This is a genomic window from Kitasatospora sp. A2-31 (assembly GCF_022288725.1).
In the GTDB taxonomy this organism is placed as follows: Bacteria; Actinomycetota; Actinomycetes; order Streptomycetales; family Streptomycetaceae; genus Kitasatospora.
On sequence record NZ_JAKNTA010000004.1, the window covers coordinates 644,250 to 736,082 of the forward strand.

At 75.7% G+C, this 91,833-nt stretch carries 70 protein-coding genes and 3 pseudogenes (1 of these 73 cut by a window edge); 42 read left to right on the forward strand and 31 right to left on the reverse strand.

The features are described 5' to 3' along the window. The 3 genes in view from MCM47_RS14875 to MCM47_RS14890 are tightly spaced (at most 12 nt apart) and all read left to right on the forward strand, a layout consistent with a single transcriptional unit that may run on beyond the window. On the forward strand, nt 1-472 hold the 3' portion of the coding sequence (locus tag MCM47_RS14875; protein WP_238862058.1) for a PadR family transcriptional regulator. Its footprint begins 188 nt before the window's first position; only the last 472 of its 660 coding nucleotides appear in the window; the start codon falls outside the window, past its left edge; its stop codon occupies nt 470-472. Continuing rightward, nucleotides 469-1,446, forward strand: a complete 978-nt coding sequence (locus tag MCM47_RS14880) for an ATP-binding cassette domain-containing protein (RefSeq protein WP_305067978.1) — start codon at nt 469-471, stop codon at nt 1,444-1,446. The genes MCM47_RS14875 and MCM47_RS14880 overlap by 4 nt, the downstream gene beginning before the upstream one ends. A 12-nt stretch (nt 1,447-1,458) precedes the next feature. Beyond that, on the forward strand, nt 1,459-2,214 hold the full coding sequence (locus tag MCM47_RS14890) for an ABC transporter permease (protein ID WP_238862059.1): 756 nt from the start codon (nt 1,459-1,461) through the stop codon (nt 2,212-2,214). A 91-nt stretch (nt 2,215-2,305) separates the two neighbouring features. On the opposite strand, the gene MCM47_RS14895 is transcribed toward MCM47_RS14890, so the two are convergent. The 7 genes from MCM47_RS14895 to MCM47_RS14925 are packed head-to-tail and all read right to left on the reverse strand — an operon-like array spanning nt 2,306 to nt 10,185. Continuing rightward, nucleotides 2,306-3,580 carry an AMP-binding protein gene (locus MCM47_RS14895; protein ID WP_238862060.1) on the reverse strand — a complete coding sequence of 425 codons (1,275 nt, stop codon included), beginning with the start codon at nt 3,578-3,580 and terminating at the stop codon, nt 2,306-2,308. After that, entirely contained in the window at nt 3,573-4,556 is a 984-nt protein-coding gene (locus MCM47_RS14900; protein ID WP_238862061.1) for an aldo/keto reductase family protein, read from the reverse strand. Before MCM47_RS14900 ends, MCM47_RS14895 begins: the two co-directional genes overlap by 8 nt. A gap of 6 nt (nt 4,557-4,562) precedes the next feature. Beyond that, complete coding sequence (locus tag MCM47_RS14905; RefSeq protein WP_238862062.1) at nt 4,563-6,131, reverse strand: FAD-dependent monooxygenase; 1,569 nt, start codon at nt 6,129-6,131, stop codon at nt 4,563-4,565. Nucleotides 6,132-6,142: 11 nt separating this feature from the next. Then, nucleotides 6,143-7,321: a nucleotide disphospho-sugar-binding domain-containing protein gene (locus MCM47_RS14910; RefSeq protein WP_238862063.1), complete on the reverse strand. Its 1,179-nt coding sequence runs from the start codon at nt 7,319-7,321 to the stop codon at nt 6,143-6,145. A 15-nt stretch (nt 7,322-7,336) separates the two neighbouring features. Beyond that, entirely contained in the window at nt 7,337-8,362 is a 1,026-nt protein-coding gene (locus MCM47_RS14915; RefSeq protein WP_238862064.1) for an acetylserotonin O-methyltransferase, read from the reverse strand. Between the two features lie 42 nt (nt 8,363-8,404). After that, entirely contained in the window at nt 8,405-9,142 is a 738-nt protein-coding gene (locus MCM47_RS14920) for an NAD(P)-dependent oxidoreductase (RefSeq protein ID WP_238862065.1), read from the reverse strand. Nucleotides 9,143-9,150: 8 nt separating this feature from the next. After that, on the reverse strand, nt 9,151-10,185 hold the full coding sequence (locus MCM47_RS14925) for a class I SAM-dependent methyltransferase (protein ID WP_238862066.1): 1,035 nt from the start codon (nt 10,183-10,185) through the stop codon (nt 9,151-9,153). Nucleotides 10,186-10,656: 471 nt separating this feature from the next. Here MCM47_RS14925 and MCM47_RS14930 point away from each other — a divergent pair, with 471 nt between their 5' ends. Further along, nucleotides 10,657-11,559: an AfsR/SARP family transcriptional regulator gene (locus tag MCM47_RS14930; RefSeq protein WP_238862067.1), complete on the forward strand. Its 903-nt coding sequence runs from the start codon at nt 10,657-10,659 to the stop codon at nt 11,557-11,559. Nucleotides 11,560-11,602: 43 nt separating this feature from the next. Here the strand turns inward: MCM47_RS14930 and MCM47_RS14935 are convergent, their stop codons facing one another. Further along, nucleotides 11,603-12,355: a TylF/MycF/NovP-related O-methyltransferase gene (locus MCM47_RS14935; RefSeq protein WP_238862068.1), complete on the reverse strand. Its 753-nt coding sequence runs from the start codon at nt 12,353-12,355 to the stop codon at nt 11,603-11,605. A gap of 205 nt (nt 12,356-12,560) precedes the next feature. Here MCM47_RS14935 and MCM47_RS14940 point away from each other — a divergent pair, with 205 nt between their 5' ends. The 4 genes from MCM47_RS14940 to MCM47_RS14955 are packed head-to-tail and all read left to right on the forward strand — an operon-like array spanning nt 12,561 to nt 17,102. Then, on the forward strand, nt 12,561-13,628 hold the full coding sequence (locus tag MCM47_RS14940; RefSeq protein WP_238862069.1) for a glucose-1-phosphate thymidylyltransferase: 1,068 nt from the start codon (nt 12,561-12,563) through the stop codon (nt 13,626-13,628). After that, the gene (gene rfbB, locus MCM47_RS14945) at nt 13,625-14,617 is read left to right on the forward strand and encodes a dTDP-glucose 4,6-dehydratase (protein ID WP_238862070.1); all 993 of its coding nucleotides are present in this window, start codon (nt 13,625-13,627) and stop codon (nt 14,615-14,617) included. Before MCM47_RS14940 ends, rfbB begins: the two co-directional genes overlap by 4 nt. Then, nucleotides 14,614-15,882 (forward strand): beta-ketoacyl synthase, encoded by a 1,269-nt coding sequence (locus MCM47_RS14950; protein ID WP_238862071.1) that lies wholly within the window; start codon nt 14,614-14,616, stop codon nt 15,880-15,882. Before rfbB ends, MCM47_RS14950 begins: the two co-directional genes overlap by 4 nt. Continuing rightward, nucleotides 15,879-17,102, forward strand: coding sequence for a ketosynthase chain-length factor (locus MCM47_RS14955; protein ID WP_238862072.1), 1,224 nt, complete (start codon nt 15,879-15,881; stop codon nt 17,100-17,102). Before MCM47_RS14950 ends, MCM47_RS14955 begins: the two co-directional genes overlap by 4 nt. A 92-nt stretch (nt 17,103-17,194) precedes the next feature. Here MCM47_RS14955 and MCM47_RS14960 read toward each other — a convergent pair whose 3' ends face one another. The 6 genes from MCM47_RS14960 to MCM47_RS14985 all read right to left on the reverse strand — a co-directional run bounded on the left by MCM47_RS14960 (nt 17,195) and on the right by MCM47_RS14985 (nt 22,798). Further along, complete coding sequence (locus MCM47_RS14960; protein WP_238862073.1) at nt 17,195-17,647, reverse strand: hypothetical protein; 453 nt, start codon at nt 17,645-17,647, stop codon at nt 17,195-17,197. Between the two features lie 279 nt (nt 17,648-17,926). Next, nucleotides 17,927-18,358: a nuclear transport factor 2 family protein gene (locus MCM47_RS14965; protein WP_238862074.1), complete on the reverse strand. Its 432-nt coding sequence runs from the start codon at nt 18,356-18,358 to the stop codon at nt 17,927-17,929. Between the two features lie 45 nt (nt 18,359-18,403). After that, nucleotides 18,404-19,657: an FAD-dependent oxidoreductase gene (locus tag MCM47_RS14970; protein WP_238862075.1), complete on the reverse strand. Its 1,254-nt coding sequence runs from the start codon at nt 19,655-19,657 to the stop codon at nt 18,404-18,406. Continuing rightward, nucleotides 19,641-20,414: an NAD(P)-dependent oxidoreductase gene (locus MCM47_RS14975; protein WP_238862076.1), complete on the reverse strand. Its 774-nt coding sequence runs from the start codon at nt 20,412-20,414 to the stop codon at nt 19,641-19,643. Before MCM47_RS14975 ends, MCM47_RS14970 begins: the two co-directional genes overlap by 17 nt. Before the next feature lie 9 nt (nt 20,415-20,423). After that, entirely contained in the window at nt 20,424-21,404 is a 981-nt protein-coding gene (locus MCM47_RS14980) for a Gfo/Idh/MocA family oxidoreductase (RefSeq protein ID WP_308222320.1), read from the reverse strand. After that, nucleotides 21,392-22,798 carry an NDP-hexose 2,3-dehydratase family protein gene (locus tag MCM47_RS14985; protein WP_238862077.1) on the reverse strand — a complete coding sequence of 469 codons (1,407 nt, stop codon included), beginning with the start codon at nt 22,796-22,798 and terminating at the stop codon, nt 21,392-21,394. Before MCM47_RS14985 ends, MCM47_RS14980 begins: the two co-directional genes overlap by 13 nt. A 192-nt stretch (nt 22,799-22,990) precedes the next feature. On the opposite strand from MCM47_RS14985, the gene MCM47_RS14990 reads away from it, so the two are divergent. The 6 genes from MCM47_RS14990 (at nt 22,991) to MCM47_RS15015 (ending at nt 29,942) form a co-directional block, all read left to right on the forward strand. After that, complete coding sequence (locus tag MCM47_RS14990) at nt 22,991-23,242, forward strand: acyl carrier protein (RefSeq protein WP_238862078.1); 252 nt, start codon at nt 22,991-22,993, stop codon at nt 23,240-23,242. Then, nucleotides 23,242-23,988 carry an SDR family oxidoreductase gene (locus MCM47_RS14995; RefSeq protein ID WP_238862079.1) on the forward strand — a complete coding sequence of 249 codons (747 nt, stop codon included), beginning with the start codon at nt 23,242-23,244 and terminating at the stop codon, nt 23,986-23,988. Before MCM47_RS14990 ends, MCM47_RS14995 begins: the two co-directional genes overlap by 1 nt. A 74-nt stretch (nt 23,989-24,062) precedes the next feature. Next, the gene (locus tag MCM47_RS15000) at nt 24,063-24,842 is read left to right on the forward strand and encodes a cyclase family protein (RefSeq protein WP_238862080.1); all 780 of its coding nucleotides are present in this window, start codon (nt 24,063-24,065) and stop codon (nt 24,840-24,842) included. Between the two features lie 86 nt (nt 24,843-24,928). Continuing rightward, a complete protein-coding gene (locus MCM47_RS15005) occupies nt 24,929-28,576 on the forward strand; it encodes a BTAD domain-containing putative transcriptional regulator (RefSeq protein WP_238862081.1) in 3,648 nt (1,215 codons plus the stop codon). Between the two features lie 65 nt (nt 28,577-28,641). Beyond that, entirely contained in the window at nt 28,642-29,001 is a 360-nt protein-coding gene (locus MCM47_RS15010) for a hypothetical protein (RefSeq protein WP_238862082.1), read from the forward strand. A 197-nt stretch (nt 29,002-29,198) separates the two neighbouring features. Next, nucleotides 29,199-29,942 carry a LuxR family transcriptional regulator gene (locus tag MCM47_RS15015; protein ID WP_238862083.1) on the forward strand — a complete coding sequence of 248 codons (744 nt, stop codon included), beginning with the start codon at nt 29,199-29,201 and terminating at the stop codon, nt 29,940-29,942. 78 nt (nt 29,943-30,020) lie between these two features. Here MCM47_RS15015 and MCM47_RS42575 read toward each other — a convergent pair whose 3' ends face one another. After that, entirely contained in the window at nt 30,021-31,409 is a 1,389-nt protein-coding gene (locus MCM47_RS42575) for a ricin-type beta-trefoil lectin domain protein (protein ID WP_305067979.1), read from the reverse strand. Nucleotides 31,410-31,773: 364 nt separating this feature from the next. Between MCM47_RS42575 and eccCa the strand changes: the two genes are divergently transcribed. The 13 genes from eccCa to MCM47_RS15085 all read left to right on the forward strand — a co-directional run bounded on the left by eccCa (nt 31,774) and on the right by MCM47_RS15085 (nt 58,339). Beyond that, the gene (gene eccCa, locus MCM47_RS15025; RefSeq protein WP_238862084.1) at nt 31,774-35,787 is read left to right on the forward strand and encodes a type VII secretion protein EccCa; all 4,014 of its coding nucleotides are present in this window, start codon (nt 31,774-31,776) and stop codon (nt 35,785-35,787) included. After that, nucleotides 35,784-37,178, forward strand: a complete 1,395-nt coding sequence (eccD, locus tag MCM47_RS15030; RefSeq protein ID WP_238862085.1) for a type VII secretion integral membrane protein EccD — start codon at nt 35,784-35,786, stop codon at nt 37,176-37,178. The genes eccCa and eccD overlap by 4 nt, the downstream gene beginning before the upstream one ends. 13 nt (nt 37,179-37,191) lie before the next feature. Beyond that, nucleotides 37,192-38,568, forward strand: a complete 1,377-nt coding sequence (gene eccB / locus MCM47_RS15035) for a type VII secretion protein EccB (RefSeq protein ID WP_238862086.1) — start codon at nt 37,192-37,194, stop codon at nt 38,566-38,568. Further along, nucleotides 38,565-41,180: a hypothetical protein gene (locus MCM47_RS15040; protein ID WP_238862087.1), complete on the forward strand. Its 2,616-nt coding sequence runs from the start codon at nt 38,565-38,567 to the stop codon at nt 41,178-41,180. The genes eccB and MCM47_RS15040 overlap by 4 nt, the downstream gene beginning before the upstream one ends. Continuing rightward, nucleotides 41,177-44,464 (forward strand): right-handed parallel beta-helix repeat-containing protein, encoded by a 3,288-nt coding sequence (locus MCM47_RS15045; RefSeq protein ID WP_238862088.1) that lies wholly within the window; start codon nt 41,177-41,179, stop codon nt 44,462-44,464. The genes MCM47_RS15040 and MCM47_RS15045 overlap by 4 nt, the downstream gene beginning before the upstream one ends. A gap of 156 nt (nt 44,465-44,620) precedes the next feature. Further along, nucleotides 44,621-44,953, forward strand: coding sequence for a WXG100 family type VII secretion target (locus MCM47_RS15050; RefSeq protein ID WP_238862089.1), 333 nt, complete (start codon nt 44,621-44,623; stop codon nt 44,951-44,953). A 56-nt stretch (nt 44,954-45,009) separates the two neighbouring features. Then, nucleotides 45,010-45,300: a WXG100 family type VII secretion target gene (locus MCM47_RS15055; RefSeq protein ID WP_238862090.1), complete on the forward strand. Its 291-nt coding sequence runs from the start codon at nt 45,010-45,012 to the stop codon at nt 45,298-45,300. 1 nt (nt 45,301) lies between these two features. Continuing rightward, nucleotides 45,302-45,985 carry a hypothetical protein gene (locus MCM47_RS15060; protein WP_238862091.1) on the forward strand — a complete coding sequence of 228 codons (684 nt, stop codon included), beginning with the start codon at nt 45,302-45,304 and terminating at the stop codon, nt 45,983-45,985. A gap of 56 nt (nt 45,986-46,041) precedes the next feature. Then, nucleotides 46,042-48,468: a WXG100 family type VII secretion target gene (locus MCM47_RS15065; RefSeq protein WP_238862092.1), complete on the forward strand. Its 2,427-nt coding sequence runs from the start codon at nt 46,042-46,044 to the stop codon at nt 48,466-48,468. A gap of 79 nt (nt 48,469-48,547) precedes the next feature. Beyond that, entirely contained in the window at nt 48,548-48,979 is a 432-nt protein-coding gene (locus tag MCM47_RS15070; RefSeq protein ID WP_238862093.1) for a YbaB/EbfC family nucleoid-associated protein, read from the forward strand. Continuing rightward, the gene (locus tag MCM47_RS15075) at nt 48,972-49,355 is read left to right on the forward strand and encodes a WXG100 family type VII secretion target (RefSeq protein WP_238862094.1); all 384 of its coding nucleotides are present in this window, start codon (nt 48,972-48,974) and stop codon (nt 49,353-49,355) included. The genes MCM47_RS15070 and MCM47_RS15075 overlap by 8 nt, the downstream gene beginning before the upstream one ends. A gap of 172 nt (nt 49,356-49,527) precedes the next feature. Further along, on the forward strand, nt 49,528-56,694 hold the full coding sequence (locus MCM47_RS15080; RefSeq protein WP_238862095.1) for a hypothetical protein: 7,167 nt from the start codon (nt 49,528-49,530) through the stop codon (nt 56,692-56,694). 250 nt (nt 56,695-56,944) lie between these two features. Further along, nucleotides 56,945-58,339, forward strand: a complete 1,395-nt coding sequence (locus MCM47_RS15085) for a diaminopimelate decarboxylase (protein WP_238862096.1) — start codon at nt 56,945-56,947, stop codon at nt 58,337-58,339. 80 nt (nt 58,340-58,419) lie between these two features. Here the strand turns inward: MCM47_RS15085 and MCM47_RS15090 are convergent, their stop codons facing one another. Next, on the reverse strand, nt 58,420-60,045 hold the full coding sequence (locus MCM47_RS15090; protein WP_238862097.1) for an ADP-ribosyltransferase domain-containing protein: 1,626 nt from the start codon (nt 60,043-60,045) through the stop codon (nt 58,420-58,422). Between the two features lie 238 nt (nt 60,046-60,283). Between MCM47_RS15090 and MCM47_RS15095 the strand changes: the two genes are divergently transcribed. Further along, on the forward strand, nt 60,284-60,961 hold the full coding sequence (locus MCM47_RS15095; RefSeq protein WP_238862098.1) for a macro domain-containing protein: 678 nt from the start codon (nt 60,284-60,286) through the stop codon (nt 60,959-60,961). A 93-nt stretch (nt 60,962-61,054) separates the two neighbouring features. Here MCM47_RS15095 and MCM47_RS15100 read toward each other — a convergent pair whose 3' ends face one another. The 5 genes from MCM47_RS15100 to MCM47_RS15120 form a co-directional block, all read right to left on the reverse strand. Next, entirely contained in the window at nt 61,055-62,134 is a 1,080-nt protein-coding gene (locus tag MCM47_RS15100; RefSeq protein WP_238862099.1) for a DUF3048 domain-containing protein, read from the reverse strand. A 139-nt stretch (nt 62,135-62,273) separates the two neighbouring features. Continuing rightward, nucleotides 62,274-62,570 (reverse strand): hypothetical protein, encoded by a 297-nt coding sequence (locus tag MCM47_RS15105; RefSeq protein ID WP_238862100.1) that lies wholly within the window; start codon nt 62,568-62,570, stop codon nt 62,274-62,276. Continuing rightward, nucleotides 62,567-63,103 (reverse strand): nucleoside-triphosphatase, encoded by a 537-nt coding sequence (locus MCM47_RS15110; protein ID WP_238862101.1) that lies wholly within the window; start codon nt 63,101-63,103, stop codon nt 62,567-62,569. The genes MCM47_RS15105 and MCM47_RS15110 overlap by 4 nt, the downstream gene beginning before the upstream one ends. Before the next feature lie 221 nt (nt 63,104-63,324). Beyond that, complete coding sequence (locus MCM47_RS15115) at nt 63,325-64,686, reverse strand: serine hydrolase (RefSeq protein ID WP_238862102.1); 1,362 nt, start codon at nt 64,684-64,686, stop codon at nt 63,325-63,327. Between the two features lie 263 nt (nt 64,687-64,949). After that, entirely contained in the window at nt 64,950-65,642 is a 693-nt protein-coding gene (locus tag MCM47_RS15120; RefSeq protein WP_238862103.1) for a hypothetical protein, read from the reverse strand. Nucleotides 65,643-65,980: 338 nt separating this feature from the next. On the opposite strand from MCM47_RS15120, the gene MCM47_RS15125 reads away from it, so the two are divergent. The 6 genes from MCM47_RS15125 (at nt 65,981) to MCM47_RS15150 (ending at nt 70,416) form a co-directional block, all read left to right on the forward strand. After that, complete coding sequence (locus tag MCM47_RS15125) at nt 65,981-66,157, forward strand: hypothetical protein (RefSeq protein ID WP_238862104.1); 177 nt, start codon at nt 65,981-65,983, stop codon at nt 66,155-66,157. 384 nt (nt 66,158-66,541) lie between these two features. Continuing rightward, complete coding sequence (locus MCM47_RS15130) at nt 66,542-66,781, forward strand: hypothetical protein (protein ID WP_238862105.1); 240 nt, start codon at nt 66,542-66,544, stop codon at nt 66,779-66,781. 74 nt (nt 66,782-66,855) lie between these two features. Beyond that, nucleotides 66,856-67,431, forward strand: coding sequence for a hypothetical protein (locus MCM47_RS15135; protein ID WP_238862106.1), 576 nt, complete (start codon nt 66,856-66,858; stop codon nt 67,429-67,431). Next, on the forward strand, nt 67,428-69,416 hold the full coding sequence (locus tag MCM47_RS15140; RefSeq protein ID WP_238862107.1) for an ABC transporter ATP-binding protein: 1,989 nt from the start codon (nt 67,428-67,430) through the stop codon (nt 69,414-69,416). The genes MCM47_RS15135 and MCM47_RS15140 overlap by 4 nt, the downstream gene beginning before the upstream one ends. Then, nucleotides 69,413-69,895 carry a S26 family signal peptidase gene (locus MCM47_RS15145; protein ID WP_238862108.1) on the forward strand — a complete coding sequence of 161 codons (483 nt, stop codon included), beginning with the start codon at nt 69,413-69,415 and terminating at the stop codon, nt 69,893-69,895. Before MCM47_RS15140 ends, MCM47_RS15145 begins: the two co-directional genes overlap by 4 nt. Next, nucleotides 69,892-70,416, forward strand: coding sequence for a MauE/DoxX family redox-associated membrane protein (locus tag MCM47_RS15150; protein WP_238862109.1), 525 nt, complete (start codon nt 69,892-69,894; stop codon nt 70,414-70,416). Before MCM47_RS15145 ends, MCM47_RS15150 begins: the two co-directional genes overlap by 4 nt. A gap of 82 nt (nt 70,417-70,498) precedes the next feature. Here MCM47_RS15150 and MCM47_RS15155 read toward each other — a convergent pair whose 3' ends face one another. The 7 genes and pseudogenes from MCM47_RS15155 to MCM47_RS15185 all read right to left on the reverse strand — a co-directional run bounded on the left by MCM47_RS15155 (nt 70,499) and on the right by MCM47_RS15185 (nt 79,936). Next, nucleotides 70,499-71,365: an AfsR/SARP family transcriptional regulator gene (locus MCM47_RS15155; protein ID WP_238862110.1), complete on the reverse strand. Its 867-nt coding sequence runs from the start codon at nt 71,363-71,365 to the stop codon at nt 70,499-70,501. Nucleotides 71,366-71,565: 200 nt separating this feature from the next. Then, nucleotides 71,566-72,270 (reverse strand): TNT domain-containing protein, encoded by a 705-nt coding sequence (locus tag MCM47_RS15160; protein ID WP_238862111.1) that lies wholly within the window; start codon nt 72,268-72,270, stop codon nt 71,566-71,568. A gap of 1,043 nt (nt 72,271-73,313) precedes the next feature. After that, on the reverse strand, nt 73,314-73,724 hold the full coding sequence (locus tag MCM47_RS15165) for a carbohydrate-binding protein (protein ID WP_238862152.1): 411 nt from the start codon (nt 73,722-73,724) through the stop codon (nt 73,314-73,316). Beyond that, nucleotides 73,704-74,504 (reverse strand): annotated as a pseudogene (locus MCM47_RS15170) (Tat pathway signal sequence domain protein); the annotation flags it as partial. The pseudogene MCM47_RS15170 and the gene MCM47_RS15165, both read right to left, overlap by 21 nt. A gap of 325 nt (nt 74,505-74,829) precedes the next feature. Continuing rightward, complete coding sequence (locus MCM47_RS15175; protein WP_238862112.1) at nt 74,830-75,696, reverse strand: hypothetical protein; 867 nt, start codon at nt 75,694-75,696, stop codon at nt 74,830-74,832. A 63-nt stretch (nt 75,697-75,759) separates the two neighbouring features. Further along, entirely contained in the window at nt 75,760-77,664 is a 1,905-nt protein-coding gene (locus tag MCM47_RS15180) for an aminotransferase class V-fold PLP-dependent enzyme (protein WP_238862113.1), read from the reverse strand. Between the two features lie 46 nt (nt 77,665-77,710). Further along, nucleotides 77,711-79,936, reverse strand: a complete 2,226-nt coding sequence (locus MCM47_RS15185; protein WP_238862114.1) for an MMPL family transporter — start codon at nt 79,934-79,936, stop codon at nt 77,711-77,713. A 129-nt stretch (nt 79,937-80,065) separates the two neighbouring features. On the opposite strand from MCM47_RS15185, the gene MCM47_RS15190 reads away from it, so the two are divergent. After that, nucleotides 80,066-80,716 (forward strand): TetR/AcrR family transcriptional regulator, encoded by a 651-nt coding sequence (locus MCM47_RS15190; protein ID WP_238862115.1) that lies wholly within the window; start codon nt 80,066-80,068, stop codon nt 80,714-80,716. Between the two features lie 34 nt (nt 80,717-80,750). Here the strand turns inward: MCM47_RS15190 and MCM47_RS15195 are convergent, their stop codons facing one another. Then, nucleotides 80,751-80,936: a hypothetical protein gene (locus MCM47_RS15195; RefSeq protein WP_238862116.1), complete on the reverse strand. Its 186-nt coding sequence runs from the start codon at nt 80,934-80,936 to the stop codon at nt 80,751-80,753. A gap of 42 nt (nt 80,937-80,978) precedes the next feature. After that, the gene (locus tag MCM47_RS15200; protein WP_238862117.1) at nt 80,979-81,512 is read right to left on the reverse strand and encodes a DUF1360 domain-containing protein; all 534 of its coding nucleotides are present in this window, start codon (nt 81,510-81,512) and stop codon (nt 80,979-80,981) included. A 411-nt stretch (nt 81,513-81,923) separates the two neighbouring features. Here MCM47_RS15200 and MCM47_RS15205 point away from each other — a divergent pair, with 411 nt between their 5' ends. Continuing rightward, complete coding sequence (locus MCM47_RS15205; RefSeq protein WP_238862118.1) at nt 81,924-82,817, forward strand: MBL fold metallo-hydrolase; 894 nt, start codon at nt 81,924-81,926, stop codon at nt 82,815-82,817. Between the two features lie 59 nt (nt 82,818-82,876). Here MCM47_RS15205 and MCM47_RS15210 read toward each other — a convergent pair whose 3' ends face one another. Further along, the gene (locus MCM47_RS15210) at nt 82,877-83,581 is read right to left on the reverse strand and encodes an alpha/beta hydrolase (protein WP_238862119.1); all 705 of its coding nucleotides are present in this window, start codon (nt 83,579-83,581) and stop codon (nt 82,877-82,879) included. Nucleotides 83,582-84,173: 592 nt separating this feature from the next. On the opposite strand from MCM47_RS15210, the gene MCM47_RS15215 reads away from it, so the two are divergent. The 6 genes and pseudogenes from MCM47_RS15215 to MCM47_RS15240 all read left to right on the forward strand — a co-directional run. Further along, nucleotides 84,174-85,067 carry a bifunctional 2-polyprenyl-6-hydroxyphenol methylase/3-demethylubiquinol 3-O-methyltransferase UbiG gene (locus MCM47_RS15215; RefSeq protein WP_238862120.1) on the forward strand — a complete coding sequence of 298 codons (894 nt, stop codon included), beginning with the start codon at nt 84,174-84,176 and terminating at the stop codon, nt 85,065-85,067. A gap of 197 nt (nt 85,068-85,264) precedes the next feature. Beyond that, a pseudogene (locus MCM47_RS15220) lies at nt 85,265-86,869 on the forward strand (AMP-binding protein); the annotation flags it as partial. 78 nt (nt 86,870-86,947) lie between these two features. Continuing rightward, nucleotides 86,948-87,292, forward strand: a pseudogene (locus tag MCM47_RS15225) (acyl-CoA thioesterase); the annotation flags it as partial. 59 nt (nt 87,293-87,351) lie between these two features. Beyond that, on the forward strand, nt 87,352-89,928 hold the full coding sequence (locus MCM47_RS15230) for an FAD-dependent monooxygenase (protein WP_238862121.1): 2,577 nt from the start codon (nt 87,352-87,354) through the stop codon (nt 89,926-89,928). An 11-nt stretch (nt 89,929-89,939) separates the two neighbouring features. Next, entirely contained in the window at nt 89,940-91,046 is a 1,107-nt protein-coding gene (locus MCM47_RS15235) for a carbon-nitrogen hydrolase family protein (protein ID WP_238862122.1), read from the forward strand. Continuing rightward, nucleotides 91,043-91,833 (forward strand): cupin domain-containing protein (locus tag MCM47_RS15240; protein WP_238862123.1); only part of this gene is annotated, 791 nt, incomplete at its 3' end. The genes MCM47_RS15235 and MCM47_RS15240, both read left to right, overlap by 4 nt.

Consider the following 91,833-nt stretch of genomic DNA (forward strand, 5'->3'; position numbering starts at 1 on the left):
GAGAACCGTCTACCGCATCACCGCCCTCGGCGAGGCCGAGCTGCGCGGGTTGCGGGAGGAGGCCGTCACCGAGATCCACCACGGCACCGACCCGTTCGGCGTCGCGCTGCTCTTCACCCGGACCGACGACCTGCCGACCCTGCTCGGCCTGCTCAAGCGTCGCCGCGACGCGATCCGGGCGATGCGCGACGGCATCGCGGCGGAGGGCGAGGCCCTGCACAGCGCCGGCACGATCGGCCCGCTCGACGCGGCGATGTTCCGCCGCCGGGTGATCCAGCTCGACGCCGAACTCGCCTGGCAGGACGACCTCGACCGGGTCATCGAGCAGGCCGTCGCGGACTCCTCCGGCGCCCGCCCGACGGCAGGCGCCGAGGAGTCCGGTGCAGCCGACCCGGCAGCGGCGGCCGACCGGGCCGACGAGAGCCACCAGGCCTACGAGACCGACGATCCGACCACGGAGGTCCACACATGAACATGATCGAAGTCCACGGGCTCGCCCGGACGTTCCAGGCGCCGCACGGGGAGGTGAACGCGGTGCGCGGCGTCGACTTCACGGTGGCCGCCGGCGAGATCGTCGGCTTCCTCGGCCCGAACGGCGCCGGGAAGACCACCACCCTGCGGATGCTCACCACCCTGCTGCGGCCGACCGCCGGCACCGCCACCGTGGCCGGCGCAGACCTGCTCGCCGACCCCGTCGGCGTCCGCCGCCGGATCGGCTACGTCGCCCAGGGCGGCGGCGCCAACCCGGCCGAACTGGTCGCCAACGAGCTGATGCTGCAGGCCCGGCTCTACGGCATGTCCAAGGCCGAGGCGCAGACCCAGATCGACTCGCTGGCCGCCCAGTTAGGCCTCGCGGAGCTCACCACGCGGCTCGTCGGCAGCCTCTCCGGCGGCCAGCGGCGCCGGCTGGACATCGCCCTCGGCCTGGTCCACCGGCCGCCGCTGATCTTCCTGGACGAGCCCAGCACAGGCCTCGACCCGACCAGCCGCAGCAACCTCTGGGAGCACATCCGCCGGCTGCGCGACGAGCTCGGCGCCACCGTCTTCCTCAGCACCCACTACCTGGACGAGGCCGACGCGCTCTGCGACCGGATCCTCATCATGGACCGCGGCACCATCCTGGTCGAGGACCGCCCCGACGAGCTCAAGCGGCGGGTCGCGGGCGACGCCGTCACCATCGAGGTCGCGCCCGGCGGCGTGCGCGAGGCCGCCGCCGTGGTCGAGGGGCTGGACGGCACCTACGGGCTGACCACCACCGGCGACACCCTCCGGTTCCGCACCGAGCACAGCAGCCGGACCATGATCGACCTGCTCCACGCCCTGGAGGCGCGCCAGGTCGAACCGGTGTCCGTGCAGGTCGACCGTCCGACCCTGGACGACGTCTTCCTCGCCCTCACCGGCCGCTCCGAGGAACCCGCCGCCGCCGCCACCGCCGGCGCCGTCTGAACAGAGGCCGACATGCAGACCCTCCGTGACACCCTGCTCGTCTTCGACAACCAGGTCCGCTTCACCTTCCGCAACAAGATCACGATCGTCCTCGGTCTGGTCCAACCCGTCCTCTACCTCCTGCTGTTCGGCCCGCTGCTGACCAAGGTCGGCGGCATGGGCGGCGACGGCGACACCTGGCAGACCTTCGTCCCCGGCGTACTGGTCTACCTCGCCCTGTTCGGCGCCGGCTTCTGCGGGTTCGGCATCATCTCGGACGTCCGTTCCGGCGTGATCGAGCGGCTGCGGGTCACCCCGGTCAGTCGCTTCGCCCTGCTGATGGGGCGGGTCGGCCGCGAGGTCGCGATCCTGCTCACCCAGTCGGCGATCATCGTCGTCGTCGGCGTGCTGCTCGGCCTGCGGGCGGGCGTGCTCGGCATCCTGGCCGCCGTCGTCCTCGTCGTCCTGCTGGGCATCGCGCTGGCCTCGCTCTCGCTCGCCCTCGGCGTCGCCCTCAAGTCCGAGGACCAGTTCGCCCCGCTGCTCACCTCGGCCGCCCTGCCGATCATGCTGCTCGCCGGCATCCTGCTGCCGATGAGCCTCGCCCCGACCTGGCTGGACGTCATCTCCCGGCTCAACCCGCTGCGGTACGTGGTGGAGGCCATCCGCGACCTGTTCGCCGGCCACTACACCACCGCGGCCGTACTGGAGGGCACGCTCGTCTCCGTCCTCCTGGCGGCGGTCTGCCTCTACGTCGGCACCCGCACCTTCGCGCGCGAGAACGCCTGACGGCAGGCGCCCGCGCCGTACGGCGGAGGAGCCCGAGGAGCCGTCCAGGCTCCTCGGGCTCCTCCGCCGCACCCGCCCCGGGCGGCGGCGCTCACCCCGGCAGGCGGCCCTCCAGGTAGAGGTACCCCTCGCGGTCGACCCGGCCGACGTCCCCGGTGCGCAACCAGCCGCCGTCCAGCGCCCGCCGGGTGGCGGCGGGATCGCGCCAGTACCCGCTCGTCATGTGCGGGGCGCGCAGCCGGATCTCGCCGGACCGGCCCGCCGGCCGCCGCTCGCCGTCCGGGCCGCAGACCCGCACGTCGACGGCGGGCAGCGGCTGCCCGACCGAGGCGAGCAGCTCCGGCCGCGGACCCGCCGCCGCCCGGTGGTCCTCCTGCCGCAGCAGGCTGATCGCGCGGATCTCGCTGCTCACGTAGTTCTGCGAGAGGATCGGCCCGAACGCCTCCACCGCCCGCCGGACCACGGACGCGGGCACCGGCCCGTTCCCGTAGGGCAGGTAGCGCAGGCTCGACAGGTCGGTCCGGTCGAGGTCCGGGTGGGCGACGAGCTCGGTGAAGTGGTGCGCCGGCAGGTAGGTGCTGGTGATCCGCTCCGACGCCACGGTGGCCAGCACCCGGCCGGCGTCGAAGCCGTTCATCAGCATGACCGTGCAGCCCGCGCGCATCAGCATCAGCGCGACCTCGCCGCCGTTGCCGGCCAGCGGGCTGACCGCCAGCGTGGTCACCCCGGCCGGGAAGTCGCCGAGGTCGCCCTCGTGCGGGCGCCGCCAGGTGACGTTCATCGCGGCGAACCGGTGGACCGCGCCGCGGCGCGGTCCGGTGGTGCCGCGGGAGTACGCCACCAGGGCGACGTCCTGCTCCCGGGCGCGCGGGCGCATCGGCCCGCCCGGCATCCGCGCCGCCAGCGCGGACAGGTCGGTGCCGAAGCCGGGCACGCCGAGGGAGAGCACGCCGGGCTCCGGCGCGCCCAGCGCGGCGGCGCCCCGGCGGTCGACCACGAAGACCGCCGGCCGCTGCGCGGCGGCCACCGCGCGGGCCGCCGCCACGTCCGCCGGGTCGCCCGCGTGCAGCGGAACGAACCGGCAGCCGAGCAGGTGGGCGGCCAGCCGCACCGCGACGTGCTCGGGGGAGTTGCCGGCCAGGCAGACCACGCCCTCGCGGTGGGTCATCCCCATGTCCTCCAGGGCCCGTGCGATCCGGCTGCTCTGCTCCACCAGCTCGCCGAAGCTCACCAGCCGGTCGCCGTCCCGCAGCGCGGTGCGGCCCGGCCACCGGCGCAGCCCCGCGAAGAGCTCGGCCGCGTAGCGGGACGGCTCGCCGCGCCCGGTCCGCTCCTCGGTCAGCAGCGAGCGCCGCGGCTCAGCCATCGGAGCCCCCGTCGGACACCACCGGGCCGAGGACGTCGTCGATCCGCGCCATCAGCTCCGGTTCGAGCTTGACCCCGGACGCGGCGGCGTTCTCCCGGACCTGCTCCGGCCGGGAGGCCCCGATCACCGCGCCGGCCACGTTCGGCCGGTGCAGCACCCAGGCCACCGCCAGCTGGGACGGCGTCAGGCCGGCCTCGGCGGCGACCGGTTCCAGCCGGGCGACCCGCTCCAGGACCTCGTCGGTCAGCAGCCGGCGCATGAACCGCGCCCGGCCGCCGACCAGTTCGGCCGCGCCGCGGGAGCCGTCCGGTGCGGGGGTGCCGGGCCGGTACTTCCCGGTGAGCACCCCCTGGGCGAGCGTGAAGTACGGGACCTGGCTGATCCCCAGCTGTTCGCAGACCGGGATCACCTCGGCCTCCGGCTCGCGCCACAGCGCCGAGTACTGCGGCATGTTGAAGACCAGCTGGACGTTCATCGCGCGGGCCAGCGCGGCCGCCTCGGTGATCTGCGGCGCCGTCCACTCGGAGACGCCGATGTAGAGCACCTTGCCCGCCCGGACCAGGTCCGCGAAGGCGGACACGGTCTCCTCCAGCGGTGTGTTCGGGTCGTAGCGGTGCGCGGTGTAGAGGTCGACGTAGTCGGTGCCGAGCCGGCGCAGCGAGGCGTGCAGGGCCTCGCGCACGTGCTTGCGGGACAGGCCCGAGCCGTTGGGTCCGGTGCCGGTGGGGAAGAAGACCTTGGTGCAGACCACCACGCCGTCCCGCGGCTCGCCGGCCAGGGCGCGCCCGAGCAGCCGCTCCGAGCGCCCCATGCCGTAGATGTCCGCGGTGTCGAAGGTGGTGATCCCGCTGTCCAGGGCGGCCCGCAGGCAGCCGAGCACGCTCTCGTCGGGCGTGCTGTCCTGCGGGTAGAGCAGGTTGCCGAAGACGACCTCGCTGATCCGCAGCCCGCTGCGGCCCAGGTGCCGGTGCTCCATTCCGGGTTACCTCCAGTCCTGTGGTCCGAACCAGCGGGCCAGGGCCGCGGTCAGCCCGTCGGTCGCCGCCGCCCCGGGCTCGGCGGCCCAGGCGACGTGGCCGTCCGGGCGGACCAGCAGGGCCGCCGGTGCCCCGCCCCGTGGGGCCCGGGCCGCGGTGACGTCGATCCGCCCGCGCCAGGGGGCGGCCGTCCGGGCCGGCCCGCCGTCGGCGGTCAGGTCGACCAGCACGCCGCGGCCGCGGCGCAGCAGTTCGGTGGGGCGGGTGGTCAGGCCGTCCGCCTCCAGTTCGAGATCCGGTGCGAAGCGGCCCACCAGCGGATGCCGCCGGGCGCCGCCGTCGCCACCCCCGCTGCCGCCGTCCGCCACCGCACCGCCGTCCGCGCCCGCCACCGCCCCGCCGTCCGTGCCGTCCTCGTCGCCGTAGCACAGGTCGAGGCCGTTGAGGGTGGCGGTGAGGTGCCGGTTGGTGTCCTCCAGGAACAGCAGCTCCTCGAAGACCTCGCGCAGCGCGGTGACGTGGTGCTCGTCCGGGTTCATCAGCGCCAGCTGGGCCCGGGTGTAGAGCAGCACCCGCTCGACGGCCCGGTGCCGCTCGCGGTGGTAGCTGTCGAGCAGACCGGGCGGGGCCCAGCCGTGGATCTCGGCGGCCAGCTTCCAGCCCAGGTTCACGGCGTCGTGGACGCCGGTGTTCAGGCCCTGACCGCCGATCGGGAAGTGGATGTGGGCGGCGTCCCCGGCCAGCAGCACCCGGCCGGACCGGTAGGTCTCGGCGAGCCGGGTCGCGTCGCTGAACCGGGACATCCACAGCACCGGCTCCACCAGGTCGAGCTCGCGGCCGTACACGCGGTGCGTGGCGGTCCGCAGCTCCTCCAGGGTGACCGGCTCGCCGGCCGGCGGGTGGGGTCGCCCGTACTCGATGACGACCACCCGGCCGATCCCGCCCTCGGGCGGGAAGGCGAGGACCACCACGCCGTTCCCGGTGCGCTGCCAGCGCTTGGGCACGTCCCGCTCGGTGAGCGTGACGTAGCCGATCAGTGCGCTCACCGAGGGCGCGAACCCGGGGAAGCCGATGCCCGCGAGCCGGCGCACCGTGCTGCGGCCGCCGTCGCAGCCCACCAGGTACCGGGCCCGGACGCGCCGCTCGCCCGCCGGGGTGGCCAGGGTGACGGTCACCCCGTCGGCGTCCTGGGCGAGGGCGGTGAGCTCGTGGCCGCGCCGGACCTCGGTGTCCAGGGCGGCGGCGTGCTCGGCGAGCAGCTCCTCCGTCCGGGACTGCGGCACCAGGAGGCTGTACGGGTGCCTGGTCTCCACCAGGGTGTGGTCCAGGCCGCGGCTGAAGATGCCGCCGAACGGCAGGCCGGAGACGGTGGCCATGCCGTCCTTGAAACGCTCCAGCAGGCCGCGCATGTCCAGGTACTCGACCGTGCGGGTGTGCAGCACCCCCGCCCGGTCGTGGCCGGCCGGCTCGGTGAGCTTCTCGACCACCAGGACGCGGACGCCGGCCAGGCGCAGTTCCGCCGCGAGCATCAGGCCGACCGGCCCGCTGCCCGCGACGACGACGTCGTACTCCATCGTTCCTCCTCTCAGCCGGTGATGTCCCCGGCGGCGCCGTCGCGCAGCCACGCCTCGATCCGGTCGACCGCCGACGCCAGCGGGGGCATGGCCAGGATCTCCTCGCGCAGCCCGCGCGAGGCGGCGAGCTGCGGGGCGTCGGGCCGGACCAGCTCGGCCACCGCCGAGCGGATCGCCGGGACGTCCGCGTGCTCGGCGGTCAGCTGGACGCAGGCGCCCGCCGCCTCCAGCAGGTCCGAGTTGAGCCGCTGTTCGAACAGGTGCGGCATGGTCAGCTGCGGCACGCCGAAGCGGGCCGCGGAGAGCACGGTGGTGGCGCCGCCGTGGTGGACCACCGCCGAGCAGCCGGGCAGGACGGTGTGGATCGGCAGGTCCTGCACGATCCGCACGCCGGGCCGGTCGCCGAGCAGTTCCCGCTCGGCGGCGGTGACCGCCAGCACCGGCTCCACGTCGAGCCCGGCGAGCGCGTCGAGGATCTTGGGGACGAGGAACATCTCGGGCTGGTCGGTCGCGGTGGAGGTGAAGGTGCCCCAGGTGATGCAGACCCGGGGCCGCTCCGGCCGTTCCAGCGCCCAGGACGGCACCGTGCCCGGCCCGTTGTACGGCACGTACTCCATCGGCAGCGACGGGCCGGGTGCGGTGATCCGCAGGCTCGGTGGCGTCGGGTCGACGGCGAGCCGGTCGAAGGCCCCGGGGGCCTCGGCCCCGTACAGCGCGTACGTGGGGCCGAGGCGTTCCAGGACGTGGTGGGCGAGCCACTTGCCGGGGTCGGTGCCGTAGAGGTCCGGCCCCCAGGCGTGCCGGACCACCGGGGCGCCCACCACCTGGCCGGCCACGGAGGCGGCGAACGCGACCGGGTCGCGGACGACGAGGTCCGGCCGCCACGCGTCGGCGAGCGCGACCACGTCGGGCGCCATCATCTCGGCGACCCGGTGGAAGATCGTGATGATCGCGTCCCGCGTCCGGTACAGCGCGGGATCGGTCTCCGCCACGAACTTGCGGTGCAGCCGGGCGAAGTCGAGGTCCGGCCCGACCGGCACGGCGGTCATCCCGGAGGCCAGGACGGTCTCCACGACGTGCGGCTGGGCCGCCACCCGCACCTCGTGGCCGGCGGCGCGGAAGGCCCAGGCGAGCGGGGCCATGAACATGTAGTGCGACGGCCAGGCCGCCGTCGTGAACAGGACGCGCACAGCGACTCCGCGGGGTCAGGAGGGCTTGGCCGCGATCAGGACGCGGTCGCCGGTCAGGGAGTCGACCGGTTCGGCCGACACGAAGGTGAAGCCGGCGTCCTCCGCGTAGCGGCGGCACTCCGCGACGGTGTACTCGGAGCCGCCGTCGCGCATGATCCCGCAGTTGAGGCTCTGCAGCAGCGAGACGGCGTCGGTGCGCCCGTCGTCGAGCATCGCGTCGTAGACGACGACGATTCCGCCGGGGTTCACGGCCTCGAACACCCGCTTCAACAGCTCGGCCCGGGCGGCCGGCGGCCAGTCGTGCAGCACGTGGCCGATGATCGCGACGTCGGAGGCCGGGGCGGTGTCGGCGAAGAAGTCACCGCCGACGAAGCGGACCTGCTCGGCGGTGCCGAGCGCGGCCATGTGCTCGTCGAACAGCGGCTCCACCTGCGGCAGGTCGAACACCGCGCCGCTCAGGTGCGGGTGGACCCGGACCAGGTGGGCGGCCACGTTGCCGCGCGCCCCGCCGACGTCGACGAAGGAGGTGTAACGGGACCAGTCGACGCAGCGGTCCAGCTCGTGGGCGACGAAGCTGTTGAAGGCGTCCATGTGGCCCATCAGACCGCGCACGCCGTCGAGGTTCTCGAAGTCCTTGCGGAAGTCCCGCTGGACCTTGGCGGGCTCGTTGCGCAGCACGTCGGTCAGCGAGGCCCAGGAACGGTAGTGCAGCCGGGAGTGCTGGGCGATCGAGCCGCCGAGGTAGCGCGGGCTGCCGGGGACGAGGAACTCGGCGGCCTCCGGGTGGTTGGCGTACCGGCCGTCGCGGCGCTCCAGCAGGCCGAGGCCGACCAGCGAGTCCAGGAAGTCGCCGCCCGGCCGGGCGCGCAGGCCGAGCCGTTCGAACAGCTCCTCGGCGGTGGCCGGGCCCTCGGCGAGCAGCCCGAAGAGGCCGAGCTCCACGGCGCTCTGCAGCACCTTCGCCTGGAAGTAGGAGGTGTTCAGCCGCAGCAGCGCGCGGGCCACCGAGGCCGGGCCGGAGGTCTGGGCGAGGACGGTCATGTCATGCCTTTCGGGTCAGCGGGGGGCGGGGTCGAAGGGGGGTCAGTGGATCTCCAGGTAGCGGTCGATGACCGTCCGGAAGTAGTCGGGCCCGAAGGCGGGCCGGGCCTCGGCGGGGAGCAGCCGGAGCAGCTTCTCGTTGGAGACCGAGTGGTCGTCGGCGACGTCCACGGTCTGCTTCGCGGCGGTGGTGCCCAGCCGGGCCTCCAGGTGGGCGATGATCTCCTCGATCGGCACCGCGTGCCCCGAGGCGACGTTCACCACCTCGCGGGAGACTCCCGCGGTGAGCAGCGCGTCGATGACGGCGACCACGTCGAGGACGTGCACCACGTCGCGCCGCGCCCCGCGGTGCACCCGCACCGAGCCGGCGCGGATCTGCGCGACGAGCGAGGGCAGCAGTTGGTGGCTGCGCTGGGCCCGGCCGACGGTGTAGGCGAGCCGCAGCACCAGGGTGTCGACGCCGGAGGCGCGCAGCACCCCCTCCATCGCCAGCTTGTGGCGGCCGTAGGGGGAGTTGGGGAAGACCGGCCGGTCCTCGCGGCTGCGGTGGCTGCCGGCGCCGTACATGCCGCTGGCGCAGGTGGAGAAGTAGACCAGCCGCCGGCCGTCCCGCCGGCAGCGGTCGAGGACCCGGTAGAGCAGCTCGGCCTCGCGGGCGAATTCCGCGTCGGCGGTGCTGTGCCCGCTGGACACGCCGGCCGCGAAGACCACCGTGCCCGGGTGGGCCGGCGCCAGCGGCTTGAGGCTGCCGGCGAGGAAGCCGCGTCCGACGATCTCCATGGCGCTCCTCAGCGGCGTTCGGCGATCAGCACCCGCAGCGGGTTGTGCGGCAGGGTGTGCTGGGTGGGCCGGGTGAAGCCGGCCGCGACGACCATCTCCTCGTAGGCGGAGACGGGGTGCACCTGTCCCTCGGAGGTCCAGGCGAGCATCAGCGCCGAGAACAGGTGGGGGACCGGGTCGCGGTGCGGCGCGGTGTCGTCGGTGCTGATGGCGATGGCCACCAGCTTGCCGCCGGGCCGCAGGGCGCCGCCGGCGCGGGCGAGCAGCTCGGTCGCGCGGGCGGTCGAGAAGTGGTGCAGGACGTTGGCGACCACCACGACGTCGTACGGTCCGCCGAGCGGGACCTCGAACATGTCGCCGGGGATGAAGTGGGCGCGGTCGCGGACGCCCAGGCGCTCGGCGTTGGTCTCGGTGACGGCGAGGACGTTGGGCCAGTCCAGGGACCAGACCCGGGCGCGGGGGTCGCGGGCGGCCAGGGTGTAGCCGTAGAGGCCGTGCCCGCAGGCGACGTCGAGCACCCGGGGGCCGTCCTGGCCCGGGGCGCTCGGCTCCGGGAGCACCGCGTCGGCGACCAGGTCGGCGATCGGCTGGGTGTTGAGCGTGCCCAGCGCGGCGAAGTCCTCCCAGAACGTGTAGGAGGGCGTCTCGGCGTTCTGCTCCATCACCGTGCCGCCGTTGCGGACGGCCTCGCCGAGCCGCTTGACGGCGTCCCACTCGTAGTCGCTGGCGGCGAGCCGGACGGCGTGGCCGTAGTAGTCGGGGTGGGTGCTGACGAGGATGCTGTCGGCGCCCGGGGCGAGCCTGAACCGGTCGCCCTCGGTCTCCAGCAGGCCGATCGCGGCGAGGGCGTTCAGCAGGATGTGGACGGCGCGCGGGTCGGCCCCGCAGGCGGCGGCGACCTCCTTGGACACGGCCGGGCCGTCGGCGAGGGCGTCGAAGACCTTGAGGTCGACGCCGGCGCGCAGGACGCCGGTCTTGCGGACCGCGGACATCATGGTGAGGAGGTCCTGCCTGGTGACGGTGGGTACTCGGTCGTCGGTCATCCGCTCTCCCTGGGTCGGGCTGGCACTGACGGTTCGCCAGAGCATCGTGTGGCTGCGGGCTGGCGATCCGCTTGAGCCGCGGTGGAGGCCGCCGGGGCTCCCGGGCGGGCCAGAGGTGTGAGGCAGATCACAGTGACATGGTCATGATGTACGGCGGGTGATCGGGCGCGGCGGCCGTCAAGAGGCCGTCCGGGGCCGGGCCAGCGGCTTTGCCGAATCCACACATTTGTGACCCGGGGTTTGCCTGAGCCTCGTGGATACGCTCCGTGCCCGCACTGCCGGAGCGTCGGCCGGTCCGCCAGTGGCGCCTGTTCGGGGTGGTTGACCAGCGGCTTTGCGGGAATGGCCATAGAGGTGGCCGGGCTGGACGGGCCTGGCGGCCCGCGGGGAACAATCTTGACGTACGCAAATAATCTCATGACACTAGTCTCACGAGAGTTTGATCACCGACGGAATTCCCGGGGGCTTGAAATGATCACGAGCGACCGTTCCGAGTGCTTCACGATCCAGGTGTTGGGTGCCCTGAAGCTCCGCACCGCCGGCGGGGCCAACATGGTGGACGACCTCACCGCACCCAAGCCGCGCAAGATCATCGCGCTGCTCGTCATGCAGGCGAACCGCGTCGTCCCCACCGCCGCGATGGCCCGCGAGCTGTGGGGCGACAACCCGCCCGCCAGCGTCCAGACCACCCTCCAGACCTACGTCCTCCAGGTGCGCCGGATGCTCAGCCGCGCCCTCGGCATCTCCGCCGCCGAGGTCGCCCGCACCGTGCTGGTCACCAAGTTCGGCGGCTACCAGCTGATCGTCCGTCACGGCGCCATCGATGCGCACGAGTTCGAGCGGCTGCTCGGCGAGGGCCGCCAGTCGCTCGCCGACGGCAACGACGAGACGGCCGTCCGGCTGCTCACCGAGGCCCTCGATCTCTGGTGCGGCGCACCGCTGGTGGACGTCAAGCCGGGCCCGCTGCTGGACGCCGAGATCCGCCGCCTGGAGGAGAACCGCCTCACCGCGCTGATGCAGCGGGTCGACGCGCGGCTGCGGCTCGGCCGCCACCACGAACTCCCCGGCGAGCTCGCCTCGCTCGTCGGCCAGTACCCGATGAACGAGAACCTGCACGCCCAGTACATGCTCGCGCTCTACCGGTGCGGCCGCTGCCCCGAGGCGCTGGAGGTCTTCCGCCGGCTGCGCGACCACATGGTCGGCGAGCTCGGCCTCGAGCCCTCGCTGCGGATCCAGAGCCTGCACCGAGCCATGCTGGCCGCCGACCCCGCCCTCGAGTACGGCCCCGACCGCGCCGACGGCAATCTGCTGCTCGACCGGCTCGGCGGGGCGCCCGCGGCACCCGGCCCCTGGGCGTCCCGCCTCGCCAGCTAGAGCGGGTCCGCCCGTCCCGCCCGTCCGGCAGGCCCGCCCGTCCCTACGCCTCCCGGCGCCAGTGGACGCCGTGGCCGTCGATCGGCACGATCGGCTCCCGCACCCCGTGCCGCTCGCGGAAGTCCGCGACCGCCTGCCGGCACGGCTCGATGTTGTAGTCGTCCACGATCACGAAACCCCCGACCGACAGCTTCGGGTAGAGGTGGGTCAGCGCGTCCGCGGTCGACTCGTAGAGGTCGCCGTCCAGCCGCATCACCGCCAGCGAGTCGATCGGCGCCGACGGCAGCGTCTGCTCGAACCACCCCTCCAGGAACCCCACCTGGTCGTCCAGCAGCTGGTAGCGGGCGAAGTTCTCCGCCACCTCCTCGCGCGTCACCTTGAGCACCCCGTTGATCCGGTGCAGCGCCATCTCGCGGTCCAGGGGGTGGCTCCCGGAGTGCACCACCGGAACGCCCTCGAAGGAATCCGCCACCCAGACCCGGCGGTCCCGCACCCCGTACGCCTCCAGCACGGCCCGCATCAGGATGCAGACCCCGCCGCGCCACACGCCCGTCTCGATCAGGTCGCCGGGCACGCCGTCCTCCAGCACCCTGGCGACACACGACTGGACGTTGTCCAGCCGCTGCAGCCCCACCATCGTGTGCGCGGTCGTGGGCAGGTCCCGCCCCGACGCGCGCAGGTCCGTGTCGTAGCCGTCCACGTCGCCGTACCACCCGACCGGCGCGTCCTCGTAGATCACGTTCGCGAGCACCCGCTTCATCAGGTTCAGGTACAGCTCGCCACCCTGTGGAACCACGTCTCCTCCTAGAGCCGAAATGCGGCCGATGAACCGGGGCGCCGATCACCGGGGGCAAGAAACGTACGGCCGGGCGCTCGAACTCCACTCAAAACTCGGGGCACTTGCGGACCGGGGCACTTCGAGTGCGGCTCGACCGCGCCTGTGGGGGCGGCGGGATACCAAGGGGAGGAACGCGTCCCGGCCCGCAGAGAGAGGAATCGCCTTGAAGGCTCTGGTCCTGGCCGGCGGCATGGGCACCCGGCTGCGCCCCCTCACCCATGCCATGCCCAAGCAACTCGTCCCCGTCGTCAACAAACCGGTCCTCTTCCACGGTCTGGAGCAGATCGGCCGGGCCGGTGTCACCGAGGCCGCCGTCATCGTCGGCGACTGGCACCGGGAGATCCGGGAAGCGGTCGGCGACGGCTCCCGCTTCGGCCTGGAGATCACCTGGATCCGGCAGGAGGCGCCGTTCGGCCTGGCGCACTGCGTCCTGCTGGCCCGCGAGTTCCTGGCCGACGACGACTTCGTGATGTACCTCGGCGACAACGTCTTCTCGGACGGCATCGCCGACCTCGCCGACGCCTTCCGCCGCACCCGGCCGGACGCCCAGGTGGCGGTGGTCCGGGTGCCGAACCCCGAGGAGTACGGCATCGTCGAGGCCGGCCCGGACGGCCGGGTCACCGCGCTCCGGGAGAAGCCCCGGGCGCCGCGCGGCAACCTCGCGGTGGCCGGCGCCTACTTCTTCTCCCCGCTGGTCCACGACGCGGTCGCCCGGATCCGGCCCAGTCTGCGGGGCGAGTGGGAGATCACCGACGCCCTCCAGCTGATGGTCGCCGAGGGCCGCGACGTCCGGGCCGCGGAGATCACCGGCTGGTGGCGGGACACCGGACGGATCGACGACATCCTCGACTGCAACCGGCTGCTGCTCGACCGGGTGGAGACCGCCGTCGCGGGCACCGTCGACGAGGCCAGCACGGTGCTCGGAGCCGTCGTGGTCGAGCCCGGGGCCCGGGTGGTCCGCTCGCACCTGCGCGGACCCCTGGTCATCGGCGCCGGCACCGTGGTCGAGGACAGCTACGTCGGTCCGCACACCTCGATCGGCGCGGACTGCGTCCTCACCGACGCCGGCCTCTCGCACACGATCGTGCTCGACCGCGCCACCGTCACCGACGTCAACGGCATCCACGGTTCGGTCATCGGCCGCTCCGCCCGGGTCGGGATCTCCCCGCCGGGCGACGGACGGCACCGCCTCGTCGTCGGCGACCACACCGAACTCCGCGTGCTCGCATGAGGATCCTGGTCACCGGCGGTGCCGGGTTCATCGGCTCCCACTACGTGCGCAGCCTGCTCTCCGGGGCCTACCCCGGCTACGAACGGGCCGACGTCACCGTGGTCGACAAGCTCACCTACGCGGGCAACACCGCCAACCTCCCGTTGGCCGACCCCCGCCTGACCCTGGTCCGCGCCGACGTCTGCGACCGGTCCGCGCTGCTCGACGTGCTGCCCGGCCACGACGCGGTGGTGCACTTCGCCGCCGAGTCGCACGTCGACCGCTCCATCGCGGAGGCCTCGGTCTTCGCCCACACCAACGTGGTGGGCACCCAGACCGTGCTGGACGCCTGCCTGGGCGCCGGCGTCCCGCGGATGGTCCACGTCTCCACCGACGAGGTGTACGGCTCCATCGCCCGGGGCTCCTGGACCGAGGACCGCCCCCTGCTGCCCAACTCCCCGTACGCGGCCTCCAAGGCCGGTGCCGACCTGATGGCCCGCGCCTACTTCCGCACCCACGGTCTCGACGTCTCGGTCACCCGCTGCTCCAACAACTACGGAACGCACCAGCACCCGGAGAAGGTCATCCCGCGGTTCGTCACCGCCCTGCTCGACGGCGGGCACGTCCCGCTCTACGGCGACGGCCTCAACGTGCGCGAGTGGCTGCACGTCGACGACCACTGCCGGGCCGTCCAACTCGTCCTGGAGAAGGGCGAGCCGGGGGAGGCGTACAACGTCGGCGGCGCCGAGCTCACCAACCGGGAGCTCACCGGCCGGCTGCTCGACCTCTGCGGCGCCGGCTGGGACCGCGTCCGCACGGTGCCCGACCGCAAGGGCCACGACCGGCGCTACTCCGTCGACGACACCCGCATCCGCACCCGGCTCGGCTTCGAGCCGCGCATCCCGCTCGACCGGGGCCTGGCCGACACCGTCCGCTGGTACCGCGACCACCGCGACTGGTGGCGGCCGGCCCCGCACCCCACGCCGAACCCCGGGGATGGAGAACTATGAACAGGCGCGTCGTCATCACCGGCATCGGGCTGGTGGCCCCCGGTGGAACCGGCACCAAGGCCTTCTGGGAGCTCATCACCTCCGGCCGGACGGCGACCCGGCCCATCTCCCTCTTCGACGCCACCGCCTTCCGCTCCCGGGTCGCGGCCGAGTGCGACTTCGACCCGGTGCTGCACGGCCTGACCCCGCAGGAGATCCGGCGGATGGACCGGGCCACCCAGTTCGCGGCGGTCGCCGCCGACGAGGCGGTCGCCGACGCCGCCCTGGCGTACGAGGTCGTCGACCCGGGCCGGCTCGGCGTCACCGTCGGCAGCGCCGTCGGCTGCACCACCAGCCTGGAGCGCGAGTACGTCGCCGTCAGCGACGGCGGGCGCAACTGGCTCGTGGACCCCGGCTACGCCGTGCCGCACCTGTACGGCCACCTGGTGCCCAGCTCGATGGCGGCCGAGATCGCCCGGCGGGTCGGGGCCGAGGGCCCGGCCGCCGTCGTCTCCACCGGCTGCACCTCCGGCCTCGACTCGGTCGCCCACGCCCGCGAGCTGATCGCCGAGGGCAGCGCCGACGTCATGGTGGCCGGCGCCACCGACGCCCCCATCTCCCCGATCACCCTCGCCTGCTTCGACGCCATCCGGGCCACCACGCCCCGCAACGACGACCCGGAGCACGCCTCCCGGCCCTTCGACGTCACCCGCAACGGCTTCGTGCTCGGCGAGGGCTCGGCGATCTTCGTCCTGGAGGAGTACGGGCACGCGGTGCGCCGCGGCGCGACCCTCTACGCCGAGATCACCGGCTTCGCCTCCCGCTGCAACGCCTTCCACATGACCGGACTGCGCCCCGACGGCCGGGAGATGGCCGAGGCGATCCGGCTCGCCCTGGCCGAGGCCGGCGCCCGGCCCGCCGACATCGACTACGTCAACGCGCACGGCTCGGGCACCAAGCAGAACGACCGGCACGAGACAGCGGCCGTCAAACTGGCCCTCGGCGCCCGCGCCTACGAGACGCCGATGAGCTCCATCAAGTCGATGATCGGCCACTCCCTCGGCGCCATCGGCGCGATCGAGATCGCCGCCTGCGCCCTCGCCCTGCGGCACGGCGTCGTGCCGCCCACCGCCAACCTGCACACCCCCGACCCGGAGTGCGACCTCGACTACGTTCCGCTGCACGCCCGGCGTCAGGACCTCGACACCGTCCTGACCGTCGGCAGCGGCTTCGGCGGCTTCCAGAGCGCCATGGTGCTCGCCCGGCCCGAGGGGCGCGCCGCATGACCGCCGTCGTCACCGGCCTCGGCGTCCTCGCCCCCAACGGCGTGGGACTGGACGCGTACTGGGCCGCCACGCTGCGCGGCGAGAGCGGCATCGACCGGCTCACCCGGTTCGACCCGGAGCCCTACCCGTCCCGGCTGGCCGGCGAGATCACCGGGTTCGACCCGGCCGCCCTGTTGCCCAACCGGCTCCTCCCGCAGACCGACCCGGTCACCCGCCTCTCCCTGGTCGCCGCCGAGTGGGCGCTGGCCGACGCCGACCTCGACCCCGCCGGACTGTCCGAGTACGACATCGGCGTGGTCACCGCCAACACCGCCGGCGGCTTCGAGTTCGGCCAGCGCGAACTGCAGAACCTCTGGTCCAAGGGCGGCGCCCACGTCAGCGCCTACCAGTCCTTCGCCTGGTTCTACGCCGTCAACACCGGCCAGATCTCGATCCGGCACGGCATGCGCGGCCCCAGCGGCGTGGTGGTGGCCGACGGCGCCGGCGGCCTGGACGCGCTCGCCCAGGCCCGGCGGCTGATCCGCAAGGGCACTCCGGTCGTGGTCAGCGGCGCCGTCGACGGCTCGCTCTGCCCGTGGAGCTGGACCGCCCAGCTCACCAGCGGCACGCTGAGCACCCGGGAGGACCCGGCCGAGGCCTACCTGCCCTTCGACGACCGGGCCTGCGGCCACGTCCTCGGCGAGGGCGGCGCCATCCTGGTCATGGAGGACGCCGGGGCCGCGCGAGCCCGTGGCGCGCGGATCCACGGCCGGCTCACCGGCTACGGCACCTCCTTCGACGGTCACCGTGCCCCGGAGCGCGGCGCGGACCGCGGCGCCGGCCTCGGCCGCGCCGCCCGCCAGGCGCTCGACCAGGCCGGCTGGCGGCCCGCCGACGTCGACGTGGTCTTCGCCGACGCCGCCGGGACGCCCGCCGCCGACCGCGCCGAGGCGGCCGCGCTGGCCGACCTGTTCGGCCCGCACGGGGTGCCGGTCACCGCGCCCAAGACCATGACCGGCCGGCTCGCGGCCGGCAGCGGCCCGCTGGACGTCGCCACCGCGCTGCTCGCCCTGCGCGACCAGGTGATCCCGCCGACCGCCAACGTCCGCCGGCCGGTGGCCGGGTACGCGCTCGACCTGGTCACCGAGCCGCGCCGGCAGCCGCTGCGGCGCGCGCTGGTGCTCGCCCGCGGGCACGGCGGCTTCAACTCGGCGGTGGCCGTCGAGGCCCCGGCCGGCTGAGCGCCCGCGGCCGCGCCCGAACGGGCCGGGGCCCCCACCCTCGGGTGGGGGCCCCGGCACCGAACGCGTGGTCCGGACGCGGATCCGGTTCCCTAGGAGACCTGGGTGAGGGTCGCGTGGTAGACCGCCCCCGAACGGGTGCCGGTGCTGTCGGTCGAGGTGACGTAGAACTCCACCGTGTGCTTGTCGAAGTCGGCGACCTGACTGACGGTCACGTCGCCCGGCTCGATCCAGGAGATGAAGTACTGCTTCGGACCGGTCTGCACGGCCAGGTCGGGGGCGGTGAAGGTTCTTCCCGGGTTGGAGCCCTTGACCGTGAGACCGGTCACCGACGTGCCGTCAGCCGAGAAGGTGTTGCGGTAGACGGCGCCGGTGTCCACGGTCACCAGGTACGCGTGACCGGCGAACGGCGGGAGGTGGCCGGGCCTGTCGTGCGAGCCGGCACCCAGGTGCTCCGCGGCGGAGGCCTGGCTGGCGACCAGCGTGGCCGTACCGGTGAGGGAGAGGGCGGCGGCGGCCGCGATGGCGACGAACTTGCGCTTCATGGGATTCCTTCCAGAGGATCCGGGGGTGCGGTGCGGTTCGGTACGTGATGGTTCGGGCGGACCAATGGGGCGGATCCGCACGGGAGTTCTTCCACGCACGCATGGTGCTCGCGCTGCAGGAGAAGCCCGTGAATCGAACTTACCTACGAGCGTGCCGTCGCCGCAGCCGACTGCCGGTTCCCGCACCCCGGACCTTCCGGCGCACCACGCGCGAGGCGTCCCCGAGGGCCCCTGTACGAGCCTTCCCGAGGACGCCCCGCCGGGTCCGCAGCCGGCGCTCTAGTGGCCGTCCCGGCTCACCACCCGGGTGCGGACCCGCCAGCCGTCGTCCGCGCGGACCAGCACGTCCTCGCAGACGCAGGCGCGGTGCAGCCGCGGCTCGCCGCCGCGCGGCGTCAGGTACACCAGGGCGTAGCAGCGCACCGAGACGCTGCCGTCCGGCTGCGCCTCGACGTCCAGCATGCCGTGCCAGTGCCGGTGGGTCTCGCCCGCCGCCTCCTGGGCGGCCCGGGCCCTGCGGGCACCCTCGGCCAGCTCGGCGCGCCCGCGGCTCGGCTCGGGCCGGCCGGGCAGCTGGAACGTGCCGTCCTCGGTGAAGGTGGCGGCCCACTCCTCGGCCCGGCCGCCGTCGAGCAGCTGCATGTGCCGGGCGTAGAACTGCTCGATGTCGGCGCGAAGCCGCTCCAGGGGCACCGTCGTGGTCTCGGTCATCCGGTCAACTCCTCTTCTCGTCTGGGCACTCGGTGGAATCGGTGGTCACTGAGCCGGCTGCCGCGCCGGGGTGAACAGCTCGGAGCGGACGCGCGCCGCGGGGTTGCCGAAGGCGATCCGGGCGGTGAGCTTCGTGCCGATCGGGGTGTGCTGGACCAGCGAGGCCAGCCGGGGCCGGACCACCCGGGCCACCCGGCCCTGCGAGAGCATCGCCCGGGCCTGCATGGTCTGGATCCGCATCACCTGGTCGATGTCCCGCTCCCGAGGCTCGGCGTAGGCGCGCAGGCGCCCGGCCGTCACGTCGCCGGCCCGCACCGCCGCCACCAGCACCGGGTGCAGCAGCGCGGCGTCCTGGATCGCCAGGTTGATGCCCTGCGCGCCGAGCGGGCTGTGGGTGTGCGCGGCGTCCCCGATCAGCACCAGGCCGTCGCGGACCCACTCCCGGGCGCGGCCGGCGAAGACGTCCAGCAGGGTCAGGTCGGTCAGCGCGGTGATCCGCTCGCCCACCGCGTCGGCGTACTCCGGCACGGCCCGCCGGATCTCCTGCTGCACGTACGCCAGGCCGCGCTGCGCCAGCCCGGCGTAGCCGCGGTGCGGCAGCGTCCAGCCGAGCTGCACCGTGTCCGGGTACGACGGGTACGCCAGCACCGGGCGGCCGCCGTCCCGGAACACCCGGACGGCCCGGTCGGGCACCCCGGTACCGGGCAGCTTGAACCAGAGCACGTCGAAGTCGAACACGTCGTCCCGGTCGGCCGGGATCCCGGCCAGCCGGCGCACCTTGGAGAAGCGGCCGTCCGCACCCACGGTGGCCGCGGCGCGGACGGTGTGCCGCCCGCCCCGCCCCTCGGCCACCGCGCCGCGCACCGCCCCGCCCTCCTCGACCAGCGCCGTGACCCGGCACCCGGCCAGCAGCCGGAAGGCGTCGAACTCCTCACAGCGGGCCTGCAGTTCGGCCAGCACGTGCTGCTGCGGCAGGCTCAGCAGCCGCGGGTAGGGGCCGGGCAGCCGGGTGTAGTCGATGTCGAGCAGCGCCCGGCCCCGCTCCACCAGCTGGAACCGGTCCAGCCGGTGGCCGCCGCGCGCCTCCGCGGGTGCCAGCACCCCCAGCTGGTCGAGCAGCGCCAGACCGCCCGGCTGGAGGATCTCGCCCCGGTACTCGCGGTCGAGCGAGGCGGACCGCTCCACCACCGTGACCCGCAGGCCGGAGCGGAGCAGCAGCAGGGCGAGCGTCAGGCCGGCCGGCCCGCCGCCGACGACGCAGACGTCCGCGGTGGTCTCGGTCTCAGGGGGTGCGGTCATCGCGGGGCTCCTCGGGGAGTCGGGTCCGGGCGAGACAGGTGTCGATCACCCGGCGGTAGTAGTGCGGGCCGAAGCCCAGGCCGGCCGCGGCCGGCACCAGCCGCCGCAGCCGCTCGGTGCAGACCGGGTCCTCCGGCGGCACCTCGACGACGTGCCGCTCGGCCCGGACACCCAACCGGTCCTCGATGTGCCCGACGATGTCCTCCACCGGGACGGACCAGCCGGAGGCGAGGTTGACGACCCCGCCCGGAGCCCCGACCCCCAGCAGCGCGTCGATCAGCGCCACCGCGTGCCGGACGTCGATCAGGTCCCGCCGCGCCCCGCGGTGCACCCGGACCCGGCCGAGCCGGACCTGGCGCACCAGCGACGGCAGGAACTGGTGGGGGCGCTGCGCCCGGCCCACGGGATAGGCCAGGCGCAGGATCACGTGCTCCGGGCCGGAGCCGCGGATCACCTCCTCCATGGCGAGCTTGTGCCGCCCGTACGGGGAGGACGGGCGTACCGGCCCGTCCTCCCGGCAGGGCCGGCGCTGGACGCCGTAGAGGCCGGCCGAGGAGGTGGAGAAGTACACCAGCCGCCGCCCGCTGCGCCGGCAGCCGGCGAGGGCGTCGTACAGCAGGTCGGCCTCGCGGGCGAAGCCGGCGTCCGCCTGGCTGGTGCCGCTGGAGACGCCCGCCGCGAAGACCACGGTGTCGGGGTGGCGGGCCACGAGGGGCCGGAGGCTCTGGGCGAGGAAGCCGCGGCCGACGATCTGCATCGAGCGCTCCTAGGCAGCGGGAGGGGCCGCGGCGGCGGCCCGGCGGACCTGGTCCAGCAGGTCGGCCTGACGGAGGATGCGGTCGCCGTGGCCGGTGAAGCCGCGCCCGGCGAGGGCGGTCCGGGCGAAGGCGGCCACGATGTTGGCGAAGTGGTCGTCGGCCGGGAGCAGCAGCTCCTCGGTGCCCTCCTGACGCTCGATGCGCAGCACCGGCCGGTGGTCCGGCGGCGGGGTGAACGCGCGGTCGAGGGTGGCCGTCCCCTCGCTGCCGGTCAGGCTGTAGCGGCAGCGGTAGTGGTGCTCCATGCCGAACGTGAGCGTGGCGGTCAGCCGCGGCGAGGTCAGCAGGGCCGCCCCGGCGGTGTCCACCCCGGTGACCGGGTCGTGGCGCAGCACCGCGCCGGCCACCCCCAGCCGGGGACCGCAGAAGAGCTGCGCCGCGCGGACGGTGTAGGCCCCGAGGTCGAGCAGCGCGCCGCCGCCCAGCTCGGGGCGGTGGCGGATGTCGTCCTCGGGGAGCCGGGGGATGGTGAACTCGGCCGAGAACGAGCGAGGTTCGCCGATCCGCCCGGACTCCACGAGGTCCCGCACCCGGCGGTGGGCGCTGTGGTGGAGGAACATGAAGCTCTCCATCAGCAGCAGTCCGCGCCGCCGGCTGAGCTCGACCACCTCCCGGGCCGGGGCCGGGTCGGTGGTGAGGGGCTTCTCGGCCAGGACGTGCTTGCCGGCCTCCAGCGCCCGGACGATCCACTCCGCGCGCAGCCCGGCGGGCAGCGGCACGTAGACGGCGTCCACGTCCGGGCGGTCGAGCAGCGCCTGGTAGCCGGCGACCGGTTCGGTGCCGAATTCGGCGGCGAACTCCCCGGCCCGCTCGCCGGAGCGGCTGGCCACGGCGGCGACCCGGGTCAGCGGGCTCGCCGTCAGCGCGGGCAGCATCTTGCGCCGGGCGATGGACGCGCAGCCGAGCACGCCGACGTTCAGGCGCTCCACCGGGCCCCCCGATCGCGCAGCGAGCCGAGGCAGGTGACCAGGGTGCGGGCCTCCACCGTGAAGTGGTTGCCGAACTGGATGAAGCGCTGCACCTGGTCGGCCGTCACCCAGCGGTAGTGGTCGGGCAGGTCGGTGGGGAAGTCCGCGCCGGCGGCCGTGATCAGGTACCGGTTGGCGCGCCGGAGGAAGCGGCCGCCCTCCTCGGAGAGCACCGCCGAGTAGAGCACCCGCTCGGGCGGCGCGGCCAGCACCAGGTCGAGGAAGGGCACCGGCTCCGGCAGGTCGGAGAACCCGTCGGAGACGCACTGCACCGTCGGCGCCAGCTCGACCCCGTCGAAGGTGCCGGGCTGGGACAGGCCCTGCAGCAGCAGCTGCGGTCCGGCGGGGGAGGGGCGCACCACCAGGGCCGCCAGCCCGGTCCGTTCGGCGGCCAGCAGCGGCTGCGTCCACCGGGTGACCTCGCGGTTGCCGGCGACCACGGACACCGCGACGACGCGCTGGTGGCGCCGTTCGGTGTGGGCGATCTCGGTCTCCGTCCGCCGCCACCGGTCCACCCGGTCGAGCGGCACCAGCGAGGTCTCGCGGCCCTGCCGGGTCTTCAGTTCGTTGAGCCAGCTGAGCACCTCGGTGTCGGAGTGCACTCCCTCGGCGCCCTCGGCGTCCGCGGGGGCGGGCGGCCGCAACGGCAGCGAGGACAGCACCGTCCGGGCGTCCATGTTGACCAGGTTGTCCACGGCCAGCAGCCGGTGGATCTGGCCCAGCGTCAGCCAGCGCCAGTCCGGGCGCACCTCGACCTCGCCGGTCACCTCGACCACCAGGTTGCGGTTGCGCTTGCGCAGGAAGCTGTCGCCCTGCTCGGACTGGAGCACGTCGGTCAGCACGGTGCCGCGGCCCGCGGCCAGGAAGTACTCGATGTACGGAGTGGCCAGGCCCTGGTGGACGCGGGTGTAGTTGCTGCGGGTGGCCTGGACGGTCGGCCCGAGCTGGATGGTGCCGATGTTGCCGGGCTCCATCTTGGCCTGCATCAGGAAGTGCAGGACGCCGTCGAACTCCTTGGCCAGGATGCCGAGGATGCCGGTCTCCGGCTGGCAGATGATGGGCTGCGACCACGCCCGCCCGTCCTCCTCCCGGACCTCCAGGCCGCGGATCGCGAAGAACCGGCCGCTCTCGTGCACGAGGTCCCCGGTGCCGGCCTCGGTGTGCCACTTCTCCAGGCGGTCGAACGGGATCCGCTCGACCCGGAAGGTGCCGGCCCGCCGCCGGTCGGCCAGCCAGCCGGGCACCTCCTCGGCCCCCTCGACGGCCGCCGCCGAGCGGGCCAGCCGGGCGGCCGCCTCCGTCGACGGGTGACGGGCGGGCCGGTCCGCCGTCCTGGTCTCTGCTGCGCGGGCCATCACGGTCCCTTCCGAGCGCGGGTGTGGAGGGGCCCACCGTCCCGCGGCGGCGTCGAGACGGCATCGAGCGGGCATCGAGACGGGCTCGAAAGGGGCTGGAGCGGCGTTCCACGCCGATTCGAGCGGCGCTCCGGCGCCGGCGGCCAGGCTCGACGCGGACCACCTCCATCACGACCCGAGGAGCGAACGACCATGATCACCGAAACCGATCTCAAACGGATCATGCGCGAGGGGGCCGGCCAGGCCGAGGGCATCGACCTCGACGGCGACATCACCGACGTCCTCTTCAGCGACCTGGGCTACGACTCGCTCGCCGTCCTGGAGACGGTCAGCCGGATCGAGCGCGAGTACGGCATCCGCATCCCCGAGGACGCCCTCAGCGCCGTCCGGACCCCCGGCGAGTTCCTGGCCCTGGCGAACCGGGCCACCGCCGAGGCGGCCTGATGGCCGAGTGGGACCACCGGACGGCCCTGATCGCCGGCGGCACTCGCGGGGTCGGCCTGGCCGTCGCCCGCGAGCTCGCCGGCCGCGGCTGCCACGTCTACCTCAACCACGCCCGCGACGACGCCGCCGCGAAGGACGCGCTCGCCGCGCTCGCCGGCCTGCCCGGCCGGGCCACCGTCCTCAAGGGCGACGTCACCCGCCCCGACACCCTGCCGCGCCTGCTGCGCCGCGTCCGGGGCGAGCGCGGCCGCCTCGACGTCTTCGTCCACAGCGCGGCCTCGTTCCACCCGATGGACGCCGCCCGGCCGGACGCCGAGCTGTTCCGGCAGGACGTCACCACCGCGCTCGCGCCGCTGCTCCTGGGCGTCGGCCCGCTGATCGAGGCCATGGCCGGCGGAGCGGGCCGGATCGTCGCCGTCTCCAGCAACGGCGCGCGGCGCGTCGTCCCGCGCTACCTCGCGGCCGGCGTGGCGAAGGCCGCCCTGGAGGCGCAGATCCGCTACCTCGCCGTCGAACTGGCACCGCTCGGCATCACCGTCAACGCGGTCGCCGCGGCCAAGCTCGACAAGGGCCCGGACGGCGCCGACGCCGGCGTCCTGCGCGTCCTCGCCGAGCGCACCCCCGGCGGCCGTCTCACCACCCCGGCCGACCTCGCCCGGACGGTGGCCCTGCTCTGTGCGGACGAGGCGTCCTGGATCCACGGCCAGGTGGTCACCGCCGACGGCGGCCTGAGCCTGCGCGCCTGACCCCTCCTTCGGCCCTCCCCCCCCACGACCCCGCAGGCCGTCCGCGCGGCCGCGCCCCACCCCAGAGGAGACCCGTGCGCATCATCGACCTCTCCACCCCGATCGACGCCGCGGGCTGGGAGCCGGAGCCCGTCGAGCACCGCATCATGTCCGCGGCCGAGGGCGCCAAGCACATGAGCGAGGAGATGCTCGAACACTTCGGCCTGGAGTTCGACCCGTCCGTCCTGCCGGACGGCGAGCTCCTCACCATCGACACCCTCACGCTCACCACCCACACCGGCACCCACATCGACGCCCCCTCCCACTACGGCTCGGCCGCCCGTTACGGCGACGGCCGCCCCCGTCACGTCGACGAGCTCCCGCTGGAGTGGTTCCACGGCCCCGGGGTCGTCCTCGACCTCGGCGGCGCCGAGCCGGGCGCCGTCGACGCCGCCCACCTGCGCCGCGAACTGGACCGCATCGGCCACACCCTGGCTCCCGGTGACATCGTGCTGCTGCGCACCGGCGCCTCGCGGCTGGCCGGCACCCCGGAGTACTTCAGCCGCTTCACCGGGCTCGACGGCTCGGCCGTCCACTTCCTGCTCGACCAGGGCGTCCGGGTGATCGGCACCGACGCGTTCAGCCTGGACGCACCGTTCCGGATCATGATCGAGGGCTACCGGGAGACCGGCGACCGCAGCCTCCTCTGGCCCGCCCACTTCGCCGGGCGGGAGCGCGAGTACTGCCAGATCGAGCGGCTCGCCCACCTGGAGGACCTGCCCGCCCCGACCGGCTTCACCGTCAGCTGCTTCCCGGTGAAGATCACCGGCGCCGGTGCCGGCTGGACCCGCGCGGTGGCCGTCCTCCCGGCCTGACCCGCGCGGGGGCCGGTGACACGCGGGGGCGTGTCGGACGGCGGCCTCCCGGCAGGCCGGAGCGTTGTTCGGTAGGTTGGCCCGTCATGCTGTGTGTGCGGGTGCTGGGGCCGACGGAGGCCACGGTCGGTGGGGTGCCGGTCTTCCTCGGAGGGCCACGACAACGGGCCGTGCTGGCGCTGTTGCTGATGGGCAGGGGGCAGGTCGTCCCGGTCGACCGGCTGGTCGACGCGCTCTGGCCGGACACCCCCACCCGGCGCGCCCTCGCCTCCCTGCACCCCTGCCTCTCCCACCTGCGCCGCGTGCTGGAGCCCGGGCGCCCGCCGCGATCGGCGTCCGAACTGCTGGTCAGCGTGCCGCCCGGGTACGCCGTCCGGCTGCCGGTGGAGGCCGTGGACGCCTGGCGGTTCGAAGCCGTGGTGGGGGAGGCCCGGAACGCGCCGCCGGCGGAGGCCCACCGGCGGCTCACCGAGGCGCTCGGCTGGTGGCGCGGCCCCGCCTACCAGGAGTGGGCCGACCAGCAGTGGGCGCTCACGGAGATCGCCCGGCTCCGGGAACTGCGCTCGGCGGCGGGGGAGTCGGCGGTCGCCGCCGGGCTGCGGGCCGGACTCCCGGCCGAGGTCCTCCCGGCGGCCGCGGAGCTCGTGCGCGCCGACCCGCTGCGGGAGGAGGGCTGGCGGCTGCTGGCGCTCGCCCAGTGGGCGACGGGGCGGCAGGCCGACGCCCTGCTGACCCTGCGCCGGGCCGGGGCGGTGGTCGCGGAGGAGCTCGGGCTCGACCCGGGCCCGCGGCTGGCCGAGCTCGAACAGGCCGTGCTGAACGGGCGGTTCGACGTGCTGCGGCGGGACGTCCCGGAGCAGCTGGAAGTCTCGCCGGCCACCGTCGCCGTCCCGGTCGCCGTCGCAGTCCCCGACCTCCCCGCCGCCGTGGTCCCGCGGCCGCGCGGTGCGGTCGGGACCGGGGGTGGTGCGGTGGCCACCGGCACGGTGCCGGGCTCCCGCGGCCCGATCGACGCCCTGCCCGGCGCAGCCCCGCACACCCCGCCGCCCGCCGGGCCCGACCCGGCCCGGCTGGTCGGGCGTACCGAACAGACCGTCCTGCTCGCCGACGCCCTGGAGGGCGCCCGGAGCGGCGCCGGCGGCACCGCCGTCCTGCTGCGCGGCGAGGCCGGCATCGGGAAGACGGCGCTGCTGGAGTGGACCGCGCAGCGCGCGGAGCGGGCCGGGTTCACGGTGCTGCGCGCCGTCGGCTCCGAGGCCGAGCGCGAGTACGCCTTCAGCGGCCTGCACCAGGTGCTCTGGCCGCTGCTGGAACGCACCCACGACCTGCCGCCGCACCAGCGGGAGGTGCTGGAGCACGCGCTGGGCGTCCGCCCCGGCACACCGCCCGGCGGGCTCACCGTCGGCGCCGCGGCGCTCGCCCTGATCGCCGCGGCCGCCCGGGCCCGGCCGCTGCTGGTGCTGGTCGACGACCTGCACTGGGTCGACTCCTCCAGCGTCGCCGTGTTCGCCTTCCTGCACCGGCGGGTCGCCGCTCTGCCGGTCGTCATCGCCAGCGCCAGCCGCCCCGAGGACTCCACGGTGGAGGCCTGGTCGATGCAGCCGGTCGAGGTCGGCGCGCTCTCCTCGGCCGAGGCCGGCGAACTGCTCGAACTGCGCCACCCCGGCCTGGCCTCCGTCGCCGCGGCCCGGCTGCTGGCGGACGCCGGCGGCAACCCGCTGGCCCTGGTCGAACTGCCCCGGCAGCTGCGCCCCGGCCAGCTGCGCGGCCTCGACCCGCTGCCCGACCACCTGCCGCTCGGGCGCCGGCTGGAACGGCTCTTCGGGGACCGCCTCGCCGGGCTGACCCCGGCCGCCGAACGCGTCCTGCTGCTGGCTGCGCTGGCCGGCCCCGGCACCGCCGAGGGGACGGCCACCTGGCTGCGCGCCGCCGCGGGCGAGGACGCCGAGTCCGTCCTGGAGACGCTGGAGGCGACCGGGCTCGCCCGGCTCGACCCGGTCGGCCGGCTCGCGTTCCGGCACCCGCTGGTCCGCCGGGGCGTCATCTCCCGGGCGTCGGGCCCCCGCCGGCGCGAGGCCCACCGGCTGCTCGCCGGCTGCCTGGCCGCCGACGACCCGCGCCGGCTGGTCCACGAGGCCGGTGCCGCGCTGCTCCCCGACGCGGACCTCGCCGCCCGCCTCCAGGAGGCCGGGCACCGGCTGGTGCGCCGCGGCGGCGACGCCGAGGCCGCCCTGCTGCTGGACCGTTCGGCCTCACTCACCGCCGACCCGGCCGACCGGGCCCGCCGGCTCACCTGGGCCGCCGTGGCGGCCGCCCGCGGCGGGCAGCTGCGGCACACCGCCCGGCTGGTGGAGGAGATCGGCCGCGGTCCGGTGCCGGCCGACATCGCCCCGCTCTTCTCCTACGCCGTGGTCTACGTCGACCAGAGCCACCGGGTCGAGTTCGGCTCCTCCGTCGAGCTGCTGCCCGGAGCGATCGCGGCGCTCACCCGCCCCGGGGCGGAGACCTTCGGGGGCCTCGCCGAGCAGGCCTACTTCAAGCTGCTCCTCGCCGCCGTCTACACCGGCGACGCCCGGGCCTGGCAGGTGCTGCAGGAGCACCGTCCGGACGTCTCCCCGCTCGCCCGGCTCTGCCACCGCGCCTGGTCGGACCCGGCGCGCACCGCCCACGGGGTGCCCGGGCTGCTCACCGCCCTGCTGGACGGACTGGACCGGGGCCAGGAGGCCGGCGCGGCCTGGCTGCTGCTGTGGACGGCGGCCGCGGTGGACGCCGCCGACGGCCCGCTGCGCCGCCGCTTCGCCGCCCAGCACGGCTACGCGACCCGCGGCTCGGTCGCCAAGGCCGAGGTCTACCGCGCCTACCTGCGCGGCCGCTGGGAGGAGGCGCCCGGCTGCCTGCACGAGGCGGAGGCGGCCGACGAGCTCGGCTACCACTGCAACGCCCTGCTGTTCCGCCACTACCACGCGCACTTCCTGGCCGGCCGCGGTGACGAGGCGGGCCTGCGCGCGGCCGAGGAGCGGATCCGGCCGGTCGCGGCGCGGGCCGGCATGCGGTTCGTGACCGACCAGCTCGACCACCTTCGCGCGCTCGCCGCCCTCGCCCACGGCCGGGACGAGGAGGCCTACCACCGGCTCACCTCGCTGATGCGCCCCGGGGAGCTGCCGCCCGGACTGCCGTGGTTCCACCTGCCGTTCCTGGACCTCGTCGAGGCGGCCGTACGGACCGGACGGCGGGCCGAGGCCGCCGCGCACGTCGCCGCCGGGGAGGCCGCGCGGATCGGTGAGATCTCCGCCCACCACGCCTTCCTGCTCGCCGCCGCGGCGGCGCTCGCCGCGGACGACCGGCAGGCCGACGCGCGGTTCGCGGCGGCCTACGCGGTGCCGGGGGCCCGCGGCTGGGTCTTCCCGTACGCCCGGCTCCGGCTCGCCGACGGCCTGCGGCTGCGGGCGCTGGGCCGCCCGGGGGCGGGCGAGGCGCTGCGCGAGGCCCGGCGCGCCTTCGAGGAGCTGGGCGCCGAGCCGTGGGCCCGGCGCTGCGTCGACCAGGCGGGCGGCGGCATCCCGCGGCAGGGCGGCGGGCCCGGGGCGGGCGAGCCGTTCCGCCGACCGCCGACCGGCCAGGAGCTGCGGATCGCCCGGCCGGCGGCGACCGGGCCCGGCACCGCCGGGACCGGCGGGCGGTTCGCGGGGCAACCATCGGTGGCCCACGGGGCAGCGCGGCCCGGCGCGTGCTGACAGCGGGGCCCGTCGAACGGTTTCCTCACGGTGACGACCTGACCACCACTCACCCGGGAGACCCGATGCGCCCGAACCGAACCATGCTGCGCCGCGCGACCACCGCCGCCGGCTGCACCGTTGCCGCCCTCGCCGCCGTCCTCGTCCCGGCCGGTGCGGCCCAGGCCGCCACGCCGGGGCAGTTCACCCTCTGCTCGGACGGCTACTACGGCTCGTACGCGGAGTTCCCCGACCGGCACATGGCCACCAGGATCGTGCAGCCCGGCACCTGCACCACCCTCTGGCTCTCCGGGCGGAGCAAGGACTACGTGGTGCTGCACCAGGACAACGGCGCGGTCGTCGGCAGCTTCTCCTACGACGACGCGGCCGGCGCGGGCGTCTCCACCACGGGTAACAGCTGGGCGACCGGCTGGTACCGCTGGTGACCCGACGTCACCGGACGACCGGCTCACCGGCGTAGGGCCTCTCTTGCCGGAAGAGAGCCGCTGGCCGCGTACCGCCCCGGACCCCCGCCGGGGCGGTACGCCTCTTCCCGTCCTCTTGCCAAGTGCTTTGCAAGTGGCCGGCAAGCGGTGGCCCCTACGGTGCTCGCGTCCCGAACCCTCGACGACAGGCGAGCCCCATGCCCATGACCACCGTGCCCGACCAGCGCAGCCACCGCCCCACCGAGCCCCACGCCGCGGCCTCCGCGCCGCGCGGCGGGACGGCCCGCCGGGCGGGCGGGGTGGGGGTGATCCGGTCGATCGGCGTCGCCGTGCTCGCCGGCGACCCGATCACCGGCGAGGGGACGACCCTCGGACTGCGCCGCCACCCCGGCCTGCGGCTGCTGGAGGCGGACGACCACCCGACGGCCGATGTCGCCCTGGTGGTGACCACCCGGGTCACCGAGGAGACCATGACCGGGCTGGAGGACTTCGCGGCCCGCTCGGTCAACCCCGGCCTGGGGATCGTGCTGGTCACCGAGGGCGTCCGGGAGCACCAGGTGCTGCGGGCGGTCGGTCTCGGTCTGCGCGGCGTGCTCTGGCGTCAGGAGTGCGACTTCGACCAGGTGCTGGAGGTTGTCCGCTCGGTGGCCGTCGGCGGCACCGAACTGCCGCCGACCGTGCAGGGCTGGCTGGTCGGGGGCCTGCGCGCCGTCCAGCGCGACGTGCTCGGCCCGCGCGGGCTGACCACGGCCGGGCTGGAGACCCGCGAGCTGGACGTGCTGCGGCTGCTGGCCGACGGTCTGGACACGGCCGACATCGCGCGGGAGCTGAGCTACTCCGAACGGACCATCAAGAACATCGTCAGCGGCATGATGACCAGGCTCGGCTTCCGCAACCGCACCCACGCGGTGGTGCACGCGATCCGCACGGGCGTGCTCTGAAACGGGAGCGGGAGCAGGAGCGGGTGCCGCCGGACGGCCCGGCCGGGGATGCCCGGCCGGGCCGTCCGCACGCGGGAGTCACCGCAGGTACCACTTCTGGTTGGAACCGCCCACGCAGTCCCACAGTTGGAGGCCGGTGCCGTTGGCGGTCCCGTGGTCGCGGGCGTCCACGCACTTGCCGAGACTGGTGTTGACCAGGTCGTGCGCGGCGTTGAGGGCGAACTGCTGCGCCCAGCCGCCGTTGCAGCGGGCCAGCTGGATGGTGGTGCCGGAGTCGGCCGAGGCGCCGGCGATGTCCAGGCACATCCCCATCGCCCGGACGGTGCCGTCCGGGCGGACGTCCCAGGACTGCCAGGCGGCGCCGCCGCAGTCCCACAGCCGCAGCGGGGAACCGTCCACGGCGCCGTGGGCGGACACCTCCACGCAGCGGTTGGAGTCGTACCCGGCGATCATGCGCCCGCCGGGGGCGGCCGCCGGGGCGGGTGGTGCCGCCGGGGCCGGCTGCGTCTGCGGTTGGGCGGGTGCCGGTGCGGCCGGTACGGGCTGGGCCGGGGCCGGCGCGCCGGGTGCGGGGGGTGCGGGGGGCGCGGACTTGGCGGGTGCGGCGGCGGCGGGCGGTGCGGCCGGGGCCGGGGGCTGAGCCGCCCCGCCGGGCCGGCGGTCCGGGGCTGCGGGCGCGGTCGCGGGCGCGGGCGGGGCGCCGGGCACGTTCGCCACCGGCGCGGGCTCGGCGGCGGACGCGGGGGAGCCGGACGGGGCCGGAGCGTCGGTCGCGGTGCCGGCGGGGGCCGCGGTCGGGGAGGCGGTGGCCGACGCGGAGGCGTCCGGGCTCGCCGAGGCGCCGGTGGGCGTGCTCGTGGCCGGCAGCAGCCCGGCCGCCGGCGCCGGCGGCAGGACGGCGTCCGCCGGGTGCGCAGGCGCATCGGAGCCGCCGGTCACCGAGAACGCCGTCACGGCGAGTGCCACCAGCACCGCGGCGGCCACCAGGACCCCGCCGATCCTGGCGGTGCGCTCCGGTTGTTCCTCGCCGGACGGCGCGGCCGCCGCGCCCTCCCGGGGCGGCTCGGCGAGGACCGGGCGGAACGCCGGGGCTCCGGGCGCTCCCGGCCCGTCCGTTCCCGGCCCGTCCGCCCCGGGTCCGCCGGCCGGCGGACCGTCGGCCTCCGGCGGCCCCGCCGACCCGGCCGGGCCCGCACCTCCCGCGGCGCCGCCCGGAGCGTCCTCTCCAGCAGGTGCCTCCTCCGGTGCCGCCGACCCCGTGGTGGGCGGCTCGGCCTCCGGAGCCGGTGCGGTCGCGTCGGCGTCCCCGGCCTCCTCGCCCTCCCAGGGCAGCGACCGGTCCCAGAGCGCACCACCCGCGCCCCCGCCGGCCGGCCCGGGCCCGCCGCCTGCCGACGCCTCGTCAGGCTCCCCAGGCCGTCCGGCGGACGCGCCGGACCGCTCCTTGGACGGTGTCTCGCGTTCCATCTCTCAGCTCCACTCCTCGTCGGGCCCGCACACCCGCGTCGCGCCCGCGCGCGACGCGTGGGCCCCGGGCCGCCGCCATTGAACCGGCGGCCGGCCCGCCGGTCCCGGCCCCGGGGCGGACGAGGCCCCTGCGCACCGGAATCGGTGCCTCAAGGTGCAACCCGGCCACCCCCGGCGCGTCGCCGCGCGCCCGCGGCTCCCCGGTGGCCCGCTGCACCATCGGACACCGTTCCTGGGCCGCCGGGACAGAGAACGCCCCGCGCGGCGCGGACGGCCCGCCGGCCGCTCCTAGGCTGCGATCCGGAGCGAACCGCCGGCCGGCTGCCGGAGCCCGGCTCGCCGGAGAGACGGAAGAGGACCCGATGTGAGCACCGCGGTCGTGAAGCGCCCACCACGCGCCGAGGGCCCGCGCCCCCCGGAGGAACAGGTCGAGCTGGCCGAGCCCCCCGTGCTGGGCGAACCGGCCGCCGCGGACTTCGGCTCCGCCCTGACCTACCTGCCGATGGGACTGGGCACCGGGGCGATGGTGCTGATGTTCTCCGTCGGCAACGGCGGCACCGCCATGTACGCGATGTCCGGGATGATGGGCGTGGCCATGGTCAGCATGACCCTGGTCCAGATCGGCCGGCCCGGCGCCGAACGCCGCCGCAGGATCCGCGCCGAGCGCCGCGACTACCTGCGCTACCTCGGCCAGAAGCGCCGGCAGGCCCGGCAGGCCGCCGACGAGCAGCGCGCCGCCCTGTCCTGGGACGAGCCGGACCCGGCCGAGCTGTGGACCCTGGCCAACGGTCCCCGGCTCTGGGAGCGCCGTCCCGGCCACGAGGACTTCGCCCGGATCCGGATCGGCACCGGTACCCGGCGCGCCGCGCTGGAGTTCCTGCCGCCCCGGACCAAACCGGTGGAGGACCTCGAACCGCTCTGCGCGGTCTCGCTGCGCCGCTTCACCGAGGCGCACCGGACGGTGCCGCACCTTCCCGTCCCGGTCGCCCTGCCGCGGTTCACCGCCGTCGAGTTCGTCGGGGACCACGACGAGGCCCTCGCCCTGGCCCGGGCCGTGGTCGGCCGGCTCGCCGTCCTCCACGCGCCCGACGACCTGCGCGTCGCGCTGCTCGCCGACGACCGCGGCCGCCGCGCCTGGGACTGGCTCAAGTGGCTGCCGCACAACGCCCACCCGCACGAGGAGGACGCCGCAGGACCGGTCCGGCTCGCCGCCGCCGACCACGACGCGCTGCTGGACCTCCTCGGCCCCGAGGTCCGCGACCGCCCGGACCACGACCCCGACGCCGTGCCCGGCCCGGCCGAGCCCTTCGTGGTCGTGGTCGCCCACGGCCTCCGGCTGCCCGAGACCTCCCGCCTGCTCGGCGCCGGCCTGCGCGGCGTCGTCCTGCTCGACCTCACCGGCACCACTCCTGGCGGCCCCCGCGTCCTGCGGCTCACCGTGCGCGACGGCCTGGTCGCCCTGCCCGCCGGCGGCGGCACCCGTACGGCGCGCGCCGACCGGCTCGGCACCGCCCAGGCCGACACCCTGGCCCGGACGCTGGCGCCGCTGCGCACCGGCGGCGGCACCGACCTGCGGGACCGCCCGCTGGATTCGGACTTCGACCTGGCCGCCCTGCTCGGCCTGCGCGACGTCCGCGGCTTCGACGTCGCCGCCGCCTGGCGCCCCCGGCAGGCCCAGGACGCCCGGCTCAAGGTGCCGATCGGCGTCACCGAGGACGGCGAGATCGTCGAACTCGACCTCAAGGAGTCCGCGCAGGGCGGCATGGGACCGCACGGCCTGCTGATCGGAGCCACCGGCTCCGGCAAGAGCGAGCTGTTGCGCACCCTGGTCGTCGGACTGGCCGCCACCCACTCCTCCGAGGTCCTCAACCTGGTGCTGGTGGACTTCAAGGGCGGCGCCACCTTCCTGGGCCTGGACCGGCTGCCGCACACCTCCGCCGTCATCACCAACCTCGCCGACGAGATCCACCTGGTCGACCGGATGCGCGACGCCATCAGCGGGGAGATGATCCGGCGCCAGGAGCTGCTGCGCGAGGCCGGCCACGCCTCGCTCTTCGAGTACGAGAAGGCACGCGCCGCCGGGGCCACCCTCGCACCGCTGCCCGCGCTGCTGATCGTGGTCGACGAGTTCTCCGAACTGCTCGCGGGCAAGCCCGAGTTCGTCGACCTGTTCGTCTCCGTCGGCCGGCTGGGCCGCAGCCTCGGCGTGCACCTGTTGCTCGCCTCGCAGCGCCTCGACGAGTCCCGGATCCACCGGGTGGAGGGCCACCTGTCCTACCGGATCGCGCTGCGCACCTTCTCCGCCATGGAATCCCGCAGCGTCATCGGCACCGCGAGCGCCTACGAACTGCCCTCCGCACCCGGCAACGGCTACCTCAAGGTCGACACCACCAACCTGGTCCGCTTCAAGGCCGCCTACGTCTCCGGCCCCGCCCCGGCGCCGCCGCACCCCGACCGGCAGGCCCGCACCGAGCGGCCCGCCCGTGAGGTCACCGCCTTCGGCCTGGAGCAGCGCGGACCGCTCTCCTCCGCCCGTGCGGAGGAGGAGGCCGCCCTGGTCTCCCTCGCCGAGCAGGCGCTGCGCGAGCGGCCCGCGGACCCGGCCGCCGCCGAGGACACCCCGGAGAGCCTGTCGGAGGCGCTGGTCGCCCGCCTGGAGGACGCCGGCCCGCCGGCCCGCCAGGTCTGGCTGCCCCCGCTGTCCACCCCGCCCAGCCTGGACCAGCTGCTCCCCGGCATCGTGCCCGACCCCGAGCGCGGCCTCGGCACCACCGACCCGCGGCTGCGCGGCGCGCTGCGGGTGCCGCTGGGCATGGTGGACCGCCCCTTCGAGCAGCTGCGCGACCTGCTGGTGGCGGACCTCTCCGGCGCCGACGGCCACGTCGGCGTCGCCGGCGCCCCGCAGACCGGCAAGTCCACCCTGCTGCGCAGCCTGATCCTCGCGCTGGCGCTCGCCCACACCCCCGCGGAGGTCCAGTTCTACTGCCTGGACTTCGGCGGCGGAGGACTCGCCTCGATCAGCGGGCTGCCGCACGTCGGCTCGGTCGCCACCCGCCTGGAGCGCGACCGGGTGCTGCGCACCGTCGAGGAGCTCCACCAGCTCCTGGAGCGGCGCGAGCAGCAGTTCACCTCGCTCGGCCTGGAGTCCATGGCCGCCCACCGGGCGCTGCGCGCCCGCGGCGAGGGCGGCGACCCGTACGGCGACGTCTTCCTGGTCGTCGACGGCTGGGCGACGCTGCGCCAGGAGTACGAGGAGGTGGAGCAGCGGGTGATGGACCTCGCCGCCCGCGGCCTGTCCTTCGGGATCCACGTGGTCGCCTCCGCGGTGCGCTGGTCCGAGCTCCGCTCGCGGCTGCGCGACCTGCTCGGCACCAAGCTCGAACTGCGGCTCGGCGATGCCATGGAATCGGAGGTGGGGTCGAAGGCCGCGGCCGCCGTCCCGCACCGCCCGGGGCACGGCCTCACGGCCACCGGCCACCACTTCCTCTCCGCGCTGCCCCGGCTCGACAGCTCCGGCCGCACCGACGACCTGACCGCCGCCACCAAGTCCGCCGTCGCCGAGATCGACGCCTTCGCCCCCGGCAGCCCGGCCCCGGGCGTCCGGCTGCTGCCCACCCGCCTGGACGCCGACCGGCTCCCCGGCCCCGGGCCCGCCGCAGACCTGGAGTTCTGCCTCGGCCTGGACGAGCAGCGGCTCGCCCCCGTCCGGCACGACTTCGGCGCCACCCCGCACCTGGCGGTGTTCGGCGACGGCGAGACCGGCAAGACCAACGCGCTGCGCCTGGCCGTCCGCGCCATCACCGCCCGCTACCGGCCCGAGGAGGCCCGCATCCTGCTGGCCGATCCCGGGCGGGGGCTGCTCAACGACGTGCCCGAGGAGTACCGGGTCGGCCTCGCCGTCGACGCCGACGGCCTCGCCCGGCTGTCCGAGAGCGCCGCGGTCTCCGTCGGAGGACGCCTGCCCGGCAGCGACGTCACGCCCGAGCAGCTCGCCCGCCGGGACTGGTGGCAGGGGCCCCGACTGTTCGTCCTGGTCGACGACTACGACCTGCTCACCGGCGCGCCCGGCGCCGCCGCCCCGACCGCCCCGCTGGTGCCGCTGCTCGCCCAGGGCGCGCACATCGGCCTCCACCTGGTCGTGGCCCGCAGCACCTCCGGCGCCATGCGCGCCGTCATGGACCCGCTGCTGCGCCGGATGTGGGAGCTCGGCAACCCCGCGCTGCTGTTCTCCTACCCCAAGGAGGAGGGCAGGTTCCTCGGGGAGGCCAGGCCCCGGACGCTGCCCGCCGGCCGCGCCCAGCTGGTCACCCGACGCACCGTCACGCTCGTCCAGACCGGCCTGGTCCCCGTACCCCCCGCCCCGACTGGAGCACGATGACCACCGCACCGCCCCCGGTGGAGGCCACCGAGGTCTGCCGGATCACCGTCGACGGCCCGACCGGCCGCGCCGACCTCGCCGTCCCCGTCACCACCACTGTCGCGGCCCTGCTGCCGGTGCTGCTGCGGGCGCTGCCCGAGCGGGCCGCCCGGCCGGACCTCCCGTGGGTCCTGCAGCGCCTCGGCGAGGAGCCGCTCGACCCGGAGGCCACCCCCGCCACCGCCGGGCTGCGCCACGGTGACGTCCTGTTGCTGCGCCCCGCCGAGGCCGCGCTGCCCGTGCCGCACTTCGACGACCTCGCCGACGGCGTCGCGCACAGCGTCGGCCGCGCCCCCGGCCGGTGGCAGCCCGACCTCACCCGGGCCCTGGCCCTGCTCCTCGCCGGAGCCGCCCTGACCGCCCTCGCCGCCGCCCTGCTCGGCGGCGGCCCGGGCCCGGCGACGGCGGCGCGCTGCTCCGCCGTCGCCGCCGTGCTCGCCGTCGGCGCCGCGGTCACCGCGCGGATGCGCGCCGAGCGCGGGGCCGTCCTGCTCGCCGGCATCGGCGCGCTCGCCTTCGCCGCACTGGCCGGACTCACCGCGCGCACCGTCCCGGACGGCGGGCACCTCCCCGACGCCACCGGCGTGCTGGCGGGAGCCGGCGCCGCGGTGGCGCTCGCCGCGCTGCTGCTCGGGGTCGGGGCTCTCCCGCTGGCGGTGCCCGGCACGGCCCTGCTGGCCGGCGTGGCCACGGCCGCCGGGGCGCTCGCGGTGCGGGCCGACTGGACGAGCCCGGTCCGCGCCGCCGCACTGGCCGCCGTCGCCCTGTTCGTCCTCGGCCACCTCGCCCCCCGGCTCGCCCTGCGCACGGCCCGGCTGCGGGTGCCGCACCTGCCGCGCGACGCCGAGGAACTGCAGCACGACACCGCCCCCGAACCGGGCGACCGGCTCGCCCGCCGGGTCACCGTCGCCACCGCCTGCCTGGACGCCGTCGCCGCGGCCTCGGCGCTCGTCCAGGCCGCCGCCGTGACGCTGCTCGTCCTGCTCGACCGCTCCTGGACCGGCTGGCTGCTGCCGGTCGCCCTCGGCAGCGCGGTGCTGCTGCGCGCCCGCGGTACGGACGGCACCGCCCAGCGCGTCCCCGCACTGCTCCTCGGCGCGTACGCCCCGGCGCTGGTCCTGGGCCTCCGCGCCGCGCCCGCGGGCCCGGCCGGCCGGACGGCCGCCGCCGCGGTGCTGCTCGGCGCCGCCGCACTGCTGCTGCTCGCCGCCTGGCGGCTGCCGCGCGCCCGGCTGCTCCCGCTCTGGGGGCACCTCGGCGACCTCGCCGAGACCGCCACCGCGATCGCGCTGCTGCCCCTGCTGCTGCAGGTGCTCGGCGCCTACGGCGCGCTGCGCGCGCTGGCCGGCTAGGGGAGGAGAAACCGTGCAGACGCGACGCGACCACGTGCAGTCCTACCAGTTCGCGGTGGGCCGGCTCGCCTCCGCCCTGGTCGGCGGGGATCCGGGGCAGGGCGACAGCCCGACCCGCCGCTCGGCCTTCGGCACCGTCCTCGGCGCCGGCGTCGCCGTCCTGCTCTGCGGCGGGTTCGCGGTGTCCGGGCTGCTGTCGCCCTCGGCCGGCACGGCGTGGCGCAAGAACGGCGCAGTGGTCGTGGAGAAGGAGACCGGCAACCGCTACGTCTACCTGGACGGCGAACTCCACCCGGCCCGCAACCAGGCCTCGGCGCTGCTGCTGGCCGCCGGCCCCGGCACGCCGGAGAGCGTCTCCGCCGGGGCACTGGCCGGGACGCCGCGCGGCGTCCCGGTCGGCATCCCGGACGCGCCCGACGCCGTGCCCGCCGCGTCCCGCCTGCTCTCCGGGAGCTGGGCGCGGTGCTTGCGGACGGACGTGACCGGTGCCCGGCCGCCTGGCGGGGCGGCGTCGGAGTCGGCGGGCGGGAAGGGCCCGGGCGGGGACGCCCGGAACGGGGCGGCCGTCGGGCAGGGCCTGGTCTTCGGCGCGGCCGCCGAGGCGCTGCCCGCGCTCGCCGCCGACCGCGCCGTACTGGTGGCGGGCCCCGACGGCGCCCGCCACCTGCTGGCCGGGGGCACCAAGTACCCGGTGCCCGCCGACTCCGCGCTGATCGCGCTCGGCCTGGACGACCGCCCGGCCGTCCCCGCCCCCGCGGACTGGCTCGCCGCGGTGCCCACCGGCCTCCCGCTGACCGCCGACCCGGTCCCCGGTGCCGGCGCCCCCGCCGGCACCGTCGCCGGGCAGGGGACGGTCACCGGCCAGCTCTTCCGCACCGGCCCGGGCCCCGACGCCCACCACTACGTCCAGCGGGCCGACGGCCTCGCCCCGGTCGGCGCCACCGAGTTCGCCCTGCTCGCGGCGGTGCCCGGCGCCGCCGCCCCGCGGACGGTCGCCCCGGCGGACATCGCCGCCGCGCCCGTCTCCGCGGACCGCTCCCTGCTCAACCGCCTCCCCGCCGTACTCGGCCTGCGTGCCCCCGACGCGGGCACGCTCTGCCTGCGGACCGCCCCCGGCGGCGCGGCCGTCGCGGTCCTCGCCCCGGTCGGCCTGCGACCGGTCGTCATGCCGCCCGGCAGCGGGCTGGTCGCCACCGCACCGGGCGGCGGGCCGGTCTACCTGATCACCGAACAGGGCACCCGCTACCCGGTCGCCGACGCCGACGCCGCCCGCGCCCTGGGTCTCGGCGACACCCACCGGGCCGTCGTGCTGCCCGCCGACGTGCTCGCGCTCCTCCCCGAGGGGCCCGCGCTCAGCCGTGCCGCCGCGGCCGTCGGGCGGCGGTCATGAGGCTGCGCCTGACCGCCGCCGCGGAGGGCGGCGCGCTGCTGGTCCACCCCAAGGGGCGGCCGGACGAACGGGCGATGGCCTTCGTCCGCGGACTCGCCCGGGACGACCTGCACACCCTGGTCGTGGTCGACCTGCCCGACGACGCCGTCGGCACCGCCTGGCCGTCGGTGGCCCGCCTGCTCGCCCCGGCCCGGTACCGCAGCCTGCGGCTGGTCTTCGGCCGCGGCGGGCGCGCGGACGTCCGGCAGGCCGCCGCCGGGATCGCCGACCGGCTCGGCCGCGAGGTGCTGGCACCCGACGGCGAGCTGACACCGACCGTCACCGGCGGACTGTTCGTCCCCGCGCACCACGGCGAGGGCTGGCTGCGCTACCGCCCGGGCCGGGCCGCCGAACGGGACTCGCAGCGGTTCCCGAAGCCGTCCTGGGAGTTCTCCGCCCCGGTCCGCCCCCGGCCGCTCGGCCCGCACGCCGTCGCCGAGCCGCTGCCCTGCGGGGTCTGGGTGCGCAGCACCCGCGCGGAACCGTCGGCCACCGACCGGCGGCGGCTGGTCGAGGCCGTCCCGGCCGACCCGGACCTGCTGCTGGTGGTCGTCGGCGGCCCCGGTGCGCCGCGGGTCGCGCTCGACGACCTGGCGCGGTTCTGGGCCACGGTGCTCCCCGGCGCCCGCCCGGCGACGCGGTTCGTGCTGCACGGCGCGCTGGACGTCCCCGACGGGACCGAACCCGGGCCGGCGCTCGCCGCCGCGCTCGGGTACCCGGTCGTCCGGTACGCGGAGCTGCCGCGCGCCGTACCGGTGGCGGGCGGCGGTGCCGGCGGCGCGGGGGTGTGGCGGCCGGAGGAGGTGCTGCACCTGCCGGCTCCGCCGCCCGCGGGCGGGACGGGGGCGCCCGTCGGGTGGTCCGCGTCCGGGGGATCCTCGGGGTCGCAGGGGTGGTCCGCGCCCGGCGGGGCCCCCGGGCCGGCGGCGGAGCCGCCGCTGTCGTCGGACGGCCCGGACGGCGGCCCGGACGGCGGCGCGGAGCCCCGTCGCGGAGCCGGGGGAGCGGCCGGGCCCGGCCCGACCGCCGTCCTGGTCTCCGGGGGGCCCGGCGGTGAGCCGGGCCCGGTGGCCCCTGCGACTCCCGCGGCTCCCGTCACTGCCACCACCGCTGACGGTCCGTTGCCGCCCTCCCGGCGCGGGCCGGTCTCCGTGGCTCCGGCGTCCTCCGACACGCCGTCGGCGGGCGGGTCGGCCGGCGACGTCCCGGCCCCGCGGGGCCCGGCGAGGCCGGCCCCGACCGGACCGGCCCGCCCGGACGGCGACGAGCCCGGTGGCCTTCCGGGTCCCGCCGATCCCACCCCGTCCGCAGCAGGCCCGTCCCCGGCGCCGGCGGTCGACCTCGCTGCGGAGCCCGACCGCGGATCCGTCCCCGGCCGGTCCCCGGCTTCGGCCGTGGTGCCGGAGGTCCGTCCGGCCGGGGCGGCCGACCACGGCTCGGTCCCCGCCGAGTCCCAGGCACGCGCCGAGGCGCCGGAGCCCGGCTCCGCCGTGGCGCCCGAGCTTCGGACGGCGACCGTCCAGCCTCCGGCGCCCGCGCCGGTGCGGGCGGAGCGGCCGGCCCGGGCGCCCGCGCCGAGCTTCCGCCTGGAGTCCGGCGGCCCGGCGCCCGTGCCGGAGCCCGCACCCGGGCCGTCCGCCACCCCAGCGCCGCCGACGCCCGCCCGGGAGCCGTCCGCGGCCGCGCGGCCCCCCGCGGCGCCGTCGGCGGAATCGGCTCCCGCCCTGATCCGGGTGCAGCCGACCCCGACCGCCGCCGCCTGCGCCGTCCCGCCCGAGCGCGGGATCGACCAGGAGCGCAACTGGGTGCGCCGCACCTTCAGCGCGCAGTTCAACGCGATCGCCGGATCGGTGTCGCGCGCGATGTCGGAGGCGCCTGGCCTGCGCGCCGCGGACCGGGCGGAGGCGGCCGCGGCGCTCACCGAGCTCGCCGCCGTCCGGCTCTACCTCGGCGGCGACACCGGCGCCGCCGACGCCGCGGTGCGCGGGGCCGCCCCCGGCGCGCACGTGCCGCTGGCGCGGTGCGTGGCCGCCGGGCTGCGCCGTCTGCCGTCCTACCGGGGGCCGGCCCTGCTGCGCACCCGGCTCACCGACGCGGAGCGGGCGCTGTACCGCGAGGGCGGACTGCTCACCGAGTGGGCGTTCTGCCACGCCCGCACCACCCTGCGGCCCGGCCCGCCCGGCGCGACCGACGTGCTGATCTGGTCGATGACGGCCCGCCGGACCGCGCTGCTCGACCCGGAGCCGCCGGACCGGGTGCTCTTCCTGCCGGGCACCGGCTTCAAGGTGCTGCGGGTGGAGGGCCGGACCGTGATGCTGCGCGAGCTGTCGCCCTCGGAGACGGCCGCCGACGGCCGGGCCGACGCGGCCCCGGCACGGCTGGACGCGTTGGCACTGGCCGCCCTGGAACGGATCCCGTCCGCGCTGGCCGGCGTCGGCACCGATGAGGGCGCCGAATGCACCGATCCGCCCGGTCTGCTGTCCGCACCCCGCCCGTCCGCACCCCGCCCGTCGGGATCTCGGACGTCCACATCCCGCCCGTCCACCTCCCCTACGGAAGGAGCCCGCCCGTGAGCAGGCAGGTCCTGCTGGTCTCGCCGGGCCGCCCGGGCGCCCACCGCTCGATCGCCGCCGCACTCGCCGAGGCGGCCGAGGGGGCGCTGATCACCGTCGCCCCCGGCCGCTACGAGGAGGTGCTGGACATCACCCGGCCGGTGACCGTGGCCGCCGGGGACGGCGGAACGGTGGAGGTGCACGCCGCCGCCGGCAGCACGGTGGTGGTGGAGGCCGAGGCGGTCCGGCTGTCCGGCCTGGTGCTCTCCGGCGAAGATCCGCAGGCGCCGGTGCTCGACCTGCGCCGGGGTCAGACCGCGCTCGACGGCTGCCGGGTCACCGGGGCGGCGTGGGCCGCCGTGCTGGTGTGGCAGGACGCCTCGCTCGCCGCGCGCGGCTGCGCGGTGGCCAACCCCGAGGGCGCCGGTGTGGTCGTCACCTCCACCGGGAGCAGCGTGCTGGAGGACACCGAAGTGGCCGACGCCGGCTCCTCGGCCGTCGTGGTCGCCGAGCGCGGGCGTCTGGAGGTCCGCGGGTGCCGGCTGCTCCGGCCCCGGGGCAACGGCGTCTGCGTCAACGGCGATGCGGCGGTCACCGTCGAGCGGACCCGGATCACCGGCAGCGGCAAGCCCGGAGTCGCCGTGGAACAGGCGGGCCGGGCGACGCTGACGGAGGTCACCGTCGAGGGCAGCGCCGCGGTGGACGCCTACCTCGCCGGCCGCGGCGAGACCACGCTCACCGGTTGCACCTTCGTCGGCTCGGCCGCCCAGGCGGTGCACATCGCGGACGGGGCGGCGCCGGTGCTGCGCGGCTGCACGGTCACCGGTGCCGCCCGCAGCGGGGTGGAGGTCGCCGGCGGCGCCCGACCGGTGCTGACGGACTGCGAGGTCACCGGGACGCCGGTCGGCCTGCGGGTGAGCGGCTCCGGAAGCACGGCCGCCGCCTCCGGCCTGACCGTGCGCGACGCCGCCACCGCCGCCGTCGTGGTGGCCGACGGGGCCGCGGCCGAACTGGACCGGCTGACCGTCACCGGTGGCCCGGGCCACGGCGTCCGGGCCGAGGGCGGCGCGCGGCTGGCCCTGCGGGAGGCGGGCATCACGCTGACCGGCGGGCACGGCGTCGAACTGGCGGGCCCGTCCACCACCGGCCGGCTCCAGACCGTGCGGATCGCCACCACCGGACGGGGCCGGGGGCTGGCCGTGCTGGACGGCGCCACGGCCCACCTGACCGCCGCCACCCTGGACGGCTGCCCGGCCCTGGTCGGAGCGGGTGCCGAACTGACTGCCCGCGAGAGCGAGTTCACCGGCTCGTCCGGCGTCGGGGTGCAGATCCTGGCGGGCGGCTCGCTCACCGCGGCGGCGTGCCGGGTCACCGGTGCGCGCGGTCACGGCGTCGAGGTCCACCCGGACGCGCGGGCCGACCTCTCCGGCTGCACCGTGGCGCACAACGGCGGCGACGGCGTGCACGCCAAGGGCGCGCCCGGGGCGGTGCGGCTCGACGGCACGGACGTCCGGGACAACGCCGCCGACCGGCCGCAGCCCGCCGCGGCCCGGGACGGCGCCGCGGCCCGGGACGGCGCCGCGGGGGACGGCGGACCGCCGTCCGCGGTCGGCGGTCCGCTCGCCGAACTCGACGCGCTGGTGGGCCTGGAGAGCGTCAAGCAGGAGGTGACCGGGCTGATCAACCTCAACCGGATGGCCAAGCGGCGGACCGAGATGGGCCTGCCGATGCCCCCGATGAGCCGCCACCTGGTCTTCGCCGGGCCGCCCGGCACCGGGAAGACCACCGTCGCCCGGCTCTACGGCGCCGTCCTCGCCGAGCTGGGAATCCTGGAACAGGGTCACATCGTGGAGGTGGCGCGCGCCGACCTGGTCGCCCAGATCATCGGCGGCACGGCCATCAAGACCACCGAGGTCTTCACCAAGGCGCTCGGCGGCGTGCTCTTCGTGGACGAGGCCTACACCCTGACCAACCAGTCCCGCGGCAGCGGGCCCGACTTCGGGCAGGAGGCCGTCGAGACGCTGATGAAGCTGATGGAGGACCACCGCGACGAAGTCGTGGTCATCGTGGCGGGCTACTCGGAGCAGATGGATCAGTTCCTCGCCTCCAACCCCGGCATGGCCTCCCGCTTCTCGCGCACCGTGGAGTTCCCCAACTACGCGCCGGATGAGCTGGTCACCATCGTCCGCGGCCTCTGCGCCAAGCACTGCTACGAGTTGACGCCGGACGCCGTGGCGGGGCTGAGCCGCTGGTTCGAGGGAGTGCCGAAGGGGCCGACCTTCGGGAACGGCCGAGTGGCCCGCCAGGTGTTCGAGTCGATGATCAGCAGCCAGGCGTCCCGGCTCGCCGCGCGGCCGCCGGCGGAGGAGGGCGAGCTCAGCCTGCTGACGGCCGCCGACGTCGCCGCCGTGCCGGGGTCGGTCGGCGCGGGGCCGGTCGGCGCGGGGCCGGTCGGCGCGGGGCTGCAGGGTGCCGCCGCCCCGGGCCCCGATGCCGCCCCCGACTCCGTTTCGAGCGCTGCGCCCGCGCCCGCGCCCGGTCCGGCCGCCGCTCCCGCCCGACACCTGGCCGCGCTGGCCGGCCTGGGCCCCGTCCGGCAGGCGCTGGCGGCCCGGCTCGACGTCCTCGCCGAACTCGGTCAGGGCACCGCGGGTCTGGCCGACGTCGTCCTGGAGGGCCTTCCCGGCAGCGGCAGACGCGCGCTGGCCGGTGCCTATGCGAGGGCGCTGGCCGGGGCCGGCGTCCTCCCGCTCGGCACCGTGGACCGGCTGGCGCTGTCGGAGGTCCCGGCCCGCTGGCCGGAGCAGCCGCGCGGCGTCCTCGCGGAGGCCTTCCAACGGGCCGCGGGTGGCGTGCTGCTGGCCGAGGTGGACCCGTCGTTCGAACGGCGCCCGGCCGCCGAAAGGGCCGCGGTGGTCGACGCGTTGGCGGCCGAGGCGGCCGGACGCGACGCGCACGGCGCCGTCCTGGTGCTCTCCGGGCACCCGCCCTACCTGATGGACCTGCTGGCCGCCCGGACCGATCTGGCCGGCACCTTCGCCGAGTACCTGCGACTGCCCGCGTACGGCGGCGCCGAACTGGCCGAACTGACGGTGCGACGGCTGGCGGTGCTGGGCTTCGAGGTCACCGAGGAGGCCCGCGCCCTGCTGGCCGGGCAGGACCCGGAGCAGGGCGCCTACGGCGCCCACCGGTTGGCCCTGCGGATCGCCGCGCGGGCCCGCACCCGCACGGTCACCGTGGCGGACCTCACCGGGGCCGGGCCGTCGAGCGAGCCGGCGGAGCCGGGCACCGCCGTCGCGGTGTGAGCCGCGCAGACCGGGCCCGTCGGGCCGGCGGAAGGCGGCCGGGTGCAGCGATCTCTGGTCGCCGGGGCAGCGGGGCCGTGATCCGCTACCGGACCGGCCGCGGGATCGACCAGCATGGCGGGCAGGCAGACCCGCCACTCCCGAGAGGACCGGCCGATGGCCAACCAGACGACCTCCGTCAGCATCGAGGGGATGCTGTCCGCCCAGGGCAACTTCCAGACCGCGCTGGACGAGGTGAACCGCACCTACACGCAGATGGCGAGCCAGATCGAGACCCTGCAGGCGAGTTGGACCGGTGAGGCGTCCAGCACCTACCTCGGCGCGATGAACACCTGGCTGCAGGACTTCGGCACCGTGCGCAGCCAGCTCGCCCTGATGCTGGAGAAGCTCCAGGCGAACACCGGCAGCTACGACACCACCCACCAGGCCACCACCGACCTGGCCTCCCAGCTCAGCAAGGGGATGGCCGCCCCGCTGCCCGGGTTCTGAGCCGCCCGCCCCCTTTCCCGTAGCGCCGCAGCCCCGCACCCCGGAGGAGTCACCTCATGAGCACCTACACCGTCAACATGAGCCAGGTCGAGTACATCGTCGGCGAGATGTCGGCGATCAGCAGCAGGCTCCAGCAGACCCTGAGCCAGCTGGACGACGGCACCACGCAGCACCTGAGCGAGTGGAGCAGCGACGCCCGCAGCACGTACGACGCCGCAAAGCTCCGCTGGGACGCCGCGGCGGCCGACATGGTCCTGCTGGCGCAGAACGCGACGACCGCGCTCGGCGGGGTCCACGACGCCTACCACTCCGGTGAGCGGTTCGGCGCGGGCCTCTGGGACCAGTGACATGTCGGAGCGCGACGAATCCTCCTCCGACCCGAACATCAACAACAACGACTACGGGGGAGGGGGCGGGACCGGGGACGAATCCGGCTCGGACTCCGGGACCGGCGGCGACCACCACTGGACCGGCGACCCCCACGTCGGCGCCGGCCACGGCACGTTCAGCGACACCGATCCGATCCTGCTGCCGACCGTGCCGCGCAACGGTGCCACCGGACCCGGCGGCACCGCGGTGAGCACGCCCTCGCTGGACCTCTTCGCCGCCAACATCGACCGGCTGATCGCGCCGATGAACGCCGTGATCACCGCGCTGGACGGCGTCTCGGTGGCCCCGGGCGCCTTCTACCACGCCAATCTGATGCGCAACAAGGTGAACGGGCCCAACGGCGACGACGGGCTGAAGAAGGACTTCGGCGATGCGCTGGCCTCGCTGGTGACCGGGCTGACCGACCTGCGGGACGGCGTCCGGTCGCTGAGCGCGAAGTACCGCACGACCGAGGAGGCCAATGCCATGACGGCCCGGGACTTCCAGCTCGCCATGACGGACGCCGTCGGCGACTTCAACGCCGTGGTGACCGCGGCCGGCGGTACCGGCGGTACCGGCAGCACCGGCAGCACCGGAACGGGCAACGGCAACGGCACCGGCACCGGCGGCACCGGCGAGGGCAACGGGAACACCCGGGCCTGACGGCCGAGCCGGCCCGGCCCGGCCGCGCGGCTCGGCGGATCGAGAGGAGAACGGGCGTGCCCGACTACAACGGCCACGGCTTCCACCAGGGCGACGACGGCGCGGTCTTCGGCAGCCCGGACGGTACGTCGACCGGGATGACGGCCGACTACGACCTGTGGGACTGGAAGCAGATCATGGCGGCCATCAACGGCATGTCCGCCGGGACCGGCTCGGACGCCAACCTCGCGCACGCCCGGGCGATCTCCGATCCGCAGTCGCTCCAGGACGCGGCCAACGTCTTCCACCGGGTGCAGCGGAGCCTGGAGGCGGTGGGCAAGAGCCTGGTCGACCAGGCCAAGGCGCTGGCCGGGGACGACGGGCCGTGGCGCGGCCCGGCCGCGGACGCCTTCCGCGACATGATGACCACCTTCTCCCGCCAGGTGCTGGCCAACGCCAAGGTGCTGTCCGGCGGTTCGACCGGCCGTCACTCGGTGCCCCAGCAGCTGGCGAACAACGCGGTCACCCTCAGGAACGCCCGGAACAAGATCGTGGAGATCGACAACCACTACGCCAACGAGGCGATCCGGATGCACGTCACGCCGATGTCCAACGGTCTCATCCCGATCAGTCAGAAGCCCGAGCTGGTCCAGATGATGAGCGAGGACATGCGGGTGGTGCTGAAGACGCTCGCCTCGCACTACCAGTTCACCGTCGACGCGATCGTCTCGCCGCAGCCGGTGCCCTCCCCGCTCAACGACCCGAACACCGCAAACGGCCCCGGAGCGGACGGCCCCGGCGGCCCGGAGCCGCTCCCGGATCCGGGAGGCCTGGGCGACGGGCTGCCCGGTGGTGGCGACCCGGTCGGCACCGAGCTGGGCGCCTTCGGCCCCGCGGGCCTCGACCCGGCCGGTCCGGATTCCGCGGGTCTGGACCCGGCCGCCCTCGATCCGACCGGCTTCGGCCCGGTGGGTGACTTCGGCGGCTCGGCGGGGCCGGACGGTGCCGGCGGGGTGGGAGACCTCGACGGGCTCGGCCTGCTCGGCCGGCCGACGCCCTTCCCCGGCGGGACCGGGCTCGGCGGCCTCGACCCGGCCGGACTCGACGGCGTGCTCCGCCCGGTCTCCTTCCCGGGGCTCGACGGCCTCGACGGCCCCGGCCGGTTCGGGGGCCTCGACGGCCTCGGCGGGGCCGGGCTCGGGGCGCTCGGCGCGCTCCCGTCGCTCGCCCTCGGCGGCCTCGGCTCCCTGCCCGGGGGACTCGGCGCGGGCCGGGCCGGCACCTCGCCGGGTCTGGCCGGCACCTCGCCGGGTCTGGCCGGTTTCCCGCGCGGCCTCGGCCTCGGCGGGCGGGTCGGCACCGGGCAGGGCGACGGCGAGGAGACCGGCACCGGGACGGTCGACGGGCTGCGCGAGGGCGCGTCCTTCGGACCGACCGCCGCAACGGCCACCGAGTCGGGCCTGCCCGCCGGTTTCGGCGGGGCCGGGATGCCCTTCATGCCCGGCATGGGCGGCGCCCCGGCAGGCCGCGGCGCGGACGGCTCGGGCGAGCGGTCCGACGCCTCCGGGTTGCTGACGCCGAGCTCCGAGCCCTGGGAGAGCGGTGCGGCCGGGGCGGACGACGAGGCCGGGGCGGCCGACGGTGCGGCGGCCGGCGGCGAGGGGCTGACGGCGGGCGGTCTGCCCTTCCTGCCCGCCGCGGCTGCCGCGCCGGCTGCGGGGCGCAGCGAGGACGGCACGGGTGTGCGCTCCGAGGCCTCCGGCCTGCTCGACCCCAGCGCCGAGCCGTGGACCGCCGCCGAGGGCGCCGGTGACGCGGTGTCGGCGGGACCACCGGCACCGGCCGTACAGCCGGGCGTCGGCCTGTTGCCGGGCTTCGGCGTGGCAGCGGCTTCGTCCGCCTCGTCCGCCTCGTCCGCGTCATCCGCCGCGGCCGCCTCCGCCCGGACGGCGGGTGCGACGGCGGGTGCAGCGGCCGGCACCGGGCCCGGTGCGGAGCGGCGTCGGGCCGAAGCGGGCAACGCGGCGGAGGCCGCCGGCGGGCAGGAGCGTCCCGGCCCCGCCCGGCCGGACGCCGCGGCCGAGCGGGCCGCCCCCCTGCCTCGGCCCGCGCCGGACGGTGGCCCGGAGGATCCGGCGCTGTGGGACCGGGGAGCGGGCGCCTTCGTCGAGCTGCTCTGGGCGGTGGGCCCCGCCCGGGACGGCCGGGGACACACCGAGGAACGGACGGCCGCCACCGACGAGGCGGCGAGCGAGCCCTGGTCCACCTGGCAGCCGGACCGCGCCGGCGCCACCGCGGCGGCCGTCGCACGGGCCGCGGCCCCGCTCGTGCTCGGGTGCGGCGAGGGGGGCCCCGAGCCGGAGCCCGAACCGGCGGAGGCGGCCGACCCGTCGGAGGCCGAGGAGCCCGCGGAACAGCGCGGCTTCGCCCACCTGCTGGTCCAGGAGGAGAGCGTCTGGGGCACCGCGCCGGACGGCCGCACCGGCACCGGCACCGCCCACTGATCGGGGCCCGGTGCGTCCGCCGCCGAGCCCGCCCACGGCCCCGGGCGAAGGCCCGACCCCACGACGAGAGGAACCCCCGGTGTCCAGCCCCTACGACGAGCAGATCGAGGACCTGCTGGCGCAGTACGAGCGCCAGCGCGCCGAGGCCGCCGAGACCAGGCGCCGGATCGCGGAGACCACCGCGACCGCCGCCGACCCCCGACAGGCCGTCAAGGTGACGGTGGGGGCCCAGGGCGAGCTCACCGCCGTGGAGTTCCCCACCGGTGCCTACCGCCGGATGGCCCCGAAGGAGCTGGCGGACCTGCTGGTCACCACCGTCGCGCGGGCCCGGGCCGAGGCCCAGGAGGCCGCCGCCGCCGTGGTGACCGGGCAGCTCCCGCCCGGCGTCACCCTCGGCGACCTGCTCCAGGGCCGGATCGATCCGACCGTGGTCCTCCCCGACGAGCCGGCCATGCCGGACGCCGTCCGGGAGTACGTGCTGCACGGGCACCCGGAGGCAGGCCGTGGCTGACCGCGTCTTCTCCGTCGACACCGAGAAGCTGGCCGCCGCCGCACCCCAGGTGCAGGAACTGGCCGGCTTGATCAGATCGGTCGGCACCCGGCTGGAGGCCCGGCTGGGCGAGCTCGGCGCCTGCTGGGGCGACGACTACACCGGCCGGGAGTTCCACCAGCAGTACGGCCAGCCGAAGGAACGGCTCACGGAGGCGATCGACGGCACCGCCGAGGTGCTGGACAGCACCGTGGACGGCATCGGGACGATGGCCAAGGGGCTCCGGCGGACGGAGGAGCAGAACGTCGAGGCGCTGCGCCCGCTCGCGGCCGGCGTCGGCGAGCTGAGCGGCGGGGACGGCCCGCGCACCGGCACGCCCCACTCCGGCCGCCGCTGACCCGACCCGGACCGACCAGGCCGCACGCGACCAGGCCGACCGAGACCGGCACCGACCGGGACCGGCACCGACCGGGACCGGCACCGACCGGGACCGGCACCGACCGACCGCGACCGACCGACCAGCACCGACCCGACCACACCTCGACCGACCACGCAGAGCACGGTGTCAGATGAGCCTCCAGATGCCCCCCTCCTTCGACTGGCTCGCCAAGCTGACCGTCGGCCAGTCCTGGCCGCACGCCGACGAGGACAAGCTGCGCGAGCTCGGCTCGGCCTGGCACGACGCGGCCCAGGAGCTCCACGGCATCGGCCAACAGCTGGGTGCCTCGGCCTACGGCGTGCTCGACAGCGTGGGCGGTCAGGTGGCCGAGGAGTTCCAGGCCTTCGTGACCCAGCTGGAGTCCGCCCTGCCGGAGATGGCGGAGTCCTCGAAGCAGATGGGGGACCTGGGCAAGCACACCGCCCTGCAGGTCGAGTACTCGAAGTACATGATCCTCGGCCAGCTCGTGCTGCTGGCCGCGCAGATCGCCCAGTGGGCCTTCTTCGCGCCCGAGGTCCTTCCGGCCGCGATCACCTCGGCACGGGTCGCGGTGAAGATGATCCTTCGCCGGCTGCTGATCTCGGTCGCGGCCGGCGTCGGACTCGGCGTGGGTCTGGACGCCGCCGTCCAGACCATCCAGTTCCTCAAGGGCGACCGCACGCGGTGGAGCACCGAGAACACCGCTTCGGCGGCGGTGTCCGGGGCGATCGGCGGTGCCGTCGGCGGGGTGTTCTTCGGCGTCGGCGGGGTCGTCGCACCGAGGTTCGCGAACTCGCTGATCGGCAAGGGCGTGCTGGGGGCGGCCACCGGGATCACCACCGCGGGGATCATGCTGGGCGTGTACGGCGGCGAGGAACTCCTCGGGGCCTCCCTCGCGGCGGGCGCCGTGGGTGCGCTCGGCGGCGGCGGCCGCCGGCGGTTCGGCGGCAAGGACGGGACTGCGCGGGTGGACCCGGTCAGCGTGGACCTGCCGGACCGCCCGGCGCTCGACCTCTCCGGCGTTCCGTCCGACAAGACCGCGGAGCCGGTTCCGGTGCCGGTGCCGGTGACCGGAGGGAGTGGGCCCGGGCCGAGCGGCAGCCGGAGCGGCACGGGCACCGGGGGTGCGTCGGCGGGCGGCCGGCCGGGGTCCGGCGGCGCGGGCCGGGACCGGGCTGACGGGTCGCCGCCGGCGTCCGGCTCCTCCGGGCGCGCCGCCGCCGTCCTGCCGGGCTTCGCGACGGCGACCGGCGACACCGGACGGTCCGTCGCCCGCGGCGGAGCCGGAACGGTTGCCACCCCCGGCAGTGCGCCGGCGACCCGGGGAAGCGGTGCCGGATCCGGTACCGCCGGGGCGGGCGCAGGGCGGCAGGGTGTGGCCGGTGCCGCGCGGACGCAGGCCGCGACCGGTGCGGCGGCCGGCGGCGGCGCCGGGCGTTCTGCCGGAGCGCCCGCCGGTGCGTCCACCGGGCCGGTCCGGCCGGCCGAGGGCGCGACGCCCGCGACCGGTCACGCTGCGTCGGGCAGCAGGACGGCGGCCGCCGCCCCCGGCGGGGTCGGGGCGCAGGCCGGACCGGGCGGCGGCGCCCCGAACCCGGCGCTCCGGACGGCCTCCGGCGGACCGGAGACCAGGACGGCCACCCCCGCGACGGGTGTCTCCCGCAGCGGAGACCACGCGACGGGGGAGGCGGGTGGCGGCTCCGGCCGCACCGCCCCGGCGGTGGGCCGCCCGGCGACGTCCTCCGCCCCGGTGGCCACCGGCTCCGGCGGAGGGGAGCCCCGGGGAGGGGCCGCCGGCGCGGCCACGGTCCGCACCGAGACCGGCCCGGCCACGGCGGGTTCGGCCGCCCCGAAGGGCGAACCGGCCCCGCGCCCGGCAGCGGCGACGGCGGTGGCCACGTCGGGCGGTCCGGAGGCCGCCCGGCCGGCCGCGGCGCAGCCGCGTCCGTCCGGGGCGGGTGCGTCCGACGCCCTGCCGTCCGGGCCGCGGCCGACCGGCGCCGGGCCCGCGGACGCCCGCCCGTCCGACGCCCGCCCCTCCGAGCCGAACCCCTCCGAGCCGAACCCCTCCGACCCTCGCCCGCCGGCGCCGCGGATCCGCCTGGACCGCACGCCCCGGTTCGTCGTCCGGTCCTCCTTCGAGGCCCGCCGCTTCGAGTTCGACGGCCCGGTCACCGACCTCACGGTGCGGGTCGCCTTCCGCGACGGCGGGCGCGGCCACGACACCGCCGGGATCTGGGAGCGTGTGGTCCGCGGGGTCGAGGAGCACTTCAACGCCCCCCGGTACGAGCTTCCCAACGGCGACCGGCTGCACGTCACCGTGCTGCCCGCCCGCCCGGGCGAGCCCGCGCACCTGACGGTGGACCTGGTCGGTCGCCGCCGCGCCATGGACCAGCGTTCCTGGTGGCCGGACGCCGAGCCGGTGGACTACGCCCACGAGATCGGGCACCAGCTCGGCCTCCGCGACGAGTACCGCACCGCGGACCTCCCGCACCGTCCGGGTGTCGAGGGCAGCCTGTACGGCGACTACCGCCGCCCGGCCCCGGAAGGCTTGCGGCAGGGCGGCCTGCGCGTCCGGCACCGGGGGCTGATCGGCGCCGTCGTGGGCGACCTGGGCGACCCGGCCCCCGCCGGTCCGCACCCCCGCACCTGGGAGGAGGCCCGGGCGGCGGCCACCCCGCACGCCCGCAGCCACACCTGGGTCGACCCGGTCTCCGACCCGCTGCAGCTCGGGCCGGGCAGCCGCCCCCGGTCCTCCGAGTCGCTCCTCGTCGCGCCGCGGACGTACGGCTCGCAGACCGGTCCGCAGGGCAGCACCTCGCACGGCCACACCACGCACGGTCAGCCGTCCTCCGGCGGGCCGTCCCCGACGCAGGGCCCCGGCACCGACGACACCTCGCGCAACTCGGTGATCATGCAGCCCGGCTACTCCTCCGGCGACCGCTTCGGCATCTCGGTGGCGCTGCTCGCCGACCCGGACATGCACGTCCTGATCGCCCGCGGGCCCGATCCCGGCACGCCCGGGCACGACGCGGTCCGCGACAAGTCCCGGGAGATCGCGGCGTTCTACGCCTCCGTCGGGATCGAGCCGCGGCGGATCCATCAGGTTCCGGTGCCGAGCATGGAGAAGAAGGGCCTCTGGCGGGCCCTCAACGCCGAGGCCTACCGCATCGTGCGGGAGGAGTGGCGGGTCGAGAAGCCGTTCGACGAGATGTTCCAGGTCAAGGAGATCTGGGGGGTCACCGACGGCACCGACCTCGTCGCCGAGCGGTTCTCGCCCCAGCTGCGCGAGCGGGTGCGCGAGGCCTGGGGGCTGACCGATGCCGACGACGCGCGGATCGGATCCTGGTTGTCCGGCCGGGGGATCAACCTGCCGGCGACCGGTGGGAAGGTCCTGGTGCTGTGGTCCCGCTTCACCGGCAAGGCCACCCAGTGGAGCGAGCTGCGCAGCCGGATGGAGCACGACACCGGGTTCCAGGGCGTCCGGCAGATCGTGCGGGACCTCGCGCGCGACTACGACACCGTCGTCATCACCGGAGACCCTCACCCGAACGCCGCGAAGGCCGGTAAGTGGGCCGAACTGGTCAACGGGCTCCGGGCCGAACTGGGCGTCGACAACGTCCACCAGATCACCGGCTTCTGGCGGGGCGGCGGACCGGAGCTGACCGGCTGGGGCGGCGACACCCGCGCCGGGCAGTTCCGCCTCTACGACTACCTCCACCGTCACCACCGGTTGGACCACCTCGGCTTCCGCTCCGGCAACCTGGAGGCCGTCGCGCTGGTCGGCCACCGGGTGACCTACCTGGAGGAGGTCGGCGCCAGCGGCTCGGCCCGGATGGAGAAGTGGCACGACACCGGCGACGGCCGGACGGCCCTCGGCGGGACGGCCCCCGGCTACGAGCGGGTGACGGTCTCCGGACCGCCCACCGCCTCCGGCCGGTACGCCCAGCAGTACGACCTCGACGGGTACGACGCCCAGGGCGGGAAGTACCAGCCCCCGCCGCCGGACAGCTGGTGGCACAAGCCGGTCGAGGTCCACGGCCAGGAGCGCGGTTTCGGGATCTCCGATCTGGACTCCATCCGCGAGCAGTTGGCGCTCCCCGAGGCCGACCGTGCGGGGGAGGGGCGGGCCGCGTTCCACGCGGACCGGGTCCGCCACCTGCAGCGCCGCTACGAGACGCTGCGCAACGGCGTCGTGACCTACTCGGGCGGCGGCCCGCAGGTGGAGGCGTACCTGGCCACGTACGACCAGTACTTCCGGATGCCCGTGGAGCAGTACCCGGCCGGGGCCGAGCAGCTGTACCACGACCTCGTCCAGTACGCGCTGCCCGGGCTGCCGCAGCTGTGGACCTACTACCGGGGCCTGGTGATCCAGGCGTACGCCAATGCGGCGGCCGCCGCGGCGCAGTCGGCGCCGGGCGAGGTGGCCCCCCGGGCGCCGCAGTCCGACGGCTCCGACCGCACCGGCCCCGGGTCCCCGCCGTCGGCTGCCGCGGCCGCGACGTCGGGCGGCGCCGGCTCCCCGACGCCCGGGGCGCCGGCCGGGCCGTCCTCCTCGGGCGCCGGGCCGTCCTCCTCCGGCGCCGGTGGCCCGGCGCCGGCCGGGCGCTCCGGCGGCATCGGCGCCGGGACCGCGCGGGAGCAGTACGGCATCCCCGAGAAGAACTTCGGGAAGTTCCGGCGGCTGGCGCACGAGCGGGGCCTGGTCATCGACGTGCGGCCCACCAACACCGAGGCGCCCAGGTGGCTCGACCAGGGAATGCTGCCGAAGCCGAAGGACATCAAGGCCAAGACCATCAACGAGCTGGACGTCCACCTCGGGGCGAAGCGCGAACACGTCGGCCTGGTCGGGTACTTCGAGCCCGAGCTGCCCGCGCGCGAGGCGCTGGAACCCGGTACGTGGGAGCGGGTCGAGGCCCGGTACCGCCAGCGCGCCCACGAGTTCGCCGAACTCGCCCCGGTGCTGGGGCGGCTGACCGACGAGGGCCGCTTCACGGTCCGGGACGGGCTGGTGCTGGGGCGCGACGGCCGGGGCGAGTGGCGCGGCATCACCGGTGACCACGACGTCTTCGACATCACCACTCCGGGCGGCTCCCGGCTGACGCCGACCAGGTACGACGGCGTGGTGGGGGAGATGATGGCCAACGACATGGCCGTCATGCACGGCGCGCACAGCTACTGGGCGCCGCAGTCGCCGTTCAGCAAGGGCATCTTCGACAAGATCAACGCCTCCCACCTGCCGGGCGGCGAGCCGCTGGTCCGGTTCCGCCCGGGCGCGGAGGACGCCGAGCTGGTCCACGCCGTCGAGCGGCCCGCGGACGGCACGGCGCTCGACCGCCCCACCCCGGCGGGCACCCACCACCCGGGCGAGCGGCCCGCGGTCGCCCCGGCGCACCCGGGCGGGGCCGACCGCCAGCCGACCGGGCGCACCGCGGAGGGCCCGCCGGCCGAGCAGCCCCATGCACCGGAGTCGTCGGTACCGCCGGGCGTGGCGCCGGGCGTGCCGCTGTCCGCGCCGCCGTCGTCCGCGCGGGGCACCTTCCCCTTCCGGGCGGGCTCCGGCGAGCCCGATCCGGTCCAGGCCGCCCGGGTCGACGCGCTCGCCGCGGAGCTGGCGGTCGACGTGGTGGCGCGTGCGGCCGCGGGCCTGCCCCTGCCGCGGGTCACGGTCACCGGACACGCCAACGGCACGGTCGCCGGACAGCCGCACTTCGGCCGGGCGATGCAGCTCGGCCGGGCCCGGGCGGAGGCCGTCGCCGAGTTGCTCCGCCACCGTCTCGGCGTCCACCTGGCCGGGTCGGACCGCGCGCTGACGGCGGACCGCGTCGAGATCACCGTGCGCTCGCGCGGCCAGGAGCTGCCGGAGGGCGTGGACCCCTCCCGGGTCACCGAGGAGACCCGCCGCCGGGCCGTGGTCACCGTCGAGCCCCCCGCCCCCGCCGAGCCGCCGCACCACGTCAACCCGCCCGTGCCGAGCGGGGATTCACCGGACGCGCCCACCTCCGAGCGACGCACGGGGGACGCCGGTCCGGGCGCCCACGCATCCGCCGCAGGGGCCACCCCGGCAGCCGGGATCCGGCGGGACCTGCTCTCCGAACAGGACCGCAACGCCCTGGACCGCGCCGTCCGGCACCGGATCGACGAGGAGACGATCTCCTACCTCTTCGGCGACGGTCCCCGGACCGACCGGGCGGCGGCCGGGACGGGCCGACACCCGTCCTGGGTCGACGACCGGGCGCTCGGTCGTTGGGCCGCCGGGGTCGAGCTGGAGCCCAAGTACCGGACCCTGCTGGAGCTCAACCGGCTCTCCCACGAGGGTGACGCACCCCGGGACCGGTCGCTGCTCTACCTCGGCGCCAACGCCGACGTCGAGCACCCGCTCTTCACCACCCGCGCCACGGAGCTGACGCTCGTCGGGGTGGACCCGGTGAACCTCAACGCGGCGACCCGGCAGGCCCACCTGAACGAGGTGGTGGGCGCCGTCGTCCGGAACCTGCGCTCCTACGCGCGCGACGGCCACACCGTGAGCAGTACCGAGATCGATCGTGGCCGGGTGGCCACCGTCCGCGTCGAGGGCCCCGACGGGCACCCGGTGCTCACCGTCGACTACCACTCCCTCACCTACGACGAGTACCTCGCCGAGCATCCGGGTGAGCGGTTCGACGTGGTGATGGACAAGGACTCCTGGCTGCTGGAGTGGCGCTCGGAGGACGGCGTGGCGGACGCGGTCGCCGGACTGCTCGCCGAGGGCGGTCGGTGGATCGGCGGAACCGAGCTGACGCGCAGCGCCGAGGCCCGGTTCGAGCGGCCCGGCGACGGCGTCACCGGCCCCGGCGGCACGGGCGCCGGCGCGGTCTGGAGCGGCTACCAGGACCTCCGGATCCGCACCCGCGCGGCCGGCCCGGACCCGTCCCCCACCGCCGCTGCCGGCACGTCCTCGTCCGCGGCCTCCGCCGCCCCGGCCCCCGCCGCCGACCCGCGCACCGAGATCCTCTTCGACGCCGTCGCGAAGGCCACCCGGACCCGCTTCCAGTTCCGCGACTGGACCTTCGACGAGGCGGCGTACACGTCGATGCTCGACGACGATCTCGCCGTCTCGCTGCCCTACCACGCCTACTTCGGGTCGCCGGACGACGCGCAGAACGCGGCGGCCGCGCTCGCCCTGCTGCCCGGTGTGGCGACCCGGCTGGCCGCCGAGATCGCCACCTTCGCGCGCACCGACGGCGACTTCGGCCCCCAGCGCGTGCTCGCCGACCTCCTCGCCCTCCTCGATCTCGACCCCGCCCTCCTCGCACCCCCGGGAGCCTCCTCGTCCTGACCGTGCCACCCCCGCGCCGGCCCGTCGGCCGTGGACGGCCGCCGCGGGAAGTCCCGGCGATTCTCGTTGACGCTCCCTCCGAGCCGTCGGAGACTGCAAGGAACACGACGACGAACCCCGCCGCCCACCCCTGGGTGAGTCGAGACCCGGAGGACGAGGACGCGGGGACCGGCCGCCCGGCAGCCTGGTGGGGTGCTCCGGGGGACCGCCCCGGGGCGCCCCCACCGACGAGCCAGCGGAGCGTAGCCCCATGACCGTCCGTCAGCCGAGCAGCCCGGAGCCTTCGAGCAGGGAGCCTTCGGGCCCGGAGCCTTCGAACAGGGAGCCGAGCCGATCCGCGGCGGGCTCCGCCGGTGCGGCGCAGCGGCGCGAGCTGGTCCTGCGCGCGGCCGTGCGGCGGGGGTTGCTCGACCCCGAGGACGCGCTGCTGGCGGCGTTCGTCGACCTCGACGGGGTGGCCGCGAGCGTGGCGGCGCTGCACCGCGCCTTCCCCGCCGACCTGGACGTGCTGCACACCTTCGCGGCCAAGGCGAACTGCCTGGTCCCGGTGCTGGCCGGGCTGCGCCGCCTCGGCATGGGCTGCGAGGTGGCCGGCCCCGGCGAGTTGGCCCGGGCGCTGGCGGCCGGCTTCGACGCCGGGCGGATCGTCTTCGACTCACCGGCGAAGACCCGCCGCGAGCTGGCCAGGGCACTGGACCTGGGCATCGCGGTGAACATCGACAACTGGCAGGAGCTCGCCCGGGTCGACGCGCTCCTGGACGCCCGCGATGCCCCGACCCGCTCCCGGCTCGGCGTCCGGATCAACCCGCAGGTCGGCGGCGGGGCGATCGGGGCGATGAGCACCGCCACCGCGACGTCCAAGTTCGGCATCCCGCTCGCCGACGAGGGCAACGCGGACCGTCTGCGCGAGGCCTTCCGGGAGCGCCCGTGGCTGGGCTGGCTCCACGTGCACGTCGGCTCCCAGGGCTGCCCGCTGGACCTCATGGCCCGGGGCGTCGGCGAGGCCGTCGCCTTCGCCGAGCGGCTGAACGCCGAGCCCGGCCGCCGCCGGGTGGTGGGCATCGACATCGGCGGCGGCCTCCCCGTCAACTTCGCCGGCGAGGAGACCGGTCCCACCTTCGAGGCGTACGTGGACCGACTGCGGGCCCACGCGCCGGCCCTGTTCGGGGGCGGCTACCGGGTGGTCACCGAGTTCGGCCGCTCGCTGCTGGCCAAGAACGGCTTCACCGCCGCCTACGTCGAGTACACCAAGGTGTCCGGGGGCCGGCACATCGCCCTCACCCACGCCGGCGCCCAGGTCGCGACCCGGACCGTCTTCATGCCCGACGCCTGGCCGCTGCGGATCAGCGCGCACCACCCGTCGGGCGCAGCCAAGGCCGGGGAGCCGGTGGAGCAGGACGTCGCCGGGCCGTGCTGCTTCGCGGGCGACGTGGTCGCCCGGGCCCGGCCGCTGCCGCTGCTGGAACCCGGGGACCTGGTCGCCCTCCTCGACACCGGCGCCTACTACGCGACGACCCACTTCGAGTACAACAGCCTGCCGCGGCCGGCCGTGCACGGCTTCACCGTCGACGCCGCGGGCGGCGTGCACTTCGAGCCGCTGCGGCCGGCCCAGGGCATCGACGAGCTGCTCCGGGCCGACCGCTGACCCTCCTCGGGGCCGATGGCGGCGGGCCCGGGGCCGACGGGCGGCGCCCGGGGCCGGCGGTGGCCGCCGGGCCCGCCGCGTCAGGACACCAGGGTCTGCTCCGCCAGCTCCGTGAGCCGGACGGTGCAGAGGCCGCCGCGCTCGGTCCGGACCTCCGTCACCTTCAGCTGGGTGCCGGGCAGCAGGATGAACTCCTCCTCGCCGGTGAACGCGGAGAACTGGCGGATGCCTACGGCCCGGGCGGGCTCCACCTCGAAGAGCGTCCGCTTGCCGCGGCTGCCGAGGAACGCCCGGGCCACACCCAGTTCGGAGGTGCAGGAGGACACTCCCCACCAGGTCACCGTCCGGCCGAGCGGGTACTGCCCCCGCAGGTCCAGCGGCACCCCGCGCCAGAGCGGTGCCGTGCGGGCGGGCAGCTGCGACACGGCCGCGAACAGCAGCCGGAGATAGGGCAGGTAGGGGACGAGCCGGCTCCGGTCCGGGGAGCGCAGGATGGCGTTGATCTCCCGGTAGAACGCGGACTCGCAGGTGTAGAGGTAGAGCGCGGCGATCGCGTCGGCGGACAGCCCGCCCGCCGTCTCGTCCGCCCGCCGCTTGCCGAACTCGTGTGCCCGAGTGACGTGCCGGTCCAGCCCCGACAGCAGCTCGGCGACCGGGCCGACGGCGTCGCGGAAGTCCATCATCGGCGTGTCGAACACCCCGGTGATCGCGGGGAGGACGAGGCCCTCGTCCTTCACGCTCGCCAGGCGGTCGAGGTAGAGCTGGTGCAGTTCCATGGTGGACGCGATGAAGGCCCCCATGCGCTCGGCGGTGTCGCCGTCCGCCCGCCCGTCCTCCGCCGCGCGCTCATTCCACCCCGTGCTCGGCAGCCAGTCGATCTCGTCCGCGCCCAGCGAGGCGAGGGCCGCGTTCACCGTGCCGAAGTGGTCGCCGTCGCAGAAGAGGTCGCCCTGCGCGGCGGGGTTGGCGTGGTCGATGTGCCGGACCTCGACCGCGGGGTACTTCTCCTGGAGCTTGAGTACGACCTTCTTCAGGTTGCGCGCGTGCGCGCCCCACCAGGCGAAGACCACACCGCGGTCCTCCTCGGCCGCGTCCTGTTTGGCCCTGAGGATCTCCTCGACGATCCGCTCGGCGACCGGCCGCCAGAACGCGGTGTGCCGGTCGGTCCCCGTCGAGCCGTCGCTGCTGGCGGTCAGCGACGCGTTCAGCAGCAGCACGCCCTGGGTGAGCATCGCCTGGAACCACTCCGGCGGCTGGACGGTCTCCCGCTCCTTCAACAGTGCGCGGACGTCCGCGATCGGCGTCTTCTTGACGATGCCGTACTTCCACATCGCCGCCGCCTTGATGATGCACCGGATGCTCACGACCCGGCCGAACTGGCTGTCCTTCCAGTCGTGGAAGGTGTTGTCGAACATGGCGATGCCGGTGGCGCTCTCCGGCCGCGGGTAGGGGTTCTGCCCGAAGACGACGACCTTCCACTTGTGCGGCGCGTTCGGCTTGAGCGCCTGGAAGGTCAGCTCGCGGACCGGGACGACCTCCGGGCTGCGGCCCGTACCGATGAACGAGGCCGCGTCCGGCTGCGCCTCGATGACCGGCTTCAGCAGCGGGAGCCAGGGCTCGCCGCCGCCCTTGAAGAGCTCCGTGAGCGCCAGCGGGTCGTTCGGGTCGGGCGTCGAGGGGGCGGCGGGGGCGGTGGCGTCGGTCATGGTGGCGGGCTCCGAAGGTCGAACCGTGCGTGCGCAGGGCGGGCGTGCTCGTGAGTGGCCGTCAGTCTCCGCTGACCGCCACTCACAGTCCTACCGCCCGGGTCCGACAGCCGGGCCCGCCGTCGCCCCTCCCGCGGGCCGGGCGTCGTCCCGGGCCTCCCGTGCCCGACCCGCGCTGTCGGTGCCGCCGGTTAGCGTCGGTGGTGTCGGACGAACCGCAGCTCGATCGGAGTGAAGTATGACCATGGACCGTGTGCAGTCGCCGCTCAAGGTCGTGTTGACCGACGTCAACGCGACGGTGGTGGAGGCGTGGCAGGCGGCGTTCGCCGACACCCCCGGGGTCGAGATCCGCCGGGGCTCGATCCTCGACGAGCAGGTCGACGCCTGGGTCAGCCCCACCAACTCCCGCGGCCGGATGGACGGGGGCGTCGACGCGGTGGTCAAGCGGCACCTCGGCGCGGGCATCCAGCTGCGCGTCCAGCGGGCGATCCGCGACCGGTTCGCCGGCCGGCTCCCGGTGGGCAGCGCGGTGTGCGTCCCGTCCGGGGCGACCAACCCGACCTTCCTGATCTCGGCGCCGACGATGGAGGAGTCCTCGCAGAACGTGAGCGCGACCCTGAACGTGGCCCTGGCGTGCGCCGCCGCGTTCCAGGCGGTCCACCAGCAGAACCGGAAGACGCCCGGCAGCATCACCTCGGTGGCGCTGGTCGGCATGGGCGCCCGGACCGGCCGGGTGCCCGCACGGGTCTGCGCCAACCTGATGTGGTCCGGCTACACCCTGTTCCAGGACCACTGCTTCGAGGACTACGACGACCTGCGCGCCACGATCACCGCGCAGCTCGACGACCTGGAGAAGGCACCCGCCGAGCAGCGGGTGCGGATCGCCCCGCCCGCGCGCCGCACCACCCGTCGCTGACCGGTGTCGCCGGCCGGTGTCGCCGACCTGTGACGCCGACCTGTGACGCCGAGCGGACCCGGCGCCCCGTCCGGTCGGCGCCGGGAGCCGGCCTCACGCGGGTTCGAGGACGATCCAGACCTGCCCGGGGTGGAAGGCCATCGGCTGCCCGGCGTAGCGGAACTCCGTGCCGCCGGCCGGATCCGGCCGGGACCAGCTGCCCCGGTACGCCGCGCCGTCGCGCAGGACGACCGCCTCGCCGCTGCCGACCGTGGGGGCGAACGGCACGAGGTGCCCGAAGGAGTCGACCAGTCCCCGCGGCGACGTGGTCTCGGCGACCTTCTGCACCACGATCGTGGGTGCTCCCATCTGCCCGGCGTCCGTCGTCATCGCCGGCCTGCCGTCCACCGCCACCAGGTACCTGCCCTGCGCGGCGGACCAGGTGAAGGTGAACGAGGCGGCCGGCATCCGCGCGGTGAACGAGTCGGTCGGGACACCGCCGGCCGGTGCGTCGCCGAAGCGGAACCCGACGTCCCGGGCCGTCGCCGCGTCCGGGAAGTGGTCGAGGATCCCGGACGGCACCACGTACTGGTTGAACGGCGGCACGTTCCACTGCCCGCGGAAGAAGGAGTCGTCCTGCTGCGGCGAGCAGTTGAACAGATCGGCCCGGGCGAGCACGGGCAGGAACGCGCTCTGCGCGCCGGAGTAGGCGAAGTCCACCCGCCCGTACTGCTGCAGGAGCGGCAGATCGGTCTCCCGGGCGCTGCGCACCGGGCCGATCCGGTCGCCCCGGGGCAGGTGGTCGGAGTCGTACACGGCCAGGAAGCGGGAGAGCCCGCCCTCGACCTCGATCGCGTAGACCACGTCGGCGGCGTTCACGCCCGTCTGCGGCCGGGCGGCCGGAGCGTTGTCGATCTTGACGGCGAGGACCCGGCCGGCCCCTCCCGGCAGCCCGGTGAGCGGCGACACGCCGGACGCCGGGGGAGGGACGGCCGGCGGGCCCGACCCGGTGGCCGACGGACCGGCGGGCGGACCGGCCGCCGGGCGTCCCGGGGAGCCCCCGCCGCCGACGGTGAGGACGGCCGCCAGCACCGTCGCCAGGAGGACGGCGGCCCCGCCCACGACCAGGGCCGCGATCCGCTGCCGGAGCGACAGCGCCCGCCACCGGCCCCGCGCACGTTCCAAGTACCGCATCCGGGCCCACCTCCGTGCCCCCGGCTCTCAGGACCCCGCCACCTGGGAAGACGAACCGGCCGACCCGTACGGTTCCGGGCGTTTTCAACTGTTTCGTCCGGTTCGCCCGCCCGGCTCCACCCGCTCGCCGCTCCCGCTCTCAGAGGACGCGTGCGAGGCTCCGGCACGCCAGACCGGCGAGGCGGCACCAGGCCCGTGCCACTGCGCCGGGCACCCGGTACCAGGCCAGGCCGAACGGCAGGGCGATGGCGAACCACGACGGCGGTGCCATCTCACCGGGCCGCTGCGCCCCCTCCCGCGCCCACCGGCGGCACCGTTCGACCCCGCGGCCGGTCCAGTCCGCGCAGTGGTCGGCCCGGCCCGCCCAGCTCGCCGCGGCGTCCAGCAGCCGGGCGCGCCGGTCGCCGCGCCGCCGCCGCAGCCCGGGCCCGGTCACCACCGCTCCAGCCGCGCCGCCAGCCACTCCGGGAGGGCGTCCCGGTTCGCCCGGCTCACCTGGAGGAGCTCGACGTCGGCGCGCCGCTTGAGCTCGTCGGTGAACGCGCCGGGCTGCGCGTGCACGGTGGCGACCACGTCGACCTCGCCGGCGAACAGCTCCCGGACGGCCTCCTGGAACGGCGGGTACGCCAGTTCCATCCGCCCGAGCTCGTCGACGAGCACCAGCCCCGTCGCCGCCCCCGACGCGGCGGTCGGCTCCCACACCAGGGACGGCATCGCCAGCCGCTCCATCACCCCGAGGTCGACCCCGTACCGCCCGACCCGCGGCGGGCCCGGGAGCGCGACGTGCGCGAGCACACCCCGCCGGCCCGCCAGCGTCTCCAGGGCGAACCCGACCCGGGCACCGCCCTCGCGGATCTCCTCGGTGGTGAACCCGACGGCCTCGCCCGCACGCAGCAGTGCCGCCAGCCGGCGGATCGCGGTCGTCTTCCCGCTGCCGGGGCGCCCCTCCAACAGAATCCTCGTCGCCATCGCGTGCTCCGCGCCGTGGGCGGTGGGTGGCTCGGGCTCAGGACCTGGCTCCCGCGGCCCTGCTCCCAGGCTCCCACCGCAGCGCCCGGCGGGGCCACCGGGCGGTGCGGGCGGCCGGGTCCGCCGGCCCCCGCGAGAGCCCACAGCGGCCCGCCGCCGGCGCCCGGGAGCGGCGGCGGCGGGCCCGACGGCACGCGGCCGCCGAATCCTCAGCCGCTCGGCTACTTCGTCGGCGTGGGGAGGAAGTAGACGTTGTCCGGCGTCACGATCTTGGTGACGGCCTGGCCGAAGAGGGTGCTCGGCTCGTGCCCGTCGGTGAGGATGTCGGTGTTGAGCACCACCACCAGGGTCGCGTCCTGCTCGGGCAGGTAGAGCACGAGGCTCTCATACCCCGGCAGCGAGCCGTTGTGGCCGATCCACCCCTGGACGTCGAACAGTCCGAGGCCGTAGCCCGCGCCGGGGATGCCGGCGCCCAGGAACTTGGTGCGCTCCGCCTGCGTCTCGGGCGAGAGCAGCGTGCCGGTGGCGAGGTCCTTGGCCCAGCGCCTGAGGTCGTGGACGTCGGAGATCATCGCCCCGGCCGCCCAGCCCCAGCTCGGGTTCCAGTCCGTGGCGTCCACCGTCGCGCCGTCGAGGGTCTGGTTGGTGTAGCCGTGCGCGTGCGGGTCGGGGAACTCCGCTCCCTCGGGGAACAGGGTGTGGCGCAGGCAGCTCGGGTCGATCACCCGGTCCTGGATGAACTCCTCCAGGGAGATGCCGCTCACCTTCTCGACGAGCAGGCCGAGCAGGATGTAGTTGCTGTTGTTGTACAGGAACTGCGTCCCCGGCGGGGCGACGTTGGGGTGCTTGTAGCCGTAGGCGAGCAGCTCGTCCGGGGTGAAGGGCCTGGTGGGGTTCGACTCCAGGGCCTTGATGAAGTCCGGGTCCGCGGAGTACGGGAACAGGCCGCTGCGCATCTCGGCGAGGTTGCGCACGGTGATGCGGTCGCCGTCGGGGACGCCGGCGATGTACTTCGAGATCGGGTCGTCGAGCCCCACCAGCCCGTCGTCGACCAGCTCCAGCACGGCGGTGGCGGTGAAGGTCTTGGTGACGCTGCCGATCCTCATGAAGAGGTCGTCCGTCATCGGGGCGCCGGTCTTCTTGTCGGCGACGCCGAAGGAGCGGAGGTAGTGGCCCTTGCCCGGCAGCCAGAGCCCGACGGTCACCCCGGGCACGCCCGTCCTGGCCATCGTCTCCTTGATCGCCGCGTCGAGTTTGGCCGCGACCTCGGGGCTCAGCTCCGCCGACAGCCCGTCCGCGTCCGCGGCGGCGTCCGCGTCCTGGCGCCGGTCCTCGCGCTGCTCGTCACCGCGGGCGTGGTCGTGGCGGTGTCCGTGCCCGTGCTCGTGGTGGTGCGCGCGGGCGCGCCCGTGCTCGTGGTCGGCTCCGTGCCGGTGGCCGTGGCCGTGGGTGGCGGCCACCCCGGGCACCGCCGCGTTCGCCGGGGTCGCCGCCACCGGTATCAGTCCCGCGACGGCTATGGCCGTGACGACCAGGCCGCGGCGGGCTCTCGTGTTCCGACGGTGGGGCAGCGCTCGGGTCATCTCGAATGTCCTCGTTCCGAATGGGTGTCCAGCTCTTGCTGCGATCGTCGGCGGCGGATCCCGCCGGGACGACTCTGACGAGCTGTACGGGTGACAAGGCATCGGATGACTCGGGCGCCGGTGGGGGCCGGCGCGCCGTTCCCCGGTACCGTGCGCGCCGGCGGGCCGCCGCCGCAGGGGATTCACTCGTTCGAGTGTGGTCCCTTCGGCGGCGGCGCCTCCGTCGGCGTGGTGGAACCGGGACCGGGGAGTCCGGCGGACGGTCAGCCCTCCGCGGCCGCGGGGGGTGCTCCGCGGGGCACGAGGGCGGCGGAGACGGCCTCGCTCTTGACCAGCCACGCCACCCCGAACGCGAAGACGGAGACCGCCTCGCCGGCGTACATCGGGGTGAGCGGCGAGTCCCAGGTGAGGCGGAGAACGGCCCCGACCGCGACCACGGCGAGGCACGCCACGATGGTCCAGCCGCAGACCAGGTACACCCGGTCGGCGGCGGTCCGGCGCCCGCCGGCGCTCCGGGAGTCGGAGAACAGCCGGAGGCAGAAGTAGGCGAGCACCCCGAACAGCCCCGCCGCGAAGCCGAGATGGAGCGTCCCGACGACCTTCTGCGTGGTCGTCGGGTCCGGTGTGATCGACGCCGGCGGCTCGGCGGGGAAGCACGCCACCAGGACCGCGAGGACGCCGGCCACCGAACTGAGCCGGTCCTCCCGTCGGTCGTGGCGGTAGCAGATCAGGAAGACGCCGATGGCGCAGAGGCCGCCGACGAAGACGTTGCGCATGTGGGTGTAGTAGGAGGCGCTCATCGAGCTGAGCAGGGCGACGTGGGAGGAGGTGAGGATGTTGCCCACGGGAAGGACGATCGGCAGGAGGAACCCGATGACGCCGACGCCCCGGCGCAGGCGCCGCACGGTCGCCCCGTCCTGGGCTTGGAAGGTGACGAGGGGAGGTTGATCGGCCATGACGGCCCCCTTGACGGCCTGAGGCTGGGTGGGTCGCGGCCGGACGGGGCCGCACACCAGGCACGGTGGTCGCTGCGGGATGTACCCGTACGACCGGCCCGGGAACCCGCACCCGCCCGATCGTTGGGCAACCGTGACAGGGCGTTGCACGGCCCGGTCGGCCGGGTCGGGGACCGTGGCTCCGCTCGCGCCGGCGGCGGGAAATCCGGAACCGGATACACGGAATGCGCGGCTGGCAGGAAATTGACGAAGGCCGATCCGGCTTCTTGCCGAGGCCGACGGCAGGCCCGTACTCTCGCTCCGTCATTGGTCCGTGCACCACATCCGGAGGGTCGATTGTGGACGAGTCCGAGTGGGTGCTCCGGCGGCTTTCCCGGGCCGTCGGCCCCGTGCCGGCCGACCTGACCGCACAGGTCAAGGAGCTGATCCGGCTGGAGTTCGCAGCGGAAAGTGTGCCCGGTGGCGCACATTTCCTGAAGGGCGCGACGGACCGTTCGACCGAGGGAGACCGTTAGGCCTCCCTTTCGGATCTTGGCGGACCCGGCCGAAATCGCCCGGTGGGCCCGGAGTAGGTCGGAGACGATCCGTCAGCACGTGAGTTCGGGAAATGCGGTTCGGCCGCCTTCCCGGGGTTGTCGGGGTACGGCTCCCGAATCGGCGGCGCGGCGACTCGCGAGCCGCCGGAGTCCGGGCGACCCGCGAGCTGCCCGAGGCCGGTCCGGCGAGCTGCCGCAGTCCGTCCCCGGCCGACCGGCGCCTTCGCGGCGGCCTCGACCGCCGCCGGCGCGGCGGCCCTGCTCGGCCGGCGACCGCAGAGCGGATGAGGAGCCGACGGAGAGGTGGCCCGGACAGCATGGTGGGGCGACTCGAACAGCGGGTCGAACCCACAAGGAGGTCACATGACCAGGACCCTCACGTCGCTCGGCGACAAGATGCTGGGCGCGCTGCTGAAGCAGAAGAAGGCCGGCGCCTGCGTGCCCCCGGACTACTGCGGTGTCGTCGCCTGTACCTCGCGGAGCGGTTACTGCTCGGGCGGCTGGTGGTGGCAGCCGATGTGCAACGGCTACTACAACTGCCAGGGCGTCTGCAAGGGCACCGGCGGCCTCCAGTACAACAAGAAGGTCGCGTACGGCTGCTGACGATCCCGAGGGCGGGGGCCGTTCCCGGCGGCCCCCGCCCCCGTCGCCACTGCCCGGCCCAGAGAGGAACCGACATGCTCACCGCCCTCATCGTTCTCGCCGTCGTGCTCGGCACCGCCACCGCGGCCAACCTCGTCCTCACCTTCGCCGTCATCCGCAGGCTGCGGACACTGGAGGAGGGCGGCGGCACGGGCGCGCCCGACGCCCTGCCCGCGATCGGCACCGCCGTCGGAGAGTTCTCCGCCACGACGACCTCCGGGGAGGAGGTCACCGCGGCCGACGTGGCGGTCGGCGACGCCTTCGCCGGCTTCGTCATGGTCGGCTGCACGCCCTGCGGCACCCTGATCGAGTCCCTGGCCGGCGGCGCCGCCACCGGGGCCGCCGACCCGCTCTTCTTCGTCGTCGGCGACCCGGAGAGCCCCGAGACCCGCAGGATGACCGCCGCCCTCGGCCCCGTCGGCCGGGTGGCCGTCGTCGCCGAGAGGTCCGCGGCCACCGCCGCCTTCGGCCAGGTCGACGCCTTCCCCACGCTGCTGAGGATCAAGGACGGCGTGATCGCCGCAGCCGGCCACGAGCTGGGCGACGTCGTGCCGGCCCCGGCCCACCGCACGGCGCCCGCCCGCCCGGCACTGGTCGGGGAACGGGTGTGACCACGACCGTCCTGGGGCGGGTCCGGACCGCGGCCGCCGCGCTGCGCCTCGGCTGGCGGGCCTCCCGCGGCGGGATCCTGCTCCAGCTCCTGCTCGCCCTGCTCACCGGCGCGCTCCCGGCCGCGATGGCCTACGTCACCAAACTGCTCGTCGACGACCTCGCCGGCGCGGGAGGGCCCGGCGCGGCCGACGGCACCCGGGTGGCGTGGCTCGCGGCCGCGGGCGCCGCCCTCGCCGGCGCGACCGCCGTGCTCAACCACGTCACGGCGCTGATCACCGCCGCCGTCGGCCGCGCCGTGAACATCGAGGTGCAGGACCGGCTCTACGAACGGGTCAACGCCTACCGCGGGTTGCGACCGTTCGAGGATCCGGCCACCCAGGACCGCATCCGGCTGGCCGAGACCGCGGCCCAGGGCGCCCCGCACGACGTCCTCGACTTCCTGCTCGACTCGGTCCGCAGCACCGCCACGATCACCGGCTTCCTCGGCACCGTGCTGGTGTTCTGGCCCCCGATGGGCGCGCTGCTGGTGCTCTGCGTCGCGGTTTCCGCCGCCGGCCACCTGCGTACCTCCCGGGGCATGGCCGACACCGCCGCCGCCGTCGTCCCCGCCGCCCGCCGGCAGTACTTCTACCGGATGCTGCTCACCGACCCCCGGGCCGCCAAGGAGATCCGCCTCTTCGGCACCGGCCCGCTGTTCCGGCAGCGCGCGCTCGACGGCCTCCGAGAGACCACCGGCGCCGGCCTGGCCGCGCTGCGCCGCAGCGTCCTCGTCCAGTCCGGGCTCGCCCTGCTCACCGCGGCCGCCGCCGGCACCGCGGCGGTCGTCGTGGCCCGCCAGGTGCTCGCCGGCCGGATCACCCTCGGCGACATGACGCTGTTCACCGCCGCGGTGGCCGCCGTGCAGGGCGCGCTCTCCTCGATCGTGATGCAACTCGGCCGCGCCGAGGAGGCGTTGCGGCTCTTCGGCCACTACCTCGGACTGCTCGCCTCGCCCGCCGACCTCGCCGACGGTACGCACGTCCCCGCCCCGCTGCGCGAGGGCATCACCTTCGAGGACGTCTGGTTCCGTTACACCCCCGACGCCCCCTGGGCGCTGCGCGGCGTCGACCTGCACCTCCCGCACGGCCGCGCGGTCGGCCTGGTCGGCGTCAACGGCGCCGGCAAGAGCACCCTGGTCAAACTGCTCTGCCGGTTCTACGACCCGGAGCGCGGGCGCATCCTGTGGGACGGCGTCGACATCCGCACGATGCCGGTCGACGAGTTGCGCCGCAGGATCGGCGCGACCTTCCAGGACTTCATGACGTACGACCTGACCGCCGCCGAGAACATCGGCCTGGGCGCGCCCGAGCACCGGGAGGACCTCGACCGGATCCGCGCCGCCGCGGCCCGCGCCGGCATCGACGGGACCCTGGAACGGCTGCCCCGCGGCTACCGCACCCTGCTCAGCCGGACGTTCACCGACGAGGACGAGCACGACGGCGTCTCGCTCTCCGGCGGTCAGTGGCAGCGCGTCGCCCTCGCCCGCTCCCTGATGCGGGAGGACGCCGAACTGCTCGTCCTGGACGAGCCCAGCTCCGGCCTCGACGCGCTCGCCGAGCGGGAGGTGCACCAGGCGCTGCGCCGCCACCGGGCCGGGCGCACCAGCCTGCTGATCTCGCACCGGCTCGCCGCCCTGCGCGAGGCGGACCTGATCGTGGTGCTCTTCGAGGGCCGGGTCGTGGAGCGCGGCCGCCACGACGAGCTGGTGGCCCTCGACGGCCGGTACGCGGAGCTGTTCGCCGCGCAGGCCGAGGGCTACCGCGAGGTCGGCGACTCCGTCGCCCAGGGGGACGGTGCCGAGAAGATGCATGCCGTGGCCGGAGGTGCCGTGGGGGAGCATGCCGTGGGTGGAGGTGCCGCCGCCGACGGTGACAGCCCCGTCGTCGAGGCTGCGGACGCCGTGCCGCTGCACGTTGCCGCGGCCCGAGCCGGAGGAGTGCGATGAACCCCCTTCCCCTGACCGCCGCCGTCACCGCCGGGGCGCTGGCGGGGGCCGTGGCGACAGCGCTGCTGCTGCGCCGCCGCTTCGAGCTGGTCGACGTCCAGGGCGGCAGCATGGAGCCCACCCTGCGCGACGGCGACCGGGTGCTGGTGCGCCGCACCCGGGTGTTCCGTCGCGGCGACGTCGTGGTCTTCCCCGTGCCGGACGGTCCGCGCGACCCGGAGGACGCGCCCTGGCTGGTGAAGCGGGTGAGCGGCGTGGCGGGCGATCCGGCCGCGGACGGCTGCCCCGCGGTGCCGCCCGGTCACCTCGCAGTCCTCGGCGACAACCCGCGCAGCCTGGACTCGCGCACCTTCGGCACCGTTCCGAGCCGCACCGCCCTCGGGGTGGCCGTTCGCCGGATGTCCCGCGACGGGCGGCCCGCACAGTCCCTGAACCGATCGGGCCGCGGGACGAACCACGGTTCGAGGAGGACCGCATGACGATGCTGCAACTCACCGCCCGCGCCCTGCTGGTGGTGGTCTTCTTGGCCGCCCTGGTCAGCAAGGCGCGCAGCCGCTCCGCGCTGGCCGCGTTCACCGCCGACCTGGCCGACTTCCGCTGGCTGCCCGCCGCGTTGCGGTGGGCGACCGCCGTCGGCGTGATCGCCGCCGAGGTGGCGGCCGTGGTGCTGCTGGCCACCGTGCGGCAGCTCGGCGCGGTGGCCGTGCTGGTGCTGCTGACCGGGTTCACCGCCGCGACCCTGCAGGCCGGGCGGGCGGCGGACTGCCGCTGCTTCGGCGCGGCGAAGCCCGCCGCCCGTGGCACCGCCCGGGGCTTCGTCCTGCGCAACTGCCTGCTCGCCGCCGCCGCGCTCGCCGTGGCGCTGGCCCCCGGCGGTGCCGTGGCCCCGGCCCTGACGGCGGCTGCCCTGGCGGTGGGCGCCGGTGCGGGCGCCGTGATCGTCCGGTGGGACGACATCGCCTACCTGTTCCAGGGCCCGGCCGCGCCCCGCCGCCCCTGATGTTCCGGCGCCTCCGCCACAGTGCGGCCGCCGCCCGGAGGCGCCTGCTGGAGGCACCTGCCGGGAGCGGCGGCCGCACCGGTCAGCGGCCCGTGCGCCGCCCGTACGGGTGGGTGCGGGCCGGCTGGCGGCAGAGCCGCGGAAGCCGGGGGGCGCACGCGCGGGTGTGCCGGCGCGGGCCGGTCAGGGCCGGGTCGCCGCGCAGGACGGCGCTCTCCAGCTCCACCAGGGCGGTCCCCGGATCCAGCCCGAACTCGTCGGCGAGCAGGGTCCGCAGCCGCCGGGCCGCCGCCAGCGCGTCCGTCTGCCGCCCGCTGCGGTAGAGGGCGAGAACCAGCCGTTCCACCAGTCGCTCGCGGGCGGGGTAGCGGTCCACCATGGCGGTCAGCTCGGGGACGAGCTCCTGGTGCCGCCCGGCTCCGAGCTCGATGTCGGCCAGCAGCTCGTAGGCGGCGAAACGTTCCTCCTCCAGGCGGGCCCGGAACGGTTCCACGAACGGGGCGTCGATGCCGGTGAGCGCGGCACCGCGCCAGAGGCCGAGCCCCGTCCGTAAGTGCTGGACGGCCCGGGTGTGTTCGCCCAGTGCCGTGAGCCGCCGCGCCTCGGCGACCTCCCGCCAGAAGTCCAGCGTGTCCAGGTCGTGCCGGCCGACCGAGAGCCGGTACCCGCCGGCCAGTGAGGCCAGCGGCCCACCGTCGTCCGCCGTCGCGTGACCGGCGGCCGCTCCGGGAAGGAGCTTGCGCAGCGCCGAGACGGCGGTGTGCACCTGCCCGCGGGCGCTCCGCGGCGGCCGCTCGCCCCAGAGCGCGTCCACCAACTGCTCGATGCAGACCTGGTGGTTGGCGTTGAGCAGGAGAAACGTCAGGACCGCCCGCCGTCGCGGTCGGTCGATGGGCACGACGGTGCCCTGGTCGAAGACTTCCAGCGGTCCAAGAACTGTGTAGCGCATGCATCCCCCGTGCTATGGACCTTCAGGGCAGCTCGCGTCAACTCCCGTTTGACAAATAGGAGTCAACAGCTCGCGATGCGCGTGATCATAAGCCGTCGTCTCAGCTATTGGAACAGCGTTGCCGAAAGACCCTGCCGACGGCGGGGCCGGGCCGGCGGGACGGCGCCGGCCCGGCTGCTGCCGTCGGAGGCCGAGGTCGCTCAGGCGCCGCCGGCGCACCGCTCGGGCGGAGCGTCCTGCAGGTACTCGTGCTTGACGAGGTTGGCGACGTTGTAGGTCTCGGAGTCGGCGAAGTCGGACGGCTTGAGGGCGGGGTCCAGCCACTCCTGGTAGCCGAACCCGGGCTGCGCGAAGGCGGCGGCGATGTGGCCCGCCTGGACGCGGAAGTCGCGGTTCACCACGTAGCAGTGGTAGTTGTTCCCGGCGCCGTTGAGCGAGTCCGGGGGCAGTGCGCGCTTGGCGAAGGACGTCCCGCCGTTCGCGAGGTACTTGCCCGTGTCGGCGCCGAAGCGGTCCAGGGTCTTGCCCGGCTGCATCGTCTGCTGGTGCATGTCGAGGTTGCCGTTCAGCTCGGCGAAGCCCCGGTTGCCGGGGTACTTCCACTGGTCGCCGCTGCGGTACCAGTCGAGGAACTGGGCCGGCTGCAGGCCGCCGAGGCGGCGGTAGCCCACCAGGAGCGCCGCCACCGGCCCCTCCGTCGGCAGGACCGCCGGGCCGAGTTCGGGCCGGCCGCAGTAGTAGACGGCCGGATTGTCGGGCGGGAGCAGGTCCGGGCAGTCGGCGGGCAGGCTCCGGTGGGACTCCGCCCGGACCGGCACGGCGGCCACGGCGTCCCCGGCGGCAGCGAGGAGCGTCAGCGGCAGCGCGGCCGCCATGGACATCGAGACGAGCGTGAGGGGACGCATGGGCGGCTCCAGTGGGACCGGGGGAGGGCTGGCGACCTGGGTGCGGCGTGGCGCAGCGGTCGCAGGGCACCGTCATTGCACACGGAAGCCGGTCCGGATCCGAGGGGCCGCGACGATCGGCGGCGCCGACAGCACGCGGGCGGGCTAATCGATATGACGATCAGTCCGATCGGCCCGTCCGTCCCCGGCGCCGTCCGTCCCCGGCACTCGTCCTCGGCCGGTCGCGCTCCCGGGGCCTCCACCGTCGCTCAAGCCCCGCCGTCCAGCGCGTGGTGGAGAGGACGCCGACCTCGTCGTGGCAGTCGGGCTGGTGGATCCCCGGCACCCCGCGGTGCGCGGGGGAGCGGGCCGGCTGCCGTGGTGGGTGTGCCCGTCTCCCGGTGCAGTGCCCGCCGGGTGCCGGCGCCCGAACCGGCTCCCGCCCCGGCCGCGCTCGCCGCCCTTCTCGACGGCGTTCGCGCCGCCGCCCGGCCGCCCAGCCGCCCGGCCGGCCGGCCGACGGGTCGGAGGTGTCGACGGCCCTCGGCCGGGTAGCCGCCCCAGGGGGCCGTGAACGTCGTACGCCGGGGGGAGGGGAGCAGTGATCATGGGAACGCCGCCGAACGACCCGGTACCTCCCAATCCCACGCCGGCTCCGGGACCGGGCCCGCAGCCGGGTCCGTTGCCCGGGCCGGTCCCGGGCCCCGGCGGTCCGGACCCGGTGCCGCCGGGACCGCCTCCGCCGGGGCCGGACCCGCAGCCGCCGCCCGCACCGGGGCCCGACCCCCATCCGCAGCCCGGGCCGCTGCCGGGCCCGGGCCCGGCCCCGGAACCGGTCACCTGAGCACCCCGGGACACCGCCCCCGGCCCGAGCCGTTCAGCCCTGAGCCGCGTTCCGGGCCGACCGGCACCGCGGCCGGGGCGGGACGGCCGGCCTCCCGCGTCGCGCCGGCTCCGCCGTCGTCCGCCAGGGGCGAGCGGCGGCGCACCGGGCCTGCCGGACGCCGCGGGCGGACGCCGACACGGCCCCGGCGCCCCCGAGGGTGGCGCCGGGGCCCCGGAGGTCAGCGGACGGTGATCCGGTCGAGGTGGGGGCCGCCGGCGGCGGTGGTCGAGGTGACCCGGACGGTGTTGGCGCCGGCCTTCAGGGCGATCGGCAGCGAGGTGGTCGACCAGGTGTCCCAGCCGGCGGTGGGCGGGAAGACGCGCCCGGTGGCCACGCGGGCCCCGTTGACGGTGACGTCCATCGGCCGGTCGGCGCCGGTGCCGTTGGCGTAGGTCAGGTCGAGGGTGGCCGCGGACGCGGCAGCCGCCGGCACCGTCCACTCGGCGTAACTCCCGTCGGCGGGGCCCAGGTTGAGGAACCCTTTGCCGCTGAAGCCGGCGTGGTCCGTGTCGATGGTGCCCTGGACGATCCGCGCCTCCTCGGCCTGGTAGACACCGGAGCTGCCGGAGACCAGCTGGTAGCCGCGCATCGCGGTGGTGAGCAGGTAGCAGTTCTGGAGCGAGCCCGAAGTGTCGCCGAGCGAGCGGTAGATGCCCCACTTCGGCCGCACCCGGTCGGCGAGGAAGGTGTCGACGCCGGTCTTCGAGACGTCGACGAGGGTGCTGCCCGCGCTGCGCAGGATCCACCGCACCGAACCCGAACTGCCGTCACCCACCTTGATCTGGAAGTCCACGTCCACCCAGCGGTCGTGCAGCGGGTCCAGACTGGTTCGGCCCACCAGAACTCCGCTGATGGGGAGTTGGAGCTCGATCGTCTGCGCGCCGTTCACCCGGCGCAGGGACTGCACGACGATCGGCGAGGTGCCGTTGCCCGGCTGCTTCATCTGCATGATGTGGGTGAAGGTGGTGGTCGCCTTCAACGAGGAGGGGATGTACATCGAGTAGGTGGTCCGCCAGGTCTGGCCGGGGCGCCACTCCAGGAAGGCGCCGCCCGCGGGACTGCGCATGCCGCTGACCTCGTGGCGCTGCCGGTCGGTGGCGGAGTCCCGGTCCACCGTGTGCATGGTCCAGCGGTAGTCGTCGTTCTCGACCCGGATGTGCGGATGCCCGGCCGGGTGGGAGTCGGCGCGGTCGTCCTCGATCGTCTCGAAGGCGGCGAGGCCGTCGGCGGCGGCCGATGGCGCCCACCGCTGCTGCCAGCTGGAGACGGCCAGGTCGGTCGCTGCCGAAGCGCCGGTGCGCGGCAGCGCGGCGGTCGCGGCCGCGGTCAGGGCGACACCGAGGACGGTCCGGCGGGAAGGCCTGTTCACGGGAGCTCCTTGCGGTCGGTGGGAGGTGACGGCTGCGCGAGCCCGTGCGGACGGGCGCCGGCGGAAGGGGATCCGCCGGCGCCGGACGCCGCGGGGTCGCGCAGCGGGTCGAGCCGGCCGTCGGGTCGGGGTGGTCGAGGCCGCGGAGGCGGTCCGACGTCAGCCCCCGGTGGTGGCGGGCCGCGAAGTCGCGCTCCGGGTGGACTCGTTCATGCCGTCGCCGGGCCTTCCTCGACGGGAGTGGGCTGGGTGACGTACAGAATTCCGACATGAGGGAGCACGGTCAAGAGGTTTGGTTAGGAAAGTTTCCCAACTGACTGGCGGGTCAGCGCCGGGCGGCGCGGCGGCGGCCGGCGTACACGGCTGCGCCACCGGCCGCGACCAGCGCGGTCGCGCCGACCGCCGTGGCGGCCAGCAGGCCGTCGTCGGCTCCGGTGGCGGCGAGCGCCGGAGCGGCGGTGGCCGTGCTGGTGGCCTGGGCCGGGGTCGGGCGCTGCGCCGAGGACGGCGCTCCGGAGGAAGGTGCCGGCGCGGCCGAGGCGGTGCCCGTCGACGTGGGCGTGGCCTTCGGCGTGGCGGAGGCCGGGGCGCCGGCGCTCGTCGGGGCGGGGTCCGTCGGGGCGGGGTCCGTCGGGGTCGGGTTCGTCGCGGTCGGGCTCGCCGGGCCGGCGGTCGGCTTGGGCGGGCAGGCCGTGCCGCCGTTCCAGGAGGCGATCAGCAGACCGGAGAACGGCTCGTCCGGGTAGTGCGGCAGCGGGTGGTCGCTGTCGCTCCCGTCGTACTTCTCGCCCACCCCGTAGAGGGCCAACTCGCCGAAGCAGGAAGGCAGATGGCCGCTGACGTCGAGTGTGTCGCGGTAGTGCTCGCGGGTGAGCGTCGTGGTGGCCCAGCCGAGGAAGGTCTGCCGGCCCGAGGTGGCCCAGGTCGCGCCCTGCGTCTCGTACGACCCCAGGGAGACGTGGTAGTCGCAGCCCGCGGTGGGCCGGCCGGCCAGCCGGACCTGGACGGTGCCCGACAGGGCGGGGATGGTGGAGCTGTTGGTCCAGTTGGCGCCTCCGTCCACGGAGTACTGGACCGGCGGCCGCCCGCAGGCGGGTTCGGCGTGCGCGGCGGGCGCGGCGAGGAGCGCCGGCCCGGCGGTGAAGGCGAGGGCCGTGAGTGCCGGCAGGCCGAGACGAAGATTGCTGAACAAGGGATGTGCTCCTGGGGCGACGGGTTGGACGAACCGGTGGACCGGTACGAAGGGGGCAGCGGGCTAACCGCCGTGCGCGCGGCGCGCGGAGGCGTTCAGGGGAAGCAGGTTCACGGGCAGCAGGGGGAACCAGCGCAGTGCCTCGAAACCGGCCGGGAGCCCGTTCGGGGTGCCGGCCGGAGTGCCGGCCGGGGCGTCCGCCGGGGCGTCCGCCACGGCTTCGGCCGAGGGCTCGGGCCGCTCGGCGAGCAGCGCGCGGGCCTGCTCCAGCTGCTCCAGCAGTGCACCGGGCGGGAATCCCGGCGAGGTCGCCGTACGGGTCCGCCCCCACGGCCGGTCGCGGAAGTCGGCCAGCCGGGCGCCGGGTTCCCCGGCCGGGCGCGCGCGGTGGCGCCACAGCCCGGTGCGGGGGTCGAACGCGTAGTCCGGCAGCAGCCGGTGACCGTCGGAGGCCACCAGGTCGACGGCGGCCAGGACGTACTCGAGCGCCTCGTCCGTGGTGAAGTACGGGAAGCTCACCCGCGTCCACCCGGGCTTGATCCCCTCGAGTCCCTGACCGACGATCACCTCCCGGAACGCCGCGGACCGTTCGGCGTCGATGCCCAGCAGCCGGTGGCCGTACGGACCGGCGCAGGAGCAGCCGCCGCGCGCCTGGATGCCGAAGAGGTCGTTGAGCACGGCCGTGACGAGGTTGTGGTGCAGGTAGCGGTCGGGCCGCCGTCGGTCCCGGACCAGGAAGGACACCACGGGCAGCCGGGGCACGTCGGTGCGCCCCAGCAGCCGCAGGCCGGGGTGGTGCTCCCAGCTGGTCCGCACCCGGGCCCAGGCGGCCTCCTCCCGCTCGTGGATCAGCCGGGTGCCGACGTCCTCCTTGAGGGCGAAGACCAGGCCGGCGCGGATCGACTCGACGACGGCCGGGGTGCCGCCCTCCTCGCGGGCGACCGGATCGCTGACGTAGTCGTGGTCGGCCGGGCCGACGTAGGACACGGTGCCCCCGCCGGGGACGGTCGGTACCGGGCCGGCCAGCAGCTCCCGGTGGACGACCAGGACCCCCGGGGTCTGGGGGCCGCCGACGAACTTGTGCGGCGAGAGGAACACCGCGTCCTTGTGGTCGCCGCGACCGGGGGCGGACTCGGCGACGCGGATCGGCAGGTAGGGCCCGGCCGTCGCGAAGTCCCAGCAGGCCAGGGCTCCGTAGGCGTGGAGGAGGGCGGATATCCGATCCGTGTCCGCCAGGATGCCGGTGACGTTGGACGCGGCGGAGAAGCTGCCGACCCGCAGCGGCCGGTGGGCGTGGAGCAGCAGTTGGGCGCGGAGGTCCCCCTCGTCGAGCCGGCCGTCGGCGCCCTCGCGGATCACCACGACGTCGGCGGCCGACTCGCGCCAGGGCAGTTCGTTGGAGTGGTGCTCGTAGGGGCCGACGAAGACCACCGGGCGGTCGTGCTCCGGCAGCCCGGCACCGTAGCGGCGGCTGCGCCGGGACGGGCTGCGCAGGTCCAGCAGGGCCACCAGGCGGTCCACGGCCGCGGTGGCGCCGGAGCCGCAGAAGAGCACGGCGTGGTCGTCCCCCGCCCCGACGGCGCGGTGGATCAGCGCGCGCGCCTCCTCGCGGAGGCGGCCGGTGTGCAGGCCGTTCCCGGAGCTCTCGGTGTGGGTGTTGGCGTAGCGGGGGAGGACGGCGTCCCGGACGAAGTCCTCGACGAAGTCCAGGGGGCGGCCGGAGGCGGTGTGGTCGGCGTAGGTGATCCTGCGCGGGCCGTACGGGCCGTCGAGGAGGTCGCCCTCGCCGACCAGCCCCGCCCGGATGCGGGCGAGGAGGTCGGCGGCCACGGCGTCGGTGGGCGGGGTGTCGACGGCCGTGGTGTCGACGGCCGTGGTGCCGGTGGGCGCGGGTCCGGCGACGGCGGGTCCGGCGGTCGGCCGGCTCTGGCGGGGTCGCTCGTCGCAGGGCGAAGAAAAGGTGATCATCCGAACTTCATAGCTTGAACGGTGGCTTCGTCTCGGGAGGTTCGCCCTACCGGGCAGGCTGAGCCGCCGGCCGGGGGGTGGTGTCGTCCGCGGGGACGGCGAGGTCCGGGGCCTGCCCGTCGCCCTCGATGTCGAGGTGGGGCAGCAGGCGGTCGAGCCAGCCGGGCAGCCACCAGTTCCGGTCGCCGAGCAGGACCATGGTGGACGGCACCAGCAGCCCGCGGACCACGGTCGCGTCGAGCGCGACGGCGGTGGCCAGGCCGACGCCGAACATCTTGACCACCGGATCGTCGGAGAGCAGGTAGCTCAGGAAGACAGCGACCATGATCAGGGCTGCCGAGCTGATGATCCGCCCGGTGCCGGCGAGGCCCGTCACCACCGCGCGACGGCTGTCGCCCTCCCGCAGGTAGCTCTCGCGCACGGCGCTGAGCAGGAACACCTCGTAGTCCATCGAGAGCCCGAAGAGCACCGCGAACATCAGCAGCGGGACGTAGCCGGGGATCGCCACGGGGCCCTCCAGGCCGATCAGTCCGGCGCCCCAGCCGTGCTGGAAGACGGCACTGAGCACGCCGTACGCGGCGGCGACCGACACCAGGTTCATCACGGCCGCCTTCACGGCGACGATCGGCGAGCGGAAGGCGAGCAGCAGGAGCAGGCCCGCGACCGTCAGGACGAACCCTACGACGAGCGGCATCCGGTGCGCGATCCGCGCGTTGAGGTCGGCCTGGGCGGCGGTGGCCCCGCCGATGTGCAGCACCTGGCCGCTGCCGGCGGTGGCGGCGGGCAGGACGTCGGAGCGCAGCCGGTGGACCAGCGCGGTGGTCGCGGCGTCGGAGGGGGCGGTGGTCGGGGTGACCTGCCAGCGGGCGGTGCGGCCGTCGGCGGCCAGGGTCGGCGGCGCGACGGCGGCGACCCCCTCGGCGCCGCGCAGCGCGGCGGTCACGGCGGCCAGGCGCGGATCGACGGCACCCGCCCCGCCGGCCTGGGCCTGGGCCGGGGTGGGCAGGACGTCGACGACCTGGAGCACCCCGTTGGACCCGGGGCCGAACGCCGTCGCCATCCGGTCGTACGCGGTGCGGCTCATGGTGCCGGAGGCCTTGCTGCCGGCGTCCAGCTGGCCGAGGTGGAGGTGGACGGCCGGGGCGGCGAGGGCGCCGAGCAGGGCGAGTCCGGCCAGCAGCAGGGGCCAGGGCCTGGCGGCGACCAGCGCGGCGATCCGGCCCCAGCCGCGCGGGCGGGCCCCGGGGTCGGGGGCGGACCGCGCGGGGGCCAGGCGCTTCCCCAGCAGGACGAGCACCGCGGGCAGGAGCGTGAGGTTCACGCCCACCGCCGTGACCACGGCGATCGCGGGGGCGAGGGCCAGGGCGTAGAGCAGCGGGAGACCGCCGAGCGCGAGCCCCGCGAGGGCGGCGACGACGGCGCTGCCGGCGAAGGCGACGGACTTGCCCGAGCCGGCCGTGGTGCGCACCGCCGCGTCCTCGATGCCGACCCCCGCGGCGCGCAGCTCGCGGAAGCGGCTGAGCCCGAACAGGGTGTAGTCGATGCCGACGCCGAGGCCGATCATGGCGGCGATGGTCTCCCCGGCCTCGGGGACGTCCATCAGGTGGCCGGCCAGGCCGATGACCGGCAGGGCGATGCCCAGGCCGACGATCCCGGCGAGCAGCGGCAGCCCGGCGGCGACGAGGCTGCCGAGGGTGACGGTGAGGATCACCAGGGCCGTCCCGAGGCCGATGGCCTCGCTGCGGCCGGTGCTCCCCTTGTCGACCGCGGCGGCGAGGAAGCCGCCCGGCGTCACCTCGATGCCGGCGGCGGCGGCCGGTGCGGCCGCGGCCAGCACGGCCTCGGTGGTGGCCGGTGTCACCTCACGTCCGGTGAGGTCGAGCTCGACCGAGAGGTAGGCGGTGTGGCCGTCGGCGCTCATCGCCGCGGCCCCGGCCGGTTCGTACGGCGTGGTGACGGCCACCACGTGCGGCACCGCGGCCACGGCCGTGGCCGCCGCCCGGACCGCCGCGGCGGTCTCGGGAGCGGTGAGCGGCGCCGCGGTGGCGTCGGTGTGCAGCAGTACGGGCTGCCGGCCGGACGGCGAGCCGGGGAAGGCGCGGTCGGTGACGTCCTGGGCGGCCTGGCTGTCGCTGCCGGGGATGGAGACGGCCTCACTGGTGACGCGCCCGAACACCGCGAGCGCGGTGAGCGCGGTGGCGAGCAGGAGCAGCCAGGTCGCGACCACGCGCTTGGGTCTGCGGGCGCACCAACGCCCCGTGCCGGTGAACATCTGGGGTGGACCGTCCTTCTCGCGGCGGCGGGACCACGGAGGCGTCCGGCCGAACTCATTGCACTCGCTGTGCAACGCGTACACTTGCACTCACGGTGCAAGAATGTCAACGAGACGCCGGAGGGCCCCGTGAAACGGACCGAAGCCGCCACGCCCGTCCCCGACGGACGCACGGAACGCGGGCGTCAGACCCGCGAGAAGATCGCCGACGCGATGCTCTCGCTGCTCGACGAGGGCCAGGCGCACTTCCCCGCCGACAAGGTCGCCGAACGCGCCGGCGTCTCAAGGCGGTTGGTGTTCCACCACTTCGCGGACATGGCGCAGCTGGCCGAGGTCGCCGTCGGCCGGCGGCTGGAACAGGTGATGGCGCAGGTCCGGCCGCTCCCCACCGACGGGCCGCGGGACATCCGGGTGGCGGCCCTGGCGGAGCAGCGCGCACGGATCCTGGAGGGCGTCACCCCGGCCCGGCTCGCCATCATGCGGCTGGAGAACCCCTCCGCCCGCGTCCAGGAAGGCGTCCAGCAGATGCTGGACTTCGCGCGGCTGCGGCTCACCCAGATCTTCGCCCTGGAGCTCGACCCGCTCCCCGAGCCCGCCCGGACCGACCTGCTGAACGGCCTCGACGCGGTCACCACCTGGAGCGCCTGGTACCACTGGCGCAGCTCCGGGCTGAGCGCGGAGCAGGGCCGCCACACCATGGCCGCCACCGTCCACGCCCTGCTCGCCGCCGCGGACCGCCCGGCCGGGGGGTCCTCCGCGGAGGACCCCGCCGGGGCGTGAGCCCGCCCGGCCGGGAGGCCGGGCGGGTGCCGGCTCAGTCGGGCGCCTCCTGTGGCGTCGGCTCGCCGGCCGGTCGGGTCACCTCGTACTCCGGACCGTCCTGCGGCCCCTTCTCCTCCTCGTGCTCGGGCGGTGGACCGCCCTCGCCGGTCATGCGGGACTCGGGGGTCTCCGTCGGCACCGTCGGGTCGTGGGGAATCGGTTCTTCCTGGTCGGTCATCGGGTCCTCCTCGGGAGGGGACGGGGGTGGTCGGGGACGCCGTCAGTCCGTGGCCTTCTGCAGGCCCACCCGGACGAAGTGCAGCAGATCGGCGACCGTGAGGGCGGTCAGGCCGGAGCAGACGAGCCTGGTCGGCCCGGGAGCGAGGACCGCGGCGCCGGTCAGCCCGGTGGCGATCCACAGGCCGGTGCAGAACGGACAGGTGATCAGCTCGCCGACGACACGGCGCGCGCCCGTACCGCGGGCCTCCTCCGCCAGCTCGGCCGGCCCGCCCTGGCCCCGGAACCTGGTGAAGGGCACCCTGAACGGGCTGGTGACAGGGTCCTTGGCGACCAGCCGGGACAGCCGGTGCACGGCACCCGCCGTGAGCAGCACGTCCCACGGCCCGGGCTCGGGAAGGGGCCGTCCCGTGCGTCGGGCGACGGCGGCGAGCAGGCCGGTAATCCCGAGGTACGCGGCCACGGCCGCGAGGTACCCCGCGATCGGCTGCTCGCCGTCCGCGTCGTAGGCACGGCGCTCCTGGCGCAGCGCACCCCCGACTGCGGTGGAGCCGGTGATCGCGCCGGGCCCGGTCATGGCCTGCCCCCCGGAGCCGTCCGCACCGTGGCCGCCGCACCGGACCCGGGATCCACCGGGCCGGCGCGCGGGGCGAGGGGGAGATCGAGCATGGGAACGGCCTCTCGTGAGTGGGCGGGACGTCCGGACCCGGCGTGTGCCCGCTCCGTCCCGCTCCATGCACGAGGTGCGGCGCCCCGGCCGCGCCGGTTCCCCGGCGCGGTCCGCCTGCCGGGCGGCCTTCCACCGCCGGGCCGGCACGCCCGGCGGACCGCCGGGCCGCGTTCGGGCGCGGTGCCGTGCAGCCCGGCGCGGTGGCCCCGTGCGCCACGTGGTGCGGGCGTGGCGCGGGGCCGGGAGAGTGGAGACATGCGCGGTCGAGCCTCGCCATGAGTCGGCAGGCGCGCGCGCAGGCATGATCGGAGGAGCACCGTGACCACAGACATCGCCCTCGGCTACGACGTGTTCGTCCTCGATCCGTCGCCACTGACCGGGTCCGGACCGCTGCCCAACGGGGAACCCCGGCGCTACCAGCCCATCGCGGTCACCCTCGTCCACGGCCGGCAGGACGCCGTCCTCGTCGATCCGCCGCTCACCACCGAGCAGGCGCAGAGGGTCGGGGACTGGGTCGAGGCGAGCGGGAAGCGGCTGACGCACATCCTCGCCACGCACGGCCACGGCGACCACTGGTTCACCGCCGACATGCTCGCCGGGCGCTTCGGCGCCCAGGTGGTCGCCTCCGCCGGGACCATCGAGCGGATGCACGACAACGTGTCGGCCCGGGAACTGCTCTGGGACGTGATGTGGCCGGACCAGATCCCGGTGACCGCCGTGACGGCCGAGACGGTCCCGGGCAACCGCCTCACCCTCGAGGGACACGACCTCGCCCTCGTCGAGGTCGGGCACGCCGACAGTGACGACTGCACCGTGCTGCACGTGCCGGACCTGGGCCTGGTCGTGGCCGGCGACGCGCTCTACAACGGCGTGCACCTGTACCTCGGCGACGCGGCCGCGGGGGAGTTCGGCCCGTGGCGCAAGGCCATCGACACGGTCGCCGCCCTGCAACCGCGCCGGATCGTCGCGAGCCACCAGAACAAGGACCTCGACGACGACGCCGGGCGGATCATCGCCGAGACCCGGCAGTACCTCGACGACGCCGAGGACATCCTGGCCCGGCAGAAGACGGCGGAGGACTTCTTCGCGGCGATGCTGGAGCGCCACCCCGACCGGCTCGGCAGGACCGTCCTCTGGGTGAGCGCACGCGCACTGTACTTCGCCCGCGAGGGGGACGACCCCTGGCAGACCCTCATGGCGGCCTGGCTCTGACCGCACGCGGCCGGCCGTGGGGTGCGGGTACCGGCGGTCGCCGGCGGCGAACGCCTCGGTCAGGGGGCGGCGACAGCTCCGGGGCCGAGCTGTTCGGCGATCCAGGCCGCCGCGAAGGTCGTCCAGGTGGCCGCGTCGCCGGAGCCGTGGGCGAGGCCGAGGGCGTGCGGGCCGTGGGCGAACACGTGCACCGTGTGCGGGACGTCGTGCGCCGCGAGGGCGGCGGCGAGACGGTAGGTGTGCTCCGGCGGGACGTGGACGTCCTCGGCGGTGTGCCAGAGGAAGAACGGGGGCGACGCCGTGGTCACCAGGGCGTCGAGCGAGGTGGCGCGGCGCAGGTCCGGCGGGGCGTCCTCGCCGAGCAGGATCAGCTGGGAGGGCCGGTAGGTCGCGGTCTCCATCGACGTCACCGGGTAGCCGAGGACGGCGAACCGGACGGCCTCGCGGGGGTCGGCGCTCGGCGCGAGGGCCGCGTGCCCGGCGAGGTGCCCGCCGGCCGAGAAGCCGATCAGGCCGATGTGGTCGGCGCCCTGCTCGCGGAGGCGCCGGATCTCGCTGCGCACCGCCTGGAGCGGAACGGGGTGGCGTACGTTCACCGGGTAGCGGAAGACGCTCGCCGACAGGCCCAGGCCGGTGAGCCAGCCGACGATCGGCTCCGCCTCGTGCTCCGCGTGCGTTCCGTAGCCTCCGCCGGGCAGCACGACGACGTGTGCCGTCGCGCCTCGTCCGTCGGCCGTCCGCGGTGTTCCGGCCGCGGCGCTCACGGGCGGCCTCCGTCCCGCGGGCCGGTCGGGCCCGTCGCGGCGACGCGGCCGGCGGTCCTCGTCCCGGGCGCCCTCACCGGAATCGGTCGGACCGGGCCCCTCCTGACCATCCACGGTGTGTCCATGGTTCCCAGGGTGAGTGCCCGGGTGCCCGCGGCGCGACCGGAGCGGTCGGCCCGCGCCGGCTCGCGCGGCGCCACGGCGGGGCTCGCCGTCAGGTCCTGCGGGCCGCCACGGTGACCATGCGCCCGTGACCCGCCGGTGCTCGTCGAGGAGGTGGCCCACGCCGGCCGGCGCGTCGGCGGCACGTCCTGGCCCTCGCCGTGATCGAGCGGCTGCCGGGTGACCGACCGCACCCCGACCGCCGGCGCCTCTTCGTGACGCGTGCCGTGGCCTTCGGCCGATCGGCCCAGGCTCGGCGCGCCTCGGCCGTGCGCGTCGTCGCCGGGGGAGGATCGGTGCGGCGGCGGCCACCGGACGTCCGCCCGCCACCCCCCTCCGCGCACGAAAGGCCGGCCATGGATCCCTTCGAGGCCACGCCGCTCCGGCTCCCCGGGCGCGACGACGCCCGCGGACGCCCGCCGGCGGCGTGGTGACCGCCGACCCGCGCGGGGAGGCGGGCGGCGGCCGCTACGGCGAGGCGGTCTTCCGCCCCGAACAGGCCGGTGAGGGCGAACGGACCGACCTCGGCGCCCTCGCCTACGACGACGTCACCATGGCGCGGCTACGGGCACTCGGGGTCGGCCCGGGTTGGCGCTGTCTCGACCTGGGGGCCGGCACGGGCACGGTCTCCCGCCGGCTGCTGGCCGAGGCCGGGGTGGCGGGCGTGCTCGCGGTGGACCGCGACGTGCGCTTCCTGGACGGACGCTCCCTACCCCGCCGGCCGCCTCCCGAGCCCGGGCTCGACGTCCTGCAGGCGGACATCACCGCCCCGGACTTCGCCCCCGGCCGGTTCCGGCTCGTCCATGCGCGCTTCGTGCTGATGCACCTGCCCGAACGCGACCGCCTGATCGCGTCACTGGCGGAACTCGTCGAGCCCGGTGGGGTGTTGGTGCTCAGTGACGCGGTCGACCTGACGAGCGACCGGGCGCCCGACACCCCGTACAGCGTGGCGATGCGGGCGATGTGGCAGGGGCTGCGCGCCACCATCGGGACCGACGCCACCTCGGCGACGTCCTACCCGCACCGGTTGCGCGAGGCGGGGCTCGGACGGGTCGCCGCCGAGATCCACGTGCCGCCGTTGCTGCCGGGCAGTCCCGTCACCCGCTTCTGGTCGGACACCTGGGAGCGCAGCAGGGACGCGATGCTCGCCACCGGTCTGGTCGACGACGCGGCCCTCGACGCGGCCGTCCGGTACCTGGGCTCCGACGAGTGCGCCGACCTGTCGGCCGGCATGCTCACCGCCTGGGGATGGAAGCCCGGGGGAGCGGTGATGCGGCCCCCGACAGCCGAGGGGGCCGAGGGCGGTCCCCGCGGCCCGGCGTGACCGCCTCGGCGGCCGGGGACGGCCACCACCCCGTCCGGGTGGGCGACGGCGAACTCGAGAGCTGACCTCTGCTCACGGCCCGGCACGGCCCGGCCCGGCAGGGTGCAAGCAGTCCGGTGTTTGTATCGATCCCTTGACTGGCGTCAGCGGAGCGCCATACTGGCCTCACTCCCCGCTCGCCGAAGAGGTGCCGCCGCATGGAGCTCACACCCTCAGCGCATCTGGACACGTTCTGCCGCGACAACCTCCCGCCGCTCGACCAGTGGCCGGAACTTCTCTTCGAACTCCCCGAGCTGGCCTATCCGGACCGGCTCAACTGCGCGCACGTGCTGCTCGACGAGTCGATCGACCGCCTCGGCCCCGACCGGCGCTGCCTGCTCACTCCGACGGAGCAGTGGAGCTACGGCGACCTGCGGGAGAACGCGGATGCGGTGGCCCGGGTCCTGACCGACGACCTGGGCCTCGCCACCGGCAACCGGGTGCTGCTGCGCGGCCCCAACACCCCCTGGCTGGTCGCCTGCTGGCTCGGGGTGCTGAAGGCCGGCATGGTGGCGGTCACCACCATGCCGCTGCTGCGGGCACCCGAACTGACCGCGATGCACGAGATCAGCCTGCCGGCGGCGGCACTGTGCGACCACCGCAGCCTGGCCGAGCTGGAACGGGCCGCGCTGCGGGACCTGACCGTCCTGCCCTACGGCGGCCCCGGACCGGACGACCTGATCGCCCGCTGCGCCGCCCGGCGCGGCCGCTTCACCGCGGTGCCGACCGCCGCCGACGACGTGGCGCTGATCGCCTTCACCTCCGGCACCACCGGCCGTCCCAAGGCCACCCTCCACTTCCACCGCGACGTCCTCGCCAACGCCGACACCTTCTCCCGGCACGTGCTGCGGCCCACCCCGGAGGACCTCTTCGCCGGCACTCCGCCGCTCGGCTTCACCTTCGGCCTCGGCGGCCTCGTGGTCTTCCCGCTGCGGGCCGGCGCCGCCACCCTGCTGCTGGAGCAGGCCGGCCCGGAGGAGCTGACCGAGCAGGTCGCCCGGCACCGGGCCAGCGTGCTGTTCACGGCGCCGACCGCCTACCGGGCGATCCTGGCCGCCGGGCTGGCCGGCCGGCTGTCGGGCGTGCGGTGCTGCGTCTCGGCCGGCGAGCACCTGCCGGCCTCCGTCTGGGAGGCCTTCCACGCGGCCACCGGGCAGCGCCTGGTCGACGGGATCGGGGCCACCGAGCTGTTGCACGTGTTCATCTCGGCCGCCGACGGTGACATCCGCCCCGGCGCGACCGGCCGGCCCGTCCCCGGCTACCGGGCCGCCGTGCTCGACGCGGACGGGGTGCCGGTGCCCGACGGAAGTCCGGGGCTGCTCGCCGTCAAGGGCCCCACCGGGTGCCGCTACCTGCGGGACGAGCGCCAGCTCAGCTACGTGCGCAACGGCTGGAACCTCACCGGCGACACCTACGTGCGCGACCGCGACGGCTACTTCTGGTACCAGGCGCGCACGGACGACATGATCGTCTCGGCCGGCTACAACATCGCCGGGCCCGAGGTCGAACAGGTGCTGTCCGACCACCCGGACGTGCTGGACAGCGCGGTGGTCGGCGTGCCCGACGAGCGGCGTGGCAGCGTGGTCCGGGCGTACGTGGTGCTGCGCGAGGGCGTGCCGGCCGGGGCCGGGACCGTCCGGGCACTCCAGGAGCACGTCAAGCGGACGATCGCGCCGTACAAGTACCCGCGCGAGATCGAGTTCGTCACCGAACTGCCGCGCACCGCCACCGGCAAGCTGCACCGGGCGGAGCTGCGTCGTCGGGCGGCCGTGCACCCGGCCAGCGTGGCGGTGGAGCGGCGGGTGGAGTGGTCGGACACCGACGCGGCCGGGCACTACCACTTCTCGGCGGTGCAGCGCTGGGTCGAGGCGGCGGAGGCGGTGCTACTGCGCCGGCTCGGTCTGGCCGGGCTGTTCGGCCGGATCCCGCGGGTGCACTTCGAGGCCGACTACCGCGAGCGCCTCTGGTTCGGCGACCCGGTCCGCACCGAGCTGCGCGTCCTGCGGGTCGGCGGCTCCTCGCTGCACTACGCCTTCGAGGTGCACGGTCCGCTGGGGCTGGCCGCGACCGGGCGGATGTCGGTGGTGCACGCCGCCGCGCAGGCGAAGGGCGCCGAACCCTGGCCCCCCGAGGTGCGCCGGGCGCTCGCCGAGTCCGGGCCGCAACAGCCGGAGGGCTACCGGTGACCGGCGGGCGGCCGCCGGTCAGCGGCACGGTCGGCCCGGCGAGTGCCGGAGGGCCGCCGGTGAGCGGCGGGGGCGTGCCGGCCGGCTCCGCGGTGCGGCGGATCGCGGTGATCGGCGCCGGGCCCGGCGGGCTCTACTTCGCCGCGCTGGCCAAGAAGCTGGCGCCGCACCGGGAGATCACCGTGTGGGAGCGCGACGCCCGCGACGACGCCTACGGCTTCGGCGTGGTCTTCTCGGACGAGACGCTGGACGGCATCGCCGGGGCCGACCCGCCGGTCTTCGCCGCGCTGTCCGCCGAGTTCGCCCGCTGGAGCGACATCGACGTCCGCTACGCCGGCCAGGTGCGCACGTGCGGCGGGCACGGCTTCGCCGCACTGGACCGCAACCGGCTGCGCGCGATCCTGCAACAGCGCTGCGCCGACCTCGGTGTGGACGTGCGCTACCGCACGCCCGCGCCGCCGGTGACCCGACTGGCGGCCGGCTACGACCTGGTGGTGGCCGCCGACGGCGTGCGCTCGGCCACCAGGGCGGCGCTCGCGGAGGCCTTCCGGCCCGAACTGGACGAGCGGCACTGCCGCTACATCTGGCTCGCCACCGACAAGGTCTTCGAGGCCTTCACCTTCATCGTCGAGCAGCACGACTTCGGCGCACTCCAGGTGCACGCCTATCCGTACAGCCGGCGGCGCTCGACGTTCATCGTGGAGATGGCCGAGGAGGCGTGGCGCAAGGCGGGCTTCGAGGAGCCGGCCGGGCGGGAAACGGGGCGCGGGGAGAGCGACCTGCCGAGCGTGCTGCGGTGCGAGCGGTTGCTCGCCGCGCACCTGGACGGGCACCGGCTGATCCCCAACGCCTCGCGCTGGATCCGCTTCACCACCGTGCGCAATGCGAGCTGGCACCACCGCAACGTGGTGCTGCTCGGGGACGCCGCGCACACCGCCCACTTCTCGATCGGATCGGGCACCAAACTCGCGCTGGAGGACGGCCTGGCACTGGCCGCCGCACTGCATGAACACCCCTTGCTGGAAGGTGCGTTGGTGGCCTACGAGCGTGAGCGGCGTCCGGTGGTGGAGTCCGCGCAGCGGGCCGCGCAGGCGAGCCTGGAGTGGTTCGAGACCGTCGGCCGGCACACCGGCCAGGGCGCCGAGCAGTTCGCCTTCAACCTGCTCACCCGCAGCCGCCGCGTCACGTACGGCAACCTGCGCGCCCGGGACGCCGCCTTCGTGGACGCCGTCGACGCGGCCTTCGGCGGTGCTGCGGACGGCGGTGCGGCGGCCCGGGCCGGAACCGCCCACGGCGCGGCCTCCGCGGCCGGGAGCCCCGATGGCGGCGCGGCGGGCGTTCCGCCGATGTTCCGGCCGCTGCGGCTGGGCCGGCTGCGGCTGCGCAACCGGATCGTGGTGCCGCCGCTGGCCACCTTCACCGCCGTCGACGGGATGCCCAGCGGATTCGACCGGGCCCAACTCGGCGCGCAGGTCCTCGGCGGCGCCGGCCTGGTCTTCACCGGCATGACCGCGGTCAGCGCGCAGGGCCGGGCCACCGAGCGGTGTCCGGGGCTGTGGACGGACGCCCAGGAGGCCGCCTGGCGTTCGGTGGTGCGCGCGGCCCGGGAGCTCGGCGACACCCCGTTGGGAATCCAGCTGACCCACGCCGGACGGCGTGCGGCGAGCACCGTCCCCGGCCCGGACGGGATCGGGCACCCCCTCGCGGACGGTTGGCCGACGCTGGCGGCCTCGCCGCTGCCCTGGGAGCCGGGGGCCCCGCCGCCGCGCGCCGCCGGCGCGGCGGAACTGGCCGGTGTGGTGGCAGACTTCGCGGCGGCCGCGGCCCGCGCCGACCGGGCCGGATTCGACGTGCTGGGGCTGCAGTTCGGCCACGGGCACCTGGTCTCCGGGTTCCTGTCGCCGCTCACCAACCACCGCACCGACCGCTACGGCGGGCCGCTCGAGCACCGGTTGCGGCTGGCCCTGGAGGTCCTCACCGCCGTGCGGGCCGCCTGGCCGGCCGGCAAGCCGATCGTGGTCCGGATCTCGGCCGCCGACTGGGCGCCGGGCGGCACCACCGAGGCGGAGGCGGTGGCGATCTGCCGGGCACTGGCCGGCGCGGGCGCGGACGCCCTGGACGTCTCCACGGGCGAGGTGGTCGCGCACCAGGAAGTGCCCTACGGGCGGGGCTACCAGGTGCCGTTCGCCGACCTGGTCCGCAACGCGACCGGGATCCCGACCGTCGCGGTCGGCGCGATCTCCGGCCACGACGACGCCAACTCGGTGCTGCTGGCCGGCCGGGCGGACCTGGTAGCGGTCGGCCGGGCCCACCTGTACGACCCGCTGTGGACGCTGCACGCCGCGGCCGAGCAGGGCTACGCGGGCCCCGGGGCGCGCTGGCCGGAGCCCTGGCAGCCGGGCAGCAGTCGGCCGCCCGGGCCCGGCGCGGACCGCGTCGCGCCCCGGCTGCGACTGCTGCCGGAGGCGGCCGCGCCGGTGCACCGCCGCTGGCTGCCGGCGGACGGCCCGGCCGCCGGCAGCCGGGACGAGGACGCCGGCCGACGGGACGAGGACGCCGGCAGCCAGGACCAGGACGCCGGCAGCCAGGACCAGGACACCGGCCGGAAGCCCCGCACCGAGCCCGTGTCGGACTGAGGGAGGACCGGATGCCCCACCTGCCCCGCTTCACCGCCGCCGCCGTCCAGACCGCCCCCGTCTACCTGGACGCGGACGCCACCGTCGACAAGGCCGCGGCCCTGATCGCCGAGGCGGCCGCGCACGGCGCCGAACTGGTGGTCTTCCCCGAGGTCTTCGTGCCCGGCTACCCCTACTGGAACTGGACGATGAACCCGGTCCAGGGCTCGCCCTGGTTCGAACGCCTCTACCTGGCCTCGGTCGACGTCCCCGGCCCGCACGTGGAGCTGCTGTGCGCGGCCGCCCGCCGGGCCGGGGTGGTCCTGGTGATCGGCGTCAACGAGCGCGGCGGGCCCGGCCTGGGCACCCTCTACAACACGCTGCTCACCATCGGCCCGGACGGCAGGCTGCTCGGCGTGCACCGCAAGCTGGTCCCGACCTGGGCCGAGAAGCTGACCTGGGCCCCGGGCGACGGCAGCTCACTGGTGGTGCACCGCACGCCGATCGGCCCGCTCGGAGCGCTCGCCTGCGGCGAGAACACCAACCCGCTGGCCCGCTTCACCCTGCTCGCCCAGGGCGAACTGGTGCACGCCGCAAGCTACATCGCCCTGCCGGTCGCGCCCGACGACTACGACATGGCGGAGGCCGTCGCGCTGCGCGCGGCCGCGCACTGCTTCGAGGGCAAGGTGTTCACCGTGGTGTCCTGCTCGACGATCTCGCCCGAGATCGTCGACCTGGTGGCCGGTGAGGACCAGCGGGTCCGCAAGCAGCTCGCCCGCCCGCGCGCCGCGCTCTCCGGAGTCTTCGGCCCGGACGGGCGCCCGGTCACGGAGCCGCTGGTCGACGAGGAGGGCATCGTCTACGCCGAGATCGACCTCGCGCGCTGCCTCCAGCCCAAGCAGATGCACGACATCGTCGGCCACTACAACCGCTTCGACGTCTTCCGGCTGCACGTCGACACCGACCCGCACCGGCCCGTGCACCTCCACGAGGGCCACCGACCCGACGGATTCCGACCCGACGGATTCCGACCCGACGGACTCCGACCCGACGGACTCCGACCCGACGGACACCGACCCCCGGCGAGCCGGCCCCATCCCGAGCAGGAGAGCGGCACCCACCACCAGGAGGAAGCGTGAACGACTACGACGACACCCGGCTGGGCCGGGCCAGGGTCGGCGACAGCCCCGAACTCGCCGCCTACTACGAGGAGCTGGCCAAGCAGGAGGCCGGCGCGCTGTGGACGGTGGCGAACGAGATCGAGCCCTGGTACCCGCAGCCCAGGTCCGTCCCGGTGCTCTGGCGCTACGCCGACCTGGCACCGCTGGTCCGCAAGGCGCTGCCGCTGGTCCGGGCGGACGACGCCGGCCGCCGGGTGGTGATGCTGGTCAACCCCGGCCGGCGTGAACTGAGCGCTGCCGTCGGCCTGTTGTACACCGGCCTGCAGATCATGGGACCGGGTGAGGCGATGACCGCGCACCGCCACCAGGCAGCCGCGCTGCGCTTCGTCCACGAGGGCACCGGCGCCTGGACGATCGTGGACGGCCAGAAGCTCAAGGTCGGGCCGCGCGACTTCGCGATCACGCCCAACAACACCTGGCACGAGCACGGCAACGAGGCCTCGGACGAACCGGTGATCTGGCAGGACGGACTGGACATCCCGCTCGTCAACGCCCTCGACGCGGGCTTCTACGAAGTCCACCCCGAGCTCTACCAGCAGCCCGGCACGGTGGTGAACTCCTCGCTGCTCAGCTACGCCGGCACCCTGCTGCCGTACGGGGTCGAGAAGTGGAGCCGCCCGTACTCCCCGCTGCTCGGCTGGCCCTGGGAGCCCAGCTACGAGGCGCTCCGCCGGCTGGCCCGCGCGGGCGAGGGATCCCCGTACGACGGCGTGATCATGGAGTACGCCAACCCGGTCACCGGCGG

Excerpts from the sequence above, each read along its gene's own strand:
- MCM47_RS14985 (WP_238862077.1), bottom strand. The coding sequence starts at position 22,798 with ATGGCCCGCGCAGCAGAGACCAGGACGGCGGACCGGCCCGCCCGTCAC.
- MCM47_RS15090 (WP_238862097.1), bottom strand. The coding sequence starts at position 60,045 with ATGACCGACGCCACCGCCCCCGCCGCCCCCTCGACGCCCGACCCGAAC.
- MCM47_RS15195 (WP_238862116.1), bottom strand. The coding sequence starts at position 80,936 with ATGACCGACCAGGAAGAACCGATTCCCCACGACCCGACGGTGCCGACG.
- MCM47_RS15235 (WP_238862122.1), top strand. The coding sequence starts at position 89,940 with ATGCCCCACCTGCCCCGCTTCACCGCCGCCGCCGTCCAGACCGCCCCC.
- MCM47_RS42575 (WP_305067979.1), bottom strand. The coding sequence starts at position 31,409 with ATGGAACGCGAGACACCGTCCAAGGAGCGGTCCGGCGCGTCCGCCGGA.
- MCM47_RS15005 (WP_238862081.1), top strand. The coding sequence starts at position 24,929 with ATGCTGTGTGTGCGGGTGCTGGGGCCGACGGAGGCCACGGTCGGTGGG.
- MCM47_RS15110 (WP_238862101.1), bottom strand. The coding sequence starts at position 63,103 with ATGGCGACGAGGATTCTGTTGGAGGGGCGCCCCGGCAGCGGGAAGACG.
- MCM47_RS14920 (WP_238862065.1), bottom strand. The coding sequence starts at position 9,142 with ATGGAGATCGTCGGACGCGGCTTCCTCGCCGGCAGCCTCAAGCCGCTG.
- MCM47_RS15015 (WP_238862083.1), top strand. The coding sequence starts at position 29,199 with ATGCCCATGACCACCGTGCCCGACCAGCGCAGCCACCGCCCCACCGAG.
- MCM47_RS14930 (WP_238862067.1), top strand. The coding sequence starts at position 10,657 with ATGATCACGAGCGACCGTTCCGAGTGCTTCACGATCCAGGTGTTGGGT.
- rfbB (WP_238862070.1), top strand. The coding sequence starts at position 13,625 with ATGAGGATCCTGGTCACCGGCGGTGCCGGGTTCATCGGCTCCCACTAC.
- MCM47_RS15100 (WP_238862099.1), bottom strand. The coding sequence starts at position 62,134 with ATGCGGTACTTGGAACGTGCGCGGGGCCGGTGGCGGGCGCTGTCGCTC.
- MCM47_RS15150 (WP_238862109.1), top strand. The coding sequence starts at position 69,892 with ATGACGATGCTGCAACTCACCGCCCGCGCCCTGCTGGTGGTGGTCTTC.
- MCM47_RS15085 (WP_238862096.1), top strand. The coding sequence starts at position 56,945 with ATGACCGTCCGTCAGCCGAGCAGCCCGGAGCCTTCGAGCAGGGAGCCT.
- MCM47_RS15160 (WP_238862111.1), bottom strand. The coding sequence starts at position 72,270 with ATGCGTCCCCTCACGCTCGTCTCGATGTCCATGGCGGCCGCGCTGCCG.
- MCM47_RS15145 (WP_238862108.1), top strand. The coding sequence starts at position 69,413 with ATGAACCCCCTTCCCCTGACCGCCGCCGTCACCGCCGGGGCGCTGGCG.
- MCM47_RS14965 (WP_238862074.1), bottom strand. The coding sequence starts at position 18,358 with ATGACCGAGACCACGACGGTGCCCCTGGAGCGGCTTCGCGCCGACATC.
- MCM47_RS14880 (WP_305067978.1), top strand. The coding sequence starts at position 469 with ATGAACATGATCGAAGTCCACGGGCTCGCCCGGACGTTCCAGGCGCCG.
- MCM47_RS15180 (WP_238862113.1), bottom strand. The coding sequence starts at position 77,664 with ATGATCACCTTTTCTTCGCCCTGCGACGAGCGACCCCGCCAGAGCCGG.
- MCM47_RS15135 (WP_238862106.1), top strand. The coding sequence starts at position 66,856 with ATGCTCACCGCCCTCATCGTTCTCGCCGTCGTGCTCGGCACCGCCACC.
- MCM47_RS14900 (WP_238862061.1), bottom strand. The coding sequence starts at position 4,556 with ATGGAGCACCGGCACCTGGGCCGCAGCGGGCTGCGGATCAGCGAGGTC.
- MCM47_RS15115 (WP_238862102.1), bottom strand. The coding sequence starts at position 64,686 with ATGACCCGAGCGCTGCCCCACCGTCGGAACACGAGAGCCCGCCGCGGC.
- MCM47_RS15050 (WP_238862089.1), top strand. The coding sequence starts at position 44,621 with ATGGCCAACCAGACGACCTCCGTCAGCATCGAGGGGATGCTGTCCGCC.
- MCM47_RS14925 (WP_238862066.1), bottom strand. The coding sequence starts at position 10,185 with ATGACCGACGACCGAGTACCCACCGTCACCAGGCAGGACCTCCTCACC.
- MCM47_RS14960 (WP_238862073.1), bottom strand. The coding sequence starts at position 17,647 with ATGAAGCGCAAGTTCGTCGCCATCGCGGCCGCCGCCGCCCTCTCCCTC.
- eccD (WP_238862085.1), top strand. The coding sequence starts at position 35,784 with ATGACCACCGCACCGCCCCCGGTGGAGGCCACCGAGGTCTGCCGGATC.
- MCM47_RS14970 (WP_238862075.1), bottom strand. The coding sequence starts at position 19,657 with ATGACCGCACCCCCTGAGACCGAGACCACCGCGGACGTCTGCGTCGTC.
- MCM47_RS15165 (WP_238862152.1), bottom strand. The coding sequence starts at position 73,724 with ATGCGCGGCTACCAGCTGGTCTCCGGCAGCTCCGGTGTCTACCAGGCC.
- MCM47_RS15040 (WP_238862087.1), top strand. The coding sequence starts at position 38,565 with ATGAGGCTGCGCCTGACCGCCGCCGCGGAGGGCGGCGCGCTGCTGGTC.
- MCM47_RS15095 (WP_238862098.1), top strand. The coding sequence starts at position 60,284 with ATGACCATGGACCGTGTGCAGTCGCCGCTCAAGGTCGTGTTGACCGAC.
- MCM47_RS14895 (WP_238862060.1), bottom strand. The coding sequence starts at position 3,580 with ATGGCTGAGCCGCGGCGCTCGCTGCTGACCGAGGAGCGGACCGGGCGC.
- MCM47_RS15010 (WP_238862082.1), top strand. The coding sequence starts at position 28,642 with ATGCGCCCGAACCGAACCATGCTGCGCCGCGCGACCACCGCCGCCGGC.
- MCM47_RS14975 (WP_238862076.1), bottom strand. The coding sequence starts at position 20,414 with ATGCAGATCGTCGGCCGCGGCTTCCTCGCCCAGAGCCTCCGGCCCCTC.
- MCM47_RS14990 (WP_238862078.1), top strand. The coding sequence starts at position 22,991 with ATGATCACCGAAACCGATCTCAAACGGATCATGCGCGAGGGGGCCGGC.
- MCM47_RS15155 (WP_238862110.1), bottom strand. The coding sequence starts at position 71,365 with ATGCGCTACACAGTTCTTGGACCGCTGGAAGTCTTCGACCAGGGCACC.
- MCM47_RS14915 (WP_238862064.1), bottom strand. The coding sequence starts at position 8,362 with ATGACCGTCCTCGCCCAGACCTCCGGCCCGGCCTCGGTGGCCCGCGCG.
- MCM47_RS15200 (WP_238862117.1), bottom strand. The coding sequence starts at position 81,512 with ATGACCGGGCCCGGCGCGATCACCGGCTCCACCGCAGTCGGGGGTGCG.
- MCM47_RS14950 (WP_238862071.1), top strand. The coding sequence starts at position 14,614 with ATGAACAGGCGCGTCGTCATCACCGGCATCGGGCTGGTGGCCCCCGGT.
- MCM47_RS15130 (WP_238862105.1), top strand. The coding sequence starts at position 66,542 with ATGACCAGGACCCTCACGTCGCTCGGCGACAAGATGCTGGGCGCGCTG.
- MCM47_RS14955 (WP_238862072.1), top strand. The coding sequence starts at position 15,879 with ATGACCGCCGTCGTCACCGGCCTCGGCGTCCTCGCCCCCAACGGCGTG.
- MCM47_RS15055 (WP_238862090.1), top strand. The coding sequence starts at position 45,010 with ATGAGCACCTACACCGTCAACATGAGCCAGGTCGAGTACATCGTCGGC.
- MCM47_RS15080 (WP_238862095.1), top strand. The coding sequence starts at position 49,528 with ATGAGCCTCCAGATGCCCCCCTCCTTCGACTGGCTCGCCAAGCTGACC.
- MCM47_RS14890 (WP_238862059.1), top strand. The coding sequence starts at position 1,459 with ATGCAGACCCTCCGTGACACCCTGCTCGTCTTCGACAACCAGGTCCGC.
- MCM47_RS14995 (WP_238862079.1), top strand. The coding sequence starts at position 23,242 with ATGGCCGAGTGGGACCACCGGACGGCCCTGATCGCCGGCGGCACTCGC.
- MCM47_RS15185 (WP_238862114.1), bottom strand. The coding sequence starts at position 79,936 with ATGTTCACCGGCACGGGGCGTTGGTGCGCCCGCAGACCCAAGCGCGTG.
- MCM47_RS14905 (WP_238862062.1), bottom strand. The coding sequence starts at position 6,131 with ATGGAGTACGACGTCGTCGTCGCGGGCAGCGGGCCGGTCGGCCTGATG.
- MCM47_RS15120 (WP_238862103.1), bottom strand. The coding sequence starts at position 65,642 with ATGGCCGATCAACCTCCCCTCGTCACCTTCCAAGCCCAGGACGGGGCG.
- MCM47_RS15060 (WP_238862091.1), top strand. The coding sequence starts at position 45,302 with ATGTCGGAGCGCGACGAATCCTCCTCCGACCCGAACATCAACAACAAC.